We start from the raw sequence: 115,343 nt of genomic DNA on the forward strand, positions 1-115,343 counted from the left end.
GTCGCGCACGGCGAACTGGGCGTCGCCCGAGGCCAGCAGGCCCGGCAGGGCCGGCAGAAGGGCCGGGACGTCCCCGTCCTCGGCGTCCACCAGGACGAACCGGTCCGGGTGCTCCGACTGCGCCGACCCCACCAGACCCCACACCGCGGCGGCGGCCGGATCGCCGCCGGACACCGCTCCGTTCGTCACGAACACCAGCCGCGCGTCGGCGAACCGCTCCCCCGCGAGCCACTCCTGCACCAGCTCCAGGGCGCGCGCCGTCAGCCGGTGCACCGTGCCCGGGACGTCGCCGCCCGCGCCCGACACCGGGACCACGACCAGATCCGGGACGTCCGTCAGCGACGCCAACCCATCCGCGCCGAGCGTGACGCTCCGGACCTCGCCGGAAGGAGCCGGCCCCTCGGGGGCCGCCACCCACTCCAGGCGCAGCAGCGCGCCCCGCTCCGCTCCGTCGCGGCGCGCGGAGACGGCCGTCCGGGCGCCGAGGACCAGCGAGTCCGCCGACAGGACGGGCGCGCCCGCGATATCCGCCACGGCGACGGAGAACGCGTCGCCGCCGGTCTTCGCGACGCGTATCCGTACCGCTGGAGCGCCACTGGCGTGCAGCGAGACGCCCGCCCACGACGTCGGCGCGAGGTCCCCGGCGGGCCCGGCCGCCTGCGTGACCGCCTCCAGCAGCGCGGGGTGCAGCCCGAAGGCCCCGGCGTCGTCCGCCCGGCCCGGGAGCGCCGCCTCGACGAACGTCTCGTCGCCGCGGGTCCAGACCGCGCGCAGGGTCCGGAACACCGGGCCGTGCCCGGTGCCTTCTGCGAGGTCCTCCAGGTCCACGGCCACTGCTCCGCTCGGCGGCCACACGGATGTGTCGAACTCGGCTGTCCTCTCACCGGAGTTCAGGACACCGTCGGCGTGCTCGGTCCACGCCTGCTCCGCGGAGTCGGCGATCTGCGAGTGGAAGCTCACCTTGCGCGCGCCCGCCGCGTCGGGGGCACCGGCCCACACCTGGAGGAGTACGGCGCCTTCCTCGGGCAGCACGAGGGGCTCGCCGAAGGTGAGCTCGTCGACCCGGTCGCAGCCGACCTGGTCGCCCACGCGGATGGCCAGTTCGAGGAATCCGGCGGCGGGGAAGACGGGCACGCCGTCCACCACGTGGTCGAGCAGCCAGGGGTGCGTCCGTGCCGACAGCCTGCCCGTGAACAGCATGCCGCCGGAGCCCGCGGGCGACACCGCCGCGCCCAGCAGCGGGTGTTCCGCGGGCATCAGGCCCGCGGCGGACACATCGCCCGCCGGGGCCGCCGGCTTCGGCCAGTACCGCTCGTGCTGGAACGCGTACGTGGGGACGTCCACGCGGCGCGCGCCCGTGCCGGCGAACCATGCGGCCCAGTCGACTCCGACACCGACGACGTGGAGCTGCGCGAGGGCGGTGAGGAGGGCGGTCTCCTCGGGGCGGTCCTTGCGCAGCGCGGACACCGCCAGCGGGCTGCCGTCCAGGCTGTGCTGGGCCATCGCCGTCAGCACACCATCCGGGCCCAACTCCAAGAAGACCGAAGCACCTTCGGACGCCAGAGCACGTACACCGTCGGCGAAACGGACCGTCTCACGGACGTGACGGACCCAGTACTCCGCCGAGCACACCAGCTCTTCACCAGCGAGCTCGCCGGTCACATTCGACACCATCGGAAGCTGCGGAGCCCCGTAGGACAGACCCTCCGCGACCCGGCGGAACTCATCCAGCATCGGATCCATCAACGGCGAATGGAAAGCGTGGCTCACCGACAGCCGCTGCGTCTTACGGCCTTCGGCCGCGAACTTCTCCGCAATGCACAGCACTTCGGCCTCATCACCAGCGATGACCACCGACTCGGGACCGTTGACAGCGGCGATCGACACACCATCCACCAGCCGCGCGGCAACCTCCCCCTCCGCAGCCTGAACAGCGACCATCGCACCACCCGCAGGAAGCGCGTTCATCAACCGCGCACGAGCAGCCACCAGCCGACAGGCATCCCCCAACGAGAACACCCCCGCCACATGCGCCGCAGCAATCTCACCGATCGAATGCCCCGCGACGAAATCCGGGCGGATCCCCCACGACTCCACCAACCGGAACAACGCCACCTCAACAGCGAACAGAGCAGGCTGAGCAAACCCCGTCCCGTTCAACCGCTCCGCATCACAGAACATCACCTCACGCACATCACCACCGAAATACCCCAGCACCGCGTCCAAAGCCTCCGCGAACACCGGGAAACGGCCGTACAACTCCCGCCCCATCCCCACCCGCTGCGCACCCTGCCCCGAGAACAGCACCGCGAGCGAACGTCCTGTGCTCGCGCGTCCTCGGGCCGCCTCGGTCGGACCGCCGTCGGGGCCGCCGGTGAGCAGTACGGCGCGGTGCTCGAAGGCCGACCGTCCTGTGGCCAGCGAGAAGCCCACGTCGGCCGGCGACAGCGGCCCGGCCGGCGACGGGAGGTTCTCGATCTGGGCCGTCAGGGCCTCCTCGGACTTCGCCGAGACGAGCCACGGCACGACACCGGGCGGGGCCGCCGGGGCCCCGGCCGGTTCCTCGGCGGGTTCCGCCTGCTCCAGGATCACGTGGGCGTTGGTGCCGCTGATCCCGAAGGACGACACCCCGGCGCGCCAGGGCCGGTCGACGTCCGGCCACGCCTGCGGCTCCGTCAGCAGCTCCACCGCGCCGGCCGACCAGTCGACGTGCGAGGACGGCGCGTCCACGTGCAGGGTGCCGGGCAGCACTCCGTGCCGCATCGCCATGACGGTCTTGATGACGCCCGCGACGCCGGCGGCCGCCTGGGCGTGGCCGAGGTTGGACTTCACCGACCCGAGCAGCAGCGGCCGTTCGGGGTCGCGCCCCTGCCCGTAGGTCGCGAGCAGGGCGCGCGCCTCGATCGGGTCGCCGAGCGGGGTGCCGGTGCCGTGGCCCTCGACGGCGTCCACGTCCTGCGCGGCGAGCCCCGCGGCGGCCAGGGCCTGGCGGATCACCCGCTGCTGGGCCCGCCCGTTGGGGGCGGTGAAGCCGTTGGAGGCGCCGTCCTGGTTGACCGCCGAGCCCTTCACCAGGGCGAGGACGGGGTGCCCGTTGCGGCGGGCGTCGGAGAGCCGTTCGACGAGGAGGACGCCCACGCCCTCGGACCAGCCGGTGCCGTCGGCCGCGTCGGAGTAGGCCTTGCAGCGGCCGTCCGACGCGAGCCCGCCCTGCCGGCTGAACTCGATCAGGGACCCGGGGGACGACATGACGTTCACTCCGCCGACCAGCGCCAGCGAGCACTCGCCGGCGCGGAGGGCGTGGGCCGCCGTGTGCAGGGCCACGAGCGAGGAGGAGCACGCCGTGTCGACGGTCACCGCCGGGCCCTCCAGGCCCAGGGTGTAGGAGAGCCGCCCGGAGACGGCGCTGGCGGCGATGCCGGTGCCGATGTCGCCGGTGGCGTCGGCGAGGGAGCGCACGAGCAGGTAGGCGTAGTCCTGTCCGTTCGTTCCGACGAAGACGCCGGTGCCGCTGCCGCGCAGGGACACCGGGTCGATGCCGGCGCGCTCGATCGCCTCCCAGGAGGTCTCCAGCAGCAGCCGTTGCTGGGGGTCCATGGTGACGGCCTCGCGCGGCGAGATCCCGAAGAATCCCGCGTCGAAGCCGGCCGCGCTGTCGAGGAAGCCGCCTTCCTGGCTGACGGTGTTGCCGCGCTTGTCGGCCCCGGCCTCCCGCAGGGCGGCGAGGTCCCAGCCGCGGTCGGTGGGGAAGCCGGAGATCGCGTCCTTGCCGGTGGCCAGGAGCTCCCACAGGTCCTCGGGCGAGTTCACGCCTCCGGGGTACCGGCAGCCCATCGCCACGATCGCGATCGGCTCCGTGGCCGCGGCGACGAGCTTGTGGTTCTGCCGCCGCAGGTGCTCGGCTTCCTTCAGGGAGGTGCGGAGAGCTTCGACTACTTTTTCGCTGGGCGTGGTCATGTTCCGCTCTTTCCGCTCCGTCAGTCGCGCTCGTGGTGGGAATTGCCGTCCAGTGCCGCCTGCACCAGGTCGTCGACGTCCATGGCGTCGATCGACTCGTCATAGGCGTCCGCCGCCGTGGTGCCGCCGCCCGCCCCGGCGGTCTGCGCGGCGAGCTTCAGCAGGGGTTCGAGCACGCCGATCTCGCGCAGCTGGGCCACGGAGACGGAGGCGAGCAGGGCCCTGATGCCGGACTGGTCGAGGTCGGTCCCGTCGGCCTCTTCGCCGGGCCCGTCGTCGGGGACGAGCAGGCCCAGGATGTGGCCGGCCAGGTCGACGGGGCTCGGGTGGTCGAAGACGAGGGTGGCGGCGAGGCCCAGTCCGGTCGCGGCGCCGAGCTGGTTGCGCAGCTCGACCGCGGCGAGGGAGTCGAAGCCGAGGTCCCGGAAGGCCCGGTCGGCGCCGACGGCGTCGGCGGTGGGGTGGCCCAGAACGGCGGCGGCCCGGTCGCGCACCAGGTCCAGTACGGCTTCGGAGCGCTGTGCGGGCGACAGGCCCGTCAGCTTGTCGCGCAGGGCGGTGCCCGTGGTCTCCTCGCCGGTGTTCCCGGCCGGGTGGTGCTCGGCGGGCGCGGTCAGCTCCGCGAGGAGCGGGCTGGGGCGTACTGCGGTGAAGTTCCGTACGAACCGGTCACGTTCGACCTCGACGACGACCTCGGTGGGCCGGCCGTCCATGACGGCCCGGCGCAGTGCCGTGACGGCGAGGGCGGGGTCCAGCGGCCGGATCCCGGTGCGCTGGGCCGCGGCGGCCGCCCGGCCGTCGGCGGCCATGCCGCCGCCGTTCCAGGGGCCCCAGGCGATCGAGGTGGCGGCCAGGCCCTGCGCGCCGCGCCGTTCGGCGAGGGCGTCCAGGAAGGCGTTGGCCGCGGCGTAGTTGGCCTGGCCGGGGTTGCCGACCGCGGAGGACGAGGAGGAGAACAGGGCGAACACCTCCAGGTCCAGGCCCCGGGTGAGGTCGTGCAGGGCCAGGGCCGAGGCGGCCTTGGCGTGGAAGACGGCCTCGAAGCGGTCGGGGGTGAGGCTGTCCAGGACGCCGTCGTCGAGGACGCCCGCGGTGTGGACGACGCCGGTGAGGGGCGCGTCCGCCGGGATGTCCGCGAGGACCGCGGCGAGCGCCTCGCGGTCGGCGGCGTCGCAGGCGGCGAGGGTGACGTCCGCGCCGAGTGCGGTGAGTTCGTCCCGCAGTGCGGGCGCGCCGGGTGCGTCCGGGCCGCGGCGGCCCAGCAGCAGCAGGTGCCGCGCGCCCGCCCGGGCGAGTTCGCGTGCCACGTGGGCGCCCAGCGCTCCGGTGCCGCCGGTGATCAGGACGGTGCCGGTGGGGTTCCATTCCCGCGCGGTACGTCCGGCCGGCACGGGCACCAGCCTGCGGCCGAGGACCGCCGAGGGCCGTACCGCGATCTGGTCCTCGCCGCCGGGGGCCGCGAGGGCTTCGGCGAAGCGGGCCGCGGACCGCTCGTCGAGGGTGTCGGGCAGGTCGATCAGGCCGCCCCAGCGCCGCGGGTACTCCAGGGCGGCGACGCGCCCCAGCCCCCAGACGGCGGCCTGGGCGGGGGCGGGCACCGGCTCTGACGGCGCGGCCGCGACGGCGCCGCGGGTGACGCACCACAGGGGTGCGTCGATGTCCGCGTCGCCGAGCGCCTGGATCAGGGTGGTGGTGAGTGCCAGGCCTTCGGGGGCGTCCGCCGTGGAGGCGGGCGCCGTCGCGAGGGCGAGCAGGGAGACCACGCCGGTGAACGTGCCTCCGTCGGCGGTCCGTTGCCGCAGCAGGCCGGCCAGTTCCTCGCGTCCGTGGCCGTCCACCTCCAGGCGCGCGGTGTCCGGGCCCAGGGCGGCCAGGACATCGGCGGCCCAGGGGTCGTCGGCGTGTCCCGCCGGGACCACGGCGAGCCAGGTGCCCGCCGGGGTGCGGTCGGGGGCGGGGGTGAGCGGCTGCCAGATGATCCGCTGCCGCCAGCCGTCGACGGTGTTCGTCTCGCCGCGCCGGCGGCGCCAGTCCGCGAGCGCGGGGAGCACCTTGGACAGGGCGTCGCCGTCGACGTTCAGCGTCGATTCGAGCGAGGCGAAGTCCTCGTCCCGCACGGCGGACCAGAAGCCGTCGTCCTCGCCGCCGGGCGTGCCGGGGCCGGTGGCCGGCTGCGGTTGCGGCCAGAACCGCTGGTGCTGGAAGGGGTAGGTGGGCAGGTCGGTGCGGCGGGGCCGGTCCTGGCCGAGCAGCGCGGGCCAGCGCGGGTCGAGGCCGTCGACGTGCAGCCGGGCGAGCGCGGTGAGCAGGGACTCCTCCTCGTCGCGGCCCTTGCGCAGGGCCGGTACGGCCACCGCCGTCGAGGCCAGGGCGTCGAGGGTGTCCTGGGCCATGGCGCACAGCGAGCCGTCGGGGCCGAGCTCCAGGAAGACGGAGGCTCCGCGCTCGGCGAGGGTGCGGACGCCGTCGCCGAAGCGGACGGCCTCGCGGACGTGGCGCACCCAGTAGTCCGGGGAGCACACCTGCTCCTCGGTCGCCGCCTCGCCGGTCAGGTTGGACACGAGCGGGATCGCCGGGGCGCCGTAGGCGATGCTCCGGGTGACCCGTCGGAAGTCCTCGAGAATGGCGTCCATGTGCAGGGAGTGAAACGCATGGCTCACCCGCAAACGCCTAGTCTTGCGTCCGTCGGCCGTGAACTTCTCCGCGATGGCGAGCACCGCGTCCTCGTCTCCGGAGAGGACCACCGACTCCGGTCCGTTGACCGCGGCGACCGACACGCCGTCGGTCAGGTGTGCCAGCACCTCGCTCTCGGCGGCCCGGACGGCGACCATGGCACCGCCCTGGGGAAGGGCGTCCATCAGCCTCGCCCGCGCGGCCACCAGGCGGCAGGCGTCCTCCAGGGAGAACACCCCGGCCACGTGAGCCGCCGCGATCTCGCCGACGGAGTGCCCGGCGACGAGGTCGGGGCGGATGCCCCAGGACTCCACCAGCCGGAACAGCGCCACCTCGATGGCGAACAGCGCGGGCTGGGTGTAGCCGGTGCGGTCCAGCCGCTCGGCGTCGTCGAACATGACGTCCCGCAGGGGCCGTTCGAGCTCGGTGTCCAGGTGTGCGGTCACCGTGTCGAGGGCCTCGGCGAAGACCGGGAAGCGGGCGTGGAGCTCGCGGCCCATGCCGACGCGCTGCGAGCCCTGGCCGGAGAACAGCATCGCGAGCTTACCCCGGCGGGCCGCCCCGTCGCCCTGGACGACCTGGGGCGAGGCGAGGCCGTCGGCGAGCGCGGCCAAGCCCTGGAGCAGGTCGGCGCGGCCGCCGGCGAGGACCGCGGCCCGGTGCGCGAAGGCCGCCCGGGTCGTGGCCAGGGCCTGCGCGAGAGCGGCGGGGGTGAGTCCGGGCCGCGCGCTCACGTAGGCGTGTAGTTGCCTGGCCTGGTCCCGCAGGGCTTCCGGCACGGCGGCCGACACGGGCACGGGCAGCAGGCCGGGTTCCTCCGTGGGCTCGGGCCCGGGTCCGGCGGCCGGTGCGGGCTGCTCGATGATGACGTGGGAGTTGGTGCCGCTGGCGCCGAAGGCCGAGATGCCCGCCCGGCGCGGGCGGCCCGTCTCCGGCCAGTCGGCTGCTTCGGTCAGCAGCTCGACCGCGCCGGCGGTCCAGTCGACGTGCGTCGAGGGCTCGTCGATGTGCAGCGTCCTGGGCAGGACGCCGTGGCGCATCGCCATGACCATCTTGATCACGCCCGCGACGCCGGCGGCGGCCTGGGTGTGCCCGATGTTGGACTTCAGCGACCCCAGCAGCAGCGGCTGTTCGCGGTCCTTTCCGTAGGTGGCGAGCAGGGCCTGCGCCTCGATGGGGTCGCCCAGTGTGGTGCCCGTGCCGTGGGCCTCCACGGCGTCCACGTCGGCCGGTGCCAGCCCGGCGTTGGCCAGGGCCCGGCGGATGACGCGGCGCTGCGAGGGGCCGTTGGGGGCGGTGAGGCCGTTGGAGGCGCCGTCCTGGTTGACGGCCGAACCGCGCAGGACCGCGAGGACCTCGTGCCCGTTGCGCCGGGCGTCCGAGAGCCGCTCCAGGACGAGGACGCCGACGCCCTCGGACCAGCCGGTGCCGCCGGCCGAGGAGGAGAAGGCCCGGCAGCGGCCGTCCGCCGAGAGGGCTCCCAGCTCCCCGAACTCGATGAAGTTCACCGGGCTGGACATCACGGTCACACCGCCGGTGAGCGCGATCGAGCACTCGCCGTTGCGCAGGGCCTGAGCGGCGAGGTGGACTGCCACCAGCGACGACGAGCACGCCGTGTCGACGCTGACGGACGGGCCCTCCAGGCCGAAGCTGTAGGACACCCGGCCGGAGAGCAGGCTGGCCGACTGCGCGGTCTGCGCGTGGCCCAACTGGCCGGCTTCGGGCCGGTAGTCGCCCGAGCCGCCGCCGATGAACACGCCCGTGTCGCCGCCGCGCAGCTCCGCCGGGTCGATGCCGGTGCGCTCCAGCGCCTCCCAGGCGGCTTCCAGCAGGATGCGCTGCTGCGGGTCCATCACCATCGCCTCGCGCGGCGAGATCCCGAAGAAGCCGGGGTCGAAGTCCGCCACGTCGTAGAGGAATCCGCCTTCGCGGGCGACGGTCCGGCCCCGGCCGTCGCGGTCGCCGTGCAGCAGCCGGTCCAGGTCCCAGCCCCGGTCCGTGGGGAAGCCGCCGATGGCGTCCACGCCTCCCATGACCAGGTTCCACAGGTCCTCGGGCGAGCGGACCCCGCCCGGGTAGCGGCAGCTCATGCCGACGATCACGACCGGGTCGTCCGCCGCGGCGGCGCGCACCATCGGGGTGTCCGTCCCGGGCAGCTCTTCGCCGTCCTCGCCGAGGAGTTCGGCCAGCAGGTGACCGGCCAGCGCCTCGGCGGTGGGGTAGTCGAAGACGAGGGTGGCGGGCAGAGTGAGGCCCGTCGCGGTGGCGAGCTGGTTGCGCAGGTCGACGGCGGTCAACGAGTCGAAGCCGAGGTCCTTGAAGGCCTGTCCGGAGGGGACGGCGCCGGCGTCGGCGAACCCGAGCACCGAGGCGGCCTCGCCGCGGACCACGGCCAGCAGCGCCTCGGCCCGCTCGGCGGCCGGGCGGGCCGCGAGTTCGGCCCGGAGGCCGGACGCGGGTCCCGCCGTGCCGGGTCCGGCGGGGCCCGCCAGGGCCTCGCGGGCCTCGGGCAGGTCCGTGAAGAGGGCGCCGGGCCGGGTGCGGGCGAAGGCCGGCGCGAACCGGTCCCACCGCACGTCGGCGACCGTCACCGAGGAGGCGTCGGTGCCGACGGACCGGGCGAGCGCGGTCAGGGCCCGCCGGGGGTCCATCGCGGGCAGCCCGTTGGCCCGCAGGTGCGCGGCCTGGCCGTCGGGGGTGGTGTCCGCCCAGGCGCCCCAGGAGACCGACAGGGCGCGCAGTCCGCGGGCGCGGTAGCGCAGGGCCAGGGCGTCCAGGTGGGCTCCGGCGGCCGCGTCCGCTCCCCTGCCGTTCACGCCCCACGTCCCGGCGATCGAGGAGAAGAGGACGAACGCGTCCAGGGGCCGGTCACCGGCCGCCGCGTCGGCCACGGCCGCCAGGTTCTCGGCGCCCGCGTGCAGCGCGGTCAGGGCCGCGCCCGGGTCGTCGGCGGAGGTCGCTCCCTCCTCACCGGCGTACACCACCGCGGTCAGCGGCTGGGTCCCGGGAAGGGCGGCGAGCGCGGTCAGCAGCGCCTCGCCGTCGGCCGGGGAGCAGGTGACGAGCGTCAACTCGGTGCCGAGTTCGGCGAGTTCGGCGCTCAGGTCCGTGACATCCGGCGCGGTGGCCGTGGCCAGCAGGACGCGCTGGGCGCCCTGCTCCGCGAGCCAGCGGACGAGGTATCCGCCGGAGCCGGCCACGTCCCCGGCGACCAGGACCGTGCCGGTCGGCCGCCACGGCGCCGACGGGGCGTCGGCCGCGGCGCGCGTCAGCCGGCGCCCGAAGGCGCCCGAGGGCCGCAGCGCCACCTGGTCCTCGCCGTCCGTGCCGGACAGCGCGGCGCGGAGGCGGTCGGCCGAGCGCCGGTCGAGTACGTCCGGTACGTCGACGAGGCCGCCCCAGCGGTCCGGGTGCTCCAGGGCCGTGACCCGGCCGAGCCCCCATACCGCGGCCTGGGCGGCGCTCGTCTCCGCGTCCGATCGGCCGACCGAAACCGCGCCCCGGGTGACGCACCACAGCGGGGCGTCGATCCCGGCGTCCGCCAGCGCCTCCACCGCCTCGCCCGGCCGGGCCGGGCCCGCGGGGAGGGTGTCGGCGGCCGGGGCCGCGAGCAGGGAGACGACGCCGGTGAACCGGTGTCCCTCCAGGGCGAGTTCGGTGAGGTCCGCGATCAGTGCGGCGGGGCCGGTCTCGACCACGACGGCGTCGTCGCCGAGGGCCGCGACCACGGCGGCGGTCCACTCGTCGGCGGCGGTTCCCGCCGGGACGAGCGCCAGCCACGGTCCGGCGAGCGCGCCCGGCGCGGCTCCGGTGAGCGGCTTCCAGGTCACGTGGTAGCGCCAGCCGTCGACGGCCGAGCGCTCGACGCGCTCGCGCCGCCAGGTGGACAGGGCGGGCACGAGGGCCGACAGCGTGTCGTCGTCCAGGCCGAGGCCGGCCGAGAGCGACTCCAGGTCCTCGCGCTCCACCGCGTCCCAGAACTCGGCGTCCACGGGGTCCTGCGGGCCGTCCTGCGCGGCCCCCGCGGGCGCGCTCTCCGGCCAGAACCACTCGCGCTGGAAGGGATAGGTGGGCAGGTCGACGCGGCGGGCGCCGGTGCCGTCGAAGAGTCCGGCCCAGTCCACGTCCACACCCGCGACGTGGAGCCGCGCGAGGGCGGTGAGGAGGGCGGTCTCCTCGGGGCGGTCCTTGCGGAGGGCCGGTACGGCCACGGAGGTGTCGTCCAGGGTGTGCTGGGCCATGGCCGTCAGCACACCGTCGGGGCCCAACTCCAGGAAGAAGGACGCCCCTTCGGCGGCGAGGGTGCGTACACCGTCGGCGAAGCGGACCGTCTCACGGATGTGGCGGACCCAGTACTCGGCCGAGCACACCAGCTCTTCCGTGGCGAGCCCGCCCGTCACGTTCGACACGACCGGGATCCGCGGCGCCTCGTAGGACAGGCCCTCGGCGACCCGGCGGAAGTCCGCCAGCATCGGCTCCATGAGCGCGGAGTGGAAGGCGTGGCTCACCGACAGCCGCTGGGTCTTGCGGCCCTCGGCGGCGAATTCCCCGGCGATGCGGAGCACTTCGGACCCAACGCCCGCGAGGACGACCGACTCCGGACCGTTGACGGCCGCGATCGACACGCCGTCCACCAGCCGCCCGGCGAACTCTTCCTCCGCGGCCTGGACGGCGACCATCGCACCGCCCGCGGGCAGCGCCTGCATCAGGCGTGCCCGCGCCGCGACGAGCCGGCAGGCGTCCTCCAGGGAGAACACACCGGCCACGTGAGCCGCCGCGATCTCACCGATCGAGTGACCCGCGACGAAGTCCGGGCGGATCCCCCAGGACTCGGCCAGCCGGAACAGCGCCACCTCGACGGCGAACAGCGCCGGCTGCGTGAACCCGGTCTCGTCCAGCCCCTCCGCGTCGCCGGACATGACGTCCCGCAGGGGGCGTTCCAGCTCCGTGTCGAAGTGGGCCACGACCGTGTCGAGGGCGTCGGCGAACACCGGGAACCGGGCGTAGAGCTCCCGTCCCATGCCGACGCGCTGCGCACCCTGCCCGGAGAACAGCACCGCGAGCTTCCCGGTGTCTCCCTGGGTGACGCCGCGCGCGAGTTCCGAGACCCGCCCGCCGTCGGCCAGGAGCACCGCGCGGTGGGCGAACGCGGCCCTGCCGGTGGCGAGGGAGTGGCCCACGTCGGCCGGGGACTGGCCGGTCAGCGCGGAGATCCGCTCGATCTGCGCCGCCAGCGCGGCCTCGGACTTGGCCGACACCGGCCAGGGCACCGGGCCCCGCGCCGTGGCGGGCGCCTCCGTCCCGGGCTCGGGCTCCGTCTCCGGGGCCTGCTCGATGATGACGTGGGCGTTGGTGCCGCTGACGCCGAAGGCGGAGACGCCGGCCCGCCGGGCGTGCCCGGTCCCGGGCCACGCCCGCTCCTCGGTGAGGAGCGAGACCGCGCCGGCCGACCAGTCGACGTGCGAGGTCGGGGCGTCGACGTGCAGGGTCCTGGGCAGGGTGCCGTGGCGCATCGCCATGACCATCTTGATGATGCCCGCGGCACCGGCCGCGGCCTGGGTGTGGCCCAGGTTCGACTTGACCGCGCCGAGCAGGAGCGGGAGTTCGCGGTCCTGTCCGTAGGCGGCCATGAGGGCGTGTGCCTCGATGGGGTCGCCGAGCGTGGTGCCGGTGCCGTGGGCCTCGACGGCGTCGACGTCGGCGGGGGCGAGGCCCGCGTCGGCCAGTGCCTCGCGGATGACGCGCTGCTGGGCACGCCCGTTGGGGGCGGTCAGGCCGTTGGAGGCGCCGTCCTGGTTGACGGCGGTGCCGCGCACGATGCCCCAGACCTCGTGGCCGTTGCGGCGGGCGTCGGAGAGCCGCTCCAGGACGAGGACGCCGACGCCCTCGGACCAGCCCGTGCCGTCGGCCGCGTCGGCGAAGGCCTTGATGCGGCCGTCGGGGGCCAGCCCGCCCTGGACGGTGAACTCGGTGAAGGAGTCGGGACCGGACATCACCGAGACGCCGCCGGCCAGGGCGAGGGTGCACTCGCCGCTGCGCAGGGACTGGGCGGCCATGTGCAGGGCGACGAGGGAGGAGGAGCAGGCGGTGTCGACGGTGACGGCCGGGCCCTCCAGGCCGAGGGCGTAGGAGAGCCTGCCGGACATGACGCTGGCGGTGTTGCCGGTGGCGACGTGGCCGCGGACGTCGGCGGTGCCCTTGCGCAGGAGCGTGGCGTAGTCCTGGCCGTTGGTGCCGACGAAGACGCCGGTGCGGCTGCCGCGCAGGGTGGTCGCGTCGATCCCGGCGCGCTCGAAGACCTCCCAGGTGGTCTCCAGCAGCAGGCGCTGCTGGGGGTCCATGGCGAGGGCCTCGCGGGGCGAGATGCCGAAGAAGGAGGCGTCGAAGAGGCCGACGCCGTCGAGGAAGCCGCCTTCGAGGGTCGCGGAGGCTCCGCCGGCGAGCTCGTCGAGGTCCCAGCCGCGGTCGGCGGGGAATCCGGTGATGGCGTCCTCGCCGCGGCTCAGGAGCCGCCAGAGGTCTTCGGGGGATGCGACGCCGCCGGGGAAGCGGCAGTTCATGCCGACGATGGCGATGGGGTCCTCGGACACCGCCCGGCCGGCCTGCGCGGGGGTGCCGGAGGCCTCCTCGGGCAGGGTGCCGAGGAGCTCGGTGAGCAGGAACTCGGCGAGGGCGTGCGGGGTCGGGTAGTCGTAGACGAGGGTCGCGGGCAGCTTCAGCCCGGTCGTGGCCGTCAGGGCGTTGCGCAGTTCGACGATGGTCAGCGAGTCGAAGCCGAGGTCGCTGAAGGCCTGGTCGGCGCCGATGGCGCCGGTGCCGGAATGGCCGAGGACCGCGGCCACCTGTTCGCGCAGGAGGTCGAGGACGAGCCGGGGGCGCGCGGCCGGGGAGAGCCCGGCCAGGCTCCGGCGCAGCTCGGGTTCCCGCAGGGCGGCCTCCCGGGCTCCGGCGGGTGCCGTGGTGGCGGTGCGGCGCAGTTCGGGGAGGTCACCGACGGAGGGGTTGGGGCGGAGCGCGGTGAAGACGTCCGCGTAGCGCTCCCAGTCGACGTCGGCGAGGGCCAGTGCCGTGTCGCCGTGTTCGATGGCGTGGCGCAGCGCCGTGAGGGCGAGTTCGGGTGCCATGGGGGTGAAGCCGCCGCGGCGGACGCGGCTGTCGACGCCGGGTCCGTCGGCGGCCATGCCGGCCTCGGCCCAGGGGCCCCAGCCGAGGGAGGTCGCGGGCAGGCCGGCCGCGCGGCGGTGCTCGGCGAAGGCGTCGAGGAAGGCGTTGGCGGCGGCGTAGTTGCCCTGTCCGGGGGCGCCGAGGGTGCCGGCTATGGAGGAGAAGAGGACGAAGGCGGTCAGGCCGTGGTCCCGGGTCGCCTCGTGCAGGTTGAGGGTGGCGGTGACCTTGGCGCGCAGGACGGCGGTGAACTTCTCGGGGGTGAGGGTGTCCACGGTGCCGTCGTCGACGGTGCCGGCGGTGTGGAACACCGCGGTGAGCGGGTGTTCCTCGGGGATCGCGGCGAGTACGGCGGTGAGCGCGTCGCGGTCGGCGGTGTCGCAGGCGGCCAGGGTGACGCGGGCGCCCAGGTCCTCCAGTTCGGCCCGCAGTTCCCCGGCTCCCGGCGCGTCGGCGCCGCGGCGGCTGACGAGCAGCAGGTGCCGGGCGCCGCGTGCGGCGAGCCAGCGGGCGGTGCGGCCGCCCAGGGCGCCGGTGCCGCCGGTGACGAGCACGGTGCCGCCGGGCCGGAACTCGCCGGGTGCGGGGGCGTCCCCGACGGGGTGGTGGGCCAGCCGGCGGGCGTACGTCGCGGTGGCGCGTACGGCGAGCTGGTCCTCGCCGTCGCTTCCGGCGAGGACGGTGGCCAGGCGGCGCAGGGTGGTGTCGGCGAGCTCGTCGGGGAGGTCGACGAGGCCGCCCCAGCGCTCGGGGTGCTCCAGGGCGATCACCCGGCCGAGGCCCCAGGCGGCTGCCTGGGCGGGGCGGGCGAGTTGTTCGGAGCGGCCGACCGCCACGGCGGTGCGCGTCACGCACCACAGGGGTGCCTCGATGCCGGCGTCGCCCAGTGCCTGTACGGCGGCCGTCGTCAGCAGCAGGCCGGCGGGGGCGTCCCGGCCGTCCTCGTCGGCCACGGCCAGCAGGGACAGTACGCCCGTGAACCCGTCGCCTTCGGCGGCCAGTTCACGCAGGCGGTCGGTCAGGGCCTCGCGCTGCGGGGTGGTGACGTCGAGGCGGACGGTGTCGGTGGCGAGGGCGCCGGTGACCGCGTCGAGCCACGCCGGGTCGGCGGCGCCGGCCGGGGTGAGCACCAGCCAGGTGCCGGTCGGGGTGGCGGGGCGGGAGGTGCCGGTCAGGGGCTTCCAGGTGACCCGGTAGCGCCAGCCGTCGACGGTGGAGCGCTCCTGGCGCTTGCGGCGCCAGGATGCCAGGGCGGGGACGACGGTGGTGAGGGTGTCGTCGTCCAGGTCCAGGGAGGTGCCGAGGGACGCGATGTCCGCGCGCTCGACCGCCGACCAGAACGCGGCGTCCGCCCCGTCGGCGGGGCTCTCCGCGGCAGAGGTCACGGCGGCCGTCTCGGGCCAGTAGCGCTCGCGCTGGAAGGGGTAGGTCGGCAGGTCGGTCCGCCGGGCGCCGGTGCCGGCGAACACCGCGGTCCAGTCGACCCGTACGCCGTGCGTGTGGAGCCGGGCGAGGGCCGTGGTGAGGGCCTGGTCCTCGGGGCGGTCGCGGCGCAGGGCCGGGACGGCGACGGCGCCGCTCTCCCCGTCGGTGGTCGCGCGGACCGCGCCGGAGAGCACTCCGTCCGGGCCGAGTTCGAAGAAGGTGGTCACACCGTGCTCGGTGAGCCGGCGGACGGCGTCGGCGAAGCGGACGGTGCCGCGGACCTGTCCGGTCCAGTACTCCGGCGAGCGGAGTTCGTCGGCGGTGACGAGTTCGCCGGTGACGGTGGACACGAACGGCAGCGTGGGCGCGTGGTAGGTGACGCCGGCGGCGACGCGGGCGAAGTCCTCCAGCATCGCGTCCATGTGCGGCGAGTGGAAGGCGTGGCTGACGCGCAGCCGTTTGGTCCGGCGGCCGAGTTCCTCGAAGCGGGCCGCGAGGGCGAGCACCGCGTCCTCGTCGCCCGCGAGGACCAGGGACGACGGGGTGTTGACGGCGGCGACGGAGACACGTCCCTCGTACGCGGCGAGCAGGGGCAGCACCTCGTCCTCGGCCGCCTCGACGGAGGCCATGGCACCGCCCGTGGGCAGGGCGGCCATCAGCCGGCCGCGGGCCGCGACGAGGGTGCAGGCGTCCGCCAGGGAGAGGACTCCGGCGGCGTGCGCGGCGGCGAACTCGCCGATGGAGTGCCCGGCGACGTAGTCGGGGCGCAGGCCCCAGGACTCGGCGAGCCGGAACAGCGCCACTTCGAGGGCGAAGAGGGCCGGCTGGGTCCAGCCGGTGTCGTCGAGCAGCGCGGCCTCGGGGGTGTCCGGTGCGGCGAACAGGATCTCCCGCAGCGGGCGGTCGAGTTCGAGGTCGAAGCGGGCCAGTACGGCGTCCAGTGCCTCGGCGAAGACCGGGTGGCGTTCGTAGAGCTCGTGTCCCGTCCCGGGGCGCTGGCTGCCCTGGCCGGTGAAGAGGAAGGCCAGGCGGCCGCGGCTCCGGCCGCCGGTGATCAGGCCGGCGTCGGGGGTGCCGTCGCGCAGGGCGGCCAGGGCGCGGGCGAGCGCTTCGTGGCCGTGGGTGCCGTCGGTGACGACGGCCGCGCGGTGTTCCAGGGCGGCCCGGGTGGTGGCGAGGGAGAAGGCGAGGTCGGTGAGCGGCAGTCCGGGGTGGTCGGTGAGGTGGGACAGGAGCCGGCCGGCCTGGGCGCGCAGGCCCGCTTCGGTGCGTCCGGACAGCGTCAGGGGGACGGCCCCCGCCGGGCGGACCGTGTCCGTCGTCTCCTCCTCGGGCCGCTCGTCCGGCGCCTGTTCGAGGATGGTGTGGGCGTTGGTGCCGCTGAGTCCGAAGGAGGAGACGCCCGCACGGCGCGGGCGTCCGGTGGCCGGCCAGGCCACCGGCTCGGTGAGCAGCCGGATGGCGCCGGAGCTCCAGTCGACGTGGGAGGAGGGCCGGTCGATGTGCAGGCTCTGCGGGACGGCCTCCTCGCGCATGGCCATGACCATCTTGATGATGCTGGCGATGCCGGACGCCATCTGGGCGTGGCCGATGTTGGACTTGACGGAGCCGAGCAGCAGCGGCTGCTCCGGGTCGCGGTCCTGTCCGTAGGTGGCCAGGAGCGCCTGGGCCTCGATGGGGTCGCCGAGGGCGGTGCCGGTGCCGTGCCCGTCGACCACGTCGATCTCGGCGGCGGCCACACCGGCGTTGGCGAGGGCCTGGCGGATGACGCGCTGCTGGGACGGGCCGTTGGGGGCGGTCAGCCCGTTGGAGGCGCCGTCCTGGTTGACGGCGGAGCCGCGGATCACGGCCAGGACCTCGTGCCCGTTGCGGCGGGCGTCGGAGAGCCGCTCGACGAGGACGAGGCCGACGCCTTCGGCCAGGCTCATGCCGTCGGCGCTGTCGGAGTAGGCCTTGCAGCGGCCGTCGGCCGCCATCGCCCGCTGCCGGCTGAAGCCGATGAACGGGAACGGCGAGGACATGACGCTGACGCCGCCGGCGAGGGCGAGGGAGCTCTCGCCGTTGCGCAGCGACTGGCAGGCCAGGTGCAGGGCGACGAGCGAGGAGGAGCAGGCAGTGTCGAGCGAGACGGCCGGGCCCTCGAAGCCGTAGGTGTAGGACAGGCGGCCGGACAGGACGCTGGACATGCTGCCGGTGATCGCGTGTCCCTCGGCGCCCTCCGGGCTCGCGGCGTGGGCGGCGTAGTCCTGGTAGCTGGCGCCGATGAAGGTGCCCGTGCCGCTGCCGCGCAGGGTGGCGGGGTCGATGCCGGCGCGCTCCAGCGCCTCCCAGGAGGTCTCCAGCAGCAGGCGCTGCTGGGGGTCCATGGTCAGCGCCTCGCGGGGCGAGATGCCGAAGAAGGAGGCGTCGAAGTCGGCGGCGTCGTGGAGGAAGCCGCCCCGGGTCGAGTAGGTGCGGCCCGGCCGGTCGGGGTCGGGGTCGTAGAGGCCCTCGGTGTCCCAGCCCCGGTCGGTGGGGAACTCGCCGGTGGCGTCGCCGCCTTCGGCGACGAGCCGCCACAGGTCCTCCGGGGAGGCGATGCCGCCCGGGTAGCGGCAGCTCATGCCGATGATGGCGATGGGTTCGTCGGCGGCGGAGGCGGAGGAGGCGGAGGCCCGCACCGCCGCGGCGGTCCCGGCCCCGGCGCCGGTGCCCGCGATCGCGTCGCGCAGGAAGGCCACGAGCGCGAGCGGGCTGGGGTGGTCGAAGACCATGGTGCTCGGCAGGGCGAGCCCGGTGACCGCGGCGATCCGGTTGCGCAGGTCGACGGCGGTGAGGGAGTCGAAGCCGACGTCGCGGAAGGCCCGCTGCTCGGAGAGTACGTCCGGCGAGGCGTGGCCGAGCGCGGTGGCCGCCTCGGCGCGTACCAGGTCGAGCAGGAGGCGGTCCTGCTCGGTGGCGGGCAGTCCGAGGAGCCTGGCGGTGAACTCGTTGGCGGAGGAGGGGGTTTCGGTGTTCCGGTCCTCCAGTTGCCGGACCTCGGGCAGGTCCGCGAAGAGGGGGGCGGGCCGCCCGGAGGTGAAGACCGGGTGGTAGCGCTCCCAGTCCACGTCGGCGATCGCCAGGACCGTCTCGTCGTCGTCGAGGGCCTGCCGCAGTCCGGTGAGGGCGAGCTGCGGGTCCATGAAGACGAGTCCGCTGCGGCGGATCTGGCCGGGGTCGACGCGGCCGAGCTTCAGGTCGTCGGCCCAGATGCCCCAGGAGACGGCCGTGGCCCGGGCGCCCCGGGCGCGGCGGTGCTCGGCGAGGGCGTTGAGGTAGGCGTTGCCGGCGACGTAGGCGGCGTGGGCCCCGCTGCCCCACATGCCGGCGGTGGAGGAGTACAGGACGAAGGCGTCGAGCTCGTCGTCGTCGAGGAGTTCGTCGAGGTGCCGGGCGCCGGAGACCTTGGCGTCGACGACCCTCGCGAAGTCGTCGAGGGTCGTCTCCGCGAGCGGCGCGAGCTCGATGGTGACGGCGGTGTGGACGACCGTACGGACGGTGCGGCCCTCGGCCTTGAGCGCGCCGAGCATGTCCGCGACCGCGTCGCGGTCGGTCAGGTCGCAGGCGACGGTGGTGGCTTCGCAGCCCAGCTCGGCGAGTTCCCGTACGAGCTCCGCCGCGCCGGGTGCCGCCGGGCCGCGCCGGCTGGTCAGCACGATGTGCTCGGCGCCCTGCCGGGCGAGCCAGCGGGCCAGGTGCGGGGCGAGCGTGCCCGTGCCGCCGGTGACGAGGGTGGTGCCGCGGGGCGACCAGGGGCGGGCCGGGTCCGGGTCCGCGGCGGCGGCGCGCACGACGCGGCGGGCGAGAACGCCCGAGGCGCGGACGGCGAGTTGGTCCTCGCCGGTGCGGTCGGTGAGGACGGCGGCCAGGCGTTCGGCGGCGCGCCGGTCGAGCTGTTCCGGCAGGTCGACGACGCCGCCCCAGCGCTGCGGGTGTTCGAGGGCCGCCGTCCAGCCGAGGCCGAGGATCTGGGCCTGGGCGGGCCGGGTCAGCCGGTCCGCGCGGCCGGTGGAGACGGCGCCCCGGGTCAGGCACCACAGGGGCGCGCCGGTGCCAGTGTCGCCGAGTGCTTGGACGAGCGAGACGGTCAGGGCGAGGCCGGTGGTGAGCGCCGGGTGGTGCGCGCTCGGTTCCTCGGCCGCGGCCAGCAGGGACACCACACCCGTGAGGCCGGTGAGGTCCGCGAGCTCCGTCAGGCGGGCGGCGAGGACCGTACGGTCCGTGCAGGCCTCGTCCAGGACGAGCGTGCGCGGGTCGGCGCCGTGGGCGGCGAGCGCGTCGGTGACGTCGGCGGCGTCGGTTCCCTCGGCGGTGACGACGAGCCAGGTGCCGGTCAGGTCCGCGGTGGGCAGGCCGGTCAGCGGCTGCCATGCGGCGCGGTACCGCCAGGAGTCCACGGTCGACAGGTCGCGGCGGTGCTTGCGCCAGTGCGAGAGCGCCGGGAGCACGGGGGCCAGCGAGGTGCGGTCGAGGCGCAGGCGGGAGGCGAGGGAGTCGACGTCCTCCTCCTCGACCGCCGTCCAGAACTCCGCGTCCGCGGGGTCGGTCTCGTGGCGGTCCCGCGGTGCGGCGGGGACGGCCCACAGGTATTCGCGCTGGAAGGGGTAGGTGGGCAGCGGCACCCGGCGGGCCCCGGTGCCGGCGAAGACGCGGGACCAGTCGGCGGTCGCGCCGCGGACGAAGGCCTCGGCGAGCGAGGTCAGGAAGCGGTCGGTGCCGCCGGCCTCGCGCCGGAGCGTGCCGAGCACCACGGCCCGGACGTCCGCCGCCTCGGCCGTCTCCTGGATGCCCATGGAGAGGACGGGGTGGGAGCTGACCTCGATGAAGAAGCGGTGGTCCCGCGCGAGGAGTTCGCGCACGGCGGGCTCGAAGCGGACGGTCTGCCGGAGGTTGGTGTACCAGTAGTCGGCGTCGGGGACGCCGGAGCCGACTGCGGTGTCCAGCCAGTCGCCGGTGACGGTGGAGAAGAAGGGCACCTGGGGGGCACGCGGCCGGACGGGCGCGAGGGCGTCGCGCAGTTCGTCGCGCAGCAGCTCGACCTGTGCGGAGTGCGAGGCGTAGTCGACGGCGATGCGCTTGGCGCGGACGTCCTGGGCGGTCAGCTCGGCCAGCAGGGCGTCCAGTGGTCCGGGGGCGCCGGAGACGACGACGGAGCGGGGGCCGTTGACGGCGGCGACGGACAGGCCCTCGTATGCGGCGAGGCGCTCCTCGACCTCGGCCACGGGCAGCGGGACCGACATCATGCCGCCGGATCCGGCCAGCACCCGGGCGATGGCCTGGCTGCGCAGCGCGACGACGCGGGCGCCGTCCTCCAGTGACAGGGCGCCGGAGACGACGGCGGCGGCGATCTCGCCCTGCGAGTGGCCGACGACGGCGTCGGGGGTGATGCCGTGGGAGCGCCACAGTTCGGCCAGCGAGACCATGACGGCGAACGAGGCGGGCTGGACGACGTCGACGCGGTCCAGGGTGGGCGCGCCCTCGGCCTGGCGCAGGACGTCGAGCAGCGACCAGTCGGTGAACTCCGAGAGGGCGGCCGCGCATTCGCGCAGGCGCTCGGCGAAGACCGGGGACTCCTCCAGCAGCCGCGCGCCCATGCCGGCCCACTGGGAGCCCTGGCCGGGGAAGACGAACACGGTCCTGCCGTCGGTGTCGGCGGTGCCCTGGACGACGCCCGGGGCGGACTGTCCCTCGCCGAGGGCCCTGAGCGCGGCGGCCCGTTCGTCGTCGCCGGTGCCGATGACGACGGCGCGGTGGTCGAAGAGGGTGCGTGAGGCCACCAGGGTGTGGCCGGTGTCGAGGGCGCCGGGCGGCTGCTCGCCGTCGAGGAGGGCGGCGAGGTTCGCGGCCTGGGCGCGCAGGGCGCCCGGGGTCCGCGCGGACAGCACCCAGGGGACGGCACCGCCGGCCGGGGGCAGCTGCTCCGCTTCCTGTGCGGGGTCCGTCTCCTGCGTTCGGGGCGCCTCTTCGAGGACGGTGTGGGCGTTGGTGCCGCTGATGCCGAAGGAGGAGACCGCGCAGCGGCGCGGGCGCCCGCCCTCGGGCCAGTCGGTGCGGTCGGTCAGCAGGGAGACCGCGCCGGAGGTCCAGTCGACGTGGCTGGAGGGGGTGTCGGCGTGCAGGGTGCGCGGCAGTTCGCCGTGGCGCAGTGCCATGACCATCTTGATGACGCCGGCCACGCCGGCCGCCGACTGGGTGTGCCCGATATTGGACTTCACGGAGCCCAGGAGCAGAGGGCGTTCGGCGTCGCGGGCCCGGCCGTAGGTGGCGAGCAGGGCCTGGGCCTCGATGGGGTCGCCGAGTGCGGTGCCGGTGCCGTGCGCCTCGACGGCGTCGATGTCCGCCGGGGTCAGCCCGGAGTTGGCGAGGGCCTGGCGGATGACGCGCTGCTGGGACGGGCCGTTCGGGGCGGACAGGCCGTTGGAGGCGCCGTCCTGGTTGATGGCGGAGCCGCGGACGACGGCGAGGATCTCTCGGCCGTTGCGCCGCGCGTCGGAGAGCCGTTCCAGGACGAGGATGCCGACGCCTTCGGCGAGCGTCATGCCGTCGGCGCCGTCGGAGAAGGCCTTGCAGCGGCCGTCGTCCGCGAGGGCCCGCTGCCGGCTGAAGGCGACGAAGGGGCTGGGGTTGGTCATCACGGTCGCGCCGCCGGCCAGGGCCAGCGAGCTCTCGCCGTTGCGCAGCGACTGGCAGGCCAGGTGCAGGGCGACCAGGGACGAGGAGCAGGCGGTGTCGACGGTGACGGCCGGCCCTTCGAGGCCGAAGAGGTAGGCCAGCCGCCCGGAGAGCACGCTGGGGCTGGTGCCGGTCACCAGGTGGCCGGCGGAGGGGTCGTCGATGCCGAGGCCGTACTCCTGGTAGGTGGAGCCGATGAAGGTTCCGGTCGCCGTGGAGTGGACCGTCGCGGGGTCGATGCCGGCCTGCTCGAACGCCTCCCAGGTGGTCTCCAGCAGCAGGCGCTGCTGGGGGTCCATCGACAGGGCCTCGCGCGGCGAGATGCCGAAGAAGCCGGCGTCGAACTCGCCCGCGTCGTGCAGGAATCCGCCCTGGGTGGAGTACGTCGTGCCGTTGTTGTCCGGATCCGGGTGGTAGAGGTCGGTGTTCCAGCCGCGGTTGACGGGGAAGTCGGAGATGGCGTCGGTGCCTTCGGAGATCAGCTCCCAGAACTGTTCCGGGGAGCGGACGCCGCCGGGGAAGCGGCAGCTCATGCCGACGATGGCGATGGGCTCGTCGAAGCCGCCGGGTGACGGTACGGCCACGGCCGCCGTCGGCTCGCCCGCCGTGCCGAGGAGTTCGGCGCGCAGATGGCGCGCGAGGGCGCCGGGGGTCGGGTAGTCGAAGACCAGGGTGGCGGGCAGGGCCAGGCCGGTGAGCGCGGCCAGCCGCTTCCGCAGTTCCACGGCGGTCAGCGAGTCGAAGCCCGCCTCGCGGAAGGCCCGCCGCTCCGCGATGCCCTCGGCGGAGGTGTGGCCGAGGACGACGGCCGCCTCGGCGCGCACCAGGTCGGCCAGGAGCCGCTCCTGCTCGTCCTCGCCGAGGCCCCGCAGGCGGGCGGCAAACTCCGGTACGGCGCTCTCGCCTTCGGTGTGCGCGAGGGCCCGGACGTCGGCCAGTTCGGCGAAGAGGGGGCTGGGGCGGGAGGAGGTGAAGACGGGGTGGTAGCGGTCCCAGTCGACGTCGGCGACCGTGACGGTGACGTCCTGCTGGACGACCGCGCGGCGCAGTTCGGCCATGGCGGTGGCGGGGGCGAGGAAGCGCAGCCCCGTCCGCCGCAGCTGGTCGGCGACGGCCTCGTGGGTGGCCATGCCGAGCTCGCCCCAGGGGCCCCAGGCCACCGAGGTCGCGGGCAGGCCGCGGGCCCGCCGGTGTTCGGCGAGGGCGTCGAGGTAGGCGTTGGCGGCGCCGTAGGCGCTCTGCCCGGCGCTGCCCCAGACTCCGGCGATCGAGGAGACCAGGACGAAGAAGTCGAGGTCGTGGCCGTCGAGGAGGGTGTCGAGGTGGGCCGCCCCGAGCATCTTCGCGGCCGTCGCCTCCGCGGCGGCGTCCAGGGAGGTCTCCGTGAGGGGGGCCGCCTGGCCGACGCCGGCCGCGTGCACGACGCCGGTCAGCGGGTGCTCGTCCGGTACGGAGGCCAGCAGCGCGGCCAGCGCGTCGCGGTCGGCGGTGTCGCAGGCCGCGACGGTGACCCGGGCGCCCAGGTCGGTCAGTTCGGCGGCCAGTTCCCCGGCGCCGGGGGCGTCGGGGCCGCGGCGGCTGGTGAGGAGGAGGTGGTCGGCACCGCTGCGGGCGAGCCAGCGGGCGACCTCGGCGCCGAGCGCTCCGGTGCCGCCGGTGACGAGCACGGTGCCCCGTGCGGTGAAGGCGCCGGCCAGGGGCAGTCCGTCGAGCGGGTGGCGTACGAGGCGCCTGCCGAGCGCGCCGGTCGCGCGGATCGCGATCTGGTCCTCGTCGCCCTGTGCGGCGAGGACGCTGACGAGGTGCTGGGTGGCGGGGCCGTCGAGGACGGCCGGCAGATCGATCAGGCCGCCCCACAGCTGCGGGTGTTCGAGTGCGGCGACGCGGCCCAGGCCCCAGACCGCCGCCTGGAGGGGGGCGGTGAGCGGGTCGGCGGCGCCCGTGGTGACCGCACCGCGGGTCAGGGCCCATACGGGGGCGGCGAGTCCGGTGTCGGCGAGCGCCTGGGTCAGGACGATGCTGAGCGCGAGGCCGGCCGACGGTTCGGTGCCGGGCCTGTCGGCGAGTGCGAGCAGGGACAGCACGCCGGACAGGGGCCGTCCCGCGTCGCGTACGGCCTCCAGGCGGGCGGCGAGCACGGCGCGTTCGCGGCAGTCCGCGTCCAGCACGAGCGTCTCGAACTGCGCGCCGTGGCCGCGCAGCGCGTCCAGGATCTCGTCGCTGTCGGCCCCTTCTGCGGTCACGACCAGCCAGGTGCCGTCCAGGACGGGGGCGGCGGCCGGCCGTACCGGGCGCCAGACGACGCGGTAACGGGTGGAGTCCAGCAGCGCCTTCTCCTGCCGGAGCTGGCGCCAGGACGACAGGGCGGGCAACAGCGCGTAGAGGGAAGCGTGTTGTTCGTCGCGCAGGCCCAGGAGGCCGGCGAGCCCCGCGGCGTCGCCGCGTTCGACGGCGCTCCACAGCTCGGCGTCCGCGGGGTCGGCGGCCTGCGGGCCGCGGACCGGGGCGGTCTCGGGCCAGTAGCGTTCGCGCTGGAAGGCGTACGTGGGCAGGTCCACGGTGCGCGCGCCCGTGCCGGTGAAGTACGCGGGCCAGTCGACGGCCGTGCCGCGGACGTGCAGGCGGGCGAGCGCGGTGGCCGCGCAGTGCTCCTCGCCGCGCCCGGTGCGCAGCATCGGGACGATGTGTGCGTCCGCGTCGTCACCGAGGGCGTCCTGGGCGGCGGCCGACAGCACGCTGTCGGGGCCGAGTTCGAGGAAGGTGCCGGCACCGTGGTCGTGCGCGGCGCGCATGGTGTCGGCGAAGCGGACGGCGCCGCGGGCGTGCGCGACCCAGTAGTCGGCGGAGCGCAGCTCGTCGTCGGTGGCGGGGCGTCCGGTCAGGCCGGAGATGACGGTCACGTCGGGCGCGTGGTAGGTGAGCCCGGCGGCGACCTCGCGCAGCCCGTCGAGCGCGGGCTCCATGAGCGGCGAGTGGAAGGCGTGGCTGACCTCCAGGCGCTTGGTCTTGCGGCCCTGAGCGGCGAAGTGGGCGGCGATCTCCTCGACGGCGGCCAGGTTCCCGGCGACCACGACGCTGCGGGGGCCGTTGACAGCGGCGACGGAGACCTCGTGCTCGCGCCCGGCGAGCAGCGGCGCGAGTTCGTCCTCGGTGGCCTGGAGGGAGATCATCGCGCCGCCGGCGGGCAGCTCCTGCATCAGCCGTCCCCGCGCGGTCACCAGGCGGGCCGCGTCGGGCAGCGAGAGGACGCCCGCGACGTGCGCGGCGGTGATCTCGCCGATGGAGTGGCCCAGCAGCACGTCGGGACGGATGCCCCACGTGCGCAGCAGGCGGTGGAGCGCGACGCCGATGGCGAACAGCGCGGGCTGGGTCCACTCGGTGCGGCCCAGCAGCTCCGCCTCGGGGGTGCCTTCCTGAGCGAACAGGACGTCCTTCAGGGGGCGGTCCAGGTGCGGGTCGAGTGCGGCGGCCGCCTCGTCGAGGGCGGCGGCGAACGCGGGGAAGCGCGCGTGGAGTTCACGGCCGGCGCCCAGGCGTTGGCTGCCCTGCCCGGAGAACACCACGGCCAGCTTGCCGACGCCGCCGGTCTCGCCCTCGGTCAGCGCGGGGTCCGGCCGGTCGGCGGCCAGCGCGGCGAGCGCGCGCAGCAGTTCGTCGCGGTCGCCGGTGACGACGGCCCGCTGGTCGAAGGCCGAGCGGGTGGTGGCGAGGGAGAGGCCGACGTCGGCCGGGTCGAGGGCCGGGCGGTCGTCGAGGAAGGACCGCAGGCGGGCCGCCTGGTCCCGGAGCGCGGCCCGGCTCCTGCCGGAGAGGGTCCACGGCACGGCGGCCGGTACGAGCGACGGCTGTTCGCGCTCCTCGCGCGGGGCGGGGGTGGCCGGGGGCTCTTCGAGGACGACGTGCGCGTTCGTGCCGCTGAAGCCGAAGGAGGAGACTCCGGCGCGCCGCGGCCGGCCCGCCTGCGGCCAGGGGGTCTCCTCGGTGAGCAGGCGCACCGCTCCGGCGTCCCACTCCACGTGGGAGGACGGCTCGTCGGCGTGCAGGGTGCGGGGCAGCACGCCCCGGTCCATGGCCATGACCATCTTGATGACGCCGGCCACGCCGGCCGCCGCCTGGGTGTGACCGATGTTGGACTTCAAGGAGCCGAGCAGCAGCGGCCGCCCGGGGTCGCGGTCCTGCCCGTAGGTGGCGAGCAGGGCCTGGGCCTCGATGGGGTCGCCGAGCGTGGTGCCGGTGCCGTGCGCCTCCACCGCGTCGACGTCCGCGACGGACAGGCCGGCGCCGGCCAGTGCCTGCCGGATCACCCGTTGCTGGGAGGGGCCGTTGGGGGCGGTCAGCCCGTTGGAGGCGCCGTCCTGGTTGACGGCGGAGCCCCGTACGACGGCCAGGACCCGGTGCCCGTTGCGCCGGGCGTCGGAGAGCCGTTCGAGGACGAGCATGCCGACGCCCTCGGACCAGCCGACGCCGTCGGCGCTGTCGGAGAAGGCCTTGCAGCGGCCGTCCGGGGACAGGCCGCGCTGCCGGGAGAACTCGATGAAGGCGCCGGGCGTCGACATCACCGTGACACCGCCGGCCAGGGCGAGCGAGCACTCCCCCGCGCGCAGGGCCTGCATCGCCCAGTGCATGGCGACGAGCGAGGACGAGCACGCCGTGTCGACGGTGACGGCGGGACCCTCGAGACCGAGGGTGTAGGACACGCGCCCGGAGGCGATGCTCGGCGAGGTGCCGCTGCCCTGGTGGCCCTCGAACTGCCCGCCGGCGAGGACCGCGGCGTAGTCGTTGTACATGACGCCGGTGAACACGCCGGTGCGGCTGCCGCGCAGGGACACCGGATCGATGCCGGCGCGTTCGAAGGCCTCCCAGGACGCCTCCAGGAGCAGCCGCTGCTGCGAGTCGGTGGCCAGCGCCTCGCGGGGGCTCATGCCGAAGAACGCGGGGTCGAACTCGGGTGCCTCGTGCAGGAATCCGCCGAAACGGGTGTAGGAGGTGCCGAGGCGGTCCGGGTCCGGGTCGTAGAGCGCCTCCAGGTCCCAGCCGCGGTCCGTGGGCAGGCCCGAGATGGCGTCGGTGCCCTCGCTGACCAGCCGCCACAGGTCCTCGGGCGAGGCGACGCCGCCCGGGTAGCGGCAGCTCATGCCGACGATGACGATGGGGTCCCGCTCGGCGGCGGCCCGGGGGGCGTCCGCCGTGACGGCGGCCTCGGAGCCCATGAGCTCGCCGAGGACGTGCGCGGCGAGCGCGGCGACGGTCGGGTAGTCGAAGACCGCCGTCGCGGCGGTGCGCAGGCCGGTGGCCGTACGGAGCCGGTTGCGCAGTTCCACGGCGGTGAGCGAGTCGAAGCCCAGCTCCCGGAACGGGCGCTCCGCGTCGACCTCGGCGGCACCGGAGTGGCCGAGCACGGCGGCCACTTGACCGGCCACGAGGTCGCGCACCACCTCGTCGCGGTCGGCCTCCGGCAGCCGGGACAGCTGCTGGACGAGGCCGACGGCCGTCTCCGAGCCGGAGACCACCGAGCGGCGGACGGGGGTGCGGACGAGGCCGCGCATCAGCGCCGGCACCTCGCCGCTGACGCGCAGGACGGACAGGTCCAGCCTGACCGGCAGCAGGACGGCGGTCGTTGCGGCGGTCGCGATGTCGAAGAGCGCGACGCCCTGTTCCTCGGTGAGCGCGGGCGTGCCCGCACGGGCCAGGCGCTGGAGGTCGTGGTCGGTCAGCCCGCCGGTCATGCCGCCGGTGGGCGCCCACGGGCCCCAGCCCAGGGAGAGCCCCGGCAGCCCTTCGGCGCGGCGCAGTTGGGCGACGGCGTCGATGAAGGCGTTCGCGGCGGCGTAGTTGCCCTGGCCCGCGGCGCCCACGGTGCCGGAGAGTGAGGAGAAGACGACGAAGGCGGCCAGGTCCAGGCCCCGGGTGGCCTCGTGGAGGTGCCATACGGCATCGGCCTTGGGCCGCAGCACCGCGCTGATCCGCTCGGGGGTCAGCGACTCGATCAGGCCGTCGTCGAGCGTGCCGGCGCTGTGCACGACGGCGGTGACGGGGTGTTCGGCGGGCACCGCGGCCAGCAGAGCGTCCACGGCGGCGCGGTCGGCGAGGTCGCAGGCCTCGACGGCCACCTGCGCACCGTGCCCGGCCAGTTCGGTGACGAGCTCCTCGGCGCCCTCGGCGGCGAGGCCCCGACGGCTGACGAGCAGCAGGTGCCGTACGCCGCGCTCGGCGACCAGGTGCCGGGCCAGTACGCGGCCCAGGCCGCCGGTGGCACCGGTGAGCACCACGGTTCCCTCGGGGTTCCACGGCGTGCCGCTCCCCGGCGCCTGGGCGCGGGCGAGCCGGGCCCCGAGCAGGGCGCCGCCGCGGATCGCGGTCTGCGGCTCGTCCGTGGCCAGGGCCCGGACGAACTCCGGCGCGGTGGGCCCGGCGGGGTCGAGGTCCACCAGGCCGAAGCGGTCCGGGTGTTCGGCCTGTGCGGCACGCACCAGGCCCCAGACGGCGGCGGCCGCCGGGTCCGGCGCCCGACGGCCGTCGGTGGTGACCGCGCCGCGGGTGACGAAGACGAGCCGCGAGCCGGCATACCGCTCGTCTTCCAGCCAGGAGCGCAGCTGCTCCAGGACGTGGGCGGTGCGGGCGTGCGCGGAGGCGGCCGGTTCGCCACCGGCGGTGCCGGCGACGGGGGCGAGCACGACCTCCGGGATCCCGTCGGCGGCGGCCAGGCCGGGCAGCGCCGTGACCGTGCGGTCCGGCGAGGTCAGGGCTTCGGCGAGGCCGAAGAGGTCCGGGCCGAGGACGGCGACCTCGGAGGGCGCCGTTCCGGCAGGGTCCGGCAGCGGGGTCCAGCGCAGCTCGAACAAGGCGTCGCGTGCGAGGGAGGCGGCGGCGGTCAGCTGCTCGTCCGGCATCGCGCGCAGGACGAGCGAGCCCACGGAGGCCACGGGGGCCCCCGAGGTGTCGGCGACGGCGATGGCCACCGCGTCGTCGTCGGCCCGGGTCAGCTTCACCCGGACCGTCGTCGCCCCGCTCGCGTGCAGGGTCACGTCCTGCCATGAGAAGGGCAGGCCGCCCTGGCCCTGCTCGCCGAGGCCGGCGAAGGCCGAGGCGTGCAGCGCGGCGTCCAGCAGGGCCGGGTGGATGCCGAAGGAGCCGGTGTCGGAGGCGCCCGTCTCCGGCAGCGTCACCTCGGCGTAGACGTCGTCACCGGCGCGCCAGGCGGCACGCAGGCCCTGGAACAGGGGGCCGTACGCGAAACCGGCGTCGGCCATGCGGTCGTAGAAGCCGTCGAGGCCGAGCGGCTCGGCGCCGGCGGGGGGCCAGGAGGTGGCGTCGAAGTCTGCGCGGTGCTCGCCGGCGACGAGGGTGCCGGCGGCGTGCTGCGTCCAGGGCAGTTCCTCGGGGCCGTCGGGGCGGGAGTGGATGCTCAGGGTGCGGCGGCCGGACTCGTCCGGGCTGCCGGCCCACACCTGCACCTGGACGCCGCCCTCCGCGGGCAGCACCAGAGGTGCGGCCAGGGTGAGTTCCTCGACGCGGCCGCAGCCGGTCTCGTCCCCCGCCCGGACGGCCAGCTCCAGGAAGGCGGTGCCGGGGAGCAGCACCGTGCCGCGTACGGCGTGGTCGGCCAGCCAGGGGTGGGTGCGCAGCGACAGCCGGCCGGTCAGCAGCAGGCCGTCGGAGTTGGCGACCGAGACGGCCGCCGCCAGCAGCGGGTGGCGGGCGGCTCCCAGTCCCGCGGCGCGGACGTCGGCGCCCTGTGCGGGCCTGCCCTTGGGCCAGTACCGGCGGTGCTGGAAGGCGTACGTGGGAAGGTCCGTGCGCCGGGCGCCGGTGCCGGCGAACCAGGGCTCCCACCGGACGGCCATGCCCCGGACGTACAGGCCCGCCAGCGCGGTGGTGAGCGTCTCGGCCTCGGGGCGGCCCGGCCGCAGCACGGCGAGCGTGGCGGGCACGGCCTCGGGGGTGCCGCTGTCGTCGTCGGTGCCGTCCAGGCAGGCCTGGGCCATGGCGGACAGGACGCCGTCGGGGCCCAGTTCGAGGAAGGTGCCGGTGCCGTGGCCGCGCAGCCAGGCCACGGTGTCGGCGAACCGGACGGCGTGGCGGGCGTGGTCCGCCCAGTAGTCGGGGGAGGTCAGCTGCTCGACCGTGGCGAGGGTGCCGGTCAGGCCGGAGACGACCGGGATGACGGGTGCCTGCGGCGCGAGGCCGGAGACGACGGCGCGGAACTCCTCCAGCATGGGTTCCATGAGCGGGGAGTGGAAGGCGTGCGAGACCCGCAGCCGCTTGGTCTTGCGGCCCAGTGCGGTGAAGTGCCCGGCGACGGCGGCGACTTCGTCCTCCGCTCCGGCCACGACGAGGGCGGTGGGACCGTTGACCGCCGCGATCGAGACGCGGTCCCGCCGGTTCCCGATCAGGGGGAGGACCTCGTCCTCCGTCGCTTCCAGCGAGACCATGGCGCCACCGGCGGGCAGCGCCTGCATGAGCCGGCCGCGGGCGAGCACCAGGGCCGCGGCATCGGCGGCCGAGAAGACCCCGGCGACGTGCGCGGCCGCGATCTCGCCGATGGAGTGCCCGGCGAGGAAGTCCGGCTTGACGCCGAGGGATTCGGCCAGCCGGTACAGCGCGACCTCGATCGCGAACAGGGCGGGCTGCGCGTAGCCGGTCTCGTTCAGCAGCTCGGCCTCGGGCGTGCCCTCGGCGGCGAACAGGACGTCCTTGAGGGGCTGTTCGAGGCCCTCGTCGAAGTGAGCGAGGATCTCGTCGAGCGCGGCGGCGAAGACGGGGAAGCGGGCGTGGAGTTCACGCCCCATGCCCGGCCGCTGGGAGCCCTGGCCGGCGAAGAGGAAGGCGAGCTTGGCGCGGCCCTGCACCGTGCCGTGGGCCAGGCCCGGCGCCGGTTCGCCGTCGGCCAGCGCGGTGAGGGCTTCGAGGGCCCGGTCGCGGTCGGCGGCGGTGAACGCGGCGCGGTGCTCGAAGGCCGAGCGGGCCGTGGCCAGCGAGTGGGCCACGTCCACGGGTGCGAGCTCGGGACGGGAGGTGAGGAAGGCCAGCAGCCGGGCCGCCTGGGCGCGCAGGGCCTCCCGGGTGCGTCCGGAGAGCAGCCACGGGGCGGCGCCCGCGGCGATGGGCTCGGCGGGTGCGGCGACCGCGGCGCTCTCCCCCGCGTCCCCTGCGTCCTTCTCCCCGGTCTCGGGGGCCTGTTCGGACGACGGCGCCTCCTCCAGGATCGTGTGCGCGTTGGTGCCGCTGATCCCGAACGAGGAGATGCCGGCCCGGCGCGGTTCCCCGCCCCGTGGCCAGGGGGCCTGCTCGGTCAGCAGGCGTACGGTCCCCGCCGTCCAGTCCACGTGCGAGGACGGCGCGTCGACGTGCAGTGTGCGGGGCAGTGTGCCGTGCCGCATGGCCAGCACCATCTTGATGATGCCTGCCATGCCGGCCGCCGCCTGGGTGTGGCCGAGGTTCGACTTGACGGAGCCCAGCAGCAGCGGGCGGTCCTCGGCGCGGTTGCGGCCGTAGGTCGCGATCAGCGCCTGGGCCTCGACCGGGTCGCCCAGGGTGGTCCCCGTGCCGTGCGCCTCGACGACGTCGACCGCGTCGGCCGAGAGCCGCGCGTTGGCCAGCGCCTGCTCGATCACCCGTTGCTGGGAGGGGCCGTTGGGGGCGGTCAGCCCGTTGGAGGCACCGTCCTGGTTGACGGCGGAGCCCCGTACGACGGCCAGCACCTCGTGCCCGTTGCGCCGGGCCTCCGAGAGCCGTTCCAGGACCAGTACGCCCACGCCCTCGGCCCAGCCGGTACCGTCGGCTGCGTCGGCGAAGGAGCGGCAGCGCCCGTCGGCGGCCAGCCCGCCCTGGCGGGCGAACTCCACGAACGTCGTGGGTGTGGACATCACCGTGACGCCCGCGGCCAGCGCCAGGGAGCACTCGCCCTGGCGCAGGGAGTGGGCGGCCAGGTGCAGGGCCACCAGGGAGGACGAGCAGGCGGTGTCGACCGTCACGGCCGGGCCGACGGCCCCGAAGAAGTAGGAGAGCCTGCCCGACAGGACGCTGGTGGCCTGGCCCGTCAGGGTGAAGCCCTGGACGTCGTCGTCCGGGCCCACCCGGTAGTCCTGGGGCATGGCCCCGACGAACATGCCCGTCCTGGTGCCGCGGACCGCGGCCGGGTCGATGCCGGCCCGTTCGAAGGCCTCCCAGGAGGACTCCAGCAGCACCCGCTGCTGGGGGTCCATCGCGAGCGCCTCGCGCGGGGAGATCCCGAAGAATCCGGCGTCGAACTCGGCCGCGTCGTGCAGGAACCCGCCGGAGAACTTCTCCGCGATCCCGGCCTCCTCGGCGTTCGCCTGCAGCTCCCAGCCGCGGTCGGCGGGGGCCTCGGTGATGCCGTCCTCGCCGGCGACGAGCATGGTCCAGAGTTCCTCGGGGGTCGTCACACCCCCGGGGAAGCGGCAGCTCATGCCCACGATCGCGATGGGCTCACGGGCCGCTGCCTCCAGTTCGCCCACCCGCTGCCGGGAACGCCGCAGATCGGCGCTCGCCCGCTTCAGGTAGTCCCGGAGCTTCTGTTCCTTGTCCATCTTCGCCACGTTCAACTCAACCCATCTCAAGACCGACGGACAGCAGAGGATTTCGATGTGGACATCCGGCACCCGGGATGGCTGTTCCACAGCGAGCGATTCGTCTGGAGGCCCCGCACGGGGCACTGCTCCACGTCCCGCACACCACGCGCCCAGTGTCGGCGGGCGTGGCCACGAAAACCCGTAGAGTCGGCCGACCCTGGGTCCACGACGGGTGTGAGCAGGTGTTTTCCGGCGAGCCCTACCAGCCCGCCGCGGCGAGCAACTCGTCGTGGCCACGCTCGAGACCGGCCTGGCGGAGATCGGACTCCACCATCATCCGCATCAGCTCCGCGAAGTCGGTCTCGGGCTCCCAGCCCAGCTCGCGGCGGGCGTTGCCGTAGTCGGCGCACAGCGTCTCGACCTCGGCGGGCCGCACCAGCGCCGGGTCCACCACGACGTGCTCCTCCCAGTCCAGGTCCGCGGCCTCGAAGGCGATGCGTGCGGCATCCCGCACCGAGTGCATCCGGCCGGTGCCCACCACGTAGTCCTTGGCCCTGTCCTGCTGCAGCATCAGGTGCATCGCGCGGACGTAGTCCCCCGCGAAGCCCCAGTCGCGCACCGCGTCGAGGTTGCCGAGCGGCAGCTTGTCCTGCAGGCCCAGCTTGATCTGCGCGACCGCCAGGGAGATCTTCCGGGTCACGAACTCCGCGCCGCGACGGGGGGACTCGTGGTTGAAGAGGATCCCCGACACCCCGAACACCCCGTAGGACTCGCGGTAGTTCTGGGTGATGTAGTGGCCGTATGCCTTGGCCACCCCGTAGGGGCTGCGCGGATGGAAGGGGGTCCGCTCGCTCTGCGGCGCCTCCACCACCTTCCCGAACATCTCCGAGGAGGAGGCCTGGTAGAAGCGGATCTGGCCGTGGCCATCGCCTCCGCCTGTGGACTTGCCCAGGCCGCTCACCATGCGGATGGCCTCCAGCATGCGCAGCACGCCGGTGCCGTTGACCTCGGTGACGAGCTCCGGCTGCTGCCAGGACATGGGTACGAAGGAGACGGCCCCGAGGTTGTAGACCTCGTCCGGCTGCACCAGGTCGACAGCCGAGACCAGGCTGCCCTGGTCCATCAGGTCACCGTCCACGAAGGCGAGGTCGGGTATCAGTTTGGCCACCCGGTCCTTGCGCGGGTTGGCCTGACCTCGGGTCAGACCCCATACCTGGTAGCCCTCGGCGAGCAGATGCTCGGCGAGATACGAGCCGTCCTGCCCGGTGATTCCGGTGATCAGCGCGCGCCTGGACATTCGGTCCCCTTTCACTGCCACGGACAAAGCCGGTCGAGGACCACAGGTCCCCACCCAACGCTCGGCAGGCTCACGGAATCACGGAGCGGGCTATGGAATTTCCGAGTCTTCGGCGCGGGCGCTTCGCGGACGGTACGGGCGGACCATGGATTCGGCCACGGACCGCGGGCCTTCACGTCGGCGGCAGAGGAGAGAGAAGGGGGCCCTCGGGCAACCGCGCGGAGCCTGATACGGTGTCGAGGCAACAGCCCTTCGTTGAGGAGTCAGACATGGCGGGTGACGACGACATCTCCGGGTGATACCCGGAGCTGACCGACCACCGGCAGGCGCACTTCGGCAGCCGCCGTCGTGGTCATCTCGTCGTCCCCTTTTCCTGTCTCAGGCGCAGCGCCCTCCATGCGCGGTTTCCGTACCTCGGTTACCCCGGTTACCCCGTGGAGCGCTCTGCCCTCTTTCCCTCACGAGGTCATCCCCATGTCCGACGCTTCCGTCATCTGCTCCCAGCTGTCCTTCTCCTGGCCCGATGACACCCCGGTCTTCAAGGACCTGTCCTTCACTGTCGGCGCCGGCCGTACGGGCCTTGTGGCGCCCAACGGCTCCGGCAAGAGCACGCTGCTGAAGCTGATCGCCGGTGAACTGCGGCCATCAGCAGGTTCGTTGGCCGTGAACGGCACGATCGGCTACCTCCCGCAGGCCCTCCCCCTGACCGGCGAACCGACCGTGGCCGAGGTCCTGGGCGTCGACTCGGTGATCCGTGCCATCGACGCCGTCGAGTCCGGCGACGTGAGCGAGGAGCACTTCACCACCATCGGCGACGACTGGGACATCGAAGAGCGCACCCGCGCCCAGCTCGACCGGCTCGGTCTCGCCCACCTCACCCTCGACCGGACCCTGGGCACGCTCAGCGGTGGCCAGATCGTCGGCCTCGGTCTGGCGGCGCAGTTGCTCAAGCGCCCCGATGTACTGCTGCTGGACGAGCCGACGAACAACCTCGACCTCGAAGCCCGCCACAGGCTTTACGACGTGCTCTCGGACTGGAAGGGCAGTCTGCTGCTCGTCAGCCATGACCGGGCCCTGCTGGACCGTATGGAGCGCATCGCCGAACTCGACCGGGGTGAACTGCGGCTGTACGGGGGCGACTTCACCGGGTACGAGCAGGCCGTGCAGGCCGAGCGGGAGGTCGCGGAGAAGAACGTACGCAACGCCGAGCAGGAACTGAAGCGGGAGAAGCGCGAGATGCAGCAGGCCCGCGAGCGGGCCGAGCGCCGCGCGAGCAACGCCGCCCGCAACCTCAAGAGCGCCGGCCTGCCGCGCATCTTCGCCGGGACCATGAAGCGCGGCGCCCAGGAGTCCGCCGGACGGGCGGGCCAGACGCACGCCACCCGCGTACACGAGGCACAGGCCCGGCTCGACGAAGCCGGACGCGCCCTGCGGGACGAACAGCGGCTCACCCTGGAACTGCCCGACACCGACGTCCCCGCCGGACGCACCGTCGTCCTGGGCGAGCGGATGCAGATCCGCCGCGGCGAGCGGAACCTGTTCGCGGGGGAAGGTGCCGATCTCACGATCCGCGGTCCCGAGCGCATCGCGCTCACCGGGCCCAACGGTGCGGGCAAGACCACCCTGCTGCGGCTGATCGCCGGTGAACTCACCCTGGAAGGCGGGACCATCAAGCGCGCCGACGGGCGGATCGCCTCCCTGTCACAGCGCCTGGACCTGCTCGACCCCGACCGCACCGTGGCCGAGAACTTCACGGCGTTCGCCCCGCACCGGCCGGAGGCGGAGCGGATGAACCTGCTCGCGCGCTTCCTGTTCCGCGGCACCCGGGCGCACCTGCCCGTGCACGTACTTTCCGGCGGCGAACGTCTGCGCGCCACGCTCGCTTGCGTCCTGTGCGCCGAACCGGCCCCGCAGCTGCTACTGCTGGACGAGCCGACGAACAACCTCGACCTGGTCGGCGTGAGCCAGCTGGAGAGCGCCCTGAAGTGCTACCGCGGGGCGTTCGTGGTGGTCAGCCACGACGAGCGCTTCCTCGAACGGATCGGCGTCGACCGATGGCTGCGGGTCGCCGACGGCGAGCTGACGGAGACGGGGGCACCACACGCATGAGCCACTGACGCGTCGACCGCACCCACGCGGGGGGCCTCGTCTCCCCGCGTGGGGGGGCGGTATTCGCTTCAGACTGCGCGGAAGCTCATGCGCGGTTGCCAGGACTGCCAGGTGTGGAAGTTGTCGGCCGGTTCCGAGAGCGCGTCACCCGTGCAGTCGGCGGTGGCGTACATGTCGAGTCTTTTGTCGGTCAGGTTGAATACGCCGTAGGCAGGGAAAGGAAGCGTGACGCATTTCGATCCGGGACCGGCGTACCACGACGTCTTCCCTTCCCAGGGAGTCTCGTAGAAGCACGCGAATCCGTTGACGCAGACCGGTTCGCCCGGCTGCCGGGTGACGGGACCATCGGCCAGCGCGGGAGCAGCGAAGAGCGTCATCGAGAGTGCCGACGCCGAGAGACCGATCGTGAGGATGGATTTGATTCGAAGACCCATGACTACCTCCGTGAAGTCGAGCAGTAAGGCGCTTTGTGAGGGTGCGGCCTTCCATGGCATGCCAGGAGGCGGTGCTCAGAAGTAGCGGAAGCTGCGCCGCTTTTCGGGTGGCGGACCGACGTCCGACAGTCCGCGCGGGGTCTGCAGCACCACCGCACAAGCCAGTTACCCCGGCGTATCGTCGACTTCGAGGCGGGCGGGGACTGGTGGGAGCAGTTGTCCGACACCGGCTTCGATCCCGGTCCGCAGGCGGTCGTCGCCTGCACCGGCGTCACCATGTACCTCACCAAAGACGCCACTGCGACGACCCTGCGCCGGCTAGCCGGACTCGCCCCCGGCTCGACGCTCGCCATGACATTCGTGCTGCCGACCGAACTCATCGACGACGCCGATCGGGCCGACGGCCTTCGCCCGTCAAGCGGGGAGGATCTACTGGTGGCCACTATCTGACGCGACGAAGGTCGGGTGAAGAAGCGCCGGGTCCTACCCGCGCGCGGGCTCCAGCACGAAGACGGGGATCACACGGTCGGTCTTCTCCTGATATTCGGCGTACGGCGGATACGCGGCGACCGCGCGCTCCCACCACTCGGCCTTCTCGTCCCCGGTGATCTCACGGGCCGTCATGTCCCGGCGTACGGGCCCATCCTGGAGCTCCACGCGCGGGTCGGACTTGACGTTGAAGTACCAGACCGGGTGACGTGGGTAGCCACCCTTCGAGGCCACGGCCGCGTACTGCCCCTCGTGCTCCACACGCATCAACGGGATCTTGCGGATCTTGCCGCTCTTCGCGCCACGCGTCGTGAGAATGACGACGGGCAGGCCCGTGTCCCAGAGCGTCGATCCCCGCGTGCCGCCCGAACTCTCGTACAGCTCGACCTGATCGCGCACCCACTGCGCCGGACTCGGCTCGTATTCGCCCTCAAGAGGCATCGCATTCACCCCATCGTCACGTCATGAAGTGTGGTGCCCGACAGGCGGTCAGGTAAAACGCAAAGTGCTCACGACCAGCAAGAATGAGGATTGCCAAGGCCCTTGTTCCCACTCCGGTCGAGGCGGTGCCGCGCCGGGTGCGGCACTCGTTCGTCAACCGCACCGACCTGCGCGCCGCTCCGGACGCCGGTAGCGGGGCCTAGCGCGTGGTGGGCAGGTCGACCGGGTAGTCGGCGCCGGTGTCGGCGGAGGCGGAGACGGCCTGCCAGGCTGTGGCTTCGGCGATCTGGCTGCGGGAGTGGTCCAGGGCCATGTGCGCCGCGCCGGCGCCCAGGAGCAGATGGCCGGGCAGGTTGTCGGCGTGGACGATCCGCACGAGGATGTCCGCGGCCCGGTCGGGGTCGCCCTGCACGGCGCCGCCGCCGCGCAGCAGTTCCCCCAGGGCGCCGACCGTCTCGCGGTATTCCTGGGGGACGTCCTCGACCTGCATGGAGGCACCGGCCCAGTCGGTGGCGAAGCCGCCCGGCTCGACCACGAGGTAGCGGATCCCGAGCGGCGCGGTCTCGGCCGCCAGGACGCGAGTGAACCCGTCGACGGCGAACTTGGCCGCCTGGTAGGAGCCGAGCCCGGGGGCGCCTCCGACGCGTCCGCCTATCGAGGAGAACTGGATCACGATGCCCGCGCCCTGCTTCTTCAGCAGCGGCAGCGCGGCCCGGGAGACGTTGTAGACGCCCCAGAAGTTGGTCTCGAACTGTCGGCGGAAGTCGGCCTCGTCGGTGGTCTCCACCGGTGAGAGGTTGGCGTAGCCGGCGTTGTTGACCACCACGTCGATCCGCCCGTACTTCTCGAGCCCGGCGGTGAGCGCGGCCTCGGCCGCGGCGGCGTCGGTCACGTCCAGGGCCACCGGGAGCACCCGGTCGCCGTACTCGGCGGCCAGGTCGGCGAGCTGTTCAGGCCTGCGGGCGGTCGCCACGACGGCGTCGCCGGCCTTGAGGGCCGCGGCGGCCAGGGAGCGGCCGAAGCCGCGGGAGGAGCCGGTGATGAACCAGGTGTTCGGTTGCGTAGCCATGGGTCTAGTACAACACCGTTTCACTATTACCGCAACCAGGTTGCGTTAGGCGTGGGTGTCCGCCATGCCCGCCGGGACGTGCGGGTCGTTCAGCGTTCGTCCGTCGGCGCCGCGACGGGCTGGGACATCAGCGCGTTCCATAGGGGGGTGGTCTCGCCACGGTTGTGGGCGCTGAACTCCTGCCAGCACCAGCCCTGGCCGAGCAGCCGCTTGACGCGCGGGATCGCCTCGCCGTCCGGGCCGCTGCAGTAGCGGACCGTGCGGGCGTCGCCGCCGGTGACCATGTACGAACGCCTCGGTCAGGGCGATCAGGCCGAAGACGTTGGTCTGGAACTGGCGGTGAACCTGGTCCATCGTCGCGCCCTCCAGCGGCCCGGCCTGGTAGTACCCGGCGTTGCTGATCAGCGCGTCGACCCGGCCGAACCGGGACTTGGCGAGTTCACCGACGCCAGGTCGGCCTCCTCGTCGTCGACGTCCAGCAGGAGCATCTTCACGCCGGCCGGCCCGACGCGCGACCGGGTGCCGCTGGGCCGCACCCCGCGGTCGAACCACCGAGGAACATGTGGGCTGCCCGGCGTCCGGCGCCTCTCCGTAGAGCCCACACCCCGGGACGGTCGACGTCGGGCGCGCCCGGGATGACACCTCCTCCCAGCAGAACACGATGACATCAATACCGCAACATGGTTGCGGTAAGCTGTGCGGGTGACCACTCCGCAGTTCGAACGCGCCCGAAGCGCCGAAGCCAAGCGCGCCCGCGAGACGTCGATCCTGGAGGCTGCCGCACGCCTCGCCGGCGAGCACGGCGTCCGCGCGGTGACCCTCACCGACATCGCCGCGGCGGTCGGCATGCACAAGTCGGCGATGCTGCGCTACTTCGAGACCAGAGAAGAGATCTTCCTGCGCCTGGCCGCGAGCGAGTGGGCCCAGTGGTCGCAGGATGTGCGGGAGCGGCTCGGCGAACTGGGCGACGGACGCCCGGCGGAGCCCGAGACACGGATCGCCGCCGTCGCGGGCATCCTCGCCGACTCGCTGGTCGCACGCCCGCTGTTCTGCGACCTGCTCGCCCACACGCCGCTGAACCTGGAGCGCGGGGTGTCCTTCACCGCCGTCCGGTCCTTCAAGCTGATCGCCATCGCCGAGGCAGGGGCAGTCAGCGCAGCCCTGCACGGTGCCCTGGACCTCACAGGCGAACAGGGCGGCAACGTCGTCGCCACCGCCACCGCCATGGCCGGCGCACTGTGGCAGATGGCCGCGCCGGGCACCGAACTGCGCCGCTTCTACCAGGACACCCCCGAACTGGCCCACGCCCTCGTCGATGTCGCACCGCGGCTCGCCAACATTCTGACCGCGCTGATGAGGGGCTACTGCAACGAGTGTCCTGTTTCATGGGATCTAGCTCTCGGTCAGCGCTCTGAGCAGGCATGATGCATTGTGTGCTGAGACGGTCCGGGGCCGGTGTCTCAGCTCATCGTGTCTGCGAGCATCATTTAGCTGCTTCGAGCAGGTGTGAGCGGACCGAGACCGACCTCACGGTTGCAGTCTCGGCTGAGGTTGGTCGCGCGGTCAGAAATTCAGGTATCGCTCCAGCCGGAGGGGCTCGGAGCTGCCCCTCATGTAGACATCGGCTGTCAGGTTGAACGTTCCCCAGGCTGCTGTGGTGAGCTCGAAGCCGGTCGAGCGATTCGTGACGATGCGGTCAGGGTCCCTGAATGTCGGGTGCAGGTGGTAGACGACCTTGGTGACACGGTCGAGATCAGAGTCGCTGTCGCCCTCAAGGGCGATGCGAAGCCGGAAGTACCTGTAGCCGTTTCGGTCGATTGCGCTGTCGCGGTGCGCGCTGTGAACCAGATGAACTCTGGGAACGGCTTCGGCCGGGGCCTCGGTCAGTTCGGCTAGCGGCGGCGGCACTTCAAGAACGGGCTGCGCGCCTGGCTGGGGCTCAGCCCCGGTCGGGGTCTGCGGGGACGAGGGCCCGAGCTTGATCCCTGATGCCCCCGCCTCAAAGGAGTCGCCCCGCTCGACTCTGCTGTTGATCGCTTCGATGAGTCGCCCCAGCCCGGCGCGGAACTTGAACGCGAGGGTCAGCACCACGATCGGCCAGATCAATGCTTCCAGAAAGGGTATCCAGTCCTTCATTTTCCCCCAGGTGTCCGTCAGGCTGGCATCGACCGGCGACGTAGTCTCCCACCGGGCTTGTGCGAGTCACAACACGATCTGCTCTGCCTCAGGGGGCCAAGCCGTGTTGGGCACCGGTCTCGCAGAGACCCAGCGGTGTCCCGCGCGGGCGTCATCTCGCCGCTTTGAGCGTGATGTGGCAGTAGATGGTGGCGGGTGCGGCTTTGAAGGTGCGGGCGATCTTCGGGACCGGGGTGCCGGAGTCGTAGAGCTGTTGCGCTTGTTCGATCTGTTCCGGGGTGAGTCGTGGGGGTCGTCCGCCGACCCTCCCACAGGCTCGGGCGTTCGAAGACGGGGCACTGGTCCAGGAACCGTCCGTACTCGGCGTCGGTGCAGACCCCTGCGGGCAGCTCCGCCACGTAGCGCTGGAAGTGCCACTGTGTGCGCTCCCGCTCGGTCGGGACAGGAAGCGCCGCGACCCGCGCGCTGCGCGGGCTGAGCCGTTCGGTGACCCGTTTGATGTGCTGCCCTTGCCCGCCGCGGCCCGGTGTCATAGGGCCGGACGGGTCCCGGGCAATCTCCGGTCGGCCCTGGTGACCATCGTCGTTCCACGAGCAGGCTGAGCGGCAGACCACGGACCCCATCCACCTTCTGGAGACAGTCATGCGGGACGTCCCGACGACGGCACCGGCCGGAATCACCGACGACGAGGTCCAGGCCCTGGATCTGCACTGGCGTGCCGCGAACTACCTGGCCGTCGGGCAGATCTATCTGATGGGCAACCCTCTGCTGAGGGAGCCGCTCCGGCCGGAGCACGTCAAGCCGCGGCTCCTCGGCCACTGGGGCACCTCGCCCGGTCTGAACCTCGTCCACACCCATCTCAACCGGGTCATCCGGGCCCGTGACCTGGACGCCCTGTGCGTCTGGGGACCCGGGCACGGCGGCCCCGCGGTGCTGGCGAACTCCTGGCTGGAGGGCACGTACTCCGAGACCTACCCCGATGTGAGCCGGGACGCGGACGGCATGGCGCGGCTGTTCCGGCAGTTCTCCTTCCCCGGCGGCGTCCCCAGCCACGTGGCCCCCGAGACGCCCGGGTCGATCCACGAGGGCGGGGAACTGGGCTACTCCCTCTCGCACGCCTACGGCGCCGCCTTCGACAACCCGGATCTGGTGGTCGTGTGTGTCGTCGGCGACGGCGAGGCCGAGACCGGGCCGCTGGCCGCGGCCTGGCACTCCGACAAGTTCCTCGACCCGGTGCACGACGGCGCGGTGCTGCCCGTCCTCCACCTCAACGGCTACAAGATCGCCAACCCGACCGTGCTCTCCCGCCTCCCCGAGCCCGAACTGGACGAGCTGTTGCGCGGCTACGGGCACGAACCGCTCCACGTGACCGGCGACGATCCCCTCGCCGTCCACCGGGCCATGGCCGCGGCCATGGACACCGCGCTCGACCGGATCGCCCTGCTCCAGCGCACCGCGCGGGACGAAGGGGTCACCGAACGGCCCCGCTGGCCCATGATCGTGCTGCGGACGCCCAAGGGCTGGACCGGTCCGGCCGAAGTCGACGGCCTCCCGGTCGAGGGCACCTGGCGCGCCCATCAGGTCCCGCTGGCCGGAGTCCGCGACAACGCCGAACACCTGCGGCAGTTGGAGACGTGGCTGCGCTCCTACCGGCCGGAGGAGCTCTTCGACGAGCACGGGCGGCCCAGGCCGACGGTCCTGGCGTGCGTGCCGGAGGGCAGCCGGCGGCTCGGTGCGACGCCCCGCGCCAACGGTGGCCTGCTGTTGCGCGATCTGCCGGTACCGCCGCTCGACCGCTTCGCCGTTCCGGTGGACAAGCCCGGCGCGACCCTCCACGAGCCCACGCGCGTCCTCGGTGAACTGCTCGAACACATCATGGAGGCCACCAGCGGGCGTCGCGACTTCCGGATCGTCGGTCCCGACGAGACCGCCTCCAACCGGCTCCAGGCCGTGTACCGGGCCAGCGGCAAGGCCTGGCAGGCCACGACGCTGCCGACGGACGAGTACCTGGACCGGCACGGCCGCGTCATGGAGATCCTCTCCGAACACACCTGCCAGGGCTGGCTGGAGGGCTACCTTCTCACCGGCCGGCATGGCCTGTTCTCCTGCTACGAAGCCTTCGTGCACATCGTCGACTCGATGGTCAACCAGCACATCAAGTGGCTGCGGGTCTCCCGCCGGCTGCCCTGGCGGCGCCCCATCGCCTCGCTCAACTACCTGCTCACCTCGCACGTCTGGCGCCAGGACCACAACGGTTTCTCCCACCAGGACCCCGGTTTCGTCGACCACGTCCTCAGCAAGAGCCCCGAGGTCGTACGGGTCTACCTGCCACCGGACAGCAACACCCTGTTGTCCGTGGCCGACCACGCGCTCCGCAGCCGCGACTACGTGAACGTGATCGTCGCCGGCAAACAGCCCTGTTTCGACTGGCTGAGCATGGACCAGGCACGGGTCCACTGCGCCCGTGGCGCCGGAGTCTGGCCGTGGGCAGGAACCGAGGACGGCTCCCGCGAGCCGGACGTCATCCTCGCGGGAGCCGGAGACGTCCCCACCCAGGAGGTGCTGGCCGCGGCCCAGATCATCCGGCATCAACTGCCGGACGTGGCCGTGCGCGTGGTCAACGTCGTCGACCTGGCCCGGCTGCTGCCCGCGGAGGAACACCCGCACGGGATGCCCGACAGCGAGTACGACGCGCTGTTCACCCGTGACAAGCCGGTCGTCTTCGCCTACCACGGCTACCCCTGGCTCATCCATCGCCTGGCCTACCGCCGCGCGGGCCACGCCCACCTGCACGTGCGCGGCTACAAGGAGATCGGCACCACCACGACCCCGTTCGACATGGTGATCCGCAACGACCTCGACCGCTACCGCCTGGTGATGGACGTCATCGACCGCGTCCCCGGCCTGGCCGTGCGCGCGGCCTCCCTGCGGCAGGCCATGACGGACGCCCGCACACGGCACGCGGCATGGATCCGCGAACACGGTACAGACCTCCCCGAGGTGACGGACTGGACCTGGTCCGCGTGAGCGCTCGTGCTCCCGCCGGCGCGGGAGCACGACTGGGGCCGACGGCTCGACGAGTTGTCGGCCCCCGGGCCGTTGTCCGGGTCATGGGCCTCGCACCGTAAGGCAGGCGTCGGTCGTCGCAGCGCTGGGGCCTGCCGGGATTTCCCGGCGGACCCCAACGGCTTCCTGTCGCCTCACAGACCGCGCAGCCACTCCTCCGAGACCTCGCCCGCGGCCCTGTCCACCGGCCTCGTACGGGAGTCGTCCGTCCGGAAGCGGGGGTTGTCGACGACGTCCACCACGCCGTCGACGCGCCTGGTGAGGCCAACGGCGACGGCCACCTCGCTGCCGCGCTCCAGCGTGCCCATGAGGTTCACGACGCCGTCGCGCACCCGCGGGTCATGACCTGGTCGATGCGCCGGTGTTTCACGGCGGCCTTCTTTTCTGATTGACAGTGCGTCAGTCGGTCGGGACGACGGTCACCGGGCAGTGCGCGTGCTGCAGCAGCGCGTGGGTGACCGGGCCCAGCCGGAGGCCGAGCCGCTGTGGGCGGCGGTGGGCGGCCAGGACGACGAGCTCGGCCTCACGGCTCGCCTCCACCAGGGCGTGCCCGGCGCTCAGGCACATCGCCTCGGTGCGGACCGGGACACCGGGGAACTCGTCCCGCAGCGGCGCGACCGCGAACTGCGGTACGGCTTCGGCCGACTTCGCCAGCACCTCCGCGTCGTCCCAGAGCAGACGTCCGGACGGCTCCACGCCCGGCAACGCAGGGAAACGCCACGCGTGCACCACCCACAGGCTCGCGTCCCGCCGGGCAGCTTCCTCGAAGCCGAAGCGCAGCGCGGCGGTGTCCGCGTCGGAGGCGAGGCCGACGAGCACGGTGCCCCGTGGCGGCCGGGGGACGCCACGGGCGACCAGTACGGGGGCCGTGCTGTGCGCCGTCACCCGCTGCGTCACCGACCCGAGCAGCAGCCCCGCGAAGCCGCCGTGCCCCCGGGAGCCGAGGACGACGAGGGAGGCGGTGCGCCCGTACCGCACCAGGGCGGACTCCGCGAGTTCGGCAGTCAGGACCGGCGTGACCGTCAGACCGGTGGCCTTCCTCCGCACCCGCGCCACAGCCATGTCCAGCGCATCGCGTGCCGTCTCGCACAGGGTCCGTCCGTCGCCGCTCACCACGGCGGACGCGGGGGCCAGAGCCCTGCCCCAGGGCCAGCCGCAGAGGATCACGAGTTCGGTGCCTCGTCGGAGCGCCGCGTCGACCGCGTGGTCGAGAGCGCGCACCGTGGGGCCGGAGCCGTCGAAGCCGAGCAGCACGCGGCCCGGCCGGTTCGTGTCCACCTCGGGCATGTTCCCTCCTCGGGCGTGAACTTCGGACGCCGGCCCATGGGCGCCGACGGGAGGTGGGACGCCCATGGCTACCGGTGTTCTGTCGTTTCGTCAGCGTGCGACCGGCCTTGTTCACCGCCCAGAGGCCGCAGGGATCCGCACTACGGTCCGAAGGGCCCCCGCGAAGGACCGGGCCGCCCCTACCCGGATGACGCGCCACAGCCGACCGTGGAAGGCATCGGGCGAACGGACAGAAGGTGGTGAGCGCGATGGAACTCCACGTCGTGGCAGGGGCCGACGGCTCGGCGGCGGGCCTTGTGGCCGTGGACCGGGCAGCTGGCACGGCAGTACGGCTCGGGGCATCGCTGCGCGTCCTGCACGTGTGTCACGGTTCCAGGAACGACCGGCCCGGTCCTGCTCGGGTCATCGTGGAGCTCACCGGCGGACGGGCGGACGAGGACCTCGCGTTCTTCGCCTTCGCCCAAGCGGCGCTGCGAGGCTGTGAAGTGGAGGCCTTCTTCCCATGGTTCGACGTGAAGACGTGGCCTTCCGGCGTTCCTGGAGCGGGCGTCGGCCCTGTGGCGGCCGATGACCTGTGCCGCGTGCACCGGATCGACAGCGCGTTGCGCCGCGCGATGCAGGCGCACCCGGAGGTCCCGCTGCTGGCCCACCCCGTCGACCGCACGGGATGGCGAAGGCCAGGGGCCCGGGCTCTCAGGTGCCCGGCGCGCCGGCCTGCCCGTCGCTCGGCTCGATGGTCGTGACCGGCACGTCGGTCACGCCGGGGCGTAGATGCTCGATGTGGTGCAGGACGTAGGCGACGGAGCGGCCTCTGCGAGCGCCGGTGGCCAGGCCGAGTCGCGCAGCAGGCGGAGTCGGCGGGAGCAGGCGGACTGTCCCATGCCGGCCTCGGCAGCGAGTTCGGTGGCGGCAGTGGGCGGGCGCGGTGCCGCGTCGGCCCCTGCCGCGAGCCACTGGCCCGTGTGATCGTGGACACCGTCCGTACCCGCGGACTGACCACCCCGGTGGTGGAAGACTGCGTCTTCCCTCAGCCGTCCCCAGGGTCGGCCTGGTGCGGAATGGGCAGCACGCGCCTCGGCCGGGAGGAGGCCGCACTCTGCAGCCGGTGCTCGGCCGCGGCCCGGCGGACGCGGTGGTCAGGTCGGCGTCAGCGGACCCCGCTCCCGTACGGGCCGTACAGGTCGAGCAGGCGGGTGCGGGCCCGGTCGAGGCGGTGGCCGATCACCTGCGCGCAGGCGAGGGTGAACATGTAGCCGAGGCGCGGGTTCTCGGCGCACAGGCGCCGTACGGCCCCCGCGTCGAACTCCAGGGCGTCCACGGGGCTGACGGCCTCGGCGCCCAGGTGCCACAGGTGAGGCGGGAACAGCCACGACCATCCGAGCAGGTCTCCCTCCCCCAGGGTCTCGAGGATCGCCGGGCGCTGTCCCGGCACGTGGGCGTCCAGTGCCACGGCGCCGTGCCGGATGATCCAGAACCGGTTTGCCGGGCGGTTCTCCTCGAAGAGGCGTGTGCCGGCCGGGAAGGACACCTCGCGTGACAGTGTCATGAGCCGGTCGTGCTCCGCGTCTGGAAGGGCGTCGAGCCGGCACGTCATGGTCGGCAGTCCGATCCTCGTCCTCATGGCGTCGTGCCTCCCTGGTCCCATGGCCCGCGGGCCGTCCTCGGGCTCTTTCCCATGCTCCGTTCGTGGCCCCCGGATCACGAGAGGCCGACCGGCCCGCTCCCGCGGCCGACCGGCCCACTCCCGGCACACCGCGGTGGACACGCCCTTCGGGAGCGGTGCATGGGGCCGTTCGGCCCCTGGCGGATCGGCCGGTGGCAGATCATGCTCACAGAAAGGAGTGCCGTACCCGCCTTCAGCAGGGAGCCGATCATGGAGCAGCCAGGAGGGTTCTCGCGGGAGCGGCCGATCCGGGTGTTCCTGCTGGACGACCACGAAGTCGTACGGCGGGGCATCGGCGATCTGCTCGACGCCGAGGACGACATCAGCGTGGTCGGCGAGGCCGACAGCATCGCCCACGCCCTGGCCCGGGGTCCGGCACTGCGCCCGGACGTCGCGGTGCTGGACGTGCGCCTGCCGGACGGCGACGGCATCTCCGTCTGCCGGGAACTGCGCTCGCGCGTACCGGATCTGGCTTGTCTGATGCTCACCTCGTTCGACGATGACGACGCGCTGCTGGACGCGATCATGGCTGGTGCGGCGGGGTACGTGCTCAAGCAGATCAAAGGCTCGGATCTCGTCGCCGCGATCCGTACGGTCGCGTCCGGGCAGTCCATGCTCGACCCCGCGACCACCACCCGGCTGATGAGCAGCCTGCGGGGTGATCAGGAAACCGGCGAGCCCGAGGACGAGCGGCTGGCCGATCTGTCCCCACGCGAACGCGACATCCTCGGTCTGGTCGGGGAGGGGCTGACCAACCGTGAGATCGGCAAGCGGCTGTTCCTGTCCGAGAAGACGGTGAAGAACCATGTCTCGCGCCTGCTGGCCAAGCTCGGCGTCGAGCGGCGCATCCAGGCGGCCGTGATCGCCACCGAGGCGGAGCGCCAGCTCGCGGCACCGCAGCACCCGCGGGACCACCGGTGAGGCGCGGTCCGGCATCCGTGATCGCGCCGGCGTCCAGCGCTTGCCGGGGCCCGCGGGAGTCGGCCCTGTGCGACCGTCCGCGCTTCCGGCGGATCGTTCAGCCGGCCAGCGGGATGCGCCAGGTGAGCACGGTGCCGCCGCCGGGCCGGTCGGTCAGTTCCAGCAGCCCGCCGTGCTGCTCGGCCCGCTCGGCGAGGTTGCGGAGCCCGCTGCGGTGCCCGCCGGGGGCCATGCCGACACCGTCGTCGCTGACGGTGAGAACGAGGTAGCGGCCGTCGTTGACCACGGCCACGTCGACCGCGCGGGCCTGGGCGTGCCGGGCGACGTTGGCCAGGGCTTCCCCGAGGACCGCGACGATGTCGTCGACCGCCGCCCGGGGTACCTGGGTGTCCAGCAGTCCCTCCATGCGCAGGCTCGGCGCGAAGCCCAGTACGGGGACGGCCTCGCCCACCGCCTGGACCGCTTTGGTGCGCAGCCCGTGCTGCGAGGCGGTCTCCCGGGACCGCAGTCCGAAGATCGCCGACCGGATGATCTTCACGGTCTCGTCCAGGTCGTCGATCGCCCGCTGGACCCGTTCCGCCGCCCCGGCGTGGTCGATGAACCGGCTGGCGCTCTGCAGGGTCATACCGGTGGCGAAGAGCCGCTGGATCGCCAGGTCGTGCAGGTCGCGGGCGATGCGGTCGCGGTCCTCCAGCAGGGCCAGTTGCTCGGCGTCGGCGCGCCGGTCGGACAGTTCCATGGCGAGCGCGGCCTGCCCGGCGAACGCCAGCAGCGGGCCGAGTTCCTCGTCCGAGAACTCGGGCTGTTCTCCGCCGCGGACCAGGAGGAGGATGCCGCGGACCAGGTCGCCCGAGGTGACCGGCACCGCCACGGCGGGCCCCAGCCCGTGGAGCCGCTGCGCATCGGCGGTGATCCGTGGGTCTTCGGTGACGTCGTCGCTGTGTACGGGCGTGCCCTGGGCGTACGCCGCCCCGACCAGGGTTCCCGCTGTCGGCAGGGTGCGGCCGCGCAGTTCGTCGGCGTGCGCGCCGACGACCACCTCGGTGGTCAGCGCCGTGCCGTCCTCGAGGGGGACGGAGAAGGTCGCGAGCTCGGCGTGGGTGATCTCCTTGGCCAGTTCGGCGATCAGCGTCATGACCTCCGGCCGGGCACTGTCGGACATCAGGCTGTTGGTGACGGTCCCGCTCGCCCTGAGCCAGCGTTCACGGCGCGTCGACTCCTCGTAGAGCCGGGCGTTGTCGATGGCGACGCCGGCGGCGACGGCGAGCGTGGAGAGCACCGCCTCGTCCTCGTCGTCGAAGTCCGCTCCCGCCTTCTTCTCCGTGAGGTAGAGGTTGCCGAAGACCTCGTCACGGACCCTGATGGGCACGCCCATGAAGCTGTGCATCGGCGGGTGGTTCGGCGGGAATCCGTACGAGGCGGGGTGCTCGGAGAGCTTGGTCAGGCGGAGCGGCTCCGGGTTCCGGATGAGCTCGCCGAGGATGCCGTGGCCCGACGGGTAGGGGCCGATGGCGGTGATCTGCTCGTCCGTGAGCCCCACCGTGAGGAACTGCGCCAGGGTCCGGCCGTCGGAGCCGATCACGCCCAGCGCGCCGTACTGCGCGTCGACGAGCAGCACGGCGGCCTCGACGATGCGCCTGAGCACCTGTTCGAGGTCCAGCTCGCGCCCCACGGACAGCACCGCTTCGAGCAGGTTGTGCACCCGGTCACGGGTGCCGCGCGCCGCGTCCAGCCGGGCCTGGAGCTCCTCGAGCAGCTCGTCCAGCCTCAGCTGCGGCAACCGGACCGGTTCGCTCCCGTGGTTCTCCACCGTGTCTCCTCGCCGAAGCATCCGGAGCAAGCGGGCGGCGTGCCGCCCGGCACCACCGTAATGGCCGGGGGCAATCGGCGGAAACGCGTCCGGGAAGGAAACGGGCCGGTCACTCCGCGGTCGGCCGTTGAAGGGCCGACGGCACAAGGGTGTTCTCCCCGGCCCGTCCGGCGAGGTGGTCGGCGATGTTCCCGGCCGTGGCCTCGACGATCTGACCGACGGCGTCCCTGGTGAAGTACGCCTGATGGGAGCTGACCAGCACGTTGCCGAAGGTCATCAGCCGGGCGAGCGTGTCATCGGTCATCACCTCCAGGGACCTGTCGAAGAAGAAGACCCCCGCCTCCTCCTCGTACACGTCCAGGCCCACGCCCTCCAGGCGCCCGGCCAGCAGCGTTTCGACCAGCGCGTGGGCGTCGACCAGGCCGCCCCGGCTGGTGTTGATCAGGATGGCGTCGTCCTTCATCAGGGCGAGCGCCTCCGTGTCGACGACGTGGTGCGTCGCGGGCACCAGCGGGGCGTGCAGGCTGATCAGGTCGGCTTCGGCGAACAGCCGCTTGCGGTCCACGTACTCCATGCCCAGGGCCAGGCACGTGTCGTCCGGCGCGATGTCGTGGCCGAGGAGCCGCATCCCGAAGCCGGCGGCGATGCGGGCGAAGGCGGTGCCGATCTTCCCGGTGCCGAGCACGCCGGCGGTGCGGCCGTGGAAGTCGCGTCCCATCAGGCCGTCGAGCCGGAAGTCGAAGTCGCGGGTGCGCATGGCCGCCCGGTGCACCCTCCGGTCGACCGCCAGGGCCAGCGCCCAGGCGAACTCGGCGACGGAGTAGGGCGAGTAGGAGGACACCCGGGAGACTCCGAGGCCCAGTTCCCGGGCCGCGGCCAGGTCGATGTTGTTGTAGCCCGTGGCCCTCTGGGTGATCAGCTCGGTGCCGCTGCCGGCGAGCGTCCGCAGCACGTCCGCGTCCAGGATGTCGTTCACGCTGCTGCAGACGATCCGGCGTCCCGCGGCCGTGGCCACCGTGTCCGCGTTGAGGATGAAGTCCAGGCACTTCAGGTCATGGCCTCCGCCGAGGGCCCGCTCCAGCAGCGGCCGCTCGTCGGTGGTCACGCCGTAGGCCACGATGTCTGCCATGATCCGCTCTCCTTGACGAATAGTGCTCGCTGAGGTGACGCCGACCGCCTCCCGAGCGTCGTGGTCAGTCCTCCGTGACCAGGACGTCCCGTACGGGCCTGCGTGGTACGCGGGGGCCCTTCGGGCCGTACCCGAGGCGCAGCATCATCTGTACGTGGCCCGTTCCGGTGGACGGGTCGCGCAGGGGCCGGCGCAGGTCGGGCCATTCGAGGGCCTGGGTGGAGAACGAGGTGACCAGTCCGTCCAGGGTGGCCACGAGCAGGACGCGCTCCATCGCCTGGCCCGCGGTGAGCCAGTCCCGGGGCCGGTCGCCCTCCGTGGTCAGCAGGGCCAGGTGGGGGTCCTTCTCGAACCGGGCCGATCCGAAGTCGGCCGTCGGTCTGCCGCCGGAGAAGTCGCGCATGGGCGCCCTGCCGCCGTGTTTCCGCGGCCCGAAGGCATAGTCCGGGACGCCGTCGGTGGCCGTGTCGGCCTCGGCGGCCCCGATACGCGTCCAGCGAGCGAGATCCTCCTCGCTGCCGTTGTCGGTGAGCTCGCGGGCCTCGGCCTCCTCGGCGAGCTCCTCGATCCAGCGCAGGTGCCAGGAGGAAGGGAAGGCCAGGGCTGCCCCCTCGCGCCGGGCCGCGTCGCCCAAGGCGGTCCGGATGTCGTCGGGGATCTCCGTCGCCGCGAACGGGTAGCGGCTGGTGTGCCGCTGGTGGACCGCCGGGTGGAGCAGGGCCAGGCCGGCGTCGTCGGCGACGGGTTCCGTGAGCCGTACGGTCGCGAGCAGCGACGCGTCGTCGGGGTCCGGCAGAAGCGCGATGTGCGGGTGGCAGCCGATGTGCGCGACGGCGACGCGGAGGTTGAACAGGGCGGCGCCGCAGCCCAGGTGCAGGGCGCGGGCGTCGGGATCGGAGTGCGGCAGGGTTCGCCCGAAGTCCGCGTACAGCCGGAATGTACGGATTCCGCGCGTGTACCGGAAGCGCCAGGGCTGCGCGTTGTGCATGGACGGGGCGGCGGTCGCGTCACGTACCAGTTCCGCCACGCGTGCGTTGTCCAGCAGTGGTGAGACGGTCACCGGAAATCTCCCTCCCGGAGGCGGCGGGGCCCAGCCAGGGTCCTCTTCCATGGTCGCTCCCTCCCCGCCTGTCACGGGGAGGGCCGAGTGGCCTCCGGACCGGGCCGACCGGCTCATTCCGCTGACGCCGGTGGATGTCACGCTGGAATCGGCCCTGGAATCGGCCCCGGCACCGTGCGCCGTGACCGTCGGGCAGTGAACCGCCCGGTGGACGGGGTCGTCGGCGCCCACCAGCACCTCACGTACACGCGTGACGACACGGACGACACGGACGACACGGGCAGCGGTTTCCCGGCCTCCCCAGCCCGAGGCACGCGGCCGGAGCCGTCCAGCCAGTGAGGAGTCTGAGATGAGCAGCACCCGGCGCACGGTGAGCGACGTCATGACGCAGACGGTCGTGGCGGTGAGCCGTACCGCCCCGTACAAGGAGATCGCCAAGGTACTCGCCCAGTGGAAGGTCAGCGCGGTGCCGGTGCTGGAGGGTGAAGGCCGTGTCATCGGGGTCGTCTCCGAGGCCGATCTGCTGCCGAAGGAGGAGTTCAAGGGGCGCGACCCGTCGCGCTGGGAACAGCTCCGCGCGATCGACGACCTGGCGAAGGCAGGCGCGAAGACGGCCGAGGACCTGATGAACACGCCCGCGGTCACCGTCCACGCCTGCGCGAGCGTGGCGGAGGCCGCCCGTACGATGGCCCGCAAGCGGGTCAAACGGCTCCCCGTGGTGGACGGGGAAGGGAAGCTGACCGGCATCGTCAGCCGTGCGGACCTGCTCAAGGTCTACCTCCGTGACGACGAGGACATCGCCCGGGAAGTACGCGAGGAGATCGTCGCACGGCTCTTCCGCAACAGGCGGCCGGCCATCGAGGTCCAGGTGGCGGAAGGCGTCGTCACCTTGTCCGGCTCGCTGGACGACTCGACAGTGCTGCCCCTCGTGATGCGGCTCGTGCGCGCGGTGGACGGCGTCGTGAGCGTCGATCTCCAGCTCGCCACCCCCACTCCCAAGCCCAAGCCCAGGATTCCGGAACCTCCGGTCGTAGGCCCGCAGTTCTGACACCCGGCTGGCGGACGATCAGCGCTGGCACGAAGCCGCTCCGTCCGGCTTACGGCGATGCCCAAGCGCTGGGCGAGCCGGGCCCCGGCCCCGGCCGGCCGGGGCCGGACCGATCGTCGTCATCGCCGAGCGCAGACGCCCGGCCGCCCGGCCATGACGCCGGGTCAGCCCCGGCACCTGCTCGGCGACCATCCGCCGCCCGCAGCATCCGTTGACGCAAAGGAACCGCCGGACCCGCAAGGAGAGCAGTGAGCCTCCGCCAACTTGAAGTCGCTGGCCGAAGGGCTGGTGTGACCGGTTCTCAGGATGCCCGGTCGAAACGCCGCATCTTACGCCTGCGTACGTTCCGGTCTGCTGGTGATGACGATGGTCACCCCGGCCAGCGTCCACGACGCGCACGCCGCCCGCGACTTCCGCCTCCGCCTCGCCCACCCCGAGATCACCCTGTTCTGGGCCGGCTCCGCCTCATCCTCAAGACCGTCAACCGGCCCAAGACCACTCACGGCGCCATCCACTCATAGACTCACGAACCGCCCACCCAGACCGGCAAGAACCGACACGCCCCCTCCGCACTGATTGCCGCGGCTTTGGGCGCATGCCGGTTGTGAACTGGGCGTCCTTCGGGACAGGGCTTCACCCTGCGCGGACCGTGCTGCTTCGCTGGCAGGGTGAAGGGAAACAGCCGGACGCGGGGAGCGGGGCAGCATGGACGTCGGTAGTGCGACCGCCGCGGTGGTCGCACTCATCGGAGTCGTCGGCACGCCGCTGTCCGCCCTGCTGACCCAGCGCGCCGCGGACCGGAGCGGACAGCGCAAACAGGAGCGGGCGGAACGGCTGTGTGCACGGCGCAGCGAGGCCGAGGCGCAGCGCTCGACCTGCATCGCGCTCAACACGGCCGCACGCCAGTACCTGGCCACCCTCACCGACCAGTTCCACGCGCTCGGCGGCACCGAGGACCAGGGACAGGTACAGCACCGGCTCGCCGAGGCCCGCAGTCTGCATCGGAAGGTTCACGCGGAGGCCCAGCTGCGCTTGCCGGAGCGAGTCCTCGGCATCGCGGGCGAGGTCAGCCACGGCCTGGGCGCGCTGTACGGCAGGCTGCGGCGCCTCGGCGACGGGATACCGCGCCCCGGCGACTCGCCGGCCGCCGCGAAGGCCGACATCGACGCGCTGTGGGAACGGCTGCGCGCATTGCGGCGGGAGATGCGGGAAGAACTGGGAGCAGTGGACAGACGCTCGGAAGGTTGAGGGGGACATGTGACCGACGCGGAGATCGAGGAGAGCGGGGGCGTCCGGGCGCTGCGCACCTGGGCGATGGCCGCCACGAAGCGGGCGCTGCGGCTGTACCCGCCGGGCTCCCCAGCCGCCGACCCGAATGTGTACGACAGCTCGATAGCCGAACTCGAAGAGCTGATGCGGTTGCTGGAGCACGACGCGGAACTGCGTGCCACGGTGACGGTTCAGCTCGGCATCGTCCTCACGATGCGTCACCTCGCCAGAGGCGGCGTGCCGCAGGACCGGGAGCGCGCCGGGCGGCTGCTGCGGGATGCCCGGGATCCCCGGACCGCAACCGGGGCGGCGACGGATGCGGAGGACCGGCGGTGGGCCGCGCTGTCCCTGCTGGGCCTGATCGTGCCTGTACCACTGGCAGGGGGTGGGGTCGATCAGGCCGGCTTCTCCACCATGCTCGACTGGGGCGCGCACCAGAAACCCGAGGAGATGGCGGCCGTCGCGGCCGAGATTCCGACGCTCCTGGCCGAGGCTCTGGAGTTGCCGCTGGCGCCGGAACTGCGTGTCCATCTGCAGCGGATGAGCACCATGTTCGCCGCTCTCTCAGGGCCCGACGGACCCGGCGCCCTGCGCCAGTTCGTCGACTCGTTACCCGAAGGCTTTCCTCATGCGGACCAGATGCGGCTGCTGACGGACATGTTGTCGACCGCCGCCGGACCCAAGCCTGCCGCGAGCACGGAAGACCCCGCGGGTCCGGAGCCGGATGCCCCTCCGGACCGCTCCGGCCCACAGCAAGGCCGAGACCGCACGTCGGCCGCGGCCGACAACGACCCCGATATCGTCGCCATGGACGCCATGATGCCCTCGGCGCTCGACGCGCTCGCAGCCTTGCGAAGCAGCGACCCGGAGGCCATCAACCGGGCTTTGCGACGGCTACGCGCCGCACACGAACAGTTGCCGCCCGGCCATGAGGCGAGCGTCTCCGTCGAGAACCTCATCGGCATGCTGCTGCAGGGGGGACAGGAGGTCGGCGGCAACCTCCAGGACCAGTCCCTCGGTCACGAGTACGTGACGGCGCTGGCCGACAAGATGCAGTCGTTCGCAGCGGCCTCCACGACTCCGGTAACCGCTGAATTCGCGGTCGCGGTCCGCGTCTACCCCCTGATGAGCCGGATCGACGCGGCCTGGAAGGCGGAGGACGCGGCGACGGTGCGCGCCCTCCTCGGCGAGCTCGAGACGCTCGAGGCGGACACCCCGCCGGACAACGGTCTCCGCTTCCAGATCCTGCTGGCCCTGGCCCAGGCCTGCCTCTCGCTCGGCAACCTCACGAACGACAATGACATGCGGTTGCGCGGCGCCGCCTACCACGAACAGAGCCTGGCGGCCGCAGCACACGCACCCGAATACATCCGGCAGTTCCTCTCCCTGCATCCCACCGGGCCCGATGCCGTACGAGCCCGGGTCACCGGCGACCCGACAGTGCTGCAGCATGCCACCGTCGCGCCGCCTGACGCTTCGACAAGTCAGCGGTGGGACTCCGCGCAGTCCCTGATGGTCCGGTACACCCTCACCCGCGACCTCCCGGATCTCGACCTTCTGATCGCCGAACTGAGACTGGTCTGCGACGACATACGGCAGGGCCGAGGGCCCCGGTTCGCCGCCAGGGCCCAGTGGATGCTGGCAGAGGCATACCGGGCCCGCTGGACCCACACGCAGGACCCGGCGGATCAGGCCTCCGCCATGGCCACCGCGAAAGCGGCACTGAACACGCTCGCAGCTGACGTAGTCCTCCAACTCGGCTCCGAGCACGGCCTGTTGACGGCTCGCGTCGGCGCCGCGCGCAGCATCCTGGCGGCCACCTGGGCCGCGTCGCAGAACCAGGCGGAGGAGGCGGTGGCGGCCCTTGAGCTGGGCCGCGCCCTCGTGCTGCACGCCGCGTCCACGTCGCGTACCGTGCCCGAACTCCTCGACGCGCGCGGGCAGCAGGAACTTGCCGAAGCATGGCGGGAGTCCAGCGCGGCCGACCCCCGAGAACCCGACGGGCTTCCCGGGGAGCTGCCCAGCACTGTGCGCCGCCGCGCCCTGGAGGCGCTCGGCTACCGGCAGCACGGCCTGCTCACCACGCCCACGCTGAATGAGCTTGCGGACGGTGTCGCCGATGGCGGAGCGGATGCGCTGGTGTATCTGCTGCCCGGCGAAGGTGACGCACCCGGCACAGGGATCGTCGTGGGGGCCGGCTTCGGTGTCGGCATCGGCGGCCTTCCGCTGCTGTCCGGCACCGGGAGCGCGCCTCTTGAGCGCTACCTGGACGCGGCCGCCGAACGCTCCCGCCACCCCGGCGATCCGGCCGCCGAACAGGCCTGGGAGGAGGCCCTGTCGGAGCTGTGCGACTGGGCGTACCGCGCCGGGCTCGAAGATGTTCTCCAAGTGGTCGAGGAGCGGCTGGCAGCCACTTCGCCCGGCGGTGAGCGCCGTCCGGGCCCGCTCAGGATCGTCCTGGTGCCGTGCGGGCGGCTGGGCGTCGTCCCCTGGCACGCGGCCCGCCTGCCCGCGGCGGCGCCCCACGACTACGTCTGCCAGAGCGTCGTCATCAGTTACGCGGCGTCCGGCGGCCAACTGCTGCAGACGGTGCGGCGCGCCCGGCGCGACGCGGCCGGTGCCGCGGTCCTGATCGCCGATCCCCGGCAGGAGCTGACCCACGCCGAGCGGGAGGCCACGGCGCTCTACGAGGCCTTCTACCCGCAGGCACGGATGTACGGCGAGTTCTACGAGCCGCCCGTGGAGCCGGTGGCGGCCGGCACGCCCGACGAGGTCCTCGCGCTTCTCGCCGAGTCCCCCTCGCTGTTGCATGTGGCCTCGCACGGCTCCGCGGGGGTGCGTCCGACGGTGTCGGCGCTGCATCTCGCCTTTCCTGACGGCACCGACGTACTGCCGGCCGAGGAGGGCGGCCCCGGGGCCGAGCCCGACCTGGGCATGCTGACCGTGAGCCGGCTCCTCGACCGGCGGTGGCACGAACAGTCCAGCACTCAAGGCCCGTTGGTGGTCCTGAGTGCCTGCGAGACCGACCTCAGCACCCGTGACCACGACGAGGCTCTGACCCTGACGACGGCCTTCGTCTCAAGTGGGGCACGTAACGTGGTGGGATCACGGTGGACCGCTCAGGACGGGGCCTCGGCGCTGATGATGGCGGTGTTCCACCACTACCTGACCGTCGAGGGGCAGGGGCCGGCGGACGCGCTCAGGTCCGCGCAGCTGTGGATGCTCGACCCGGATCGCGAGAATCCGGGCTCGCTGACGGGCGAGCTGCTGCGCGAGATCCGGCGTCCGGAGCTCGAACGCCTGCCGGTCTGGGCGGCGTTCATCCACCAGGGGCATCCAGGTCCAGGGCAGTCGACGGGAGCGGCGGCGCCGACCGCGTCCGAGGAGGGGGCCGTATGACCCCGGAACGGCTGCTCGGCCTTGTCGGCGAACATCGGGACAGCATCCGCGAGGCCCTCGACGGGGAGCAGTACGCGCTGCTTCTCGCGCGCCTGGGGGCGCTCGCCGGGACGGCGGAGACCGACCCCAAGGCGGTGCGCCGGGCCCTGCAGGGCGTCAAGCGCGCCCTGGTTCCGCTGCCGCTGGACCATCCGGTGCGTGTGGCGCTGGACTCCTCCGTACGGCTCGCGGGGCACGCGCTCGACACGGCCGTAGTGGCCGATGCGCGAGCCCTCCTCGGGCGACTCTCGGAGCCGCCGACCGCCCCCGGGACGGCGGCGATCATCCGCGCGGTGCAGGCCCGGCTGCTGGCGGAGCCCGCACTGAACTTCCCTGTCGCGCACACTCGTTGCCATTCAGCAGGCCTCGGCGAAGCGCCGCCGGAACTGATCCGCCTCGACGACGTGGAACGCGGCGACCGTTACCCGGCCTTCCAGTTCGCGGGTGCGGCCGGCGGGCCGATCCCCGTCGTGCTGCGCGTCAACCGCATCCTCCTCGCCGACATCGACCCCTGGGGGGCCGCCGACTGGTGGCTGAGCGGCAACGTCCAGCTCGGCGGGAAGCCCGCCGCGCTGCTCGGGGAAGTCCCCGACGAGCAATTGGTCGGCGCGGCCACGGCACTCGTGGAGGGGGACTGATGACCGGCACCCTTCCCCCGTCCGCGTTCGCGATGCGCCCCAACAGCCGTCTGCTGCCCGCTGGTTCACTGCTGTGGCGGATACACAAGGCGAAGCGACCGGGCGAGCAGTTCAACCCGATTCCGGCGGACACCCATTTCGGCGGCAACCGCTTCGACGGCACCGAGTCGGACCCGTACCAGTACCTGTATCTCGCCGACACCCCGGCCACCGCGCTCGCCGAAACCCTCCTGCGCTCCCTCGAGTTCGACCCGGGGACCGGGATGCGACTCGTCCCGTACGCCGCGGTCCGGGGAAAGTCCCTGACGCCGCTGCGCACCTGCTGCGAACTGATCCTGGTCTCGCTGGTCACCGAGGCGGACCTGGCCGCCGTCTGCCAGGACTCGTGGCTGCTCGAAGCGGAGGGTGAGCGCTACGCCAAGACCCGTCGCTGGGCCAGTGAGATCCGGGCCCAGACACCCGAGGCCATGGGCCTGATCTGGCAGTCCCGGCGCAACCGGCCGCACCTCGCTTCGGTCCTCTTCCACGACCGGTGTGCGGGTGAGCCACTCGCCGTGGTGCCGGGAAACGGCATCCCGGACATGGGCTCCCCGGCCGGTGTGGCGGAGACGAACCAACTGCTCGCCCCGCTGCGCGCTGCGGTCGTGGCGCCCCGCCCCGACCGTATCGCCGGTGCTGTCTGATCGCTTGTGGCAGCTTGCCGAGCGGTGTCATCGTGACTGCATGGCACCGTTACTGGACCATGGGTCAACTGTCGCGGAGCTCAAGCAGGTTCGGCGAGCCGGGCTCGTCAGGCTGCGCGACCTCGCGCTGCCCGCCCTGCGGCAGGCGGCCGCCGCCCGCACCCGGGACGGCTCGGTCGAGGAACTGCTGCGGCTCGCCGTGACGCGGATCGACACGGACACGCTGCGGACGGCCGCCGAGTACACCCTCGGTCTGGCGCAGGGCACCCGGGACTGGCCGCCCTCGTCACGGCGCAGCCGGGCGGCCCTGGTCTACGGGGTCAGCGTGGAGCGTTTCCGTAAGCACCAGGAGCTCGTGGTCCTCGGGCAGGTCGCCGACCAGATCGTGGAGCTGGCGGGCGACGGCGCCGCACAGGCCTGGAACGGGTCCTCGCACCGGCACGTGGACGTCCGGGCGGCCGGACGCCGCGTCCGTCTGACGTTGCACGTCCACCCGGTCGACCTGCTGCGGGACGTGGACGTGGTGGTCTCGCCGAGCAATACGTACTTCGGGCTGCCCGAGCCGTACAAGTCCTCCGTCTCGGCCTCGCTGCGCCGGGCGGGCGCGGTGCGCGGGGTGACCGGCGATATGCTCGACGACCCGGTCCACGACGGCCTGCGCAAATGGGTGTCCTCGCAGGGCACTTCGGGCCGCCCGGTACTGCCCGGCACCGTGGCCCCGACCGAATCCGGTGCCCTTGTGAGCCAGGGGATACGCCGGATCTACCACGCGGCCGTCGCTGTGCCGTGGGCCGGTACCAACGACTACGAGGTGCTCCCCGCCGATGTCACCCGGGCGGCGTCCCGTGTCCTCGCGGTCCTCTCGGAGGAGCATGACCACTTCACGCCGCCACTGCGCTCGGTGTGTTTCCCGCTGCTCGGCTCGGGGCGCGGCGGCCTGCCGTACGAGGTCAGCCTGGCCGCCGTGTGGGCCGCCGTGGAGGCGGAGCTGGCTCGCGGTGCGCGGTGGGACCTCCACTTCGTCGTCCGGACTCCGGCCGCCGCCGCGCTGCTGGAGCGGCTGCCCACCAGGATCCGCCCGGCTCGCGACCAGTCCACGACCGGACGGTCCTGTTGACTGGAATCACCGGGCCGTTCCGGCCACCCGCTTTCACGTCGCTTCGCCCCGAGGAGAGCCATCGGACACTTACATGCTTCAAAGGTCGGCTGAACCCCGCGATCGGAGAGGTAGGGATCATTGGTCGGGGGAAATGATCGTGCGTGTCCGGTGTGCGGAACTCCCGATGAGGACGGACCTCACTGCCCGGGCTGTGGCTGGCAGATGTGGAGTGCCCCGGTCCTGGGAGAACCGACCGACAGCGACCGGGAGTCCGCGGAAGCCGTACTGCAGGCCGCCGAGCGCGCCTGGGACCTGCGGGCAGCGGCACTGTCAAGTGCGGGCGACGACGGCGGGGGGCAGGCGGCCGCGCTGCGAGGCGGCCCCGCGGGGCCCGGCGAACTCAATCCGGCGAAACGGCCCGCTCCGCCTCCAGACCCGCCGTCACACGACTCCACGCAGTGGGAGCAGACCCTCGCGGACCTGGTCGACGGCCGTATGGAGACGGTGCTGTTCATCGAGTTCACTTCCGAGCGCGTCAGCCTGATCAAGGCCGTCGTGGACCGGTGCGGGATACCGCGGCAGGCCGACGCCGGAAGCGCGGAGTGGGGTCATGTCGCTCCGCTGTTCGATCCCCGCGGGGACATACGCCGGTTCCAACTCGCGGGCGGAATCGGCACCTTGCCGATGGTAGGCCGCAGGGAGTTCGACACCGCGGTGACCCGGTGGCTGCGCGGACACGTTCCGCCCTCCTGCGCGGACACGATCGTGCTGGTCGACCGCATGGCGAGCTGGCTCCTGCTGGACCGGGCCGCGGTGCTGCTACGGACCATGTACGCCCTGCGGGCCGAGCTCCGCCCGGCTCCGGCCGACCCCGTCGCGCCGGGCGAGTCCGTCGATCACCCGGGCACCGCCCGCGGGACGGACACGGAGGACGTGGTACGCGGCGCGCTGCGCACCGCACCCCTGCTGGCCGATCACACGCTGCTGCTCGCCCGCGTCGACCAGGGGACCGGCGCCGTGCACGCACACCCCCACGTACTCTTCCCGGCCGGATCCCGGCTCGGGCACGGCGAGACCGCCAGGGCCGAGATCACCGTGTACGGCGGGCCGATCGATCGCACCCCGGTGATCCTGCCCGTGCTGGCGTCCGCGGCCGCGGACGATGCCGAAGCGGTGGTGCTGTCCGCGCGGCAGACGGCGCTGACGGCCTTCGCCCCGGTGCGGCTGTCCTTCGTCCTGCGCGGCCCCGGGGAGGTGACGCTGCTCCAGCCGGCGGGCGGAACGCCCCATGGCCGGGCTGCGAACGGTATTCCGCAGGAGCGCCCGGAGATCGGCGCCCTGGTCAAGCGCCTTCCCCGGCGCATCATCCGGCCGCCCGCCCTGGACGTCTTCTTCACCGTCGAGATGAGCGGCGCCGAACCGGAGGAGACCGCCGAGCGGCTGGCGTTCGTCCGGGACGTCATCGCCGCCCTGGCCCGCCGGTACGGCTCCGGCGACGGCCTGCGCGTCGGCGTGGTGGGCCACTACGACCACGTCGTCCGCGAGACCAGCTACACCCCCCGGTCCGTGCTCCTGCTGACCGTCCCGGCCGGACCCCCACAGCGCGCCCAGGCCTCCCTGGCCGGCTGGCAGCCCGCTCGGTGCGAGCAGGACACCGTCTCCTCCCTGGAGGACGCGCTCAAGAAGGTCCGCTCGGCCACGGGCAGGACGGGCGGCACCCGGCACCGCCACGCCGAGCGCGCCCTGCTGATCGTCGGCCGTCGCCCGCCGGGACCGCCCGAGCAGCACGGCGTGGTGCCTGGATGTCCGCTCGGCGCCGACTGGCGGACCGAGTTCGAAGCCCTGCGAGCCCGCGGCGTCCGGGTGCGGACCCGGCTGGGAAGAAGCCGGCCCTGCTCCGGTAAGGAGGCAAGCGCCGTACAGCGTTACACCGCCGACACGTGGAACACCCTCTCCGCCGTCGGTTCCTTCCGCCAGGACGTCGACACAGCGGCCGACGTGGCCGAAGCCCTGGCCCCCGAGTGGCGGTGGGACGGTCCGCCCTGCCGTCTCGCCCTGGCGACTCCACTGCTCTGAACCACCGTCAGCACGAGGAGAAGCTCCATGTCCGATCTGTACTACGACCCCAACGAGATTCCGCCGCGCCCGAGCGAACCTCCGCCGCACCTGAACCCGGTGCCCGACCGCCCGCCGGAGGAGCCGGAGGGGGAGGGCGGCTCCGTACCCTGGGCGCCGCAGCCCGCGTCTGCCGGAATGGACGGAAACCTCCCGCCGACGCGGATCCCCCAGCCCCCGAACGGCGCACCGGCCACTCCGTCGGACCGGGTCCGGATCGGACTGTGGGGCGCTCCGCACTCCGGCAAGACGACCTATCTGGCGGCGGTGCCCATCGCCGCGATGCAGCAGAGCAGATACGGCCGCGCCGGCTGGGCGGTCAGCGGGATGAACCCGGAGTCCAACGATTTCCTCGCCCGCGGTGTGGCCCGGCTGGCGAGCGACCGGATCTTCCCGGACGCCAGCGTGGGCGTGCAGCCCCTCTCCTGGTCCTTCCAGGGGGAAGGCCGGCCGCCCGGAAAGTTCCGCAGACGGCGGAAGGTCAGCTTCGTGCTGGAGGTCCAGGACGTGGCGGGCGAGGTGTACGGCAGGGACGACGAGCACGCCCTGCGGCCCAGGGTCCTCGACCAACTGGCCCGCTCCCAGGGTCTGATCTACCTCTTCGACCCTTTGCTCGACGGCAAGCCCGCCACGAGGAGCCTCGACTTCTTCTACTCGATGCTCAACGAACTCAACACCCGGGTGCGGGACGCGGGCATGCTCCGACGCAACCGTCTGCCGCACCATGTCTCCGTCTGTGTCACCAAGTTCGACCACCCCGACGTGTTCCGCCCCGCGGTGGAGGCCGGCTGGGTGACACAGGACTCCGTGGGATCCCAGCTGCCCCGCGTGCCCGCCGAGCACGCCACCCGCTACTTCCAGTGGATGTGCGACGAGTTCCGGGGTTCCTCCGCCCGGCTCGTACGGGACGGGCTGGGCACGTTCTTCCACCCGAACCACATCTCCTACTACGTCTCTTCGGCGATCGGTTTCCGCCTCAATCCGCAGCACGTCTTCGACTACCGCAACTATCACAACGTCGAGATCGTCGAAGGCGACGCCCGGATCTGCACCTCGCCCGTGCCCATCAACGTCCTGGAGCCGCTGACCGATCTGGAGCACCGGATCCGCTCGGCCGCGCGCCGCCGGCGGCCGAAGTGAGCGAGGACCACAGCCCCGACGAGCCGACCGCCGAGTGGGCAGTCCTCGGCAAGCATCCGGGCCACAGCATGGGATACGAGGTACTGGACGGCAGCCTGCCGGGAACCCGCGCCCAGCGCTACCTGTGGAGCGCCACCACCGGCACCCCGGACGCCCGCGACCCGGCGGGCGACCTGCCCTGGCGGGTGTTCCTCAGCGGCGCGGACAGGGAGACCCGTTCGGTGTGCGCGGTCGTGGACACCAGCTGGGACGGGTCCAAGGACGGTACCGGCAGGCCGAGTTACACCTGGCGGCTGCTGCTCTTCGAGTGGCAGGAGGCCAGCCGTGCAGGGGTGACCTGGACTGTGCTGGACCGGGCCGTCTCCCCGGCCGAGTCCGCGCCGACCCTCGACGCGGCCTTGGCGACGGCGCGCACTTCGGCCGCCGAACTGGCGGTCACTGTGGACCGGTTGGGATTCGAGTGGGCCGCCGGAATGGCAGCCCTGCTGCTGGACGGCCGCCAGTTGGTGATCACCGCGCCGCCCGGCGGCACGCTGCCCGGCCTCGACGAGCGGGTGCGGACGCTGGACGCCGTCTGCTCGCTGCTGCCGTACGGATGCCGGTCCTGGCTGAGTGGCGCCACTTGGACCGGCAAGTCCGAACACGATCTGCGGCTGGTCTTCGCCGCCTCCGCGCGGACCGGGCAGCAGGAGGCGCCGCTGGGCACCGGCCGTCCGCCGGCCCCGCGGGGCGAGACGGCCGGCCGCTATCTCACCGAGCTGCTGAGGCTGCGGGCGAAGCTGGGGTCGACCGCCGATGTGATGGCCCATCTGCTGGCGGCCACCACCGCCCTCCCCCAGCGCGACGCCGCCCAAGCGGTGCGCGTGCTGCGGGAGCTGGACCTGCTGGACTCGGTGCTGAACGACATCCTGCACGGTCGCGGCCGACTGGACGACGTACAACGGCTGCTGGAACTGCACGCGGTGGAATCGCTGGACGACCGGCAGCTCGGGACTGTGGTGGCCTTCCTGGCCGAGTGTGCCCGGCGTCCCGACGGCGGGACGGCACAGGCCCTGCTGGCGCGGCACTGGACGCCGCAGGTCCCGGAACTGCTCGCCGCCCATGTCGTCGCCGGTCCGGCGTCGAGGCGGACACTCGCACTGGCCAAGGAACACCTGACCCTGCTGCGCGGACTGGAGGGGGCGGACGCCGGCTCGTTCGACCGGCTGTTCACTCTCCTTGCCTGCACACCGGGGTACGACCCGGCCTGGGTCGGCTCCCTCGCCTACATGGTGGAGAAGGAGTTCGGGCACAGCTCCGAATCGGTCGACCGCGTCCTGATCGATTCCCGGGAAGCCGGACTGACCTGGCTGAAGGTACTGCTCCAAGCCCTGCCCCGTGACCTGGGGCCACTGTCCCGCATGGTGGCCCTCGCCGCGGAGACCGGTGTCGACCGCAGGCCGGGCTGGCTGCGCTTCGCCGGGCTGCTCACCGGTGAGTTCGATACGGCCGAGGTCGCCGCGACCGACGCCGCCGAGTTCACGGCCGGGCACCCGGACGCGTGGCGGATCGCCCTGGAGACGGCACGGGACCACGGCCGGCCGGAGGTGATCGGCCCGATGTGGGCCGTCCTGAGGCATCTGGTGCACAGCGGCAGGCACCACGAGGTGCTGCCCGTACTGGACGCCGTGGCACCCCCCGGGGCACCGGAGGTGCCGCCGGAGACGGCCGCCGACGCGGACCTGCTGCGGGCGTCCGCCCCGCTCGGCGGGGCCGGTCCGCAGCTCACCCCGGCCATGCCGCGACTGCGGCGGCTCCGCGCCGACGACCCCGGCCTCGACGCCTACGCCGCCGTGGTCGTCCGGCGCACCGAGAGCGATCCCGAGCTGAAGGACCGGGTGGTCGAGGCACTGCTCGGCGACAAGCCGGACCCCGACAGCGCCTCCTGGACGGTGCTCACCCTCTGGCTGCGGCAGCGACCCAGCATCGACCTGACGGTGCGGGCCGGCCTGGTCCGGCGGCTCACCCTGGCGGCCCACTCCGGCTGGCTCGACCTCGACCTGCCCGAGAACGTCGTGGACGGGCTGGTCAACCGCGACGGGCTGACATGGCTGCGCCCGGTGAGGCAGCTACGGGTGGCTGACGCCGACCGGGCCCCGATCGGCGAGCTCGCCCGGATCGTGGCCGAGGCATGCCCCCACCGCACCATCTCCACCCAACTGCTGGACGAAATCGCCGCGCTCATGGGCCGCTACGGTCCCCCGTTCGCCTTCGAGCTCATAACCGAACTGGACAGACAGGCGGACAGACTCGGACTCGCGCTGTGCAGGATCCTCGGCAGCGATCCGCGGTACCGGGAGGTACGCGATGGACTGGTCCATCTCAACATTGAGCAGCTGAACCGCCACCGCATGCTCCTCGATGAACTGGGCGCCGCCGCACCCGATCCCCACCGGCCCCCCGGGCAGCCGGCGTGGATGCAGCCGCCGGCCCCGTCCGCACCCTCGCAGGTACCACCGGCCCACTCCGGCGCCGACCGCCCTGGCCCTCTTCCCACGGCCGCCGATTACCCGGCGAAGGGCAAGCGGTGGTGGCTTCCCCCCTGGCGCCGGAAGCGGAGGAACCCGTGAACGGCATCGGGATCGACATCGGCAGCCGGTACGCCAGGATCGCCCGCATCGGCGGTCAAGGGGCCCCGGAACCGGTCGAGTTGCCGGGGGCGGTCCCCGGTGAGGGCCTGCCCGTACCGGGCGATGCGGGATCCGGTCACGAGGGCGCGCTGTGTGCGGTGTACTCCGCGTACCGCGGGCAGCACGGCACCCCCGACCGCGTGGTGGCGGTCGTACCGCAGAGCGGCCGCCTGGAACACGCACGCCGTGCGACCGCCGCCCTGACCGAGTTGCACGGCGACGGCCGGGGGCCGCAGCTGCGCACCCTGAGCACTCCTCAGGCGGTGCTGGCGCTGCTCCGGGACGCGGGAACGGCGACGCGGGGGCGGTATGTGGTGTGCGACCTCGGTGCGGCGGCGGCCGAGGTGTCGGTGTGCGTGGTGACGGCCGGCGCGGTGGCCGTGGCGGGAACCGCGCGGCACGCTCCCGCGGACGGCTACGGCGCCCGCCTGGACGCGGCCCTCCTGGCGGAGGCCGGCCTGGCCGCCGACGAGGCGGGACGGCGGGCGCTCGCCGCCGCACGGGCCGAGGACGGCGCCGCGCAGCGCCTGGACCTTGCCCTCGAACGGGCCGAAGGCCGCCCCGAGCGCTGGGACGCCACCGTCGTCCACCGCGTGGCGGGACGCGACATCACCGCGGGCACGGTCCGCTCGGCCCTGCGGCGGCTGACGGCCGGCCTGGACCTGGCGCTGTCCGAGGCACTGGGCAACAGCTCTTCCTGCGGTACAGCACCCCCTGGCAGCGGCCACGGCGACGACCCCGACCGGTATCTGGTCGCCGTCGGCGGCGCCGCCCGGTTCGCGCCACTGGTGCGCCATCCGGCCGGCGGCGGATGGCGCCTCGCTCCGCTGCCCGCCGGCACCGATCCCTCGCTCGCCGCGGTCTTCGGCGCCGCACTCGTCGCCGCGGGCCGCATCGACCCGGCGGACCGCTATCCGTACGCCGTGTGCGTGGGCGCCCAGCAGACGGTCGCGGGACGGCTTGAGGACCAGGAGCTGGTCATCAGCGGGGCCGGACACCTGGAGCCCGGTGGCGAAACGGTCTACGCGCAGCGGGCCGGGCAACGGCTGCGTGTCCGGACCGGACCCGCGGGAGCAGCCGTCGGGCGGCCGGTGCAGGTGCGGGTGCGCGATCCGGAGCGGGGCATGAGCGCGCCGGTCCGCACCCTGACGCTGCCGGGTGGCACCGAGGACGACCGTTTCCATGTGGGCGTACGCCTCGCCGTGGACGGGACGGCCCGGTTGGTGCTGCAACCTCTCGGCCCGGGAGCGCCCGCGGAGTTCCCGCTCGGCGACCTGCCGACCGATCTCAGGACCGATCCCAAGGGAGTGCCTTCGTGAAGCACATCAGCCCGTCGTGGCCGCTCCGGTTCGGCTGGAGATGCGCCGCCGTACTCGCGGCCACGCTGCTGGCGGCCTCGCCGGTCGTGGTGGCGCACGCGGCACCCGAAGCCGGCGGCGGGGCTCCGAGCCGTGCCGAGATCTATCAGGAACTCGGGCTGGACCAGGAGCCCGCGGACTACGCGATCCTCGTGGACACCTCCGGTTCCATGGCGGAGGACAGCCGCTACAGCACCGTCCGTTCCACGCTGCGCCAGTTCCTGGACGGCCTCACGTCCAAGGACCATGTCGCACTGTTCACCTTCGACTCCCGGCCCGAGGCGCGGTACATCGGCCCGGCCGGCAGCGCCGAGACGATCGTCTCGGCGCTGCCGACTGCGCCCAATCCCGAGGGTGACACCGACATCGGCGCCGCGCTGAACGCCGCACTGACCGAGCTCGATCGCGACGGCGCCTCCTCGGCGGCCTCGGTCGTACTGCTCACCGACGGTGAGCATCACCCTCCCCGCGGTTCCCGCTACCCCACCGACAGCGGAGGCCCCTGGACCGCACTGCGGCAGCGTGCGCAGGGGATCGCCGAACGCACCGACCTCGCGGGATACGCCCTGCCGTTGGGCAGCGGGGCGACGGGCGCGCAACTGCTCGGGAACGTCGTGCAGAACACCTCCGTGCTGCAGCCGCAGAGCATCCAGGACCTGGGCTCCTACCTGGCGCGGGCGGGCGACGGTGTCCGGGCCCGCAAAGCCGGGCTGCTGCTGGCGAAGGACGCCGGCCAGGGGGTGAGCGCCGCCTGGCAGGGTGGCGTCGCGACCGACGTCACCGACGGCCGGGCGACCGCGAAGCTCACCCTGCGCTCCACGACCCGTCGTCTGCCACTGACCGTCGACGGGCTGCGGGCGAGCCTCGCCGATCCGTCCCTCGACGTCAGCGGGCTGCCGGACGAGGTGACCCTGCAACCGGGTGCGTCCCGGACCTTCGAGGTAGGGCTGCGTGGGCGGCTGACGGCCGGCGTACTGCCGTACCGGCGGACCGAGCACCGCGATGCGACGCTGCTCCTGGCGGGCCGGGTCCGCTCGTCGTGGGAGCGGCCGCTCGCGGGGGACGTCAAGCTGGACATACCGCGTGCCATACGTGTCGGGCAGCAGGCGGTGCCGCTGCGGGCCACGGTGGGGTCGGTGGTCTTCCTGCCCGCGCTGGTGACCGCCCTCGTGCTGCTGGGGCTGGGCACATGGCTGTGGTGGCGACGTGTCAACCAGCCACCGCTGCAGGGTGAGTTGCTGCTGGCACCGGCCTTCGGTGAGCAACTGCCGGTCCGGGTCAGGCTGGACGGCCGCCGGGTGGTGCTGCGGCCGTCGCCATCGGTGGGCGGGCGCGGGCGGGTGCAGGGCAGACTCCGATCCACCGAGCAGGGGCCGCAGGTCGACCTGCGGATCCGGTACACACCCGACGGTTCCACCGCCCGGGAGAGCCGGGCCACATGCCGGCCCGGAGGCAGGGTCGTGGTCGGCGGGGTGTCCTTCACCCATGTGCCGGAACCGGCACCCGCACCGGCCGAGGGGCTGCCGCGATGACCGGCACCGCCCTGAACGTGGCGGCCACCAGGGTCGGCACCGAGGCCCTCGGACCCGGCGTGCGGTCCGCGCTGTGGGTCCAGGGCTGCCCCTTCCACTGCGCCGGGTGCATGGCCACGGACTGGATCCCCTTCCGACCCGCCCGCCGCGCCGGTCCCCGGGAGCTGGCCGAGGAGTTGCTCGACGACCCCCGGGTGGACGGGCTGACCTTCTCGGGGGGTGAGCCGATGGCGCAGGCGGCCGGGCTGGCCGAAGTGGCCCGACTGGCCCGGGAGATACGGGATGTGTCCGTGATCTGTTTCACCGGCTACCGGCTGGAGCGGCTGCGGACCCGGCCGCCCTCCCCCGGCGTTCCCGACCTCCTGGGCGAGGTCGACGTGTTGATCGACGGGCTGTACGTGACCGCGCTCGACGACGGGCGCGGGCTGCGCGGCAGCTCCAACCAGCGGGTCCATCACCTCACCGGACGGCACGTCGACGGCGGCTACGACTTCACGGACCGGCCGCGAACCGCCGAGATCGCCGTCATCGGCCCGGAGGCACTGCTCATCGGGGTGCCTCCGAAGGGGCTGGTCGACGCCTTCGACAGCGCGGTCGACACGGTCCGCGCCCGTGCGTCCACACCCGTCCGCCACACCAGTCAGGCCGTACGTACGGCCGCCGGAGAACAGGAACGCGATGAGCGGTAGGAAGTCCATCCAGGTCGAAGAGTCCGAGTGGTACCGCATCCAGCGCCAGGCCCAGGAGCTGGGGATGGTGCAACGCGAGGTCCCCCAACTGATCGACGCAGTGCGCCGACAGACGAGGGCCGACCTCGACCGTACCTTCGCCCGGGTCGATCTCAGGCAGCAACGACACGACGCACTGGTCCGCAAACTGAGCGACCAGACACGCAAGTTGGAGCAGGACACCGCGCGGCGGCTGCGCCGGCAGGCCACTGATCTGCGCGGAGAACTGGCCGCCGGCGCCGGGCAGATCCGGGAGGAGACCCGGCAGAGGCTGGCCGAACAGCAGGAACAGACGCGTCAGGCGATCGCCTCCGAACGCGCCGAGCGTCGCGCCGAAATGGCCCGCGTGTCCGCGCGGATCGACACCATCGACAAGGACCGGGCACAGGCCGGGCAGCTGGTGCAGGCATGGATGTCCGACGCTCGGGCGATGACGGCGGCGATCGACGAGGCCGGACTGCACGAGCGGTACGTACCCGGCGAGCTGGACCGGCTGTCAGGCCGGCTGGCGACGGCGGAGCAGAACGCGGCACAGGGCAGGTTCGACGCGGCACTCGCGGTGGCCCAGGAGACATACCACTCGCTGAGCGAGCTGCGCACGGAGACGGAGCAGCAGGAACTGGAGCGCTGTACAGCCCAGATGGCGGCGATCGACGCCCTGGTCACCGTGGAGAACGAGATCGAGGGCAGCCTGATCCAGCCGGTGCTCGGCCCTGACGGGGTACCGGTGGACGGCTGCACGGTGGACGTCGGCTTCTGGTCGCAGGGCGAACTCGACCGGCTGCGGGAGGAGACCGCGCACGGGCTGGCCTGCGCGCGTGACGACCGGACCGGCACCGACGAACTGCGCCGTCTACGGGAGCAGGAGGCGTCCCGGCTGGAAGGTGTGCTCGGTGACACCGTGGGGCGGGCGTGTCTGCGGCATCTGGCCTCACAGACCCGGGTGAACCTGGCGGACGCCGTGGTGCAGGCACTCGGCCGGACCGCCTACTACGAATTCGTCGACGGCGAGTACCAGGACGCGGACCCCCGGGGCACCTACTACGCCAAGCTCGTCCATGAGAACGGCAACGAGATCGTCCTGGACATCTCGTCGGCCGAGGCGGACTCCGGCCGGCACGTGGTCCGGGTGCTGTCGTACGACCACGACATCACCGCTGAGGCGCAGCTCCAGGAGCGGGCCGCGGCGATCGGCCAGGCCCTGGCGGACGAGGGCCACCCGGTACCGGAAGCGCCCACGTCGGAGCCGGGGGCGCCGGACCCGGAGCTGCGCGACATCCAACGCCACCGCGAGAAGCCGGCGCGTCCCGAGCCGGAGCGTCCCGTGGCGGGCGGCGCATGAACGAGGTGCCACCCCCCGCCCCCGGGCCGGTGGTGGAACGGTTCGACGGAGTCGTCCTGCACAGCGGCGAGCCGTTCGCCATCCTTTACGGCCCGGGGGTGAGGGACGTCTTCGTCGACACCGCCTACCAGGTGTGCAGGCTGGAGCAGGTGCTGTGGCGGCTGCTGCACGCCCAGGGCTACGAACGGATCGTGTTCGGCTCGACCGACCATCCGGTGTACTTCCGGGACTCCGCCTCACGCGACCGGAGCCGCAGGAGCACCACCGCGCACAGGAGCACACCGACGGGCCCCCGCACCATGCGCACCCCGGGCATGAGCGGACCGATGGGCAATCTCCTGGTGACCGGAGCAGGCGCGCCCGCCGAGGAACAGAGCCCGGCGGGGCCGCCGCCGGCGTCGGGGCTGAGCGACCCCCACGCGGTGATGACCCTGACCGGTTATCTCCAGCAGCCCGCGCCCCGGACGGCGGTCGTCATCCCCCACGCCGAGAACTATCTGCGCTACAACCAGGCACCGAGGGCTTTGGCCGGTGCGATGGCCAACTGGGCCAGGCACCACGGCAACGGCAATCTGTGGGTGCTGGTCTTCGAGCAGCCCACCCTGGACGACGTGACACGGTACGTGGAGAGGTGCCACGCCTACCCCCTCCTGGAGACGTTCGTACGCGCGCAGGCCGGGCATCCCGGACGGTCCGGTACCGCCAGGATCGACTATCCGCAGGCGGCCGAGACGGAGCGGCTGATCCACACGGTGCGCCTTCGCTCCGGTCTGCGGCTCGGCGACTGGCGGGAACTGGACACGATCGTCAGGGCGATGGCGACGAATCCCGACACGGCACGTGCCTGGAAGGCGTGGCTGGAAGAGCTGGCCGCGACTCCGGACACCGCGCTGACGGTGGCAGCGGTGCGCGACAAGGGCGTGATCGTCTCCACGTCCGACCCCCGCGGCCCCTGGGAACGGCTGGCGGCCATGCCCGGCCTCGAAGCGGTCCGAGAGCACTTCGGACAACTGCGCTCCGAGGTCGAGACGTTGGAGGCGCTACGGTCCGAGGGCCGCGCCACGACAGCCGAACCTCCGGCCCTGCACCTGGTGTTCAGCGGAAACCCGGGCACCGGCAAGACCACGGTGGCCCGGCTGGTCGGCGAGCTCTACCGCGACCTGGGGCTGCTGACACGGGGCCATGTCGTCGAGCCGAAGATCTCGGACCTGGTGGGCCGCTACGTCGGCCACACGGCGGGGCTGACCAACACGGCTGTCGACAATGCCCTGGACGGCGTGCTGTTCATCGACGAGGCGTACGCACTGAGCGACCAGCGCGAGGGGTTCGGCGACGAGGCCATTCAGGCACTGGTCGCCCGTATGGAGAACGACCGCGGCCGGCTGGTCGTGATCCTCGCCGGATACCCGGACAAGATGGAGGAGTTCCTCAAATCCAACGACGGCCTGCGGAGCCGGGTCTCCGTTCTCCATTTCCCCGACTATCCCCCGGACACCCTGCACGCCATCGCGCTGAACCGGCTGACCGACCGTGGCGCGACGGCCTCGTCCGAGACCGAGGCCCGGTTGCGGGAGATCGTCTTCGGGATGTACCGCACGCGTGACAAGTACTTCGGCAACGCCCGCGACATGCGCACCCTCGCCGACGACGTCTTCAAGCAGTGGTCCGGCCGGGTGCGCACCCAGGTGAACGAACCGGTCGCCCCCGAGGACATCCCCGAGAGCTACCGCACCCACCTCCCCCGGCCCGCGCCGGATCCCGCGGAGCTGCTGGCCGAACTCGACCAGTACGTGGGACTCGGGCCGGTCCGGAAGACGCTGACGGAACTGGCCAACCGGCTACGGCTGCGGCAGGCGCAGGGTCAGGGCGGGTTCGCCCCTCCGCATCTGCTGTTCACCGGGCCGCCGGGGACCGGCAAGACCACGGTGGCGCGGCTGGTCGGAAGGATGTTCCGCGACCTGGGCCTGCTGCACAAAGGGCATGTGAAGGAAGCCGGACGCGCCACCCTGGTCGGCCAGTACCAGGGGCAGACGGCACCACTGGTACGCAAGGCCTTCGAAGACGCGATGGACGGCGTGCTGTTCATCGACGAGGCCTACAGCCTCATCAGCGATATCCGGCACGGGGGCTACGGGAAGGAGGCGATCGACACCCTGGTCCAGGAGATGGAGAACCGGCGCGGCCGCCTGGTGGTGATCGCCGCCGGCTACCCCCGGGAGATAGACGCCTTTCTCGCCACCAACCCGGGCCTGCCCTCCCGCTTCACCACCCGCGTCCCCTTCGACCACTACAGCACGGAGGAGTTGGTCGAAATCCTTCGCCGCATGGCGGCTGAACAGAACGACACGCTGGGCGAGGGGGTGAGGGAGCGGGCCGCGGCCTGGCTCGAAGCGATCCAGCGGGCCCGCCCAGCCGAGTTCGGCAACGCCCGCACGGTCCGCATACTGCTGGAACTCATGGAGGCGAGGATGGCGGAGCGTTACGTCCGTGGGGGTGCCGGGGGCGCGGCGCCGCCCTCGGAGCACGTGCCCGACGACGTCCCCGCCCCGGACGCCGGCTGACCGTCATGTCACCGCGCCCAGGGGACCACGAACCGCCCTTCCCGGTCCCGCCCTTCGCGTCCGGCGATCACCCGGTGGAGGATCTCGTCGGCGGTGCGCAGGCGGCGTTCCATCTCGACAGTCGCCGCCTCCACGTCGGCAAGTGAGAGTCGCTGCTCCGGGGTGACGGTGCCGCTGGGCGCGCCCTGCGGCTCGCTGAGCGATCGGGCCAGGTCCCGGTCGGCCTCCGCGTACCTGTGCAGCGAGGCGAGCCTCCCACCGCAGACGTCCTGGATCCGCTCCAAACGGGCCTGGCATTCGGCGAGTTGGCTGACGCCCTCCCTGTACTTCTCCTCCGCGTCGGCCAGCTCGCCCTGCGCGGCGGCGGCCCGGTCGAGGATCTGCCGGGTCCGGGGGGTGAGGACAGCGAGCTGGTCCTCGGAGAGGCGTACCAGAGCCTCGCTGCTGGTGCGCAGCGCCTCGTCGACTCCGGCGCCCCGGCCGCGCAGGGCGGTCAGCCGCCCTGTGATGACCTCCTGCTGCTCCTGGAGAGCGTCGAGGGCGAGCACCCGCTGCTCCAGGCGGTGTAGTTCGTCGACCTGGCGGCGCAGCGTCTCGTGTTCGGCGAGCCGATTGCGCAGCGCCTCTTCGGTGGCGCGCAGTTTCTCCAAGTCGGCACGGGCTGTCGCGACGCGTTCGGTCAGCTCGGTGTGCTGTCGCATCCGGTCCCCGATGTCTCCGGCGACCCGGTCCCCGGGGGCTGCCGCAGCGAGCAGTGCGGGCAGCAGTGCGTCGAGCGCGCGGCCCTCCTCCAGGGCTTCGTCCAGGGCGAACAGCGTACCGAGCGCGTGAGTGCCGCCCGCGCTGTCGTCCACCTGTTCCAGCGCCTGTGCGGCCCAGCCGAAGGCCAGACGGAGCACCCGGAGGGCGCTTTCGGCTTCCGGCCGGCCGGTGTCCGTCACGATGGCGGCGATCTCGCGTCGGGCATCGCTCACGACGGTCTCCGTCCTCTCCGGGTGGGCCGGCTCGGCGAAGCCGACACGGAGCCGCTTCGCCGGAACATCATCGCATCCCCGGGCCCATGCCGGCCCATTGTTCCGGCCTTTACCGTCAAACGGCCGGGAAGCCTCGGCGAATCACTCAACCATCATGATCGCAGGGGGATTTCATGACCGAGGCAGCATCCTTCACGGGACCGGTCGGCACCTGCCTGAACGTTGAGGTGTCCCCCTGAGTGTGGATAGAAGGGTTCATGCTGCGAGTGTGATTCCACGCCCGCCCTCGGAAGTATCGATCGTCAGTCGAGGTCGGCACTCCACCACCAGGCGATGCCCGGGTACGTCAGCGGCCCCCCGCTTCCTGCCGATGGAGTGTCAGTAAGAGCGTTGGGGATCAGCTCTTGCTCCGAGCATTGGGAGGCGCGGCGACCGTTGGCGAACACCGTGTGAGGGGCGTAGCGGGGGGCGTGCGGGGCCCAGTCGAAGCGGGCAGCCCCGCCCACCCCCTTCGTGGTTTTGTGTTTCCTCCCTTCAGAACCTCCCGCCTCGCGTGCATACTGGGGGCTCGGAAAGGTACCCGGGGTGCGCGGCCGACGGTCCGGGGTTCTCCTCGGGCGTTACCAGGGCCGGGGTCTGACGGTTCGTCATCCGGTGGGGACGTCGGAGGAGGTCACCCGAGGTTCCCTCCTCGGTCGGCACCCATGGGAAACATCGCGCGTGGCCCGAGTTCCACACTTCTCAGGAGCCGTCTTGCACATACCGAAATATGTCACCGCCGTCTGTGCCACCGCCGCGGCGACGGTCTTGGCCACCTCCACGTCCGCGGCCGCGGAGACCGGCCCTGAGCAGGACAATTTCCTTCCCGCTATGGTCCATTCCATCCTCCGCCTCGACATCGATCCGCCGGGCGCCAATGACTGGAACTGCCGTCCCAGCGCCGCCCACCCGCGTCCGGTCGTCCTGGTGCACGGTACCTACGAGAACCGCTACAACAACTGGGCCCGGATGTCCCCCGAGTTGAAGGCCCAGGGCTACTGCGTCTACGCCCTCGACTACGGCGACACCGACGACGCCGGAGTGGCTCTCGCTCCCACTGTCAAGGGTTACGGAGACATCAGGAAGTCCTCCAAGGAGCTGGCCGCCTTCGTGGACAAGGTGCTCGCTGCCGGCGGCTCCGGCCAGGTGGACCTTGTCGGCCACTCCCAGGGCGGGACCCTGGCCCGCTGGTATCTCAGGGCCGACGGAGGCGCGAACCCGACCGACCCCTCGAAGAACAAGGTCAAGAAGGTCGTCCAGCTCGGCGCGACCAACCACGGCACCACCATGAGCGGCATCGAGACTCTCGCCGACAAGCTCCACATGCTGGGCCCCGGGGAGAAGGTCTTGGGGAAGGCGGGCATCCAGCAGTACGAGAAATCCGACTTCATCAAGGAGCTCAACGCCGGCGGGGACACCGTTCCCGGGATCGACTACACCGTGATCGGCACGAAGTACGACGAGATCACCACCCCCTGGCAGAGCACGTTCATGACGGCGGGCCCCGGAGCAACGGTGCAGAACATCACCTTGCAGGAGGGCTGCTTCGTCGACCTCTCCGCCCACCTGAGCATGACGTACAGCCCGCGTGCGGTCGGACTGGTCAAGCGGGCCCTGGACCCCTCAGCCCCGGCAGCGCCCTGTGCGCCGAGGGCGCCCGCCTTCTGATTCCGGCCCGAAGGTCCGCCTTGGCCGATCCCGACCGTCAGCCGGCCGCCGGAGGATGCCGGAAAGCAAGGCGGCCGACTCCGCCCTCCAGTCCCGTGAAGATCTGGCGGCCGCCATTCCGGACGGTCTTCAACGCCCTGGTTCACCCCAGGGAACTCAACCGCACCTGGCGGTCCGGGTTGTCCTTGTCCGGCCATGGTGCTGGAGATGCCTGCCCCCGTCGTCGCCTATGCCCGCGGTTACTGCCAGGTCACCACAACTCGCCTCGCATCCGAGGCCGGTGCGGACGCCGATCATCCATGCATCACAGTCCGGGCAGGACCGCGGGTACGGCGGTGGAGGAGGCGGTGGGGCGCCGACGTAGCCGGACTTCGGGGGCTGCTTCCGCCGCGGCGGCGCCGGCACGGCCCGCGGTCGCAGCATCCCCACCCGAGCCAGGACCTGGCCGACTGCGGTCCACAGGTACGGCAGTTCGTCCAGTGCCTCTTCGGGCACCGGGTCGTGCCCCTCGGCATCCCGCAGAGCCAAGGCCAGGCGGATCATCTCGGCGACCTTCCGGACCCACGCCTTGCTCAGGCCGTGCTCACCGCCGAACACGGCCGCTTCGGCGATGGCCTCCTCGTAGCCGTCCAGAGGACGGGCGAGGATGCTGCGCACGGTCTCGATCGACAGCGTCGTGCGCTTCATCGCAAACAGGGCCTGCTGGCCGGTGACAGTGGGCGGCAGCACCGCCTGGTTGTCGCGGGCGAGTGCTTCGCGGGCGGCCCACGATCGCGCCTCTCATGAGGTGCTTCACGCCTCCCCTGGGCTCAGTACCGCTCACCGGCTCCCCGTTACCTTTCTCGTGGCCCCGCAACGGGGCACTCGACGTGTGGTGCCACAGGGACGGCCGGGAGTTAAGGAGACGAGAGGCGAGGGGCACGCGCACATGGTCGACACGACCGCGATAGATCTCTTCCTCGGCCTGGACCTGGGCAAAGAGTTCCACCACGCCCACGGCCGCACCGGGGACGGCAGGACCGTCCACGACAAGCGGCTGCCCAACACCGAGCCGAAACTGCTGGAGCTGTTCACCAAGCTGGTGGCGAAGTTCGGCACCGTCCTGGTGATCGTGGACCAGGTCGCCGACATCGGCGCGCTGCCCCTGACGGCAGCCCGCGCCGCCGGCTGCCAGGTGGCCTACCTGCCCGGACTGTCGATGCGCCGGGCCGCCGACCTGCATCCCGGTGAGGCCAAGACAGACGCCCGCGACGCGTTCGTGATCGCCGAGACCGCCCGGACCATGCCGCACACCCTGCACGCGGTCGACCGCGACGACGAGGCCCTGGCCGAACTGACCATGCTCACCGGCTATGACAACGACCTGGCCGGCGAGGTCAACCGCACCACCAACCGGCTGCGCGGCCTGCTCTCCCAGATCCACCCCTCCCTGGAACGCGTGCCCGGCCCGCGCCTGGCCTACCCCTACGTCCAAGCCCTCCTGGCCCGGCACGGCTCCCCGGCGAAGCTGAAGAGACTCGGCCGGCCCCGCTGCGAGGCCCTGCCCAAAGCACACGGCTCACGCAAGGCGAAACAGCTGGCCGGGGAGACCTTCGACGCACTGGCCGAGCAGACCCTGACCGTTCCCAGCGCTGAGGCGTCCGCGCTGATCGTGCCCGGCCTGGCCGCCCAGCTCGCCGCCGCCCACACCCAGCGACAGGCCACCGAGCAGGAGATCGCCGCCTTGCTGAAGGCCCTCCCCCTTTTCCACCTCCTGACGTCCCTGCCCGGCATGGGCGTCAGGACCACCGGCGCCGTGATCGTCGCGATCGGCGACGGCACCGGCTTCCCCACCGCCGGGCACCTCGCCTCCTACGCCGGACTCGCCCCCGCAACGAAGTCCTCGGGCACCTCGATCCGCGGCGAGCACGCTCCCCACCGCGGCAACCAGCTCCTCAAACGCGCCCTGTTCCAGGCCGCGTTCGCCGCGATCGGCTGCAAAGCCGACCCATCCTCCCGGATCTACTACGACCGCCAGCGCGCACGCGGCAAGACCCACACCCAGGCCATCCTCCGCCTCGCCCGGCAACGCGTGAACGTCATCCACGCGATGATCCGCAACGGCACCCTCGACGAACCCCGCACCCTCGACCTCGCCGCCTGACCGCACTCCCCCACCTCCTCCGCCACGCCGGCCATCGGACTGTCCGCACCCCACCCGATCCGCCGGGAACATCCCGCTTCGCGGGACGTTCCCGAAAACCAGCACGAACCCCTACGAACCAGCCCCGCCGCAGTTGACGAAACAGATAGGGGCACCCCCCCGGGGGGGGACCAGGTCGATGCTGCGCCGGTGCTCGCGGACGGCGTGAGCGTCGTAGCGGGTGAAGTCGCCGGCGACACAGACCAGCCGGGGTGCGCTCCACAGGAGCGGATAGCCAGGTGAGAACGTGAGGCTCATGTCCGAGATATCCACCCTGTGGCAGGTCGCGCCCTCCGCCGAGACCGACTGGCTCGTCAAGCTGTGCGAGGACGAGGGCACCACCGGGTTCCCCCCGCCTGGCATGCCGGACGCGGCCTGGGTACTGAACGCGATGTACGAGCGTGAACAGGGGCCGGGCCCGGTGTCACATCATCAGGTGCACCAGGCCGGACTGGCGGACGGCAGCATCCAGCCCGCTGTCTTTGCAGGCATCGACCTTGAGGTGGGAACGGTCACGGGCGGTGGCCTGGGACGCGCGGAACGCCCAGGGCACGGCTGGCGGCGACGGGCGCCCCGATCGTCAAGGAGGGTTACTGGCCCTCGTACCGCAGCGCCCCGGACGGCCGCGCGGAGGACCGGAGCTGGCCGGTGGGCATCCGGCCGCCGACAGAGGGCAGCTTGGACGGGGAGACCTGGAACCGGCTGATCGAGATCCTGCTGGCGCACAGCCCGGCCGGTCCGGAAACGCACTGCTTCGCCTATGACAACCCGCTGATGATGTGGACCTTCGACTTCGACAACCTGCACGTCCTCTCGGGGCGCCTGAGGGACGCACAGGCGCTGTACGACATTGATGAGCCGGACTTCAGCCCGTCCAACCTGTGGCCCGAGGACCGCTCGTGGATCGTCTACACCGACTACGACCTGCGGGGAACCAAGATCGTCGGACCCACGGCCCTGATCGACACCCTGGTCGGTGATACGGAGATCGAAGCCGTGCGGCTGCCCTGGGCCCCCTGAGGGAACGACAACGGCCTGCGTGCAGGGTGGCGTTGGGGTGTCGGGTCTCCCGGTGTCCGGTCAGAACAGTGCCAGGCCCTCGCCGCTGGTGTCCGCGATGACTGGCCGGGGCTGGGTGGGGAGGCCGTCCAGGCGGTCGGGGCCGGCCGCGGCGGCCACGGCAGGGGCCGTCTCGGCCAGCCAGACACGAAACCGCTCGGCGGCTTCGCGGTAGGGGACTTGTGCCAGGACACGGTGCTCGCCGGAGGGGCAGAAGTCGACGGCGACCGTGAGCAGGCAGGAGCGGGGCGCTTGTTGGCTGCCTGTCCAGGACACGCGCAGGACTCCGCAGGGTTCGCGTCCGCGGGAGGCGGGGTGGGTCGGGCGCAGTGACCGGCAGGCTATGTGGGCGGTCCATGCGGCGAGGTGCGGCAGGGGCAGGGTGGTGCGTGCGCGGCAGCCGGGACAGCGGTGCCAGTGACGCAGCCAGTTGTCGGTGTCGGTGTGGAAGAGGCGTGTGTAGCGGTTCGCCACGCGGATGTCGTTGCTGTAGAGGTGGTCGGGGCGTTCTTGTGTGTTGCAGGACTGGCAGACGGGGGCGCGAACGTAGCCGTGTTCGTGACAGTGGTCGAGCACGGTGGCGGGCACGGTGCGGCAGACGGCGCATGCCCACCCGGCCACTCTGCGGGAGGTGCTGGGTTTCCTGCTGAGTACCGAGTACAGCTGGCCTTCCAGCTCTGCGTTGTACGGGCGCAGTGAGGCAGTGGTGCCCTCGGGGCTCGCCGCCTGCCGCCCGTCGGCGGCTCGGGCCTGCCGGGGGCGGGAGGGCGGATCGGTGACAGTGCTGCTTACCTGGCGGGTCCGCGCGGCCTGCACCCACTGCGTTTCGGCGTGCTCGGCCGCATCCAGCAGCCTGACTACAGCACGCGGCAGCCACCACGTCCGCTGCGCTCCGTCGCGGGTGCGTTCCACGAGTATCTGGCGCCAGTCGATTCCCGCCAGAGGGTACGGCCAGCCCTCTTCACCTTGTGCTGCCCGCCCGGGACCGCCCAGTTCCTGCACTTCCCGCATGACGCGCTGGCGCCAGCGCAGCGGTGTTTCCTCGTGGCACTCCTGCCGTGGCGCCCCATGAAACGGACCGATGCGGACCAAGTCCTGCCGGTCCATCCTCACCGCGTTCAGTTCCGCGGCCGCCCGGCGCACCTCAGCCTCCGCAACACTCCACTGACCGCCGCTCGCCCTCACCGTCGCCACCACGTGGCCGCCGAGCAGGACGTACCCCACCCGGGCACAGGTAAGAGAGCGGGTGAATGTCCCAGAAGCCGTCGGCACAGCACTGCTGGCCGTCAAATCAACCCACAAAGCATCCGCGGCGCCCAGGGTGATCAGGCCGTCCGTGCAACCGGGCATGACACGCTCTGACATACCGACAGGCTAACGGCCTGCAACGCGGCAACGGGTCCCAAGCGCCTCGGTCAGCCAGACCGCCGCCCCGCAACTCCCCACTGCTGAGCATCTGGTCGTCAGCACCTCCCGTGCCCCGCGCCTCACCACCAGAACGTCAAGAATCGGACAAGTCACCCGAGCGGCGCGACCGCCCGCGGACGGCGCACCGCGTCGTCCCAGCCGCCGCCTCGCCCCTTCCGATGCGTCGAGAACGGTGAGCCGGAGCACAGCAAGATCGCGCCGAACACCGCGAACCAGGTCCCCGAACGCAGGACCCCCCGCCAACATCTGCCCGACGGGGGGTCCTCACAGAACTGCCCCATCTGCCGCCCGCCGGTCTCCATTACCGCCCCGCCTACTCAACGATGCCTGCCAAGAGCCGCACACTCACCTGATGACCCGTCAGCCAAGTCAGCAACAAGTCAGCATCCGACCCATCGGAACCCGCCACGGACCGCCCGTAAACGCCAAGATCACGCAACCGCCAGACCGCGCTTCGGGCGGCCCACCCGACACCAAAGCCCCGACGTGCAGACCGCACACCCAGCCCCGCACGTTGTTCGATTCACACAATCGGACCACAGACGCCGAGCGCTCCGTGAGCGAACAGAGTGACAGGCCCGAGGTCATCTCCAGCGCGCACCCAGCCGCCCTCGAGCCCCCCGTGCGACGATGCCCGGGCGACGCCCGCCCGCCCGAGGGGAAGATCTTCGAGCCCTCCGGCGTTGACACCTCGCACCAGCCTTTCGCACGTACCTTCCGACGCACGTGACAGGAGTGGACCACCGCAATGCCCAGCACTTCCACCCCCCAGGCCACAGCACAGATCGGCGTCACCGGACTCGCCGTCATGGGCAGCAACCTCGCCCGCAACTTCGCCCGCCACGGCCACACCGTCGCCGTCCACAACCGCACCTACGCCAAGACCCAGGCCCTCGTCGACGAACACGGCCACGAGGGCGACTTCGTCCCCGCCGAGACCGCCGAGGAATTCGTCGCCGCCCTCGAAAAGCCCCGCCGCCTCATCATCATGGTCAAGGCCGGCGACGCCACCGACGCCGTCATCGACGAGTTCGCGCCCCTCCTCGACGAGGGCGACATGATCATCGACGGCGGCAACGCCCACTTCACCGACACCCGCCGCCGCGAGAAGGCGCTCCGCGCCAAGGGCATCCACTTCGTCGGCACCGGCATCTCCGGCGGCGAGGAAGGCGCGCTCAACGGGCCCGCCATCATGCCGGGCGGGTCCACCGAATCCTACAAAGCGCTCGGGCCGCTCCTGGAGTCCATCGCCGCCAAGGCGCCCGACGGCAGCCCCTGTTGCACGCACATCGGGCCCGACGCCGCCGGACACTTCGTCAAGATGGTGCACAACGGCATCGAGTACGCCGACATGCAGCTCATCGCGGAGGCGTACGACCTGCTCCGGAACGTGGCCGGGTACGAGCCCGCCCGCATCGCGGAGACGTTCCGCACCTGGAACACCGGCCGTCTGGACTCGTACCTCATCGAGATCACCGCCGAGGTGCTCGCGCACACCGACGCCGCGACCGGGCGGCCGTTCGTGGACGTGGTGGCCGACGAGGCGGAGCAGAAGGGCACCGGCCGGTGGACCGTGCAGACGGCGCTGGATCTCGGCATCCCGGTGTCGGGCATCGCGGAGGCGGTGTTCGCCCGTTCCGTGTCCGGCCATGGTGACCTGCGGCGGGCGGCGCGCAGCCTGCCCGGTCCGCAGCGCGAGGTCCTCTCCCCCGCCGACGCCGAGGAGTTCGCGGCGCGGGTCGAGGAGGCGCTGTACGCGTCCAAGGTCGTCTCGTACGCCCAGGGCTGGAACATGATCAGTGCGGCGAGCGCCGAGTACGGCTGGGACATCGACCTCGGCGCGGTGGCCGCCATCTGGCGCGGCGGCTGCATCATCCGGGCCGCGTTCCTGGACCGGATCCGCAGCGCGTTCGCCGCCGACCCGGGGCTGCCGACCCTGCTGGCCGACAAGGGGTTCGCCGAGGAGGTCGGCCGCGCGCAGGACGCCTGGCGCTCGGTCGTCGCGACGGCCGTCGGGCGCGGGGTGCCCACACCGGGCTTCTCCGCGGCGCTCGCGTACTACGACGCGCTGCGCGCGGAGCGGCTGCCCGCCGCACTGACCCAGGGCCAGCGCGATTTCTTCGGTGCCCACACCTACCGGCGCACGGACCGCGAGGGGTCGTTCCACACCGTCTGGGCCGGGGACCGGGGCGAGGAGCGCACCGCCTGAGCGGTGCACGGGCGCGGCAGGTCGGGCCGTCCGGTCCGATAAAAGTGTCCTGACCTGCCGTTTCTGTACCGACCTAGGGTCTTTGGGGGCCGGAAGGGGCCGGAAGGGGGTTGCGGGGACCTTGGCATAGACCCGGCCAGGGGCGTGGGCTTAACTTATGGGCTATGACCTCCCCCCGCAGCACCTACGGCGGCGGCTACTACGCCTCGCCGTCGTTCCCGGACACCCCCATCTACGACAGTCTCGTCGCCGAGCGGGGCACGCCGCAGATCGCTCCCATCCGGGTGTCGGCCCCGTACGACGGCGGCAGCCAGTTGCCCGCCCTGCCGGCGCTGCCGTCCGGGCCCTCCGCCGCGGCGCCCGCGCCGCAGCCGCCGCAGAGCGGCTATGCCGCCCAGGCTCCGCAGTACGGCTACCAGACGCCCGCTCCGCAGCCCGCCGGGCTGCAGCAGGCGCCCGCGCCCTACATCCCGCCGCAGACGGCGGCGCCGCGCGGCTATCCGGGCCCGCAGCAGTACCAGCAGCGCCCCGCGGCGGCCTCCCCGAGCCCCGCGGGCTACGAGGCGATGCGCCCCGTGGCGCCCCGTCCGGCTCCCGCGCCGTACGAGGACCCGTACAACCGGCAGCACCCGAATCAGGGCGGTTACTAGCGGTTCTTCCGGTTCGGGTCGGAGGCCGGCCGGGGGCCTCGGTCAGCCGCCCGGCCCGGGTGGCAAGATGTGTCCATGTCGACGCCGGTACTGACCGAGATCAATTTCTATCCCGTCAAGTCACTGACGGGCTGCACTGCCGACGAGGCGGTCGTCGAGCCATGGGGGCTCACCGGGGACCGCCGGTGGATGCTGGCCGACGACAGCGGTCAGATGATCACCCAACGGCAGGAACCCAGGCTGGCGTTGGCCGCGGCGCGGCCGCTGCCGGGGGGCGGGGTCCGGCTCTCCGCTCCGGGGTGCGAGCCGGTGGATGTCACCGTGCCCGACCTCGCGGCGCAGGGCACGACGACGGTGCAGCTGTTCCACGACAAGATCGAGGGCGTTCCCGCGGGGCCCGTCGCCGACGCGTGGCTCAGCGCGTACCTGGGCAGCCCGGCCCGGCTGCTGCACATGGACGATCCGGCCACGCGGCGCCAGATCGATCCCGAGTACGCGGACCTCGGCGAGACCGTGAGCTTCGCCGACGGCTATCCGCTGCTGCTCGCCTCCGTCTCCTCGCTCGACGACCTCAACTCCCTGATCTCCCAGGGCGACCACCCGGACGAGGGCCCGCTGCCCATGAACCGCTTCCGGCCCAATGTGGTCGTCGGCAACACCGCGCCCTGGGCGGAGGACGACTGGCGGCGCGTCCGCATCGGCGATGTCACCTTCAGGGCCGTGAAGCTGTGCAGCCGCTGTGTCGTGACCACCACCGACCAGCGGACGGCGGAGCGCGGCAAGGAGCCGCTGCGCACGCTCGCCCGCCACCACCGCATAAACAAGAAGGCGATATTCGGGACGAACCTCATCCCCGAGCACACCGGAGTGGTGTGCCTCGGTGACGACGTGGAGATCCTCGGCTGAGCGGCCGCCCCGCCTGAGTCCCCCTCAACTCCGGCCCGACTCCGGCCGGTCGCCCGCCCCGAAGTGCCGCCGTACCGCCCGCCACCCGTCAACGCGCCGCCAGGAACGGCATCCGGAGGGGGTGATTTTCCTCTCTCCGTCGTCTTCCTCCGCATGCGATGCCCTGTGTGAGGTATTTACGGACGCGGAAGGGGGTGAGCGCTGTGCGCGTGACGATCTTCGCCCGACGATGGCGGAGCAATCCACTGCGCCGCCGGACCGACGTCCTCGAAGCATGGGTCGGTGCGGTGGCGGTGGTGCTGATGCTGTTGACCGGTTCGGCCGTCGGCTGGGTGACGGGCTCGCTCGCCCACGAGGCGCTGCGGCACACGGTCCGTGAACAGCAGCTGCACCGGCACCTGGTGACCGCGACGGCCGTGCGGAACCTGCCGGTCAGTGTCACCGAGACCGACCGCGAGACGGCGGCGGGCCGCGAGGGCCACCACCGGGTGATCGCCCGCTGGGCGGCCCCGGACGGCCGGGCGCAGTACTCCGGAGTGGTCGCCGTCCGGCAGAACACCCCCGAGGGCCGTCAGTTCCCGCTGTGGACCGACGACCGCGGGCGGATCTCGGGCCGCCCCATGGACGACGAGACGGCCGCGGTCCACGCCGTTCTCGCCGGGGCGGCCGCGGCGGCGGTGGTGGCGGGCCTGCTGGAGGGCGCGCGCAGGCTGGTCGTATGGCGGCTCATGCAGCGGCGGTACGCCCAGTGGGACCGCGCGTGGGAACAGGCCGGGCACACCTGGGGCCGGGCGGATGCGGGCAGCTGACCGGTCAACTCCCGTGGCCCGCGCGCGCTACGGTGGTCCGGCCGGTACGCATCCGTCCCGGGTGAACGCAGCACACGAGGTGGGGGCGCAGCAGCACCATGGCACAGGGCTCGGTCCAGGTGACGCACACCGGTACGTCGCGATGGCGGCGGCGTACCGGCGAATACGACTCCCTCGCATCGGCTCTGGAGGCCGCGACCGACGGCGACGTGCTGTCCGTCGCGCCGGGCACGTACCGGGAGAACCTGGTCGTCACCCGTGCGATCACCCTGCGCGGCGGTGAGGGCCCGCACGGTGCGGTGCGGATCGCGCCGGCCGAGGGTGTGGCCCTGACCGTACGGGCCTCGGCGTCCCTGCTGGACCTGCACATCGAGGGGCAGGACGCGGCGGCGCCCGCGCTGCTGGTCGAGGACGGTGCTCCGGAGCTGGCGGATCTGCGGATCGTGACCCGCTCGGCGGTGGGCATCGAGGTGCGCGGCGGCTCACGGCCGACGGTGCGCCGCTGCGCGGTCGACAATCCGGGCGGGGTCGGCATCAGTGTGCTGGACGGTTCGACGGGCGTCTTCGAGGAGTGCGAGGTCGTGGCGGCGGGCCGGTCGGGGGTCGTGGTGAGCGGCGGTGCGCGGCCGCGGCTGGACCGCTGCCGGGTGCACCACGCGTCGGGCGCGGGGCTGTCGTTGACGGGTGACGGCAGCGCGCTGGAGGCGGTCGGCTGCGAGGTGTACGAGATCCGGGGCGCGGGCGTGCAGGTGGCGTCGCGGGCGGCCGGTTACCTGACGGACTGCCAGGTGCACCGGACGTCCGGTGACGGGGTGACGCTGGACACCGAGGCCGTGCTCACCCTGGTCGACTGCGACATCCACGACGTGCCGGAGAACGGGGTCGACCTGCGCTCGCGGTCGGTGCTGTCGATGACGCGGACGGCGGTGCGCCGGTTCGGGCGCAACGGCCTGTCCGTATGGGATCCGGGGACGCGGGTGGACGCGGACCGGTGCGAGATCCACGACAGTACGGGCGACTACCCGGCGGTGTGGGTGAGTGACGGGGCGACGGCGGCGCTCGGTTCCTGCCGGGTGCGGGACGTGCCGGACGCCCTGTTCGTGCTGGACCGCGGTTCGCGGGTGGACGTGGTGGACAGCGACCTCGCGCAGGTGCGCAACACGGCGGTGTCGGTGAGCGACGGGGCGACCGCGCAGTTGGAGGACTGCCGGATCCGGGCGGCGGCGACCGGCGCCTGGTTCCGCGACCACGGGAGCGGGGGTTCACTCGCGGGGTGCACCATCGACGCGACGGCCACGGGCGTCATCGTCACCAAGGGTGCCGATCCGGTCGTCGAGCGGTGCACGGTGAGTTCACCGGTGGAGGCGGGCTTCTACGTGTCGGCCGGGGGCCGTGGTTCGTTCCACGACTGCCGGGTGACGGGGAGCAGCGGCTACGGCTTCCACGTCATCGACGGCTGCCGTACGACGCTGGCGCGCTGCCGTACGGAGCGGTGCGCGCGCGGCGGTTACGAGTTCGCCGAGGAGGGCACGGTCAGCGAGGACTGCACGAGCGACGAGAGCTCAGGCTACGCCTTCGGGGCGTCCCGGGCGGGTTCCGCGCGGACAGCCGTCCCGGTCGTGGAGCGGGCGGCTCCGCTGCTGTCGGTGCCGCCGGTGGCGGTGCCCGTCCAGCGGGTGCCCGAGGGCGCGCCGTCGGCCCGCGCGGAGGACGGCCGTCCCGCAGCGACGGTGCTGGGTGAACTCGACGCCCTGGTGGGCCTGGAGAGCGTCAAGCGCGAGGTGCGGGCGCTCACCGACATGATCGAGGTGGGGCGCCGCCGGCAGGAGGCGGGGCTGAAGGCGGCCTCCGTACGGCGCCATCTGGTGTTCACCGGCTCCCCCGGCACGGGCAAGACCACGGTGGCCCGGCTCTACGGCGAGATCCTCGCCTCCCTCGGGGTGCTGGAGAGCGGCCATCTGGTGGAGGTGTCCCGGGTGGATCTGGTGGGTGAGCACATCGGGTCCACGGCCATCCGTACGCAGGAGGCGTTCGACCGGGCGCGCGGCGGTGTGCTGTTCATCGACGAGGCGTACGCGCTGTGCCCGGAGGACTCCGGGCGCGACTTCGGGCGCGAGGCGATCGACACCCTGGTGAAGCTCATGGAGGACCACCGGGACGCGGTGGTGGTGATCGTCGCCGGGTACACCGCGGAGATGCAGCGGTTCCTCACCGTGAACCCCGGTGTGGCCTCGCGGTTCTCACGGACCATCACCTTCGGCGACTACGCGCCGGAGGAGCTGCTGCGCATCGTGGAGCAGCAGGCGGAGGAGCACGAGTACCGGCTCGGGGCGGGGGCGTCCGAGGCCCTGCTCGCGTACTTCACGGAGATCCCGAAGGGGCCCGCGTTCGGCAACGGCCGTACCGCGCGGCAGACGTTCGAGGCGATGGTCGAGCGGCACGCGGGCCGGGTGGCGCAGCTGGCCGATCCGAGCACGGACGAGCTGACTCTGCTCTACCCGGAAGACCTGCCCGCGCTGCCGTGAAGGGGGCGCGGTGTCGTTGGCCGGAGAACGGCACGGGCGATGTCACAGGTGCGTGGGAGGATGAACGCACGGAGTCGGCGGTGGCTGAGCGGAGGACCGGCCGGTGAGCGACAATCACAATCTCCTGGCGGAGCAGCGGCGTGCCCTGATCCTCGACGAGGTGCGGCGGCGCGGTGGTGTGCGGGTCAACGAACTGACGCGGAAGCTCAATGTCTCGGACATGACGGTCCGCCGTGATCTGGACGCGCTGGCACGGCTGGGTGCCGTGGAGAAGGTGCACGGCGGTGCGGTGCCGGTCGCGGAGGCGACGGCGCACGAGCCGGGGTTCGAGGCGAAGTCGGAGCTGGAGCTGATCGCCAAGGAGGACATCGCGCGGGCCGCGGCGAAGATGGCCGCGCACGGCAGCGCGATCGCGCTGGCCGGGGGGACGACGGTGTACGCCTTGGCCCAGCGGCTGGTGGATGTCCCGGATCTGACGGTGGTGACGAACTCGGTGCGGGCGGCCGATGTGTTCCACAGCGCGCAGCGCACGATGACGGCCGCGGGTCCGTCGCCACGTCCGGGCGCGGCGACGGTGGTGCTGACGGGCGGGGTGCGGACGGCGTCGGACACGCTGGTGGGGCCGGTGGCGGACGCGGCGATCCGCGCGCTGCACTTCGATGTGCTGTTCATCGGGGTGCACGGGATATCCGTGGAGGCGGGGCTGTCGACGCCCAATCTCGCGGAGGCGGAGACGAACCGTCACTTCGTGCGCTCGGCGCGGCGTGTGGTGGTCGTGGCGGATCACACCAAGTGGGGGACGGTGGGCCTGAGTTCCTTCGCTTCGCTGGACGAGGTCGACGCGCTGGTCACGGACACGGGGCTGCCGGCCGAAGCGCGCCGGGAGATCTCCGAGCTGCTGCCGGAGCTGGTGGTGGCGGAGGGTTCGGCGGGCGCGGCGGAGGCATGAGCCCCCGGGCTGCCGGCGGCGCAGACATCCGGCACGGCAGGGGCTAGGGTGTGCGGCGCGGCAGGCCGGTCGATCCGATGGGGTGCTCTTCGATGGTGCGCAGACTCCGCCCTGTGGGGCTCGATTTCGTGGAAGCGGCGCCGCTGCGGCTGGTGTTCGCGGTGCACGCGTCGGCGTCGCCCGCCGAGGTGTACGCGGCGCTGGCCGAGGATGTGCCGGGCCTGCCGCGGTGGTTCCGTGCGGTGAAGGCGGCCCGGTCGCTGGAGAGCGACGGGCACAGGGGCCGGGAGGTCCGGTTGCGGGGCGGCACGCGCTTCCTGGAGACGATCCTGGCGGAGGAGCCGTCGAGCCGTTACGCGTACCGGGTCGACGTGACGAACGCGCCGGGTGTGCGGGCGCTGCTGGAGGAGTGGCGGCTGCTTCCCGCCGGTACGGGAACGGTGGTCCGCTGGACGGTGGCGGTCGACGGTTCCCTGCCGACGCGGCTGGTGCTCGCGCTGGGGCGGCCGGGGCTGCGGCACGCGTTCCGTGAGGCGGTGCGCGCGCTGGACCGGCGGCTGGCGTCGATGCGGGGTGGCCGGGGCTGAAGGGACGTGCCGGGCTTCTTCGCCGCTCGGCCGCCGCTCGGCCACGGCTCAGTCCGGCCAGCGGCCGGTGGCCAGGAAGGCGTCGATCGCCCGCGCGTACGGCGCGATGTCCAGGCCCTGTTCGGCCAGCCACGCGTCGGAGTAGTACTTGTCGAGATAGCGGTCGCCGGGGTCGCAGATGAGGGTGACGACGCTGCCCTGCCGCCCCTGGTCGGCCATCTCCGCGACGATCTTGAGCGCGCTCCACAGACCCGTGCCGGTGGAGCCGCCCGCCTTGCGGCCGATGACGCGGTCCAGGGCCCGTACGGCCGCGACGCTCGCCGCGTCGGGGACCTTCATCATCCGGTCGATGGCGCCGACCACGAAGCTGGGTTCCATGCGCGGCCTGCCGATGCCCTCGATGCGGGAGCCGCGGTCGCTGCTCGCGTGGGGGTCGTGGTCCTTCCAGCCGTCGAAGAAGCAGGAGTTCTCGGGGTCGGCGACGCAGATGTGGGTGTCGTGCTGCATATAGCGCACGTAGCGGGCGATGGTCGCGGAGGTGCCGCCGGTGCCCGCGGTGGCGACGATCCAGGCGGGGACGGGGTGGCGTTCGAGCCGGAGCTGGCTGTAGATCGACTCGGCGATGTTGTTGTTGCCGCGCCAGTCGGTGGCCCGTTCGGCGTAGGTGAACTGGTCCATGTAGTGGCCGCCGGTCCGTTCGGCGAGGGCGGCCGCTTCCGCGTACATCTGCCGTGGGTCGTCGACGAAGTGGCACTGCGCGCCGTGGAACTCGATCAGCCGGCACTTCTCCCGGCTGGTGGTGCGCGGCATGACGGCGATGAACGGCACGCCGACGAGCGCGGCGAAGTACGCCTCCGACACGGCGGTGGAGCCGCTCGACGCCTCGATGACGGGGGCCTCGGGGCGGATCCAGCCGTTGCACAGCCCGTAGAGGAAGAGGGAGCGGGCGAGGCGGTGCTTGAGGCTGCCGGTGGGGTGGGTGGACTCGTCCTTGAGGTAGAGGTCGATGCCCCATTCGGGGGGCAGTGGGAAGCGGAGCAGGTGGGTGTCGGCCGAGCGGTTCGCGTCGGCCTGGACCTTGCGGACGGCCTCGTTGAGCCAGGCGCGGTGGACGGGGTCGCTGCGGTCCACGTCGAGGGTGGGGGTGGCGGAGCCGCCGGAAGCGGGACCCGCCGCGTTCGTCGCCCCCGGTTGCACGGTGCTGTTCACGGCGCTCCTCACGCGTTCATCCGGGCCCATGCGGAAACTCGGACGTTTCGATCATAAATGGGCACTGGTGCGTGAGCCGCCTCACAGGCAGACTGCGCACCAGGCACACGATTCAGCCGGGGAGGCGGTTGCCGTGGCGGAGCCGGAGTTCAACGCGACCGGGGTGCGGATCGAACGTTCTCTGCGTTCCCTCACCCGGGCCGGCCAGGTGAAGATCAAGGACGGCAGGCTCGAGTTGCTGACGAGCTACGGCAGGGAGATCGACAGCGCGCCCGTGGACTCGGTCCAGGCGGGCCGCCCGTGGTTCGCCGCCCGCGACCGGGCGCGGGCCCGGCTCAACGGGACGCGGTACGTGCTGACGCTGGGCGGCCAGGAGGGCGAGGCCGAGAAGTCGGGCCCGTCCGCGGTGCAGCGCTTCCTGGAGGCGGTCCGCTCGGCGCGAGGCGAAGGCACGGGGTAGGCACGGGGGGCTGACGGCGCAGAAGTTGCGCGTGCGGCCGCCAGAGCCGACCCTTGATTCGTATCAGCATCACTGAGGGTCCATAACCGGTTACGCTATGGATCCGCGTTCGTCGATCGGGCCGGTGGCCGTCCTGACCGGTCCGGGCCCCGGCGCGTGTGTCACCACGCCTATCTGCATCAGGCTAGCCCTACTTCTTCAGGGAGTCGCAGCCGTGATCAGCCGACCGAACAAGCACTGCACCGTAGAGCTCCAGGCTCTCCCGCCGCGGATCGGACAGGTCCGCAGAATCGTATCTGCGCAGTTGCGCTACTGGCATCTCGACCAGCTCATCGACCCTGCCGCGCTCGGTGTGACCGAACTGCTCACCAATGTCCACCGGCACGCGGAACCGGACAAGCGCTGCACGGTCGAGATCGACCTCGTACTGGACCAGCTCACGGTCTCGGTACGGGACCACGACCCGCGGCTGCCCCGGCTCGGCAGCGCGGACCCCGCCAGCACCCACGGCCGCGGGCTCGCCCTGATCGCCGCGGTGAGTGCGAGCTGGGGCGTGCAGGAACGTCACGACGGCGGCAAGGTCGTCTGGTTCACCCTGCCGGTCCCGAATGCGCCCGCGGCCCCGCCGGTGCAGACGGACCGGGCCGTGGTCGCCTTCGAGAAGCCCGTACTCGAACTGCCCGCGCTCCAGGAGCCCGCGCTCCGGGAACCCGCCTTCGACGAGTCGCTCGTGACCGTGGGGGCGTTGCCCCTGCGCGACCGCTCCCCCGTCCGCTCCGCCGTTCCCGGCTGACCGGACGGGGGCACCCACCCCGCGGGTACGGCTCGCACTTCGCCGCGACGGCGCGCAGCACGTCCGGGCGCGCCGCCCGCCACTTCCCCGGCGTCCGGTGATGTCACGGCGTGCCGTGTTTTCCACCGGTGCCGAAGTGCTCCTCCAGGACGGACTGCTGACGCCGGTACTCGTCCTCGTCGATCTCCCCGGCGGCGAACCTGCGCCCCAGGACGGTCATCGGCGAGTGCTCGGCCTGCGCCGCGCGAACATGCCAGGGGCCGCGGTGCCCGTCGACTCACGTACACGCGTACACGCACCGGATCGCAGAGTGCTGCCGTGCCGGGGAAAAACGCCCCCTGGCAGCAGCACACCGCGCCGTTTCAGACGGCGGACCGCATCGTCTTCTTGGCCAGCTCGTAGGCCGGAGTCATCACCTTGGAGTCATCGCTCTCCGCGCCTTCGAGGTGCAGGACGGTCAGGCCCTTCGCGCTCTTCACCGCGAGCCCCCGCCGCTGCTGCGGCTCGTCCAGGAGAACACTCCGCTGTGTGTACACGACCTCCACGGCGGGCAGGTCACCGACCTTGATCTCGCTGTACTCGGGCTCGCTGACGCGCTTCTCCTCGGCGACGAAGTCCTCCAGCACCTGGCGGGGCGACTTGTCGGGACGGTCCGTGGTGAACACCCGCATGAAGCCGATCACGCCAGTGGGCCGTGCGGAGAGTTCGCAGGCCCCCTTGACCGACCGGTGGCCGGACAACTTACGGAGGAACTCGCTGTCTTCGTCCGTGAACCCGGTGAGTTTCCACTCCTTCGGCGCCTCGAACGACACGGGAAGCACACAGGCGGTCCCGGCATCGCCGATCCTGCCGTCCTTCAATCCGCTACCGGATGTGGCGGTCTTCCCTGTCGTGGCCTCAGTCGGCTTGGCGCTCTCCTTCACCGCCTTGGCCGAGGCCTCGGCCTCCCTCGGCGCACCGCCGCTTTTGTCGCCGGCGGACGAGCAGCCGGTGAGCACACCGATGGCGAGCACGGCGGACACCGCACCCGAAGTAACCCTGAACATAATTTTCCCCACCTGGATAAGAAAAGCTGCGCAAATCTATATCTGTAAGGGCGAGCCGCTCAAATCGTTTTGTGGATCTGACCTGGGATCGCCGACGAGTCGCGCTCCGGGCCAGCGCACCCGCCGCTCGGCGCGTGCCGTCGACGGTTCACACGTAGGGGTGGAGACCCGCTCCCGGACAGCCATGGAGCCGGACGGGCTGGCATGATCGCCCGGCAACGCTTGAGGGATCCGAGGAAGGAGTCGCTGTCGTGAACTACGCCGGTGTGAAGGCTCGTTGGCTCACAGGTGTGGGAGTGGCCGCCGCGACCGTGGCGGCGCTCGTGGCGGGCGCGCCGTCCGCGTTCGCCGGGGCGGCCGGCTGCAACGGCCGCACCTGTGTCGCGGTTGACGGCAGTGGCCTCCACGTCGACTCGGTGAGTGCGTCGACCACTTGGGGAGGCGACTTCACCGGCCATTTCCACATCTACGGCGGGGGCCTGGATTCCAACAGCCCGACCGGCCGCTGGGGCTATCTCCAGAAGTACACCATGCGCGTCGGCCGTGACCTCCCCAATCGTTCGGTGATCTGCGCCGAGGGATGGGAACACCTCAGCGGCCACTACGAGCTGCGCGGCCGCGCCTGTGAGGAGATCAGGTTCTGACCTCCGGGCATCGGACGCCCCCGCTCAGAACAGGGCCTCCGGCCCTGCCGGTTCCGGGGTGCGTACGGTCACCGTCGTCTCCGCGTCCGGCACGGCCGCCAGGAGTGACCAGCCCGCCAGTTGCCGCGCGTCCACCAGCAGCAGTCGGCCGTCCGCGGTCCCCACGTACACGTCGGGACCGGCGACCGCGACGACCGTGCCCGATATGACACGCCCGGCGGACAGTTCGACCAGGGCGTGGCCCGGCCGGAGCCGGTCGAGGTGGAAGGCCTCGTCGTGGTGCACGGGTGCGAAGTCCCGTATGGCGAGCGACTCCGGGAGCGTGCCGAGCTCGCGCGCACGCGCGTGCAGCGCGGCCAGCTCCGCGGCGCGCTGCTCCGGTGACGGCGCGGGATGGCGTGCGGCGCGCTTCGCGGCGTACGGGAAGCGGTCCGGGACCGCGAGTGCGGTGCCGAGCACGGCCTCGGCCCGGCGGGCCGCCATCAGCGGGCCGCGCCCGAGCAGCGCGTAGGAGAGGGCGGCCTGTTCGAGCAGCCGGGCGCCTTCGCGCTCGGCTGCCGTGATGCCGACCTTGACCAGGCCGGGTCCGAACCAGGCGAGGTAGACGTCGTAGGGCCGCGGGTCGTCGAGGGCGGTGTCGGCGGCCACCGAGTGCGACCGGTCGAGCCGCGCGCAGTCCGGGCACTGCGCCGAGACCGCCGTACCCGGCACCTCCGCGTCCGTGGGGCACAGGGTGAGCCGTCCGCCTCTGCGCACGCCCACGCAGCGCCGCGCGTCGCCGGTCGTGAACGCGAGCCGCCGGCCTGGCGGCAAGGGGGAGGAGCGCTCGCCGTGGACCGGGTGCCGCCAGGCCAGCGACGGCCCGGACGGGGCCCAGCGCAGCCCTGCGCAGCACCACTCGTCACGCTCCCGCATGCTCTCCGCCCCTTCCCTCTGTGGCCTTCTGCGGCCCTCTGCGGCAGACCCCTCGGAGGCCGTCCGGCCCGCGCTTCCACCCGGACGCCCCCGCACTTCGGATTGTGTCAGCCACCACTGACAACGCCCGCCGTCACCGGGACGCGGACCGCACCAGGTTCCGGGTGGCGAACGCGATCAGCGCCGCCATGCCCGCCAGGGCCGCGACGGTGGTCAGCGCAATGGGCAGGGACCAGGTCTCCGCGAGGAAGCCGATCGCCGGAGGACCGAGCAGCATGCCTCCGTAGCCGAAGGTGGAGGCCGTGGCGACGCCGTTGGGACCGGCCAGTTCCCCGGCCCGGCCGACCGCTACCGGGAAGATGTTGGCGAGGCCGATCCCGGTGATCGCGAATCCCAGGAGCGCGGCCCACACCGTGGGGGCCAGCGAACCGAGGAGCATGCCCACAGCGGCGGCCGCCCCGCCCGCGATCAACACCCTGGACTGGCCGAGGCGTTCGAGGAGCACGGTGCCCATGAGGCGCCCGAGCGTCATGGTGAGCGCGAAGACGGAGTAGCCGACGGCCGCGACGCCGGCATGGGCGTCGAGGTCCTGCTGGAGATGGAGGGCGCCCCAGTCGGCGAGCGCGCCCTCCCCGTAGGCATCGCACAGCGCGATCAGGCCGAAGACGACGACCAGTCGGCGCCCCCGTCCGCTTCCGGTGCCCGCGGCCGCGGCTTGTGCGGGCCGTTCAACGCGTGGCGCCGGGTGGGCGAGGAGCGTACGCCCCGCCGCCACGCTGACAACGAGTCCGATCGCGGTCAGGAGGAGCAGGTGCCGGGTGGCGGACAGGTGCCCGGCGACAAGTCCGCCGAGGCCCGCGCCGACCATCCCGCCGAGGCTGAAGGCGGCGTGGAAGCTGGGCATCACCGGCCTGCGGAGCGCCGCGACGAGATCGACGGCCGCGCTGTTCATGGCGACGTTGATGCCGCCGTAGGCGGCACCGAAGACGAGGAGCACCAGCCCGAGGGAGAGTGCGGAGTGGGTGAGCGGCGGGAGGGCGATCCCCAGGGACATCAGGAGACCCGCGGCGACCGTCACCGGGTGGCTGCCGAACCGGTGGCACAGCCGGCCGGTCACGGCCATGGTGGCGACGGCACCGGCGGACACGCCGAGCAGGGCGAGTCCGAGTGCGCCCGCGGAGGCACCGGTCTGCTCCTTGATCGCGGGGATGCGGACCACCCAGCCCGCAAAGAGCAGGCCGTCGAGGGCGAAGAACAGGGTCAGGGCGGTACGAAGGCTACGGAGGGCGGGATCGGCCGGATTCGGGTCATGTCGGCCACGAATGACCGTCCGTATTTTGTTCAGCGTCGGCACAAAGTCAGAATAGAGGGGTGACCCAGACTCGGACAACACGTTTGGAACGAGGCCGCAGCGCCCTCGGACCGGCCTTGGCGCTCGTACACACCGGCCGCGCCCCGACACGCGCCGTGCTCACCGCCGAACTCGGTGTGACCCGCGCGACCGCCGGGGCCGTCGCCGCCGAGCTGGAGGCCCTCGGTCTGATCCAGGTCGACGCGCGTCCCGGAGCGGCCGCGGGCTCCCAGGGCCGCCCCTCGCACCGGCTCTCCATCGCGCCCGACGGACCCGTGGTGCTCGCCGCGCAGATCCACGCCGACGGCTTCCGGGCCGCCCTCGTCGGACTCGGCGGCCGGATGATCGCCACCGCGCCCGGCTGCATGACCGTGCCCGCGGACCCGTCGCACATCATCGGCGCCGTCGTCGAGGCCGGCGCGGGTCTGCTCCGGGAGACGGGCCGTCGCTGCCTCGGCGCGGGGCTCGCCGTTCCGTCGGCGGTCGCGGAACCGGAAGGCACGGCGCTCAACCCGCTGCACCTGGCCTGGCCCGCGGGTGCCCCGGTCCGCGCGCTGTTCACCGAGGCGCTCGCCAAGGCGGGTGTGCCCGGCGCGGCTTCCGCCACCGCCGTCGGCATCACCGGCAACGACGTCAACCTGGCCGCTCTCGCCGAACACCGCCACGGAGCGGGCCGCGGCGCCGAGCACCTGCTGTGCGTGGCCACCGGCCACCGCGGTGTCGGTGGCGCGCTCGTCCTGGACGGCAAGCTGCACAGCGGCAGTTCGGGCCTCGCGCTGGAGGTCGGCCACCTCACCGTCAACCCCGCGGGCCTGCCGTGCCACTGCGGCAGCCGCGGCTGCCTCGACGTCGAGGCCGACCCGCTCGCGTTCCTGACGGCGGCCGGCCGCGAGCCGGGCCCCGAGGTCTCCCTGCTCCAGCAGTCGCGCGACCTGCTCCGCACGGAGTACGCCGATCCGTCCGTACGGGCCGCAGCCGAGCTCCTGATCGACCGGCTCGGGCTCGGGCTCGCCGGGCTGGTGAACATCCTCAATCCCGACCGCGTCATCCTCGGCGGGCTCCACCGCGAGCTGCTGGCCGCGGATCCGGAGCGGCTGCGCGCCGTCGTCGCCGACCGCAGCCTGTGGGGACGGAGCGGGAGCGTGCCGATCCTGCCCTGCGGTCTCGACCACAACAGCCTCATCGGCGCGGCGGAAGCGGCCTGGCAGCCGGTGCTGGACGATCCGTTGGCGGCGGTGGGCTGATCGCCGGGGCGACGGGGCCGCGTGCCGGACCACGACGCGGTCCGGCACGCGGCACGTTTCGGCACGGGCCCGGTCGCGGGCGCTCGTGACCGGCAATTTTCCGCCACGTTTCCCGCCACGTTCCCGCTGCGTCCTCGCTGCGCCTGTCGCCGGGCTGTGCGTTCAGCCCAGCCACCCTGGGCGGACCAGCCCGGTCTCGTAGGCGAGCACTACGAGTTGGGCCCGGTCCCGCGCCCCGAGCCTGACCATGGTGCGGCTGACGTGTGTCTTGGCGGTGAGGGGGCTGACGACGAGGCGGCGGGCGATCTCGTCGTTGGACAGACCGATGCCGACGAGCGTCATCACCTCGTGCTCGCGGTCCGTCAGCTCCGACAGCCCCGCGGCGGCCGCGGGCTCCTTGGAGCGGATGGCGAACTCGGCGATGAGACGGCGGGTCATCCCTGGCGAGAGCAGCGCGTCACCGCGCAGCACGGCCCGTACGGCGCGCAGCAGTTCGTCCGGTTCGGTGTCCTTCACGAGGAGGCCGGAGGCGCCGGAGCGGATCGCCTCGAAGACGTACTCGTCCAGCTCGAAGGTGGTCAGCATGACGACCTTCACGTCCGCCAGGTCCGGGTCCTCGGTGATCCGGCGGGTGGCGGCCAGTCCGTCGAGCACGGGCATCCGGATGTCCATGAGGACGATGTCGGGCCGCAGTTCACGCACCAGGGACAGGGCCTGCTCCCCGTCCGGCGCCTCGCCCACGACGATGATGTCGGGCTGAACGTCCAGCAGGGCGCGGAAACCGGGCGCGTACGAGCAGTTGGTCGTCGGCGAGCAGTACGCGGATCGCGCGTTCGCAGGGTGACGACCACCGTGCCGAAGACGGCGACGCGCGGGTCGCGGTGGCGGAACAGCAGGAAGGCGGGCCCCGCGGCGAGCAGCAGCCGGGCGAGGAGGTCGGGCGGCACTTTGCCGGGCTGGTCCAGCGCCGCGCAGTGCGTGCCGATCTGCTGGAGCACGGCGAGAGCAGAGGGTCAGGGCAGGCGGTGCGCCGAGCGGGCGGTCCAACGCTCCCACGGCGGACCGGCGCCGCGCTCCCGCGCCCACGGCGCCCGCTTCTCCTCGCCCATGCGGCCACGCTGGTCGGCGGTGGGGCTCGATGCGTCAGCCGTGCGTGGTGGTCGCGTCTGCTTCCTGGGGAGTGGGCAGCCCCACTTGGTGTGCCAGGCCGCGGACGGCATGGACGAAGAACGCGTCACGGGCCTCGACGACCTGGTTGAACTGGCCGAAGAGCTCGAAGCCGATCAGCCCGAAGAGCTGCGCCCAGGCGGCCACGAGCGCGGCCGTGGCCGGCGCGGGCAGCCCGGGGGCGAACTCCGCCGCGAGCCGTTCGACGTCGGTGTGCACGGTGCGGGGCAGGGGGTCGACGGGCGGGACGGCGAGCCTGCCGTCGGCGTGTGCCTCGCGGGCGATGGACAGGAGGGTGAGGGCGACCCGTCCCGCGGGCTCGACGGTGGTCAGGGGCGCGGTGTAGCCGGGCACGGGCGAGCCGTAGATCAGCGCGTATTCGTGGGGGTGGGCGAGCGCCCAGGTGCGGACGGCGCGGCAGACGGCGGTCCACCGGGCGGTGGGGTCCTCGCTGTCGGTGGCGGCGAGCGCGGCCTCGGCGGCGGTGCCGACCGCGTCGTAGGCGTCGACGATGAGGGCGGTGAGCAGGTCGTCGCGGCTCGGGAAGTAGCGGTAGAGCGCGGAGGAGACCATGCCGAGCTCGCGGGCGACGGCGCGCAGCGACAGCTTGGCTGCGCCGTCGCGGGCGAGTTGGAGGCGCGCTTCGTCCTTGATGGCGGCGGTGATTTCGCTGCGGGCCCGTTCCCTGGCGCCCCGGATCGCGTTCATGGGGCCAGTGTGCCAGCCGATGGAAGCAACGGCCAGAAATGAGAGCAGTGCTCTTGCGCTGACGTGAGGAAGCGCGCACACTGATCTCAAGCGAGAGCACCGCTCTCGATTCGGGCGTACGGCCCGGATGCCGTACGGGTTCGCACGCCGCAAGGCTTCACATCGTTCGGGGGTTTCCATGGCGCACTACATCAAGCCGGGCAAGCTGGAGGCACGGCTCGTCCACGGCACGGTCGGCTGGCTGGCCCGGCGGGGCCTGAGCATCGCGGGAACGGCGGAGCTGTCGGTACGGGGGCGCAGCAGCGGTGAGTGGCGCGCGGTTCCGGTCAACCCGCTCGACGTGGACGGTGGCCGGTTCCTGGTGTCGGCGCGCGGTGACGGGCAGTGGGTGCGCAATCTGCGGGCCGCGGGCGGTGGCCGGCTCCGTGTCGGGCGGATCGACCGCTCCTTCACCGCGGTGGAGGTGCCCGACGAGGAGAAGGTGCCGCTGCTGCGAGCCTATCTGATCCGCTGGGGGTGGGAAGTCGGGCGGTTCTTCGACGGAGTGACCGCGCAGTCGCCCGACGAGGAGCTGCGGCGGATCGCGCCGCGGCACCCCGTCTTCCGGATAACGACAGGGAGCTGACGACAGGGAGCCGAGGGGAGCGCTGGGCGCGGGCCGCGTCGAAGGCCCGTCCTCGCGCACTCCCCCGAGGCTCAGGGGCGGACGGTCACGCCCCTCCGGTGCGGTCCGCCGAGGACAGGACTCGGCGCGCGACGGGGTGTGTCCGGACGATCTCGGCGAGCGTGGTCGTGCCCCGGGTGATCTTCGCGAAGGCGCGCCAGGCCGGGGGGAAGCCCGTGATGGCGGCGTGGACGACGCCCGGGCGGCGCTTGTAGAGGGCGAGCATGCGGCGCCCGACACCCATCTCCACGCCCAGGCCCGCCTTGATGGCGAAGGCGTAGTTGAGGGCCTGGCGCCGCGCGTCGACCGCGTCCTGCGCCTCGCCGATGCGGGCGGCCCACTCGCCCGCCAGGCGGCCGGAGCGCAGGGCGAAGGAGATGCCCTCGCGGGTCCACGGCTCCAGCAGCCCGGCCGCGTCACCGCACACGATGACCCGGCCGCGGGAGAGCGGCGAGTCGTCCGAGCGGCAGCGGGTCAGGTGTCCGGAGGAGATGCTCGGCTCGAATCCGGCCAGGCCGAGGCGGGCGATGAAGTCCTCCAGATAGCGCTTGGTGCCCGTGCCGTCGCCCCGCTCCGAGATCACGCCCACCGTCAGGGTGTCGCCCTTGGGGAAGACCCAGCCGTAACTGCCGGGAATCGGGCCCCAGTCGATGAGCACCCGGCCGGCCCAGTCCTCCGCGACCGTCGGGGGGACGGGGATCTCCGCCTCCAGGCCGAGGTCGACCTGCTCGAGCTTGACGCCGACGTGGGCTCCTATGCGCCCCGCGCTCCCGTCGGCGCCGACGACCGCGCGCGCCAGGACGGTCCCGCCGTCGCCGAGCACGACGGCGACGGTGCGCCGGTCGGGCACGGCCGGGCCGTGCTGCTCGACACGGGAGACGGTCACGCCCGTCCGCACCTCGGCGCCCGCCTTCTTCGCGGCCTCGACCAGGCCGGCGTCGAACTCGGGCCGGTTGATGAGTCCGAAGAGCATCCGCTTGGAACGGCGGGTGCGCGAGAGCTTCCCGTTGAGGGAGAAGGTGACGGCGTGCACACGGTCACGCAGCGGCAGTTCGAAGCCCGGCGGCAGCGCGTCGCGCGACGGGCCGATGATGCCCCCGCCGCATGTCTTGTAGCGGGGCAGTTCGGCCTTCTCCAGCAGCAGCACCCGGCGGCCCGCGGAAGCCGCGGCGTGGGCGGCGGAGGCCCCTGCGGGCCCCGCTCCCACCACCACGACGTCCCACACCGGCTCCTGGCTCCCGGCCGTGTCCCGCCCCGCGTCCTGGGCTGCGTTGTCGCTGCTCACCTGTGCTTCTACTCCCGCTTCGATCACCGGCTACGGCTACCGCCCGCATCCTACGGCCCGCCGCCCGCCCGCCCCGCCGCGGGAAGCCCGCGGGCGCACCGCGGGGCGGCCATGGGAGGATCAGCAGCACAATCGCGCGTATGAACGGATAACGCCGCGCCCTCAAGGAGCGTTCCATGGAGCAGTCCTCGACCCGTCAGTCCCAGCCGGACCCGGCCGCACTGGCGGCGACCGTCGCCTCCCTCCAGTCCCGAGCCAGGACCGAGCTGGCCGAACTGGTGGCCTTCAAGTCGGTTGCGGACGAGGCCCAGTTCCCCCGCAGCGAGTGCGAGGCCGCGGCCAATTGGGTGGCCGACGCCCTGCGCGCCGAAGGCCTGCGGGATGTGGCCCTGCTGGACACCCCCGACGGCACCCAGTCCGTCTACGGTTACCTGCCGGGCCCGGCAGGTTCCCCCACCGTGGTGCTCTACGCGCACTACGACGTGCAGCCTCCGCTGGACGAGGCCGCCTGGATCTCCCCGCCGTTCGAGATGACCGAGCGCGACGGCCGCTGGTACGGGCGCGGCACCGCCGACTGCAAGGGCGGTGTGATCATGCACCTCACCGCGTTGCGGGCGCTCAAGGAGCACGGCGGCGTCCCGGTCGGCGTGAAGGTGATCGTCGAGGGCTCCGAGGAGCAGGTCAGCGGCGGCCTGGAGCGGTATGCCGAGGCACACCCGGAGCTGCTGGCGGCCGACGCCATCATCATCGGCGACGCGGGCAACTTCCGGGTGGGCCTGCCGACCGTCACCGCGACGCTGCGCGGCATGTCGAACCTCCGGATCCAGGTCGACACCCTGGCGGGCAACCTGCACTCCGGCCAGTTCGGCGGCGCCGCCCCGGACGCGCTGGCGGCCCTCATCCGCATTCTGGACTCGCTGCGCGCCGAGGACGGCTCGACCACCGTCAACGGCCTGGACGCGGAGGCGAGCTGGGAGGGCCTGCAGTACCCGGAGGAGGACTTCCGCAGGGATGCCAAGGTCCTCGACGGCGTGGAGCTGATCGGCTCCGGCACGGTGGCCGACCGCGTCTGGGCGCGCCCGGCCGTCACCGTGCTGGGCATCGACTGCCCGCCGGTGATCGGCGCGACTTCGTCCGTGCAGGCGAGCGCCCGTGCCATGGTGAGCCTGCGGGTGCCGCCGGGCATGGACGAGGCGGAGGCCGCGAAGCTGCTGACCGCCCACCTCGTCTCCGCCGCGCCGTGGGGGGCACGCGTCACGGTGGAACAGGTCGGCCAGGGCCAGCCGTTCCGCGCCGACACCACCAGCCCGGCGTACGCGTCGATGGCGGAGGCCATGCGTGTCGCCTACCCGGGCCAGGAGATGCAGATCTCCGGGATGGGCGGCTCGATCCCGCTGTGCAACACCCTGACCTCCCTCTATCCGGAGGCGGAGATGCTGCTGATCGGTCTGAGCGAGCCGGACGCCCAGATCCACGCGGTGAACGAGAGCGTCTCCCCCGAGGAGCTGGAGCGGCTGTCGCTGGCCGAGGCCCTCTTCCTCGTCAACTACGCGGGCAGCAAGCGCTGACGCCCGGCGGCCGGCAGGCCGTCAGCCGACCGGGACGCCCGCCTCGAGGTTGAGCGGGCGCCCCTGTTCCCGGGCGCGCAGGGCCCAGCGGAGTCTGCTCAGGCGCACGGGCGGCAGCAGGGCCGCCGCCTCGTGCTCGGTGACGAAGCGCCAGCCGCGCAGCTCGGAGCCGGGCAGCAGGAGACGGTGCGCCTCGGCGGCCGCCAGCCGCCCGCCGTCGAAGAGCAGCCGCAGACCGCCGTAGCCGGGAGGCTTCGGCGGCTCCCAGTCGACCACCAACAGCCGGGGCACTTCCGGGAGTTCGATGCCGATCTCCTCGGCGACCTCGCGCATCCCGGCGCGGGCGGGCGCCTCGCCGGGCTCCACCACTCCGCCGGGGAACTCCCAGCCCGGCTTGTAGGTGGGGTCGACGAGGAGCACCCGGTCCTCCTCGTCGAAGAGCAGCACCCCGGCGGCCAGGGTCTCCGCGGTCGGCTCGGGGGTCTGCACGATCTCGCAGGCACCCGCGGCGCCCGTGCGTACGGCCTCCGCGACCCGCTCGGCGACCTCCCGCGGCGTCCGCCCGCCGGTGTCGACGGGGAAGGCATCGGCCAGGAGCCATGGCAGTGCCGTCCGGTAGGGGGCGATGTGGTCCAGCGCCCAACGCCGTACGCGCTCACTGCGCTCCGGATCGTCCTCGTATTCCTCACGGCTCGCGATACGCGCCCGAAGTATCGTTTCGTCAACCGTCAGCAGCACATGCCGAACAGGGATGCGACGGGAGGCGAGGGCGCCGAAGATCTCGTCCCGGTACTCCTGTCGCAGCAGGGTCATGGGAACCACGAGCACACCGCCGACCTCGGCGAGCAGCGCCGCCGCCGCGTCCGCCACCAGCCGCCGCCAGATCGGCAGGTCCTGGTAGTCGTCGACCTCGCCCATCCGTTTCGGCGGCACCAAGCAGCTCAGCGCGCCACCGATCACCTCGGGGTCGTAGAGGGTGCTGCCCGGAATCAGCTCGGTCAGCTCCTTGGCCGTGCTGGTCTTCCCCGTACTGAACGCGCCGTTCAGCCAGACGATCACGGTTCCCCCTCCTCCGTTGACCCCTGTGAAGTGCCCGGAACACCTTGCCATGGAAACGCGTGCGAGCGGCATGATGCACCGCCCGGCCCCCGGTCGCCAGCGAAAGCCCGATCCGTCCCGGCCGGACCGTCCGGCACGCACGGCTCCCCTCTCCCCTTGGGCCACCGGTGTACCGGCCGGCCGGGCCGACCGTGCCCGCCGTCCCCTGCGGGCGCCGACGCCGCTTCCGGCGTTTACCCGCGCGCCGGACGTCCATCCCTCCGGGTTCGTCACCGCGCCTCGGGCGGCACCCACAGTCCCAGTTCCTGGGCGGCCGCGGCCGCGGCGCCCACCAGGCCCGCGTCGGGGCCGAGTTGTGCGGGCAGGACCTCGATCCCCGAGGCGAAGGACAGCGCCGCGTAGTCGCGGAGGTGTTCGCGCAGCGGGGCGAACAGGATGTCACCGGCTCCCGCCACGCCGCCGCCTATGACCGCCACCTCGATCTCCACCAATGTGGCCGTCGCCGCGATCCCCGCCGCCAGCGCCTGCGCGGCCCGCCTGAAGGACGCGAGCGCCACGGCGTCACCGGCGCGGGCCGCCGCCGCGACGGCGGCCGCGCTCCGGTCGCCGTCGGGGCCCGGCCGCCAGCCCGCGTCGAGCGCGCGGCGCGCGATGTTGGGGCCGCTGGCGATGCGTTCCACGCATCCGCGCCCGCCACAGGGGCAGGCGTCGCCGTCGAGGTCGACGCTGATATGGCCGATGTGACCCGCGTTGCCCGTAGGCCCGGTGTGAAGGCGCCCGTTGAGGACCAGGCCGCCGCCGACGCCGGTGGACACGACCATGCACAGCGCGTCGGCGCGCCCCCGCGCCGCGCCCTGCCAGTGCTCGGCGGCGGTCATCGCGACCCCGTCGCCCACCAGCACCACCGGCGGTCCGCCCGCCCGCCGCGCCACCTCCGCGACCAGCGGGAACGCACGCCAGCCGGGTACGTTGACCGGACTGACGGTGCCGCGTGAGGCATCGACGGGCCCCGCGCTGCCGATGCCCACCGCCAGGACGCCCGGCCACGCGGCTGACCGCGCGAGCTCGTCCAGCACCTCCGCCACCGCGCCCATCACCGTCGCGGCACCCTCCCGCGCGGGCGTCGGCCGCTGGGCGCGCACGAGCAGACGGCCGCGGTCGTCCACCAGCGCCCCCGCGATCTTGGTGCCGCCGATGTCCAGAGCTGCGACAAGGCCGGTGTGGTCGGTGTGCATTTGGTGCGATATCTCCTGGTCCACAGACGACGGATGGGCGTGTGGACGCCAGTCTCCCCAGAGTTGACAACGTTGTCCAGGCTCTATGCTCGACGTCACCCCCACGCATCGGCGCCAGCCGTGAGACACACGTGAGAACACGAAGGACGAGCCACCGTGGCCGACACCAGCCCGCACTACCGCTACGGAAATCGCCCGACCATGAAGGACGTGGCGGCGCGTGCGGGAGTGGGCCTCAAGACCGTCTCGCGCGTGGTGAACGGCGAGCCGGGCGTCACCCCGGACACCGAACGGCGGGTCCAGGACGCGATCACGGCGCTCGGCTTCCGCCGCAACGACAGCGCCCGCATCCTCCGCAAGGGCCGCACCGCCTCCATCGGGCTGGTCCTGGAGGACCTCGCCGACCCCTTCTACGCCCCCCTCAACCGCGCCGTCGAGGAGGTCGCCCGCGCGCACGGCGCCCTTCTCATCAACGGCTCCAGCGCCGAGGACGCCGACCGGGAGCGCGAGCTGGCCCTGGCGTTCTGCGCGCGGCGCGTCGACGGGCTGATCGTCATCCCCGCGGGCGACGACCACCGCTATCTGGAGCCGGAGATGGCGGCGGGCATCGCCACCGTCTTCGTGGACCGGCCCGCCGGGCGGACGGCCGCCGACGTCGTGCTCTCCGACAGCTTCGGCGGTGCCCGCGACGGCGTCGCCCACCTCGTCGCCCACGGCCACCGCCGCATCGGTTTCATCGGCGACCGGGCGCACATCCACACCGCCACCGAGCGGCTGCGCGGCTACCGCGCCGCCATGCGGGCCGCCGGGCTGCCGGTCGACGAGAGCTGGGTGTCGCTCGGGCCGACGGCCCCCGAGCGCGTGCGGACGGCGGCGGAGGCCATGCTCTCCGGACCGCGGCCGGTCACCGCCCTGTTCGCGGGCAACAACCGGGTGACGGTCACGGCCGTGCGCGTCATAGCGGCGGCGGTCCGCCCCGTCGCCCTCGTCGGCTTCGACGACTTCGAGCTCGCCGACCTCCTCTCCCCCGGCGTCACCGTCGTCGCCCAGGACGCGGCCCGGCTCGGCCGCACGGCGGCGGAACGGCTCTTCCGCAGGCTGGACGGGGTGACGGAGCCGCCGCAGCGGACGGAGCTGCCGACCCGGCTGATCGTGCGCGGCTCCGGCGAACTGCCGCCCGCCGAAAGCTGACCGCTACCGCGCCCGGCCCGCCAGCCGGTCGAGGTCCGCGCGCGTCAGCCCGGCCGGACCGGTGACCTCCGCGCTGTCGACGGCCCCGCAGTCCAGACCCCTCAGCAGATGACCGCTGAGCGCCCTGGCGGTGGCGGGCTCGTCCAGCACGTCCCCCTCGACGCTCCGCAGGTACGCCGTCAGCCGGGCGACCGCCTGGCCGAGTCCCTCGCGGTAGAAGGCGTACACCGCCGCGTAACGGGTCGGCAGCTGGCCGGGGTGCATGTCCCAGCCCTGGTAGTACGCGCGGTCCAGCGCGCGGCGCACCAGCCCGTGGTGGAGCCGCCAGGCGTCGTGCACCTGCCCGGTGGGGCCGACGGGCAGGACGTTGGTCGAGCCGTCCGAGAGCCGGACCCCGGTGCCGGCCGCCGCGACCTGCATCACGGCCTTGGCGTGGTCGGCCGCCGGATGGTCCGGCGACTGCCGCGCCGCGCTCACACCGCACGCCGCGCTGTAGTCGAAGGTGCCGTAGTGCAGCGAGGTGGCGCGGCCCCCGGCGGCGTCGATCATGCGGGCCACGGTGGCGCGCCCGTCGGCGCCGAGTATCGCCTGGGTCGTCTCCACCTGGATCTCGAAGCGGATCCGCCCGGCCGCCAGGCCGCGCGCCTTCTCGAACTCCTCCGCCAGCCGCACCATCGCGGTGACCTGCTCGGCGTAGGTGACCTTGGGCAGGGTCAGCACCAGCCCTCCCGGCAGCCCGCCCGCGCCCATCAGCCCGGTCAGGAAGATGTCGAGGGTGCGGATGCCGCGGTCGCGCACGGCGGCCTCCATGCACTTCATGCGGATGCCCGTGTACGGGGGCGCGGTGCCGTCCTCGTACGCCCGCGCCACCAGCCGCGCCGCCCGCGCCGCCGCCGCGTCCTCCTCGGCGTCCGGGCGCGGCCCGTAGCCGTCCTCGAAGTCGATGCGCAGGTCCTCGACGGGCTCGCGCCGCAGCTTGGCCCGGACGCGCTCGTACACCGGCCCGGCGAGGTCGGCGGGCATCCCCAGGACCGCGGCGAACGCGGCCGCGTCGGGGGCGTGGTCGTCGAGGGCCGCGAGGGCGCGGTCGCCCCAGGAGCGGACCGTGCCGGCGGCGAAGACGTCGGCCGGGACGTACACGGTGTGCACCGGCTGCCGGGTGCCCGGGTCACCGGGATAGCGGCGCGCGAGTTCGGCGTCGACCCCGGCGAGGGAGGCCCCGATGCCTTCCCGCACCGCGCTGGTGAAGGTTGTCGCGACCGCCCGGTGCTCTCCCATGCCCCACCCTCCACAGTTCCGCTGTACGGAATTCACTGTCCGTGGGGCGAAGTTATCGAGGGGTCCGTGGAAGGTCAACAGGCCCGGACGCAGTGAGGCCCCGCACGCGTCCGCGTGCGGGGCCTCACTCGACGGGGTCAGCCCTTGCGGGACTTGACCTCCTCCGTGAGCTGCGGGACGACCTCGAAGAGGTCGCCGACCACGCCGTAGTCGACCAGGTCGAAGATCGGGGCCTCGGCGTCCTTGTTGATGGCCACGATCGTCTTCGAGGTCTGCATGCCGGCCCGGTGCTGGATCGCGCCGGAGATGCCCGCCGCGATGTACAGCTGCGGGGAGACCGACTTGCCGGTCTGGCCCACCTGGTTGGTGTGCGGGTACCAGCCGGCGTCGACGGCGGCGCGGGAGGCGCCGACGGCCGCGCCGAGCGAGTCGGCCAGGCCCTCGATGAGGGAGAAGTTCTCGGCGCCGTTGACGCCGCGGCCGCCGGAGACCACGATCGCGGCCTCGGTCAGCTCGGGGCGGCCGGTCGACTCGCGCGGCGTGCGGGAGACGACCTTGGTGCCGGTGGACTTCTCGCCGAAGGAGACGGCGAGCTGCTCGACCGTACCGGCGGCCGGGGCGGCCTCCGGGGCGGCGGAGTTGGGCTTGACGGTGATGACCGGCGTGCCCTTGGTGACGCGGGACTTGGTGGAGTACGAGGCCGCGAAGACGGACTGCGTGGCCACCGGGCCCTCGGCACCGGCCTCCACGTCGACGGCGTCCGTGATGATGCCGGAGCCGATGCGGACCGCGAGGCGGGCCGCGATCTCCTTGCCCTCCGCGGAGGACGGGACGAGCACGGCGACCGGCGAGACGGCCTTGTACGCGGCCTCGAGCGCGTCCACCTTGGGCGCGACGAGGTAGTCGGCGAACTCGGCGGCGTCGGCCGTGAGGACCTTCACCGCGCCGTACTCGCCGAGCGTCTGCGCGGCGGCGTCGGCACCGGCGCCGAGGTGCACGGCGACGGGCTCGCCGAGGCGGCGGGCGAGGGTGAGCAGTTCGAGGGTGGGCTTGCGGACGGCACCGTCCGCGTGGTCGACGTAGACGAGAACTTCAGCCATGGGATGGGACTCCTGCGCAGAAAAGAGGCGGATGACGGTTCGTACGGGCTGACGGAAGCTCAGCCGCGGTGGGCGCCGGGAGCCTTCGCGGCCCCCGGTCCGCCGCTAGATGAACTTCTGGCCCGCGAGGAACTCGGCGAGCTGCTTGCCGCCCTCGCCCTCGTCCTTGACGACGGTGCCCGCGGTGCGGGCCGGGCGCTCCGTGGCCTCGTCGACCTTGCTCCAGGAGCCCTCGAGGCCGACCTCCTCCGCCTCGATGCCGAGGTCGGACAGGTCCAGGGACTCCACCGGCTTCTTCTTGGCGGCCATGATGCCCTTGAAGGACGGGTAACGGGCCTCACCGGACTGGTCGGTGACGGACACGACGGCCGGGAGGGAGGCCTCGAGCTGCTCGCTCGCGGCGTCGCCGTCACGGCGGCCGGTCACCTTGCCGTCGGCCACGGCGACCTCGGAGAGCAGCGTCACCTGCGGGACGCCCAGGCGCTCGGCGAGCATCGCCGGGACCACGCCCATGCCGCCGTCGGTGGAGGCCATGCCGGAGATGACCAGGTCGTAGCCGACGTGCTCGAGCGCCTTGGCCAGCACCAGCGACGTGCCGAGCGCGTCGGTGCCGTGCAGGTCGTCGTCCTCCACGTGGACGGCCTTGTGGGCGCCCATGGAGAGCGCCTTGCGCAGCGCGTCCTTGGCGTCCTCGGGGCCCACGGTCAGGACGGTGATCTCCGCGTCGTCCGCCTCGTCGGCGATCTGCAGCGCCTGCTCGACCGCGTACTCGTCGAGCTCCGAGAGCAGGCCGTCCACGTCGTCACGGTCGACGGTCAGGTCTTCGGCGAAGTGCCGGTCGCCGGTGGCGTCGGGCACGTACTTCACACAGACAACGATCCTCAAGCTCACGCCGGCTCTCCTACTGCATCGTCTCTTCGTAGCTGCCTTGTTCAGGCAGCATAGGCGCCTTGTGGGGCGCATCCCGTTCGTACCGGGCAACGCCCCGAACAAGATGTTACTCGTCAGTACACCGAGCGCGTTCCACGAAAGCAAGGCACGTCAACTGTGATCTGCCCAACGCGGGAAACAGGGACGTCTCAGTCCCGCAGACCGTTGAAGCGCCCCTGGTGGTACAGGAGAGGGCGGCCCGCGCCCTCGGGGTCGCCCGCGACGACCTCCGCGAGCACCACCCGGTGATCCCCCGCGGGTATCCGGGCCACCACCCGGCACACCAGCCACGCCAGCACGCCGTCGAGCAGCGGCACGCCCTCGGGACCCGGCCGCCAGCTGGTGGGCGGCGCGAAGCGGTCGGCACCGCTGCGCGCGAAGACGCCCGCCAGCTCCTGCTGGTGCTCGCCGAGTATGTGGACGCCGATGTGCTCCGCCTCGGCGAGCACGGGCCAGCTGGAGGAGCCGGTGCCGACGCCGAAGGAGACGAGCGGGGGTTCGGCGGCGACGGACGTGAGCGAGGTGGCGGTGAAACCGACCGGGCGGGCGCCCTGCGCTGTGATCACGGCGACGCCGGCGGCATGCCGGCGGAACGCGGAGCGCAGCAGTTCCGGGGCGGCGAGGCGGGGCGAGCCGAGTCCGGGCGTGGCCGTCATGGATCTGTCCTTCTGCTGGAGGTCGGACCAGGAGCTGTACGGTCGCGGATGCTCACCGCTCCGGACAGCGCGCGCTCACGGTCCGCGTGAGGTCGACGTGCGCGCGTCCGTGGAGAAGGGGAAGCAGTCCGGGCCACATAGCGTCACCCTGACGATTCGGCGTGTACACCGTCAAGTGCGGCCGGGGAGATGGGAGAGGGATCACGGCCCGTCACACCGCCGCGCCGAGCGCCGCGATGACATCGGCCTTGCGGGGCTGCCCGGCGGCGCGGCGCACGATGCGGCCCGTCGCGTCGAGCACCAGCACGGTCGGGGTGGCACTGATGCCGAGGGCCCGGACGAGCCCGAGCCGCGCCTCGGCGTCGATCTCGATGTGCGCGACCCCGTCGATCATGGCCACGACGTCCGCCAGGGTGCGCCTGGTGGCCCGGCACGGCTGACAGAAGGCGCTGGAGAACTGTACGAGCGTGGCCCGCTCCCCCAGTTCCGCGCCGAGCTCGGCGGCTTCCAGCCGCACCTCTTCGCCCCGCACCGGCACTTCCGCCCCTCCCGCTACGCGTTCCCGCCCACGCGGCCCCTGTGGCCCCGTGGTTGTTCCGCCGGTTGCAGCGCCGCCGGGCCCGCAGAAATTTCCGGCCGCGCCCCCGAACGCTCCTCCCGCCGGACGCTCGCGGGGGTCTGCCCGGATCTGTCCGGGGTCCGCGGTGTACCTTCGGCTGTACCGGACGACGTCCGGCGTCTCGGACCGACGTGATGAGAATCTCCTGTCCCACGGGTCGTCCTCGCTGGTCCCTGGGCCGGGCGATCAGGCACGATCGGCCGGTAGCCGAGAACCTACGGCCGCGTAACTTCAGCCGGGAGCACCCTCCCCAGGCCCAGAAGGATTTCCCCGATATGGCAGAACTCGTCTACCCCCCGGTGATCGGTGCCGCCCGTTCCATGTTCAGGGCGCTCGACCTGCGCTTCGACATCCAGGGCACCGAGCACGTGCCGCAGCGCGGCGGGGCGGTGCTGGTGAGCAACCACATCGGCTATCTCGACTTCGTCTTCTGCGGGCTGGCCGCCCGGCCCGCCAAGCGGCTGGTGCGCTTCATGGCCAAGGAGTCCGTCTTCCGGCACAAGGTGTCGGGGCCGCTGATGCGCGCGATGAAGCACATCCCCGTGGACCGCGCGGCGGGCATGGAGGCGTACAAGCACGCGCTGTCCGCGCTGCGCTCCGGCGAGATCATCGGGGTCTTCCCGGAGGCGACGATCTCCCAGTCGTTCACGCTGAAGAACTTCAAGTCGGGCGCGGCCCGGCTCGCCCAGGAGGCGGGGGTGCCGCTGCTCCCGATGGCGCTGTGGGGCACGCAGCGGCTGTGGACCAAGGGCCACAAGCGCGATCTGCGCCGCCACCACATCCCGATCACCATGCGGGTGGGCGAGCCGATCACTCCCGGCCCCGAGGAGCACGCGGACAGCGTCACCGAGCGGGTGCGCGGCCGCGTCCAGGAGCTGCTGGAGTCGGCACAGCGGGCCTATCCGGTCCGTCCGAAGGGTCCGGACGACACCTGGTGGATCCCGGCCCACCTCGGCGGCACGGCCCCGACTCCGGCGCAGGCAACGGCCCAGGACCGACGCTAGCCCCGCGAGGACGGCTCCGCGGGGACACGGGGAAGCCCCCGGCCGCCGATGGCGGCCGGGGGCTTCCCCGTGCTTCGTGGGGCTACTGCTTGCCCATTTCCTCCGCGAGGGCCGCGACGAAGCCGTCCACGTCGGCCTCGGTGGTGTCGAAGGAGCACATCCAGCGGACGTCACCGGCCGCCTCGTCCCAGAAGTAGAAGCGGTAGCGCTTCTGGAGGCGCTCGCTCACGTCGTGCGGCAGCCGGGCGAAGACGGCGTTCGACTGCACCGGGTGCAGGATCTCGACGCCGGGCACGGTCCGTACGCCTTCGGCGAGGCGCGCGGCCATGGCGTTGGCGTGCGAGGCGCTGCGCCGCCACAGGTCGCCCGCGAGCAAGGCCTCGAACTGGACGGAGACGAACCGCATCTTGGAAGCGAGCTGCATGGACAGCTTGCGCAGGTGCTTCATCGCCCGGACCGCGTCCGGGTTCAGCACGACGACGCACTCGCCGAAGAGCATCCCGTTCTTGGTCCCGCCGAACGAGAGCAGGTCGACACCGGCGTCGGTCGTGAAGGCCCGCAGCGGAACGCCCAGCGTGGCCGCGGCGTTGGCGATGCGCGCGCCGTCGAGGTGGACCTTCATGCCCCGCTCGTGGGCGTGGTCGCAGATCTCCCGGATCTCCTCGGGCGTGTAGCAGGTGCCGAGTTCGGTGGTCTGGGTGATCGAGACGACCTGCGGCTGCGCTCGGTGCTCGTCGTCCCAGCCCCATGCCTCACGGTCGATGAGCTCGGGGGTGAGCTTGCCGTGCTCGGTCGGCACGGTCAGCAGCTTGAGGCCGCCGACGCGCTCGGGGGCACCGCACTCGTCCACGTGGATGTGCGCGCTGGCGGCGCAGATCACCGCGCCCCAGCGCTCCGTGGCCGCCTGGAGGGCGACCACATTGGCGCCGGTGCCGTTGAAGACGGGGAAGGCCTCCGCCGTCGGACCGAAGTGACCGCGCATCAGCTCCTGCAGGTGCGCGGTGTAGTCGTCCTCGCCGTACGCGACCTGGTGGCCGCCGTTGGCCAGGGCGAGCGCCGCCAGGATCTCGGGATGTACGCCCGCGTAGTTGTCGCTGGCGAAACCGCGCAGCCCGGGGTCGTGCCGACGTATCGCGTCGGTCGTCGCGGTCACGGTTGCGGAGTCAGCCACTGACGGGTTCCGTTCACTTCTCGGGCGGGCTTCTCCCAGATGCCGACGATGGCTTCCGCCAGGTCCTTGACGTCCGTGAATCCCGCGAACTTCGCGTTCGGGCGCTCGGCGCGCATCGCGTCGTGCACCAGCGCTTTGACCACCAGGACGGTGGCGGCGGCCTGCGGCCCTTCCTCGCCCCCCGCCTTGCGGAAGGAGTCGGCGAGGGCGAGCGTCCACGCCTCCGCGGCGGCCTTGGAGGCGGCGTACGCGGCGTTGCCCGCGGTGGGCTTGCTGGCGCCGGCGGCGCTGACGAGCACGTAGCGGCCGTTGCCGCCGCGCTGGAGCGGCGCCTCGAAGGCGAGCGAGGTGTGCTGCACGGTGCGGATGAGCAGCTTCTCCAGGAGCTCCCAGTCGGCCAGGTCCGTCTCGGCGAACGTCGCCGAGCCGCGCCAGCCGCCCACCAGGTGCACCAGGCCGTCGACGCGGCCGAATTCCTTCTCGGTGCGGTCCACCCAGGCGCGGGTCGCCTCCAGGTCGAGCAGGTCCACGGTGTCGCCGGTGACGGTGGCGCCGCCGTGGGCGTAGCGGGCGGCGTCGACGGCCTCGGCGAGGCGGGCCGCGTCCGCGTCGGAGGCGACGACCGTCGCCCCGGCCTCGGCGAGCCGCAGCAGCGTCGCGCGCCCGGCCGGTCCGGCCGCGCCCGCCACCGCCACGACCGCCCCGTCCAGCCGGTGGTCGCCGTTCGTCGTCGTGCTCATGATCGTCGCCTCCTTCTCGCTCTTGCTCACGCGGCCACTGCTCCCTCGCGCGCCGCGGTGATCCCCTTGGTCGAGGCGATCACGCCGCGCAGCTTCTTGGCAAGGGCCTCGTAGAACATGCTGAGCGGGAACTCGTCCGGAAGCACGTCGTCGACGAGCTTGCGGGGCGGCTGGGTCAGGTCGAGGGCGTCGGGGCCCTTGGCCCACACGGAGCCGGGGTGCGGTGCGAGGTAGGTCGAGACCAGCTCGTACGCGGCGAACCAGTGCACGAGCTTGGGGCGGTCGATCCCGTCGCGGTAGAGCTTCTCGATCTCGCCGCAGAGCTGGTTGGTGACCTGCGGGGCGCGGTCCCAGTCGATGTGCAGGGTGTTGTCCGTCCAGCGTACGACGTCGTGCCGGTGGAGGTAGGCGAAGAGCAGCTGTCCGCCGAGGCCGTCGTAGTTGCGCACGCGCTCGCCGGTGACCGGGAAGCGGAACATGCGGTCGAAGAGGACGGCGTACTGCACGTCACGGCCCTGGGAATAGCCGTCGGCCTCGAGTTTCACGGCCTCCTTGAAGGCGGTGAGGTCGCAGCGCAGCTCCTCCAGGCCGTACATCCAGAACGGCTGCCGCTGCTTGATCATGAACGGGTCGAAGGGCAGGTCGCCATGGCTGTGGGTGCGGTCGTGGACCATGTCCCACAGCACGAATGCCTGCTGGCAGCGCTGCTGGTCGCCGACCATCTCCTGGATGTCGGCGGGCAGCACCAGGCCGAGCGTGGCGACGGCCGCCTCGGTGACCCTGCGGAACCGGGCCGCCTCCCGGTCACAGAAGATGCCGCCCCAGGTGAAGCGCTCGGGGGCCTCGCGGACGGCGATGGTCTCCGGGAAGAGCACCGCCGAGTTGGTGTCGTAGCCGGAGGTGAAGTCCTCGAAGGTGATGCCGAGGAAGAGGGGGTTGTCGTAGCGGGTGTGCTCCAGCTCGGCGAGCCAGTCCGGCCACACGACGCGCAGCACGACCGCTTCGAGGTTGCGGTCGGGGTTGCCGTTCTGCGTGTACATCGGGAACAGGACGAGGTGCTGGAGGCCGTCGGCGCGCTGGGCGGCGGGCTGGAAGGCCAGCAGCGAGTCGAGGAAGTCGGGGACGCCGAACCCGGAGCCGGACCAGCGGCGCAGGTCCGCGACGAGCGCCCGGTGGTAGGCGGCGTCGTGCGGCAGGAGTGGCGAGAGCTCCTCCAGGGCCTCGACGACGCGGTCGATCTCGGCGCGCACGGTCTCGCCCGGGGGTGCGCCCTCCGCTTCGAGGTCGATGGACCCGTCCGGGGACTGCCACGGCCGGATCGTTTCGACCGCGCCCTTGAGTGTGGACCAGGCCGGGTGATCGATCACGCGGCCCACGGCCGTTTCGTCGATCGCTATCGCCGTCGACGCAAGAATTTCCGTCATGACTGCCCCTCCTCCGGAGAACTTGGCGTTAAGACACCGTATCTGTGTACGGTTCTTCGGCTCAAGGGGGGAAGCCATAAATTATCCTGCCGGACCCCTGGTAGCGCCGTGAATTTTCCTGCGGCCGCCCCCTCGGACGGCCTCAGGCGCCTCGTTCCGTCGCGTCCGGCGCGCTGGGCCCGACTGCCGTCCTAGCCGTGTTCCAGCCATTGCCGGGCACTTTCCGATGGCTACCCAGGGGGACCACCGAGAATTCACGAACTGGCAACAGTCTTCCGCTATTCGGACAATCCGTGGCCTGACCTGGACAGACGTCCTCGGGCGCTGCCACTCTCCCGCCATGTCCGTCGCCACTCAGCGCACACCCCGCCCGAACACCCGCTCCGGCCCTCCGGCTCCTTCCGCCGATGCCTCCGTTTCCGCCCGCCGCTGCCGCCTGCCGCGCCTCGGCGCGGCCCTGGCGGTCGTGCTGGCGGTCACGGCCGGATGTGCCCCGCAGGACGACGCCGACGCCGTGCGGTCCGCCGCGGCACCGTCCGACGGGACCGGCTGCGCGAAGGGACGGCTGGCCACCCGGACCGCGGGCAAACTGACCGTGGGCACCGACAAGCCCGCCTACGCCCCCTGGTTCCGGGACGACGACCCGGCCGGCGGCAAGGGCTTCGAGTCGGCCGTCGCCTACGCGATCGCCGACCGGCTCGGCTACGCCCGGTCCGACGTGACCTGGCAGACCGTGCCGTTCAACACCGCCGTCGCGCCCGGCAGGAAGAAGTTCGACTTCGATCTCAACCAGATCTCCATCAGCGACGAGCGCCGCCGGGCGGTCGACTTCTCCTCCGGCTACTACGCGGTCCGGCAGGCCGTCGTGGCGCTCAAGGGCTCACCCGCCGCCAAGGCCACCACGGTGGACGGCCTCAAGCAC

The 115,343-nt window shown here is 72.7% G+C and carries 73 protein-coding genes and 7 pseudogenes (2 of these 80 cut by a window edge); 41 read left to right on the top strand and 39 right to left on the bottom strand.

Going from position 1 to position 115,343, the window contains the following annotated elements; genetic code table 11:
- From ACWD4A_RS00080 to ACWD4A_RS00090, 3 genes are all read right to left on the bottom strand, one after another.
- Positions 1-3,981, bottom strand: partial view of an SDR family NAD(P)-dependent oxidoreductase gene (locus tag ACWD4A_RS00080; protein ID WP_451187543.1) — the 5' portion only. It extends 1,404 nt beyond the left edge of the window; only the first 3,981 of its 5,385 coding nucleotides appear in the window; the start codon lies at positions 3,979-3,981; its stop codon lies beyond the left edge, outside the window.
- Positions 3,978-32,462, bottom strand: a complete 28,485-nt coding sequence (locus tag ACWD4A_RS00085) for a type I polyketide synthase (protein ID WP_451187261.1) — start codon at positions 32,460-32,462, stop codon at positions 3,978-3,980. The genes ACWD4A_RS00080 and ACWD4A_RS00085 overlap by 4 nt, the downstream gene beginning before the upstream one ends.
- 241 nt (positions 32,463-32,703) lie before the next feature.
- A complete protein-coding gene (locus ACWD4A_RS00090; protein WP_451187263.1) occupies positions 32,704-33,741 on the bottom strand; it encodes a GDP-mannose 4,6-dehydratase in 1,038 nt (345 codons plus the stop codon).
- Between the two features lie 474 nt (positions 33,742-34,215).
- On the opposite strand from ACWD4A_RS00090, the gene abc-f reads away from it, so the two are divergent.
- Positions 34,216-35,850: a ribosomal protection-like ABC-F family protein gene (gene abc-f, locus ACWD4A_RS00095; protein ID WP_451187265.1), complete on the top strand. Its 1,635-nt coding sequence runs from the start codon at positions 34,216-34,218 to the stop codon at positions 35,848-35,850.
- Between the two features lie 68 nt (positions 35,851-35,918).
- Here the strand turns inward: abc-f and ACWD4A_RS00100 are convergent, their stop codons facing one another.
- Positions 35,919-36,284, bottom strand: coding sequence for a hypothetical protein (locus ACWD4A_RS00100; protein WP_451187266.1), 366 nt, complete (start codon positions 36,282-36,284; stop codon positions 35,919-35,921).
- Positions 36,285-36,425: 141 nt separating this feature from the next.
- Here ACWD4A_RS00100 and ACWD4A_RS00105 point away from each other — a divergent pair, with 141 nt between their 5' ends.
- On the top strand, positions 36,426-36,734 hold the full coding sequence (locus ACWD4A_RS00105; RefSeq protein ID WP_451187546.1) for a class I SAM-dependent methyltransferase: 309 nt from the start codon (positions 36,426-36,428) through the stop codon (positions 36,732-36,734).
- 33 nt (positions 36,735-36,767) lie between these two features.
- On the opposite strand, the gene ACWD4A_RS00110 is transcribed toward ACWD4A_RS00105, so the two are convergent.
- From ACWD4A_RS00110 to ACWD4A_RS00125, 4 genes and pseudogenes are all read right to left on the bottom strand, one after another.
- The gene (locus tag ACWD4A_RS00110; RefSeq protein ID WP_451187268.1) at positions 36,768-37,214 is read right to left on the bottom strand and encodes a nitroreductase family deazaflavin-dependent oxidoreductase; all 447 of its coding nucleotides are present in this window, start codon (positions 37,212-37,214) and stop codon (positions 36,768-36,770) included.
- A gap of 199 nt (positions 37,215-37,413) precedes the next feature.
- Complete coding sequence (locus ACWD4A_RS00115; RefSeq protein ID WP_451187269.1) at positions 37,414-38,283, bottom strand: SDR family NAD(P)-dependent oxidoreductase; 870 nt, start codon at positions 38,281-38,283, stop codon at positions 37,414-37,416.
- 89 nt (positions 38,284-38,372) lie between these two features.
- Entirely contained in the window at positions 38,373-38,567 is a 195-nt protein-coding gene (locus ACWD4A_RS00120; RefSeq protein WP_451187564.1) for a hypothetical protein, read from the bottom strand.
- Positions 38,568-38,625: 58 nt separating this feature from the next.
- A pseudogene (locus tag ACWD4A_RS00125) lies at positions 38,626-39,084 on the bottom strand (hypothetical protein); the annotation flags it as partial.
- Between ACWD4A_RS00125 and ACWD4A_RS00130 the strand changes: the two are divergent.
- Positions 38,986-39,708: a TetR family transcriptional regulator gene (locus ACWD4A_RS00130; protein WP_451187271.1), complete on the top strand. Its 723-nt coding sequence runs from the start codon at positions 38,986-38,988 to the stop codon at positions 39,706-39,708. The pseudogene ACWD4A_RS00125 and the gene ACWD4A_RS00130 sit on opposite strands and share 99 nt — an antisense overlap.
- A gap of 138 nt (positions 39,709-39,846) precedes the next feature.
- On the opposite strand, the gene ACWD4A_RS00135 is transcribed toward ACWD4A_RS00130, so the two are convergent.
- The 3 genes and pseudogenes from ACWD4A_RS00135 to ACWD4A_RS00145 all read right to left on the bottom strand — a co-directional run.
- Positions 39,847-40,419, bottom strand: a complete 573-nt coding sequence (locus ACWD4A_RS00135; RefSeq protein WP_451187273.1) for a pYEATS domain-containing protein — start codon at positions 40,417-40,419, stop codon at positions 39,847-39,849.
- Between the two features lie 151 nt (positions 40,420-40,570).
- A pseudogene (locus tag ACWD4A_RS00140) lies at positions 40,571-40,705 on the bottom strand (helix-turn-helix domain-containing protein); the annotation flags it as partial.
- Positions 40,706-40,739: 34 nt separating this feature from the next.
- A pseudogene (locus ACWD4A_RS00145) lies at positions 40,740-40,934 on the bottom strand (polyphosphate kinase 2); the annotation flags it as partial.
- A 127-nt stretch (positions 40,935-41,061) separates the two neighbouring features.
- Here ACWD4A_RS00145 and ACWD4A_RS00150 point away from each other — a divergent pair.
- Entirely contained in the window at positions 41,062-43,446 is a 2,385-nt protein-coding gene (locus ACWD4A_RS00150; RefSeq protein WP_451187275.1) for a phosphoketolase family protein, read from the top strand.
- A gap of 173 nt (positions 43,447-43,619) precedes the next feature.
- Here the strand turns inward: ACWD4A_RS00150 and ACWD4A_RS00155 are convergent, their stop codons facing one another.
- Entirely contained in the window at positions 43,620-43,817 is a 198-nt protein-coding gene (locus tag ACWD4A_RS00155; RefSeq protein WP_451187278.1) for a hypothetical protein, read from the bottom strand.
- Between the two features lie 67 nt (positions 43,818-43,884).
- A complete protein-coding gene (locus tag ACWD4A_RS00160) occupies positions 43,885-44,772 on the bottom strand; it encodes a universal stress protein (RefSeq protein WP_451187279.1) in 888 nt (295 codons plus the stop codon).
- Positions 44,773-45,020: 248 nt separating this feature from the next.
- Here ACWD4A_RS00160 and ACWD4A_RS00165 point away from each other — a divergent pair, with 248 nt between their 5' ends.
- Positions 45,021-45,515, top strand: coding sequence for a universal stress protein (locus ACWD4A_RS00165; protein WP_451187567.1), 495 nt, complete (start codon positions 45,021-45,023; stop codon positions 45,513-45,515).
- Here ACWD4A_RS00165 and ACWD4A_RS00170 read toward each other — a convergent pair.
- Both ACWD4A_RS00170 and ACWD4A_RS00175 read right to left on the bottom strand, forming a co-directional pair.
- Positions 45,466-45,689 (bottom strand): annotated as a pseudogene (locus ACWD4A_RS00170) (transcriptional regulator); the annotation flags it as partial. The gene ACWD4A_RS00165 and the pseudogene ACWD4A_RS00170 sit on opposite strands and share 50 nt — an antisense overlap.
- A 230-nt stretch (positions 45,690-45,919) precedes the next feature.
- Entirely contained in the window at positions 45,920-46,393 is a 474-nt protein-coding gene (locus tag ACWD4A_RS00175) for a Crp/Fnr family transcriptional regulator (protein ID WP_451187281.1), read from the bottom strand.
- A 252-nt stretch (positions 46,394-46,645) separates the two neighbouring features.
- Between ACWD4A_RS00175 and ACWD4A_RS00180 the strand changes: the two genes are divergently transcribed.
- Positions 46,646-47,356: a response regulator gene (locus tag ACWD4A_RS00180; protein WP_451187282.1), complete on the top strand. Its 711-nt coding sequence runs from the start codon at positions 46,646-46,648 to the stop codon at positions 47,354-47,356.
- A gap of 97 nt (positions 47,357-47,453) precedes the next feature.
- Here the strand turns inward: ACWD4A_RS00180 and ACWD4A_RS00185 are convergent, their stop codons facing one another.
- The 3 genes from ACWD4A_RS00185 to ACWD4A_RS00195 form a co-directional block, all read right to left on the bottom strand.
- Positions 47,454-49,187: a GAF domain-containing protein gene (locus ACWD4A_RS00185; RefSeq protein WP_451187549.1), complete on the bottom strand. Its 1,734-nt coding sequence runs from the start codon at positions 49,185-49,187 to the stop codon at positions 47,454-47,456.
- Positions 49,188-49,275: 88 nt separating this feature from the next.
- Positions 49,276-50,295 (bottom strand): 2-hydroxyacid dehydrogenase, encoded by a 1,020-nt coding sequence (locus ACWD4A_RS00190; RefSeq protein ID WP_451187284.1) that lies wholly within the window; start codon positions 50,293-50,295, stop codon positions 49,276-49,278.
- A 64-nt stretch (positions 50,296-50,359) separates the two neighbouring features.
- On the bottom strand, positions 50,360-51,355 hold the full coding sequence (locus ACWD4A_RS00195; RefSeq protein ID WP_451187287.1) for an Acg family FMN-binding oxidoreductase: 996 nt from the start codon (positions 51,353-51,355) through the stop codon (positions 50,360-50,362).
- A gap of 195 nt (positions 51,356-51,550) precedes the next feature.
- Between ACWD4A_RS00195 and ACWD4A_RS00200 the strand changes: the two genes are divergently transcribed.
- The 16 genes and pseudogenes from ACWD4A_RS00200 to ACWD4A_RS00275 all read left to right on the top strand — a co-directional run bounded on the left by ACWD4A_RS00200 (position 51,551) and on the right by ACWD4A_RS00275 (position 72,975).
- Positions 51,551-51,694, top strand: a complete 144-nt coding sequence (locus ACWD4A_RS00200) for a hypothetical protein (protein ID WP_451187290.1) — start codon at positions 51,551-51,553, stop codon at positions 51,692-51,694.
- Between the two features lie 10 nt (positions 51,695-51,704).
- Positions 51,705-52,403: a CBS domain-containing protein gene (locus ACWD4A_RS00205; protein ID WP_451187293.1), complete on the top strand. Its 699-nt coding sequence runs from the start codon at positions 51,705-51,707 to the stop codon at positions 52,401-52,403.
- Between the two features lie 348 nt (positions 52,404-52,751).
- Positions 52,752-52,880, top strand: a pseudogene (locus tag ACWD4A_RS00210) (IS5-like element IS4811 family transposase); the annotation flags it as partial.
- A gap of 228 nt (positions 52,881-53,108) precedes the next feature.
- Positions 53,109-53,651 carry a hypothetical protein gene (locus ACWD4A_RS00215; RefSeq protein WP_451187296.1) on the top strand — a complete coding sequence of 181 codons (543 nt, stop codon included), beginning with the start codon at positions 53,109-53,111 and terminating at the stop codon, positions 53,649-53,651.
- Positions 53,652-53,660: 9 nt separating this feature from the next.
- Positions 53,661-57,071 (top strand): CHAT domain-containing protein, encoded by a 3,411-nt coding sequence (locus ACWD4A_RS00220; protein WP_451187299.1) that lies wholly within the window; start codon positions 53,661-53,663, stop codon positions 57,069-57,071.
- Positions 57,068-57,748: a hypothetical protein gene (locus ACWD4A_RS00225; RefSeq protein ID WP_451187302.1), complete on the top strand. Its 681-nt coding sequence runs from the start codon at positions 57,068-57,070 to the stop codon at positions 57,746-57,748. Before ACWD4A_RS00220 ends, ACWD4A_RS00225 begins: the two co-directional genes overlap by 4 nt.
- Positions 57,748-58,431 carry an RES family NAD+ phosphorylase gene (locus ACWD4A_RS00230; protein ID WP_451187305.1) on the top strand — a complete coding sequence of 228 codons (684 nt, stop codon included), beginning with the start codon at positions 57,748-57,750 and terminating at the stop codon, positions 58,429-58,431. Before ACWD4A_RS00225 ends, ACWD4A_RS00230 begins: the two co-directional genes overlap by 1 nt.
- Before the next feature lie 40 nt (positions 58,432-58,471).
- A complete protein-coding gene (locus ACWD4A_RS00235; RefSeq protein ID WP_451187308.1) occupies positions 58,472-59,548 on the top strand; it encodes a hypothetical protein in 1,077 nt (358 codons plus the stop codon).
- A gap of 204 nt (positions 59,549-59,752) precedes the next feature.
- Positions 59,753-61,606 carry a hypothetical protein gene (locus tag ACWD4A_RS00240; RefSeq protein WP_451187311.1) on the top strand — a complete coding sequence of 618 codons (1,854 nt, stop codon included), beginning with the start codon at positions 59,753-59,755 and terminating at the stop codon, positions 61,604-61,606.
- Between the two features lie 27 nt (positions 61,607-61,633).
- On the top strand, positions 61,634-62,785 hold the full coding sequence (locus ACWD4A_RS00245; protein WP_451187314.1) for a hypothetical protein: 1,152 nt from the start codon (positions 61,634-61,636) through the stop codon (positions 62,783-62,785).
- Positions 62,782-65,394 (top strand): hypothetical protein, encoded by a 2,613-nt coding sequence (locus ACWD4A_RS00250; protein WP_451187317.1) that lies wholly within the window; start codon positions 62,782-62,784, stop codon positions 65,392-65,394. Before ACWD4A_RS00245 ends, ACWD4A_RS00250 begins: the two co-directional genes overlap by 4 nt.
- Positions 65,391-66,773 (top strand): hypothetical protein, encoded by a 1,383-nt coding sequence (locus ACWD4A_RS00255; RefSeq protein ID WP_451187320.1) that lies wholly within the window; start codon positions 65,391-65,393, stop codon positions 66,771-66,773. Before ACWD4A_RS00250 ends, ACWD4A_RS00255 begins: the two co-directional genes overlap by 4 nt.
- Complete coding sequence (locus ACWD4A_RS00260; protein WP_451187323.1) at positions 66,770-68,344, top strand: vWA domain-containing protein; 1,575 nt, start codon at positions 66,770-66,772, stop codon at positions 68,342-68,344. The genes ACWD4A_RS00255 and ACWD4A_RS00260 overlap by 4 nt, the downstream gene beginning before the upstream one ends.
- Positions 68,341-69,033, top strand: coding sequence for a 4Fe-4S single cluster domain-containing protein (locus ACWD4A_RS00265; RefSeq protein ID WP_451187326.1), 693 nt, complete (start codon positions 68,341-68,343; stop codon positions 69,031-69,033). Before ACWD4A_RS00260 ends, ACWD4A_RS00265 begins: the two co-directional genes overlap by 4 nt.
- Entirely contained in the window at positions 69,023-70,414 is a 1,392-nt protein-coding gene (locus tag ACWD4A_RS00270) for a hypothetical protein (RefSeq protein ID WP_451187329.1), read from the top strand. The genes ACWD4A_RS00265 and ACWD4A_RS00270 overlap by 11 nt, the downstream gene beginning before the upstream one ends.
- Positions 70,411-72,975, top strand: a complete 2,565-nt coding sequence (locus ACWD4A_RS00275; protein WP_451187332.1) for an AAA family ATPase — start codon at positions 70,411-70,413, stop codon at positions 72,973-72,975. Before ACWD4A_RS00270 ends, ACWD4A_RS00275 begins: the two co-directional genes overlap by 4 nt.
- Before the next feature lie 8 nt (positions 72,976-72,983).
- Here ACWD4A_RS00275 and ACWD4A_RS00280 read toward each other — a convergent pair whose 3' ends face one another.
- The gene (locus ACWD4A_RS00280; protein ID WP_451187335.1) at positions 72,984-73,949 is read right to left on the bottom strand and encodes a hypothetical protein; all 966 of its coding nucleotides are present in this window, start codon (positions 73,947-73,949) and stop codon (positions 72,984-72,986) included.
- Between the two features lie 753 nt (positions 73,950-74,702).
- Here ACWD4A_RS00280 and ACWD4A_RS00285 point away from each other — a divergent pair.
- Positions 74,703-75,656, top strand: a complete 954-nt coding sequence (locus tag ACWD4A_RS00285; protein ID WP_451187338.1) for an esterase/lipase family protein — start codon at positions 74,703-74,705, stop codon at positions 75,654-75,656.
- 156 nt (positions 75,657-75,812) lie between these two features.
- Here ACWD4A_RS00285 and ACWD4A_RS00290 read toward each other — a convergent pair whose 3' ends face one another.
- The gene (locus ACWD4A_RS00290; protein WP_451187341.1) at positions 75,813-76,385 is read right to left on the bottom strand and encodes a hypothetical protein; all 573 of its coding nucleotides are present in this window, start codon (positions 76,383-76,385) and stop codon (positions 75,813-75,815) included.
- Between the two features lie 199 nt (positions 76,386-76,584).
- Between ACWD4A_RS00290 and ACWD4A_RS00295 the strand changes: the two genes are divergently transcribed.
- The gene (locus ACWD4A_RS00295; protein ID WP_451187344.1) at positions 76,585-77,799 is read left to right on the top strand and encodes an IS110 family transposase; all 1,215 of its coding nucleotides are present in this window, start codon (positions 76,585-76,587) and stop codon (positions 77,797-77,799) included.
- Between the two features lie 168 nt (positions 77,800-77,967).
- Here ACWD4A_RS00295 and ACWD4A_RS00300 read toward each other — a convergent pair.
- Positions 77,968-78,066 (bottom strand): annotated as a pseudogene (locus ACWD4A_RS00300) (transporter); the annotation flags it as partial.
- 450 nt (positions 78,067-78,516) lie between these two features.
- Between ACWD4A_RS00300 and ACWD4A_RS00305 the strand changes: the two are divergent.
- Positions 78,517-78,858: a hypothetical protein gene (locus tag ACWD4A_RS00305; protein ID WP_451187347.1), complete on the top strand. Its 342-nt coding sequence runs from the start codon at positions 78,517-78,519 to the stop codon at positions 78,856-78,858.
- 60 nt (positions 78,859-78,918) lie between these two features.
- On the opposite strand, the gene ACWD4A_RS00310 is transcribed toward ACWD4A_RS00305, so the two are convergent.
- On the bottom strand, positions 78,919-79,809 hold the full coding sequence (locus tag ACWD4A_RS00310; RefSeq protein WP_451187350.1) for an endonuclease domain-containing protein: 891 nt from the start codon (positions 79,807-79,809) through the stop codon (positions 78,919-78,921).
- 1,264 nt (positions 79,810-81,073) lie between these two features.
- Between ACWD4A_RS00310 and gndA the strand changes: the two genes are divergently transcribed.
- The 7 genes from gndA to ACWD4A_RS00345 all read left to right on the top strand — a co-directional run bounded on the left by gndA (position 81,074) and on the right by ACWD4A_RS00345 (position 88,960).
- Positions 81,074-82,534 carry an NADP-dependent phosphogluconate dehydrogenase gene (gene gndA, locus ACWD4A_RS00315; protein WP_451187353.1) on the top strand — a complete coding sequence of 487 codons (1,461 nt, stop codon included), beginning with the start codon at positions 81,074-81,076 and terminating at the stop codon, positions 82,532-82,534.
- Between the two features lie 164 nt (positions 82,535-82,698).
- On the top strand, positions 82,699-83,184 hold the full coding sequence (locus ACWD4A_RS00320; protein ID WP_451187356.1) for a DUF6643 family protein: 486 nt from the start codon (positions 82,699-82,701) through the stop codon (positions 83,182-83,184).
- Positions 83,185-83,259: 75 nt separating this feature from the next.
- Positions 83,260-84,090, top strand: a complete 831-nt coding sequence (locus tag ACWD4A_RS00325; RefSeq protein ID WP_451187359.1) for an MOSC domain-containing protein — start codon at positions 83,260-83,262, stop codon at positions 84,088-84,090.
- 194 nt (positions 84,091-84,284) lie between these two features.
- Positions 84,285-84,899: an Rv1733c family protein gene (locus ACWD4A_RS00330; RefSeq protein ID WP_451187362.1), complete on the top strand. Its 615-nt coding sequence runs from the start codon at positions 84,285-84,287 to the stop codon at positions 84,897-84,899.
- Between the two features lie 98 nt (positions 84,900-84,997).
- Positions 84,998-87,424, top strand: a complete 2,427-nt coding sequence (locus ACWD4A_RS00335) for a right-handed parallel beta-helix repeat-containing protein (RefSeq protein WP_451187365.1) — start codon at positions 84,998-85,000, stop codon at positions 87,422-87,424.
- A gap of 103 nt (positions 87,425-87,527) precedes the next feature.
- Positions 87,528-88,373 carry a DeoR/GlpR family DNA-binding transcription regulator gene (locus ACWD4A_RS00340; protein WP_451187368.1) on the top strand — a complete coding sequence of 282 codons (846 nt, stop codon included), beginning with the start codon at positions 87,528-87,530 and terminating at the stop codon, positions 88,371-88,373.
- Positions 88,374-88,465: 92 nt separating this feature from the next.
- Entirely contained in the window at positions 88,466-88,960 is a 495-nt protein-coding gene (locus ACWD4A_RS00345; RefSeq protein WP_451187371.1) for an SRPBCC family protein, read from the top strand.
- A 48-nt stretch (positions 88,961-89,008) separates the two neighbouring features.
- On the opposite strand, the gene ACWD4A_RS00350 is transcribed toward ACWD4A_RS00345, so the two are convergent.
- Positions 89,009-90,157, bottom strand: a complete 1,149-nt coding sequence (locus ACWD4A_RS00350) for a PLP-dependent cysteine synthase family protein (protein WP_451187552.1) — start codon at positions 90,155-90,157, stop codon at positions 89,009-89,011.
- A gap of 145 nt (positions 90,158-90,302) precedes the next feature.
- Between ACWD4A_RS00350 and ACWD4A_RS00355 the strand changes: the two genes are divergently transcribed.
- Positions 90,303-90,629: a hypothetical protein gene (locus ACWD4A_RS00355; protein ID WP_451187374.1), complete on the top strand. Its 327-nt coding sequence runs from the start codon at positions 90,303-90,305 to the stop codon at positions 90,627-90,629.
- A 214-nt stretch (positions 90,630-90,843) separates the two neighbouring features.
- Positions 90,844-91,422, top strand: a complete 579-nt coding sequence (locus ACWD4A_RS00360; protein WP_451187377.1) for an ATP-binding protein — start codon at positions 90,844-90,846, stop codon at positions 91,420-91,422.
- Positions 91,423-91,784: 362 nt separating this feature from the next.
- On the opposite strand, the gene ACWD4A_RS00365 is transcribed toward ACWD4A_RS00360, so the two are convergent.
- Complete coding sequence (locus tag ACWD4A_RS00365) at positions 91,785-92,468, bottom strand: lipoprotein (RefSeq protein ID WP_451187380.1); 684 nt, start codon at positions 92,466-92,468, stop codon at positions 91,785-91,787.
- A gap of 251 nt (positions 92,469-92,719) precedes the next feature.
- Between ACWD4A_RS00365 and ACWD4A_RS00370 the strand changes: the two genes are divergently transcribed.
- Entirely contained in the window at positions 92,720-93,112 is a 393-nt protein-coding gene (locus tag ACWD4A_RS00370; protein ID WP_451187383.1) for a hypothetical protein, read from the top strand.
- Positions 93,113-93,136: 24 nt separating this feature from the next.
- Here ACWD4A_RS00370 and ACWD4A_RS00375 read toward each other — a convergent pair whose 3' ends face one another.
- Positions 93,137-94,027 (bottom strand): DUF2797 domain-containing protein, encoded by an 891-nt coding sequence (locus ACWD4A_RS00375; RefSeq protein WP_451187386.1) that lies wholly within the window; start codon positions 94,025-94,027, stop codon positions 93,137-93,139.
- A 133-nt stretch (positions 94,028-94,160) separates the two neighbouring features.
- Entirely contained in the window at positions 94,161-95,381 is a 1,221-nt protein-coding gene (locus ACWD4A_RS00380) for an MFS transporter (protein WP_451187389.1), read from the bottom strand.
- Positions 95,382-95,398: 17 nt separating this feature from the next.
- Between ACWD4A_RS00380 and ACWD4A_RS00385 the strand changes: the two genes are divergently transcribed.
- Complete coding sequence (locus tag ACWD4A_RS00385) at positions 95,399-96,622, top strand: ROK family protein (RefSeq protein ID WP_451187392.1); 1,224 nt, start codon at positions 95,399-95,401, stop codon at positions 96,620-96,622.
- 162 nt (positions 96,623-96,784) lie between these two features.
- Here the strand turns inward: ACWD4A_RS00385 and ACWD4A_RS00390 are convergent.
- Together ACWD4A_RS00390 and ACWD4A_RS00395 are read right to left on the bottom strand one after the other, a co-directional pair.
- A pseudogene (locus ACWD4A_RS00390) lies at positions 96,785-97,448 on the bottom strand (response regulator).
- Between the two features lie 317 nt (positions 97,449-97,765).
- Positions 97,766-98,497, bottom strand: coding sequence for a TetR/AcrR family transcriptional regulator (locus ACWD4A_RS00395; protein WP_451187395.1), 732 nt, complete (start codon positions 98,495-98,497; stop codon positions 97,766-97,768).
- A 178-nt stretch (positions 98,498-98,675) separates the two neighbouring features.
- Here ACWD4A_RS00395 and ACWD4A_RS00400 point away from each other — a divergent pair, with 178 nt between their 5' ends.
- Positions 98,676-99,122, top strand: coding sequence for a nitroreductase/quinone reductase family protein (locus ACWD4A_RS00400; protein ID WP_451187398.1), 447 nt, complete (start codon positions 98,676-98,678; stop codon positions 99,120-99,122).
- An 85-nt stretch (positions 99,123-99,207) separates the two neighbouring features.
- Here ACWD4A_RS00400 and ACWD4A_RS00405 read toward each other — a convergent pair whose 3' ends face one another.
- Complete coding sequence (locus tag ACWD4A_RS00405) at positions 99,208-100,446, bottom strand: geranylgeranyl reductase family protein (RefSeq protein ID WP_451187401.1); 1,239 nt, start codon at positions 100,444-100,446, stop codon at positions 99,208-99,210.
- A gap of 176 nt (positions 100,447-100,622) precedes the next feature.
- On the opposite strand from ACWD4A_RS00405, the gene ACWD4A_RS00410 reads away from it, so the two are divergent.
- Positions 100,623-102,014, top strand: coding sequence for a M20/M25/M40 family metallo-hydrolase (locus ACWD4A_RS00410; protein WP_451187404.1), 1,392 nt, complete (start codon positions 100,623-100,625; stop codon positions 102,012-102,014).
- A 21-nt stretch (positions 102,015-102,035) separates the two neighbouring features.
- Here ACWD4A_RS00410 and ACWD4A_RS00415 read toward each other — a convergent pair whose 3' ends face one another.
- Both ACWD4A_RS00415 and ACWD4A_RS00420 read right to left on the bottom strand, forming a co-directional pair.
- Positions 102,036-103,073 carry an NUDIX domain-containing protein gene (locus tag ACWD4A_RS00415; protein ID WP_451187407.1) on the bottom strand — a complete coding sequence of 346 codons (1,038 nt, stop codon included), beginning with the start codon at positions 103,071-103,073 and terminating at the stop codon, positions 102,036-102,038.
- A gap of 269 nt (positions 103,074-103,342) precedes the next feature.
- A complete protein-coding gene (locus ACWD4A_RS00420) occupies positions 103,343-104,308 on the bottom strand; it encodes an ROK family protein (RefSeq protein WP_451187410.1) in 966 nt (321 codons plus the stop codon).
- A 201-nt stretch (positions 104,309-104,509) separates the two neighbouring features.
- Here ACWD4A_RS00420 and ACWD4A_RS00425 point away from each other — a divergent pair, with 201 nt between their 5' ends.
- On the top strand, positions 104,510-105,499 hold the full coding sequence (locus tag ACWD4A_RS00425; protein ID WP_451187555.1) for a LacI family DNA-binding transcriptional regulator: 990 nt from the start codon (positions 104,510-104,512) through the stop codon (positions 105,497-105,499).
- A 3-nt stretch (positions 105,500-105,502) separates the two neighbouring features.
- Here ACWD4A_RS00425 and ACWD4A_RS00430 read toward each other — a convergent pair whose 3' ends face one another.
- The 5 genes from ACWD4A_RS00430 to ACWD4A_RS00450 form a co-directional block, all read right to left on the bottom strand.
- A complete protein-coding gene (locus ACWD4A_RS00430) occupies positions 105,503-106,777 on the bottom strand; it encodes a DUF6986 family protein (protein WP_451187413.1) in 1,275 nt (424 codons plus the stop codon).
- A gap of 137 nt (positions 106,778-106,914) precedes the next feature.
- Positions 106,915-107,877: an electron transfer flavoprotein subunit alpha/FixB family protein gene (locus tag ACWD4A_RS00435; protein WP_451187416.1), complete on the bottom strand. Its 963-nt coding sequence runs from the start codon at positions 107,875-107,877 to the stop codon at positions 106,915-106,917.
- 105 nt (positions 107,878-107,982) lie between these two features.
- Positions 107,983-108,768, bottom strand: a complete 786-nt coding sequence (locus ACWD4A_RS00440; RefSeq protein ID WP_451187419.1) for an electron transfer flavoprotein subunit beta/FixA family protein — start codon at positions 108,766-108,768, stop codon at positions 107,983-107,985.
- A 188-nt stretch (positions 108,769-108,956) separates the two neighbouring features.
- Complete coding sequence (locus tag ACWD4A_RS00445) at positions 108,957-109,463, bottom strand: flavin reductase family protein (protein ID WP_451187422.1); 507 nt, start codon at positions 109,461-109,463, stop codon at positions 108,957-108,959.
- A 211-nt stretch (positions 109,464-109,674) separates the two neighbouring features.
- Positions 109,675-110,001: a TlpA family protein disulfide reductase gene (locus tag ACWD4A_RS00450; RefSeq protein WP_451187425.1), complete on the bottom strand. Its 327-nt coding sequence runs from the start codon at positions 109,999-110,001 to the stop codon at positions 109,675-109,677.
- A 356-nt stretch (positions 110,002-110,357) separates the two neighbouring features.
- Here ACWD4A_RS00450 and ACWD4A_RS00455 point away from each other — a divergent pair, with 356 nt between their 5' ends.
- Positions 110,358-111,086, top strand: coding sequence for a lysophospholipid acyltransferase family protein (locus tag ACWD4A_RS00455; RefSeq protein ID WP_451187428.1), 729 nt, complete (start codon positions 110,358-110,360; stop codon positions 111,084-111,086).
- An 82-nt stretch (positions 111,087-111,168) separates the two neighbouring features.
- Here the strand turns inward: ACWD4A_RS00455 and ACWD4A_RS00460 are convergent, their stop codons facing one another.
- The 3 genes from ACWD4A_RS00460 to ACWD4A_RS00470 are packed head-to-tail and all read right to left on the bottom strand — an operon-like array spanning position 111,169 to position 114,421.
- Positions 111,169-112,257 (bottom strand): threonine aldolase family protein, encoded by a 1,089-nt coding sequence (locus ACWD4A_RS00460; RefSeq protein ID WP_451187431.1) that lies wholly within the window; start codon positions 112,255-112,257, stop codon positions 111,169-111,171.
- The gene (locus ACWD4A_RS00465; RefSeq protein ID WP_451187558.1) at positions 112,236-112,997 is read right to left on the bottom strand and encodes an SDR family NAD(P)-dependent oxidoreductase; all 762 of its coding nucleotides are present in this window, start codon (positions 112,995-112,997) and stop codon (positions 112,236-112,238) included. The genes ACWD4A_RS00460 and ACWD4A_RS00465 overlap by 22 nt, the downstream gene beginning before the upstream one ends.
- Positions 112,998-113,023: 26 nt before the next feature.
- Positions 113,024-114,421, bottom strand: a complete 1,398-nt coding sequence (locus ACWD4A_RS00470; protein WP_451187434.1) for a DUF6421 family protein — start codon at positions 114,419-114,421, stop codon at positions 113,024-113,026.
- A 340-nt stretch (positions 114,422-114,761) separates the two neighbouring features.
- On the opposite strand from ACWD4A_RS00470, the gene ACWD4A_RS00475 reads away from it, so the two are divergent.
- Positions 114,762-115,343 carry the 5' portion of an ABC transporter substrate-binding protein gene (locus ACWD4A_RS00475; protein WP_451187437.1) on the top strand. 378 nt of this gene lie beyond the right edge of the window, so only the first 582 of its 960 coding nucleotides appear in the window; the start codon lies at positions 114,762-114,764; the stop codon falls past the right edge of the window.

It is taken from the genome of Streptomyces sp. NPDC002537 (genome assembly GCF_053594975.1).

Excerpts from the sequence above, each read along its gene's own strand:
- ACWD4A_RS00085 (WP_451187261.1), bottom strand. The coding sequence starts at position 32,462 with ATGGACAAGGAACAGAAGCTCCGGGACTACCTGAAGCGGGCGAGCGCC.
- ACWD4A_RS00090 (WP_451187263.1), bottom strand. The coding sequence starts at position 33,741 with ATGTCCAGGCGCGCGCTGATCACCGGAATCACCGGGCAGGACGGCTCG.
- abc-f (WP_451187265.1), top strand. The coding sequence starts at position 34,216 with ATGTCCGACGCTTCCGTCATCTGCTCCCAGCTGTCCTTCTCCTGGCCC.
- ACWD4A_RS00100 (WP_451187266.1), bottom strand. The coding sequence starts at position 36,284 with ATGGGTCTTCGAATCAAATCCATCCTCACGATCGGTCTCTCGGCGTCG.
- ACWD4A_RS00110 (WP_451187268.1), bottom strand. The coding sequence starts at position 37,214 with ATGCCTCTTGAGGGCGAATACGAGCCGAGTCCGGCGCAGTGGGTGCGC.
- ACWD4A_RS00115 (WP_451187269.1), bottom strand. The coding sequence starts at position 38,283 with ATGGCTACGCAACCGAACACCTGGTTCATCACCGGCTCCTCCCGCGGC.
- ACWD4A_RS00120 (WP_451187564.1), bottom strand. The coding sequence starts at position 38,567 with ATGGTCACCGGCGGCGACGCCCGCACGGTCCGCTACTGCAGCGGCCCG.
- ACWD4A_RS00135 (WP_451187273.1), bottom strand. The coding sequence starts at position 40,419 with ATGAAGGACTGGATACCCTTTCTGGAAGCATTGATCTGGCCGATCGTG.
- ACWD4A_RS00150 (WP_451187275.1), top strand. The coding sequence starts at position 41,062 with ATGCGGGACGTCCCGACGACGGCACCGGCCGGAATCACCGACGACGAG.
- ACWD4A_RS00160 (WP_451187279.1), bottom strand. The coding sequence starts at position 44,772 with ATGCCCGAGGTGGACACGAACCGGCCGGGCCGCGTGCTGCTCGGCTTC.
- ACWD4A_RS00165 (WP_451187567.1), top strand. The coding sequence starts at position 45,021 with ATGGAACTCCACGTCGTGGCAGGGGCCGACGGCTCGGCGGCGGGCCTT.
- ACWD4A_RS00175 (WP_451187281.1), bottom strand. The coding sequence starts at position 46,393 with ATGAGGACGAGGATCGGACTGCCGACCATGACGTGCCGGCTCGACGCC.
- ACWD4A_RS00180 (WP_451187282.1), top strand. The coding sequence starts at position 46,646 with ATGGAGCAGCCAGGAGGGTTCTCGCGGGAGCGGCCGATCCGGGTGTTC.
- ACWD4A_RS00185 (WP_451187549.1), bottom strand. The coding sequence starts at position 49,187 with ATGCTTCGGCGAGGAGACACGGTGGAGAACCACGGGAGCGAACCGGTC.
- ACWD4A_RS00190 (WP_451187284.1), bottom strand. The coding sequence starts at position 50,295 with ATGGCAGACATCGTGGCCTACGGCGTGACCACCGACGAGCGGCCGCTG.
- ACWD4A_RS00205 (WP_451187293.1), top strand. The coding sequence starts at position 51,705 with ATGAGCAGCACCCGGCGCACGGTGAGCGACGTCATGACGCAGACGGTC.
- ACWD4A_RS00215 (WP_451187296.1), top strand. The coding sequence starts at position 53,109 with ATGGACGTCGGTAGTGCGACCGCCGCGGTGGTCGCACTCATCGGAGTC.
- ACWD4A_RS00225 (WP_451187302.1), top strand. The coding sequence starts at position 57,068 with ATGACCCCGGAACGGCTGCTCGGCCTTGTCGGCGAACATCGGGACAGC.
- ACWD4A_RS00230 (WP_451187305.1), top strand. The coding sequence starts at position 57,748 with ATGACCGGCACCCTTCCCCCGTCCGCGTTCGCGATGCGCCCCAACAGC.
- ACWD4A_RS00235 (WP_451187308.1), top strand. The coding sequence starts at position 58,472 with ATGGCACCGTTACTGGACCATGGGTCAACTGTCGCGGAGCTCAAGCAG.
- ACWD4A_RS00240 (WP_451187311.1), top strand. The coding sequence starts at position 59,753 with ATGTGGAGTGCCCCGGTCCTGGGAGAACCGACCGACAGCGACCGGGAG.
- ACWD4A_RS00245 (WP_451187314.1), top strand. The coding sequence starts at position 61,634 with ATGTCCGATCTGTACTACGACCCCAACGAGATTCCGCCGCGCCCGAGC.
- ACWD4A_RS00265 (WP_451187326.1), top strand. The coding sequence starts at position 68,341 with ATGACCGGCACCGCCCTGAACGTGGCGGCCACCAGGGTCGGCACCGAG.
- ACWD4A_RS00270 (WP_451187329.1), top strand. The coding sequence starts at position 69,023 with ATGAGCGGTAGGAAGTCCATCCAGGTCGAAGAGTCCGAGTGGTACCGC.
- ACWD4A_RS00275 (WP_451187332.1), top strand. The coding sequence starts at position 70,411 with ATGAACGAGGTGCCACCCCCCGCCCCCGGGCCGGTGGTGGAACGGTTC.
- ACWD4A_RS00295 (WP_451187344.1), top strand. The coding sequence starts at position 76,585 with ATGGTCGACACGACCGCGATAGATCTCTTCCTCGGCCTGGACCTGGGC.
- gndA (WP_451187353.1), top strand. The coding sequence starts at position 81,074 with ATGCCCAGCACTTCCACCCCCCAGGCCACAGCACAGATCGGCGTCACC.
- ACWD4A_RS00320 (WP_451187356.1), top strand. The coding sequence starts at position 82,699 with ATGACCTCCCCCCGCAGCACCTACGGCGGCGGCTACTACGCCTCGCCG.
- ACWD4A_RS00325 (WP_451187359.1), top strand. The coding sequence starts at position 83,260 with ATGTCGACGCCGGTACTGACCGAGATCAATTTCTATCCCGTCAAGTCA.
- ACWD4A_RS00335 (WP_451187365.1), top strand. The coding sequence starts at position 84,998 with ATGGCACAGGGCTCGGTCCAGGTGACGCACACCGGTACGTCGCGATGG.
- ACWD4A_RS00345 (WP_451187371.1), top strand. The coding sequence starts at position 88,466 with ATGGTGCGCAGACTCCGCCCTGTGGGGCTCGATTTCGTGGAAGCGGCG.
- ACWD4A_RS00365 (WP_451187380.1), bottom strand. The coding sequence starts at position 92,468 with ATGTTCAGGGTTACTTCGGGTGCGGTGTCCGCCGTGCTCGCCATCGGT.
- ACWD4A_RS00375 (WP_451187386.1), bottom strand. The coding sequence starts at position 94,027 with ATGCGGGAGCGTGACGAGTGGTGCTGCGCAGGGCTGCGCTGGGCCCCG.
- ACWD4A_RS00395 (WP_451187395.1), bottom strand. The coding sequence starts at position 98,497 with ATGAACGCGATCCGGGGCGCCAGGGAACGGGCCCGCAGCGAAATCACC.
- ACWD4A_RS00400 (WP_451187398.1), top strand. The coding sequence starts at position 98,676 with ATGGCGCACTACATCAAGCCGGGCAAGCTGGAGGCACGGCTCGTCCAC.
- ACWD4A_RS00410 (WP_451187404.1), top strand. The coding sequence starts at position 100,623 with ATGGAGCAGTCCTCGACCCGTCAGTCCCAGCCGGACCCGGCCGCACTG.
- ACWD4A_RS00420 (WP_451187410.1), bottom strand. The coding sequence starts at position 104,308 with ATGCACACCGACCACACCGGCCTTGTCGCAGCTCTGGACATCGGCGGC.
- ACWD4A_RS00425 (WP_451187555.1), top strand. The coding sequence starts at position 104,510 with ATGAAGGACGTGGCGGCGCGTGCGGGAGTGGGCCTCAAGACCGTCTCG.
- ACWD4A_RS00430 (WP_451187413.1), bottom strand. The coding sequence starts at position 106,777 with ATGGGAGAGCACCGGGCGGTCGCGACAACCTTCACCAGCGCGGTGCGG.
- ACWD4A_RS00435 (WP_451187416.1), bottom strand. The coding sequence starts at position 107,877 with ATGGCTGAAGTTCTCGTCTACGTCGACCACGCGGACGGTGCCGTCCGC.
- ACWD4A_RS00445 (WP_451187422.1), bottom strand. The coding sequence starts at position 109,463 with ATGACGGCCACGCCCGGACTCGGCTCGCCCCGCCTCGCCGCCCCGGAA.
- ACWD4A_RS00455 (WP_451187428.1), top strand. The coding sequence starts at position 110,358 with ATGGCAGAACTCGTCTACCCCCCGGTGATCGGTGCCGCCCGTTCCATG.
- ACWD4A_RS00465 (WP_451187558.1), bottom strand. The coding sequence starts at position 112,997 with ATGAGCACGACGACGAACGGCGACCACCGGCTGGACGGGGCGGTCGTG.
- ACWD4A_RS00470 (WP_451187434.1), bottom strand. The coding sequence starts at position 114,421 with ATGACGGAAATTCTTGCGTCGACGGCGATAGCGATCGACGAAACGGCC.